102 protein-coding genes, 1 tRNA gene, 3 pseudogenes and 1 riboswitch (1 of these 107 running past the window's edge) are annotated in these 112,380 nt (G+C 69.0%); of the genes and pseudogenes, 49 read left to right on the top strand and 57 right to left on the bottom strand.

The genetic code is table 11. The features are described 5' to 3' along the window. The 6 genes from BpN12_RS18465 to ureG all read left to right on the top strand — a co-directional run. A protein-coding gene (locus BpN12_RS18465) for an urease subunit gamma (RefSeq protein WP_025098768.1) crosses the window boundary here: on the top strand, positions 1–96 show its final stretch. It extends 207 nt beyond the left edge of the window; 96 of the gene's 303 nt are visible here — the last part of the coding sequence; the start codon falls outside the window, past its left edge; its stop codon occupies positions 94–96. 7 nt (positions 97–103) lie between these two features. Continuing rightward, positions 104–409, top strand: a complete 306-nt coding sequence (locus BpN12_RS18460) for an urease subunit beta (protein WP_246796956.1) — start codon at positions 104–106, stop codon at positions 407–409. A gap of 64 nt (positions 410–473) precedes the next feature. After that, positions 474–2,180: an urease subunit alpha gene (gene ureC / locus BpN12_RS18455; RefSeq protein ID WP_246796955.1), complete on the top strand. Its 1,707-nt coding sequence runs from the start codon at positions 474–476 to the stop codon at positions 2,178–2,180. Positions 2,181–2,187: 7 nt separating this feature from the next. Then, positions 2,188–2,961 carry an urease accessory protein UreE gene (gene ureE / locus BpN12_RS18450; protein ID WP_246796954.1) on the top strand — a complete coding sequence of 258 codons (774 nt, stop codon included), beginning with the start codon at positions 2,188–2,190 and terminating at the stop codon, positions 2,959–2,961. Continuing rightward, positions 2,948–3,628, top strand: coding sequence for an urease accessory protein UreF (locus tag BpN12_RS18445; protein ID WP_246796953.1), 681 nt, complete (start codon positions 2,948–2,950; stop codon positions 3,626–3,628). The genes ureE and BpN12_RS18445 overlap by 14 nt, the downstream gene beginning before the upstream one ends. Then, positions 3,625–4,269, top strand: a complete 645-nt coding sequence (gene ureG / locus BpN12_RS18440) for an urease accessory protein UreG (protein ID WP_246796952.1) — start codon at positions 3,625–3,627, stop codon at positions 4,267–4,269. Before BpN12_RS18445 ends, ureG begins: the two co-directional genes overlap by 4 nt. A gap of 74 nt (positions 4,270–4,343) precedes the next feature. On the opposite strand, the gene waaA is transcribed toward ureG, so the two are convergent. From waaA to BpN12_RS18420, 4 genes are all read right to left on the bottom strand, one after another. Next, on the bottom strand, positions 4,344–5,750 hold the full coding sequence (gene waaA / locus BpN12_RS18435) for a lipid IV(A) 3-deoxy-D-manno-octulosonic acid transferase (RefSeq protein WP_246796951.1): 1,407 nt from the start codon (positions 5,748–5,750) through the stop codon (positions 4,344–4,346). Positions 5,751–5,787: 37 nt separating this feature from the next. Then, on the bottom strand, positions 5,788–6,672 hold the full coding sequence (kdoO, locus tag BpN12_RS18430) for a Kdo hydroxylase KdoO (RefSeq protein ID WP_246796950.1): 885 nt from the start codon (positions 6,670–6,672) through the stop codon (positions 5,788–5,790). Positions 6,673–6,682: 10 nt separating this feature from the next. Beyond that, the gene (gene waaC / locus BpN12_RS18425) at positions 6,683–7,729 is read right to left on the bottom strand and encodes a lipopolysaccharide heptosyltransferase I (RefSeq protein ID WP_342346225.1); all 1,047 of its coding nucleotides are present in this window, start codon (positions 7,727–7,729) and stop codon (positions 6,683–6,685) included. Positions 7,730–7,903: 174 nt separating this feature from the next. Continuing rightward, on the bottom strand, positions 7,904–9,298 hold the full coding sequence (locus BpN12_RS18420) for a phosphomannomutase/phosphoglucomutase (protein ID WP_246796948.1): 1,395 nt from the start codon (positions 9,296–9,298) through the stop codon (positions 7,904–7,906). Between the two features lie 175 nt (positions 9,299–9,473). Here BpN12_RS18420 and BpN12_RS18415 point away from each other — a divergent pair, with 175 nt between their 5' ends. The 5 genes from BpN12_RS18415 to BpN12_RS18395 all read left to right on the top strand — a co-directional run bounded on the left by BpN12_RS18415 (position 9,474) and on the right by BpN12_RS18395 (position 15,229). Beyond that, the gene (locus BpN12_RS18415) at positions 9,474–10,814 is read left to right on the top strand and encodes an oligosaccharide flippase family protein (RefSeq protein WP_425306350.1); all 1,341 of its coding nucleotides are present in this window, start codon (positions 9,474–9,476) and stop codon (positions 10,812–10,814) included. Beyond that, positions 10,811–11,638, top strand: coding sequence for a glycosyltransferase (locus BpN12_RS18410; protein ID WP_246796946.1), 828 nt, complete (start codon positions 10,811–10,813; stop codon positions 11,636–11,638). Before BpN12_RS18415 ends, BpN12_RS18410 begins: the two co-directional genes overlap by 4 nt. Positions 11,639–11,672: 34 nt before the next feature. Continuing rightward, positions 11,673–12,809, top strand: coding sequence for a glycosyltransferase family 4 protein (locus BpN12_RS18405; protein WP_246796945.1), 1,137 nt, complete (start codon positions 11,673–11,675; stop codon positions 12,807–12,809). A gap of 14 nt (positions 12,810–12,823) precedes the next feature. Continuing rightward, positions 12,824–13,846 carry a UDP-glucose 4-epimerase GalE gene (gene galE, locus BpN12_RS18400; protein WP_246796944.1) on the top strand — a complete coding sequence of 341 codons (1,023 nt, stop codon included), beginning with the start codon at positions 12,824–12,826 and terminating at the stop codon, positions 13,844–13,846. Positions 13,847–14,116: 270 nt separating this feature from the next. Continuing rightward, positions 14,117–15,229, top strand: a complete 1,113-nt coding sequence (locus tag BpN12_RS18395) for an MraY family glycosyltransferase (RefSeq protein ID WP_246796943.1) — start codon at positions 14,117–14,119, stop codon at positions 15,227–15,229. 141 nt (positions 15,230–15,370) lie between these two features. On the opposite strand, the gene BpN12_RS18390 is transcribed toward BpN12_RS18395, so the two are convergent. The 8 genes from BpN12_RS18390 to rfbB all read right to left on the bottom strand — a co-directional run bounded on the left by BpN12_RS18390 (position 15,371) and on the right by rfbB (position 23,802). Next, positions 15,371–17,251, bottom strand: a complete 1,881-nt coding sequence (locus BpN12_RS18390; protein ID WP_246796942.1) for a polysaccharide biosynthesis protein — start codon at positions 17,249–17,251, stop codon at positions 15,371–15,373. Positions 17,252–17,263: 12 nt separating this feature from the next. After that, positions 17,264–18,280 (bottom strand): MraY family glycosyltransferase, encoded by a 1,017-nt coding sequence (locus tag BpN12_RS18385; RefSeq protein ID WP_246797931.1) that lies wholly within the window; start codon positions 18,278–18,280, stop codon positions 17,264–17,266. 5 nt (positions 18,281–18,285) lie between these two features. After that, complete coding sequence (locus BpN12_RS18380) at positions 18,286–19,242, bottom strand: NAD-dependent epimerase/dehydratase family protein (protein WP_246796941.1); 957 nt, start codon at positions 19,240–19,242, stop codon at positions 18,286–18,288. After that, positions 19,239–20,027 carry a glycosyltransferase family 2 protein gene (locus tag BpN12_RS18375; RefSeq protein WP_342346214.1) on the bottom strand — a complete coding sequence of 263 codons (789 nt, stop codon included), beginning with the start codon at positions 20,025–20,027 and terminating at the stop codon, positions 19,239–19,241. The genes BpN12_RS18380 and BpN12_RS18375 overlap by 4 nt, the downstream gene beginning before the upstream one ends. 383 nt (positions 20,028–20,410) lie before the next feature. Beyond that, positions 20,411–21,304 (bottom strand): dTDP-4-dehydrorhamnose reductase, encoded by an 894-nt coding sequence (gene rfbD, locus BpN12_RS18370; RefSeq protein WP_246796939.1) that lies wholly within the window; start codon positions 21,302–21,304, stop codon positions 20,411–20,413. Further along, positions 21,301–21,852 (bottom strand): dTDP-4-dehydrorhamnose 3,5-epimerase, encoded by a 552-nt coding sequence (rfbC, locus tag BpN12_RS18365; RefSeq protein WP_246796938.1) that lies wholly within the window; start codon positions 21,850–21,852, stop codon positions 21,301–21,303. The genes rfbD and rfbC overlap by 4 nt, the downstream gene beginning before the upstream one ends. Then, a complete protein-coding gene (gene rfbA, locus BpN12_RS18360) occupies positions 21,837–22,730 on the bottom strand; it encodes a glucose-1-phosphate thymidylyltransferase RfbA (RefSeq protein WP_246796937.1) in 894 nt (297 codons plus the stop codon). The genes rfbC and rfbA overlap by 16 nt, the downstream gene beginning before the upstream one ends. A gap of 10 nt (positions 22,731–22,740) precedes the next feature. Further along, positions 22,741–23,802, bottom strand: coding sequence for a dTDP-glucose 4,6-dehydratase (rfbB, locus tag BpN12_RS18355; protein ID WP_246796936.1), 1,062 nt, complete (start codon positions 23,800–23,802; stop codon positions 22,741–22,743). Between the two features lie 376 nt (positions 23,803–24,178). Between rfbB and BpN12_RS18350 the strand changes: the two genes are divergently transcribed. Further along, complete coding sequence (locus BpN12_RS18350) at positions 24,179–25,030, top strand: symmetrical bis(5'-nucleosyl)-tetraphosphatase (protein ID WP_246796935.1); 852 nt, start codon at positions 24,179–24,181, stop codon at positions 25,028–25,030. Between the two features lie 138 nt (positions 25,031–25,168). On the opposite strand, the gene BpN12_RS18345 is transcribed toward BpN12_RS18350, so the two are convergent. The 6 genes from BpN12_RS18345 to BpN12_RS18320 all read right to left on the bottom strand — a co-directional run bounded on the left by BpN12_RS18345 (position 25,169) and on the right by BpN12_RS18320 (position 30,043). Continuing rightward, positions 25,169–25,984 carry a lysophospholipid acyltransferase family protein gene (locus BpN12_RS18345; protein WP_425306366.1) on the bottom strand — a complete coding sequence of 272 codons (816 nt, stop codon included), beginning with the start codon at positions 25,982–25,984 and terminating at the stop codon, positions 25,169–25,171. A 61-nt stretch (positions 25,985–26,045) separates the two neighbouring features. After that, positions 26,046–27,323 (bottom strand): dihydroorotase, encoded by a 1,278-nt coding sequence (locus BpN12_RS18340; RefSeq protein ID WP_246796934.1) that lies wholly within the window; start codon positions 27,321–27,323, stop codon positions 26,046–26,048. A 73-nt stretch (positions 27,324–27,396) separates the two neighbouring features. After that, positions 27,397–28,428 carry an aspartate carbamoyltransferase catalytic subunit gene (locus tag BpN12_RS18335; protein WP_012734803.1) on the bottom strand — a complete coding sequence of 344 codons (1,032 nt, stop codon included), beginning with the start codon at positions 28,426–28,428 and terminating at the stop codon, positions 27,397–27,399. A gap of 82 nt (positions 28,429–28,510) precedes the next feature. Continuing rightward, complete coding sequence (gene pyrR, locus BpN12_RS18330) at positions 28,511–29,029, bottom strand: bifunctional pyr operon transcriptional regulator/uracil phosphoribosyltransferase PyrR (RefSeq protein WP_246796933.1); 519 nt, start codon at positions 29,027–29,029, stop codon at positions 28,511–28,513. Further along, positions 29,016–29,468 carry a Holliday junction resolvase RuvX gene (gene ruvX, locus BpN12_RS18325; RefSeq protein ID WP_246796932.1) on the bottom strand — a complete coding sequence of 151 codons (453 nt, stop codon included), beginning with the start codon at positions 29,466–29,468 and terminating at the stop codon, positions 29,016–29,018. Before ruvX ends, pyrR begins: the two co-directional genes overlap by 14 nt. Beyond that, positions 29,465–30,043, bottom strand: coding sequence for a YqgE/AlgH family protein (locus BpN12_RS18320; protein ID WP_042624014.1), 579 nt, complete (start codon positions 30,041–30,043; stop codon positions 29,465–29,467). The genes ruvX and BpN12_RS18320 overlap by 4 nt, the downstream gene beginning before the upstream one ends. A 76-nt stretch (positions 30,044–30,119) precedes the next feature. Here BpN12_RS18320 and BpN12_RS18315 point away from each other — a divergent pair, with 76 nt between their 5' ends. Continuing rightward, positions 30,120–30,362, top strand: a complete 243-nt coding sequence (locus tag BpN12_RS18315) for a hypothetical protein (protein WP_246796931.1) — start codon at positions 30,120–30,122, stop codon at positions 30,360–30,362. 53 nt (positions 30,363–30,415) lie between these two features. Here BpN12_RS18315 and BpN12_RS18310 read toward each other — a convergent pair whose 3' ends face one another. After that, entirely contained in the window at positions 30,416–31,732 is a 1,317-nt protein-coding gene (locus BpN12_RS18310; RefSeq protein WP_246796930.1) for a hypothetical protein, read from the bottom strand. Between the two features lie 119 nt (positions 31,733–31,851). Beyond that, complete coding sequence (locus tag BpN12_RS18305; RefSeq protein WP_006400971.1) at positions 31,852–32,022, bottom strand: rubredoxin; 171 nt, start codon at positions 32,020–32,022, stop codon at positions 31,852–31,854. A 341-nt stretch (positions 32,023–32,363) separates the two neighbouring features. On the opposite strand from BpN12_RS18305, the gene thiD reads away from it, so the two are divergent. Continuing rightward, entirely contained in the window at positions 32,364–33,230 is an 867-nt protein-coding gene (gene thiD, locus BpN12_RS18300) for a bifunctional hydroxymethylpyrimidine kinase/phosphomethylpyrimidine kinase (RefSeq protein WP_246796929.1), read from the top strand. A gap of 153 nt (positions 33,231–33,383) precedes the next feature. Here thiD and groL read toward each other — a convergent pair whose 3' ends face one another. Together groL and BpN12_RS18290 are read right to left on the bottom strand one after the other, a co-directional pair. Further along, positions 33,384–35,024, bottom strand: a complete 1,641-nt coding sequence (gene groL / locus BpN12_RS18295; protein WP_042624011.1) for a chaperonin GroEL — start codon at positions 35,022–35,024, stop codon at positions 33,384–33,386. Positions 35,025–35,069: 45 nt separating this feature from the next. Next, positions 35,070–35,363, bottom strand: coding sequence for a co-chaperone GroES (locus tag BpN12_RS18290; RefSeq protein WP_012734796.1), 294 nt, complete (start codon positions 35,361–35,363; stop codon positions 35,070–35,072). Between the two features lie 698 nt (positions 35,364–36,061). On the opposite strand from BpN12_RS18290, the gene gad reads away from it, so the two are divergent. From gad to glsA, 3 genes are all read left to right on the top strand, one after another. Beyond that, the gene (gene gad / locus BpN12_RS18285; RefSeq protein WP_246796928.1) at positions 36,062–37,405 is read left to right on the top strand and encodes a glutamate decarboxylase; all 1,344 of its coding nucleotides are present in this window, start codon (positions 36,062–36,064) and stop codon (positions 37,403–37,405) included. 133 nt (positions 37,406–37,538) lie between these two features. Beyond that, positions 37,539–39,239, top strand: a complete 1,701-nt coding sequence (locus BpN12_RS18280; protein ID WP_246796927.1) for an aspartate:alanine exchanger family transporter — start codon at positions 37,539–37,541, stop codon at positions 39,237–39,239. 319 nt (positions 39,240–39,558) lie between these two features. Further along, entirely contained in the window at positions 39,559–40,668 is a 1,110-nt protein-coding gene (gene glsA / locus BpN12_RS18275) for a glutaminase A (protein WP_246796926.1), read from the top strand. Between the two features lie 291 nt (positions 40,669–40,959). Here the strand turns inward: glsA and BpN12_RS18270 are convergent, their stop codons facing one another. From BpN12_RS18270 to BpN12_RS18250, 5 genes are all read right to left on the bottom strand, one after another. Next, entirely contained in the window at positions 40,960–41,766 is an 807-nt protein-coding gene (locus BpN12_RS18270) for an AraC family transcriptional regulator (protein ID WP_246796925.1), read from the bottom strand. Between the two features lie 602 nt (positions 41,767–42,368). Next, a complete protein-coding gene (locus BpN12_RS18265; protein ID WP_246796924.1) occupies positions 42,369–43,190 on the bottom strand; it encodes an alpha/beta fold hydrolase in 822 nt (273 codons plus the stop codon). Positions 43,191–43,323: 133 nt separating this feature from the next. Continuing rightward, complete coding sequence (gene mnmH, locus BpN12_RS18260; RefSeq protein WP_246796923.1) at positions 43,324–44,379, bottom strand: tRNA 2-selenouridine(34) synthase MnmH; 1,056 nt, start codon at positions 44,377–44,379, stop codon at positions 43,324–43,326. 157 nt (positions 44,380–44,536) lie between these two features. After that, complete coding sequence (dhaL, locus tag BpN12_RS18255; RefSeq protein WP_246796922.1) at positions 44,537–46,264, bottom strand: dihydroxyacetone kinase subunit DhaL; 1,728 nt, start codon at positions 46,262–46,264, stop codon at positions 44,537–44,539. A gap of 368 nt (positions 46,265–46,632) precedes the next feature. Then, on the bottom strand, positions 46,633–49,725 hold the full coding sequence (locus tag BpN12_RS18250; RefSeq protein ID WP_246798072.1) for a beta strand repeat-containing protein: 3,093 nt from the start codon (positions 49,723–49,725) through the stop codon (positions 46,633–46,635). Here BpN12_RS18250 and BpN12_RS18245 point away from each other — a divergent pair. Together BpN12_RS18245 and BpN12_RS18240 are read left to right on the top strand one after the other, a co-directional pair. Then, the gene (locus BpN12_RS18245; protein ID WP_246796921.1) at positions 49,725–49,925 is read left to right on the top strand and encodes a hypothetical protein; all 201 of its coding nucleotides are present in this window, start codon (positions 49,725–49,727) and stop codon (positions 49,923–49,925) included. The genes BpN12_RS18250 and BpN12_RS18245 overlap by 1 nt on opposite strands. 436 nt (positions 49,926–50,361) lie before the next feature. Next, entirely contained in the window at positions 50,362–51,150 is a 789-nt protein-coding gene (locus tag BpN12_RS18240) for a sulfite exporter TauE/SafE family protein (RefSeq protein ID WP_246796920.1), read from the top strand. A gap of 346 nt (positions 51,151–51,496) precedes the next feature. On the opposite strand, the gene BpN12_RS18235 is transcribed toward BpN12_RS18240, so the two are convergent. Together BpN12_RS18235 and BpN12_RS18230 are read right to left on the bottom strand one after the other, a co-directional pair. Continuing rightward, the gene (locus tag BpN12_RS18235; RefSeq protein ID WP_246796919.1) at positions 51,497–51,865 is read right to left on the bottom strand and encodes a BON domain-containing protein; all 369 of its coding nucleotides are present in this window, start codon (positions 51,863–51,865) and stop codon (positions 51,497–51,499) included. A 49-nt stretch (positions 51,866–51,914) separates the two neighbouring features. Further along, positions 51,915–52,172, bottom strand: a complete 258-nt coding sequence (locus tag BpN12_RS18230) for a hypothetical protein (RefSeq protein WP_246796918.1) — start codon at positions 52,170–52,172, stop codon at positions 51,915–51,917. Positions 52,173–52,310: 138 nt separating this feature from the next. On the opposite strand from BpN12_RS18230, the gene BpN12_RS18225 reads away from it, so the two are divergent. The 3 genes from BpN12_RS18225 (at position 52,311) to BpN12_RS18215 (ending at position 55,868) form a co-directional block, all read left to right on the top strand. Further along, positions 52,311–53,789, top strand: a complete 1,479-nt coding sequence (locus tag BpN12_RS18225) for a TAXI family TRAP transporter solute-binding subunit (protein WP_246796917.1) — start codon at positions 52,311–52,313, stop codon at positions 53,787–53,789. 310 nt (positions 53,790–54,099) lie between these two features. Further along, positions 54,100–54,738, top strand: coding sequence for a DsbA family protein (locus tag BpN12_RS18220; protein ID WP_246796916.1), 639 nt, complete (start codon positions 54,100–54,102; stop codon positions 54,736–54,738). A gap of 155 nt (positions 54,739–54,893) precedes the next feature. Further along, a complete protein-coding gene (locus BpN12_RS18215; protein ID WP_246796915.1) occupies positions 54,894–55,868 on the top strand; it encodes a LysR family transcriptional regulator in 975 nt (324 codons plus the stop codon). 6 nt (positions 55,869–55,874) lie between these two features. Here the strand turns inward: BpN12_RS18215 and BpN12_RS18210 are convergent, their stop codons facing one another. The 5 genes from BpN12_RS18210 to xdhA all read right to left on the bottom strand — a co-directional run bounded on the left by BpN12_RS18210 (position 55,875) and on the right by xdhA (position 61,976). Continuing rightward, on the bottom strand, positions 55,875–56,279 hold the full coding sequence (locus tag BpN12_RS18210; protein ID WP_246796914.1) for a polyketide cyclase: 405 nt from the start codon (positions 56,277–56,279) through the stop codon (positions 55,875–55,877). Positions 56,280–56,400: 121 nt separating this feature from the next. Beyond that, the gene (locus tag BpN12_RS18205) at positions 56,401–57,219 is read right to left on the bottom strand and encodes a substrate-binding domain-containing protein (protein WP_246796912.1); all 819 of its coding nucleotides are present in this window, start codon (positions 57,217–57,219) and stop codon (positions 56,401–56,403) included. Positions 57,220–57,411: 192 nt separating this feature from the next. After that, the gene (gene xdhC / locus BpN12_RS18200) at positions 57,412–57,978 is read right to left on the bottom strand and encodes a xanthine dehydrogenase accessory protein XdhC (RefSeq protein ID WP_246796910.1); all 567 of its coding nucleotides are present in this window, start codon (positions 57,976–57,978) and stop codon (positions 57,412–57,414) included. A gap of 4 nt (positions 57,979–57,982) precedes the next feature. Continuing rightward, positions 57,983–60,364 (bottom strand): xanthine dehydrogenase molybdopterin binding subunit, encoded by a 2,382-nt coding sequence (xdhB, locus tag BpN12_RS18195; protein WP_246796909.1) that lies wholly within the window; start codon positions 60,362–60,364, stop codon positions 57,983–57,985. A 28-nt stretch (positions 60,365–60,392) separates the two neighbouring features. Next, complete coding sequence (gene xdhA / locus BpN12_RS18190; protein ID WP_246796908.1) at positions 60,393–61,976, bottom strand: xanthine dehydrogenase small subunit; 1,584 nt, start codon at positions 61,974–61,976, stop codon at positions 60,393–60,395. Positions 61,977–62,263: 287 nt separating this feature from the next. Here xdhA and BpN12_RS18185 point away from each other — a divergent pair, with 287 nt between their 5' ends. Further along, a complete protein-coding gene (locus BpN12_RS18185; protein WP_246796907.1) occupies positions 62,264–63,484 on the top strand; it encodes an MFS transporter in 1,221 nt (406 codons plus the stop codon). Positions 63,485–63,759: 275 nt separating this feature from the next. Here BpN12_RS18185 and BpN12_RS18180 read toward each other — a convergent pair whose 3' ends face one another. Then, a complete protein-coding gene (locus tag BpN12_RS18180; protein ID WP_246796906.1) occupies positions 63,760–64,971 on the bottom strand; it encodes a pyridoxal-phosphate-dependent aminotransferase family protein in 1,212 nt (403 codons plus the stop codon). Positions 64,972–65,746: 775 nt separating this feature from the next. Between BpN12_RS18180 and BpN12_RS18175 the strand changes: the two genes are divergently transcribed. From BpN12_RS18175 to BpN12_RS18160, 4 genes are all read left to right on the top strand, one after another. After that, positions 65,747–66,721, top strand: coding sequence for a LysR family transcriptional regulator (locus BpN12_RS18175; RefSeq protein WP_198250179.1), 975 nt, complete (start codon positions 65,747–65,749; stop codon positions 66,719–66,721). 353 nt (positions 66,722–67,074) lie between these two features. Next, positions 67,075–67,779 carry a 5,6-dimethylbenzimidazole synthase gene (gene bluB / locus BpN12_RS18170; protein ID WP_246796905.1) on the top strand — a complete coding sequence of 235 codons (705 nt, stop codon included), beginning with the start codon at positions 67,075–67,077 and terminating at the stop codon, positions 67,777–67,779. Positions 67,780–67,906: 127 nt separating this feature from the next. After that, complete coding sequence (locus tag BpN12_RS18165) at positions 67,907–69,076, top strand: MFS transporter (protein ID WP_246796904.1); 1,170 nt, start codon at positions 67,907–67,909, stop codon at positions 69,074–69,076. A gap of 233 nt (positions 69,077–69,309) precedes the next feature. Continuing rightward, complete coding sequence (locus tag BpN12_RS18160) at positions 69,310–70,488, top strand: MFS transporter (RefSeq protein WP_246796903.1); 1,179 nt, start codon at positions 69,310–69,312, stop codon at positions 70,486–70,488. A gap of 66 nt (positions 70,489–70,554) precedes the next feature. Here BpN12_RS18160 and BpN12_RS18155 read toward each other — a convergent pair whose 3' ends face one another. After that, positions 70,555–71,910 (bottom strand): MFS transporter, encoded by a 1,356-nt coding sequence (locus BpN12_RS18155; protein ID WP_246796902.1) that lies wholly within the window; start codon positions 71,908–71,910, stop codon positions 70,555–70,557. 379 nt (positions 71,911–72,289) lie between these two features. Between BpN12_RS18155 and BpN12_RS18150 the strand changes: the two genes are divergently transcribed. Further along, positions 72,290–73,096 (top strand): EAL domain-containing protein, encoded by an 807-nt coding sequence (locus BpN12_RS18150; RefSeq protein WP_246796901.1) that lies wholly within the window; start codon positions 72,290–72,292, stop codon positions 73,094–73,096. 87 nt (positions 73,097–73,183) lie between these two features. On the opposite strand, the gene BpN12_RS18145 is transcribed toward BpN12_RS18150, so the two are convergent. After that, entirely contained in the window at positions 73,184–73,984 is an 801-nt protein-coding gene (locus tag BpN12_RS18145) for an IclR family transcriptional regulator (protein WP_246796900.1), read from the bottom strand. Between the two features lie 66 nt (positions 73,985–74,050). Between BpN12_RS18145 and BpN12_RS18140 the strand changes: the two genes are divergently transcribed. Further along, on the top strand, positions 74,051–75,238 hold the full coding sequence (locus tag BpN12_RS18140; protein ID WP_246796899.1) for an acyl-CoA dehydrogenase: 1,188 nt from the start codon (positions 74,051–74,053) through the stop codon (positions 75,236–75,238). Between the two features lie 148 nt (positions 75,239–75,386). Here the strand turns inward: BpN12_RS18140 and BpN12_RS18135 are convergent, their stop codons facing one another. Beyond that, positions 75,387–76,028, bottom strand: a complete 642-nt coding sequence (locus tag BpN12_RS18135; protein ID WP_246796897.1) for a peroxiredoxin — start codon at positions 76,026–76,028, stop codon at positions 75,387–75,389. Between the two features lie 327 nt (positions 76,029–76,355). Here BpN12_RS18135 and BpN12_RS18130 point away from each other — a divergent pair, with 327 nt between their 5' ends. The 3 genes from BpN12_RS18130 (at position 76,356) to BpN12_RS18120 (ending at position 77,678) form a co-directional block, all read left to right on the top strand. Then, positions 76,356–76,658 (top strand): ElaB/YgaM/YqjD family protein, encoded by a 303-nt coding sequence (locus tag BpN12_RS18130; RefSeq protein WP_012734770.1) that lies wholly within the window; start codon positions 76,356–76,358, stop codon positions 76,656–76,658. Between the two features lie 111 nt (positions 76,659–76,769). Then, on the top strand, positions 76,770–77,159 hold the full coding sequence (locus BpN12_RS18125) for a phage holin family protein (protein ID WP_246796895.1): 390 nt from the start codon (positions 76,770–76,772) through the stop codon (positions 77,157–77,159). Positions 77,160–77,180: 21 nt separating this feature from the next. After that, positions 77,181–77,678 carry a DUF3318 domain-containing protein gene (locus tag BpN12_RS18120; protein ID WP_246796893.1) on the top strand — a complete coding sequence of 166 codons (498 nt, stop codon included), beginning with the start codon at positions 77,181–77,183 and terminating at the stop codon, positions 77,676–77,678. A gap of 161 nt (positions 77,679–77,839) precedes the next feature. Here BpN12_RS18120 and BpN12_RS18115 read toward each other — a convergent pair whose 3' ends face one another. The 7 genes from BpN12_RS18115 to glyA all read right to left on the bottom strand — a co-directional run bounded on the left by BpN12_RS18115 (position 77,840) and on the right by glyA (position 82,667). Further along, on the bottom strand, positions 77,840–78,271 hold the full coding sequence (locus BpN12_RS18115; RefSeq protein WP_246796891.1) for a type IV pilin protein: 432 nt from the start codon (positions 78,269–78,271) through the stop codon (positions 77,840–77,842). A gap of 42 nt (positions 78,272–78,313) precedes the next feature. Then, entirely contained in the window at positions 78,314–78,850 is a 537-nt protein-coding gene (locus tag BpN12_RS18110; RefSeq protein WP_246796889.1) for a pilus assembly PilX family protein, read from the bottom strand. A 155-nt stretch (positions 78,851–79,005) separates the two neighbouring features. Then, the gene (locus BpN12_RS18105) at positions 79,006–79,809 is read right to left on the bottom strand and encodes a PilW family protein (protein WP_246796888.1); all 804 of its coding nucleotides are present in this window, start codon (positions 79,807–79,809) and stop codon (positions 79,006–79,008) included. Beyond that, the gene (locus tag BpN12_RS18100; protein ID WP_246796887.1) at positions 79,806–80,210 is read right to left on the bottom strand and encodes a type IV pilus modification PilV family protein; all 405 of its coding nucleotides are present in this window, start codon (positions 80,208–80,210) and stop codon (positions 79,806–79,808) included. The genes BpN12_RS18105 and BpN12_RS18100 overlap by 4 nt, the downstream gene beginning before the upstream one ends. Then, positions 80,207–80,776: a GspH/FimT family pseudopilin gene (locus BpN12_RS18095; protein ID WP_246797930.1), complete on the bottom strand. Its 570-nt coding sequence runs from the start codon at positions 80,774–80,776 to the stop codon at positions 80,207–80,209. Before BpN12_RS18095 ends, BpN12_RS18100 begins: the two co-directional genes overlap by 4 nt. Before the next feature lie 157 nt (positions 80,777–80,933). Continuing rightward, a complete protein-coding gene (gene nrdR / locus BpN12_RS18090) occupies positions 80,934–81,413 on the bottom strand; it encodes a transcriptional regulator NrdR (protein WP_246796886.1) in 480 nt (159 codons plus the stop codon). A 6-nt stretch (positions 81,414–81,419) separates the two neighbouring features. Next, positions 81,420–82,667 (bottom strand): serine hydroxymethyltransferase, encoded by a 1,248-nt coding sequence (gene glyA / locus BpN12_RS18085; protein ID WP_246796884.1) that lies wholly within the window; start codon positions 82,665–82,667, stop codon positions 81,420–81,422. 140 nt (positions 82,668–82,807) lie between these two features. After that, a riboswitch (ZMP/ZTP riboswitch) is annotated at positions 82,808–82,908 on the bottom strand. 261 nt (positions 82,909–83,169) lie between these two features. Here glyA and BpN12_RS18080 point away from each other — a divergent pair. The 10 genes from BpN12_RS18080 to BpN12_RS18035 all read left to right on the top strand — a co-directional run bounded on the left by BpN12_RS18080 (position 83,170) and on the right by BpN12_RS18035 (position 90,479). Continuing rightward, positions 83,170–83,916 carry an SDR family NAD(P)-dependent oxidoreductase gene (locus BpN12_RS18080; protein WP_246796882.1) on the top strand — a complete coding sequence of 249 codons (747 nt, stop codon included), beginning with the start codon at positions 83,170–83,172 and terminating at the stop codon, positions 83,914–83,916. Between the two features lie 111 nt (positions 83,917–84,027). Next, entirely contained in the window at positions 84,028–84,507 is a 480-nt protein-coding gene (gene ybgC / locus BpN12_RS18075) for a tol-pal system-associated acyl-CoA thioesterase (protein WP_246796880.1), read from the top strand. Between the two features lie 188 nt (positions 84,508–84,695). Then, entirely contained in the window at positions 84,696–85,373 is a 678-nt protein-coding gene (tolQ, locus tag BpN12_RS18070; protein ID WP_042623971.1) for a protein TolQ, read from the top strand. A gap of 10 nt (positions 85,374–85,383) precedes the next feature. Beyond that, positions 85,384–85,833 carry a protein TolR gene (gene tolR, locus BpN12_RS18065; protein ID WP_246796878.1) on the top strand — a complete coding sequence of 150 codons (450 nt, stop codon included), beginning with the start codon at positions 85,384–85,386 and terminating at the stop codon, positions 85,831–85,833. Further along, on the top strand, positions 85,830–86,873 hold the full coding sequence (gene tolA, locus BpN12_RS18060) for a cell envelope integrity protein TolA (RefSeq protein WP_246796877.1): 1,044 nt from the start codon (positions 85,830–85,832) through the stop codon (positions 86,871–86,873). The genes tolR and tolA overlap by 4 nt, the downstream gene beginning before the upstream one ends. Before the next feature lie 97 nt (positions 86,874–86,970). Beyond that, on the top strand, positions 86,971–88,272 hold the full coding sequence (gene tolB, locus BpN12_RS18055; protein WP_246796875.1) for a Tol-Pal system beta propeller repeat protein TolB: 1,302 nt from the start codon (positions 86,971–86,973) through the stop codon (positions 88,270–88,272). A gap of 17 nt (positions 88,273–88,289) precedes the next feature. Beyond that, positions 88,290–88,805 (top strand): peptidoglycan-associated lipoprotein Pal, encoded by a 516-nt coding sequence (gene pal / locus BpN12_RS18050; RefSeq protein ID WP_246796874.1) that lies wholly within the window; start codon positions 88,290–88,292, stop codon positions 88,803–88,805. A 19-nt stretch (positions 88,806–88,824) separates the two neighbouring features. After that, positions 88,825–89,574: a tol-pal system protein YbgF gene (ybgF, locus tag BpN12_RS18045; RefSeq protein ID WP_198250197.1), complete on the top strand. Its 750-nt coding sequence runs from the start codon at positions 88,825–88,827 to the stop codon at positions 89,572–89,574. A gap of 90 nt (positions 89,575–89,664) precedes the next feature. Beyond that, a tRNA-Lys gene (locus tag BpN12_RS18040) sits at positions 89,665–89,740 on the top strand. Positions 89,741–89,996: 256 nt separating this feature from the next. After that, positions 89,997–90,479 (top strand): DUF488 domain-containing protein, encoded by a 483-nt coding sequence (locus BpN12_RS18035; RefSeq protein WP_246796873.1) that lies wholly within the window; start codon positions 89,997–89,999, stop codon positions 90,477–90,479. On the opposite strand, the gene BpN12_RS18030 is transcribed toward BpN12_RS18035, so the two are convergent. From BpN12_RS18030 to BpN12_RS18015, 4 genes and pseudogenes are all read right to left on the bottom strand, one after another. Then, positions 90,436–91,197 carry a hypothetical protein gene (locus BpN12_RS18030; protein WP_246796872.1) on the bottom strand — a complete coding sequence of 254 codons (762 nt, stop codon included), beginning with the start codon at positions 91,195–91,197 and terminating at the stop codon, positions 90,436–90,438. The two genes, BpN12_RS18035 and BpN12_RS18030, sit on opposite strands and share 44 nt — an antisense overlap. 242 nt (positions 91,198–91,439) lie before the next feature. Next, a pseudogene (locus BpN12_RS18025) lies at positions 91,440–91,568 on the bottom strand (integrase core domain-containing protein); the annotation flags it as partial. Positions 91,569–91,973: 405 nt separating this feature from the next. Continuing rightward, positions 91,974–92,930: an Imm72 family immunity protein gene (locus BpN12_RS18020; protein ID WP_246796871.1), complete on the bottom strand. Its 957-nt coding sequence runs from the start codon at positions 92,928–92,930 to the stop codon at positions 91,974–91,976. A gap of 110 nt (positions 92,931–93,040) precedes the next feature. Continuing rightward, on the bottom strand, positions 93,041–93,316 hold the full coding sequence (locus BpN12_RS18015; protein ID WP_246796870.1) for a hypothetical protein: 276 nt from the start codon (positions 93,314–93,316) through the stop codon (positions 93,041–93,043). Here BpN12_RS18015 and BpN12_RS18010 point away from each other — a divergent pair. Further along, positions 93,310–93,810: pseudogene (locus BpN12_RS18010) on the top strand (DUF932 domain-containing protein); the annotation flags it as partial. The gene BpN12_RS18015 and the pseudogene BpN12_RS18010 overlap by 7 nt on opposite strands. A gap of 73 nt (positions 93,811–93,883) precedes the next feature. Here BpN12_RS18010 and BpN12_RS18005 read toward each other — a convergent pair. The 5 genes and pseudogenes from BpN12_RS18005 to BpN12_RS17985 form a co-directional block, all read right to left on the bottom strand. Beyond that, a pseudogene (locus tag BpN12_RS18005) lies at positions 93,884–94,299 on the bottom strand (transposase); the annotation flags it as partial. A 483-nt stretch (positions 94,300–94,782) separates the two neighbouring features. Next, positions 94,783–96,483 carry a glycosyltransferase gene (locus BpN12_RS18000; protein WP_246796869.1) on the bottom strand — a complete coding sequence of 567 codons (1,701 nt, stop codon included), beginning with the start codon at positions 96,481–96,483 and terminating at the stop codon, positions 94,783–94,785. Between the two features lie 54 nt (positions 96,484–96,537). Further along, the gene (locus BpN12_RS17995; protein WP_246796868.1) at positions 96,538–100,059 is read right to left on the bottom strand and encodes a methyltransferase domain-containing protein; all 3,522 of its coding nucleotides are present in this window, start codon (positions 100,057–100,059) and stop codon (positions 96,538–96,540) included. Then, positions 100,052–101,584 (bottom strand): ABC transporter ATP-binding protein, encoded by a 1,533-nt coding sequence (locus BpN12_RS17990; RefSeq protein ID WP_246796866.1) that lies wholly within the window; start codon positions 101,582–101,584, stop codon positions 100,052–100,054. The genes BpN12_RS17995 and BpN12_RS17990 overlap by 8 nt, the downstream gene beginning before the upstream one ends. Then, positions 101,574–102,380, bottom strand: coding sequence for an ABC transporter permease (locus BpN12_RS17985; protein WP_246796865.1), 807 nt, complete (start codon positions 102,378–102,380; stop codon positions 101,574–101,576). The genes BpN12_RS17990 and BpN12_RS17985 overlap by 11 nt, the downstream gene beginning before the upstream one ends. A gap of 384 nt (positions 102,381–102,764) precedes the next feature. Here BpN12_RS17985 and BpN12_RS17980 point away from each other — a divergent pair, with 384 nt between their 5' ends. Continuing rightward, positions 102,765–103,691 carry a LysO family transporter gene (locus BpN12_RS17980; RefSeq protein ID WP_246796863.1) on the top strand — a complete coding sequence of 309 codons (927 nt, stop codon included), beginning with the start codon at positions 102,765–102,767 and terminating at the stop codon, positions 103,689–103,691. A gap of 127 nt (positions 103,692–103,818) precedes the next feature. Here the strand turns inward: BpN12_RS17980 and BpN12_RS17975 are convergent, their stop codons facing one another. Next, the gene (locus BpN12_RS17975) at positions 103,819–104,514 is read right to left on the bottom strand and encodes a glutathione S-transferase family protein (RefSeq protein WP_246796862.1); all 696 of its coding nucleotides are present in this window, start codon (positions 104,512–104,514) and stop codon (positions 103,819–103,821) included. 5 nt (positions 104,515–104,519) lie between these two features. Further along, positions 104,520–105,272: an SDR family oxidoreductase gene (locus BpN12_RS17970; protein ID WP_246796861.1), complete on the bottom strand. Its 753-nt coding sequence runs from the start codon at positions 105,270–105,272 to the stop codon at positions 104,520–104,522. A gap of 157 nt (positions 105,273–105,429) precedes the next feature. On the opposite strand from BpN12_RS17970, the gene BpN12_RS17965 reads away from it, so the two are divergent. Continuing rightward, positions 105,430–106,335: a LysR family transcriptional regulator gene (locus BpN12_RS17965; RefSeq protein ID WP_246796859.1), complete on the top strand. Its 906-nt coding sequence runs from the start codon at positions 105,430–105,432 to the stop codon at positions 106,333–106,335. A gap of 77 nt (positions 106,336–106,412) precedes the next feature. Here the strand turns inward: BpN12_RS17965 and BpN12_RS17960 are convergent, their stop codons facing one another. Beyond that, positions 106,413–107,573, bottom strand: a complete 1,161-nt coding sequence (locus tag BpN12_RS17960) for a branched-chain amino acid ABC transporter substrate-binding protein (protein WP_246796857.1) — start codon at positions 107,571–107,573, stop codon at positions 106,413–106,415. A 228-nt stretch (positions 107,574–107,801) separates the two neighbouring features. Here BpN12_RS17960 and BpN12_RS17955 point away from each other — a divergent pair, with 228 nt between their 5' ends. The 4 genes from BpN12_RS17955 (at position 107,802) to BpN12_RS17940 (ending at position 112,259) form a co-directional block, all read left to right on the top strand. Further along, positions 107,802–108,902: a GlxA family transcriptional regulator gene (locus tag BpN12_RS17955; RefSeq protein WP_246796855.1), complete on the top strand. Its 1,101-nt coding sequence runs from the start codon at positions 107,802–107,804 to the stop codon at positions 108,900–108,902. A 74-nt stretch (positions 108,903–108,976) separates the two neighbouring features. Continuing rightward, complete coding sequence (locus BpN12_RS17950; RefSeq protein WP_246796853.1) at positions 108,977–110,290, top strand: D-amino acid dehydrogenase; 1,314 nt, start codon at positions 108,977–108,979, stop codon at positions 110,288–110,290. 46 nt (positions 110,291–110,336) lie between these two features. After that, positions 110,337–111,329, top strand: coding sequence for an asparaginase (locus BpN12_RS17945; protein WP_246796851.1), 993 nt, complete (start codon positions 110,337–110,339; stop codon positions 111,327–111,329). A gap of 129 nt (positions 111,330–111,458) precedes the next feature. Continuing rightward, positions 111,459–112,259 (top strand): ABC transporter permease, encoded by an 801-nt coding sequence (locus BpN12_RS17940; RefSeq protein WP_246796849.1) that lies wholly within the window; start codon positions 111,459–111,461, stop codon positions 112,257–112,259. The last annotated feature ends 121 nt before the right edge of the window (positions 112,260–112,380 follow it).

Raw genomic sequence — 112,380 nt, 5'->3', positions numbered from 1 at the left:
ATGGACGGCGTGCCGGAGATGATCCCCGACATCCAGGTCGAGGCGACCTTCCCCGACGGCACCAAGCTCGTCACCGTCCACCACCCGATTCCGTGAGGCCGCGATGATTCCCGGTGAGATCCTCGTCGACGACGGCGAACACGAACTGAACGCGGGCCGCGCCACCATCACGCTGGCGGTGGCCAACACCGGCGACCGGCCGGTGCAGGTCGGCTCGCACTACCACTTCCACGAAGTCAACGACGCGCTGTCGTTCGATCGCGCGGCCGCGCGCGGCTACCGGCTCAACGTCGCCTCGGGCACCGCGGTGCGTTTCGAGCCGGGCCAGACGCGCACCGTCGAGCTGGTCGAGCTGGCCGGCGACCGCGTCGTCTACGGCTTCCAGGGCAAGGTGATGGGCGCGCTCTGAGCGCCCGCCGCCGCTTCCATTCGTTCCGCACACGGCGCCCGCAGGCGCCCCGGGAATCCACACCATGACACTACGCTTGAGCCGCCGCGCCTACGCGGAAATGTTCGGCCCGACCACCGGCGACCGCATCCGCCTCGCCGACACCGACCTGCTGATCGAGGTCGAGCGCGACTGCACGATCTACGGCGAGGAAGTGAAATTCGGCGGCGGCAAGGTGATCCGCGACGGCATGGGCCAGTCGCAGCGCGTGGCCGCCGAGGTGGCCGACACCGTCATCACCAACGCGGTGATCCTCGACCACTGGGGCATCGTGAAGGCCGACATCGCGATCAAGGACGGCCGCATCGCCGCGATCGGCAAGGCCGGCAACCCCGACATCCAGCCCGGCGTGACGATCGCGATCGGCGCGGCCACCGAGGTGATCGCCGGCGAAGGCAGGATCGTCACGGCGGGCGGCATCGACACGCACATCCATTTCATCAGCCCGCAGCAGATCGACGAGGCGCTCGCCTCGGGCGTGACCACCATGATCGGCGGCGGCACCGGGCCGGCCGCCGGCACCAACGCCACCACCTGCACGCCGGGGCCGTGGCACCTCGAACGAATGCTGCAGGCGGCCGACGGCTGGCCGGTCAACATCGGCTTTCTCGGCAAGGGCAACGTGAGCCTGCCCAAGCCGGCCGAGGAGCAGATCGCGGCCGGCGCGATCGGCCTCAAGCTGCACGAGGACTGGGGCTCGACGCCGGCCGCGATCGACAACTGCCTGAGCGTGGCGGACGCCACCGACACGCAGGTGGCGATCCACACCGACACGCTCAACGAGGGCGGCTTCGTCGAATCGACGGTGGCCGCGTTCAAGGGCCGCACGATCCACACCTATCACACCGAAGGCGCGGGCGGCGGCCATGCGCCCGACATCCTGAAGGTCTGCTCGGAGCTGAACGTGCTGCCCTCGTCGACCAACCCGACGCGGCCGTTCACGATCAACACGCTCGACGAACACCTCGACATGCTGATGGTCTGCCATCACCTCGACGCGTCGATCGCCGAGGATCTCGCGTTCGCCGAATCGCGGATCCGCCGCGAGACGATCGCGGCCGAGGACATCCTGCACGATCTCGGCGCGCTGTCGATGATGTCGTCCGACTCGCAGGCGATGGGCCGCGTGGGCGAGGTGATCATCCGCGCGTGGCAGACCGCGCACAAGATGAAGGTGCAGCGCGGTGCGCTGCCCGAGGACGGCGCGCGCAACGACAATTTCCGCGCCAGGCGCTACGTCGCGAAGTACACCATCAACCCGGCGCTCACGCACGGCATCGCGCATGAAGTGGGCTCGATCGAGCCCGGCAAGTGGGCCGACCTGGTGCTGTGGGAGCCGGCGTTCTTCGGCGTGAAGCCGGCCATGATCCTGAAGGGCGGGATGATCGCGGTAGCCCAGATGGGCGACCCGAACGCGTCGATCCCGACGCCGCAGCCGGTCCACTTCCGCGACATGTTCGCCACGCGCGGCGGCGCGCTCGGACGCACCTCGCTGACCTTCGTCTCGCAACTCGCGGCCGACGCCGGCGTGGCGGCGCGCTACGGGCTCGCCAAGCGCGTCGTGGCGGTCCGCAACTGCCGCAGCGTGACGAAGGCCGACATGATCCACAACGCGTGGCGGCCGAGCATCAGCGTCGATCCCGAGACCTACGACGTGGTGGCCAACGGCCAGCTGCTGACCTGCGAACCCGCCACCGTGCTGCCGATGGCGCAGCGTTATTTCCTGTTCTGACGATTCCATGCGCACGCTCGACAAACGCATCGCCCCCAACGTCAGGCTCGCCGCGTCGCTGGTGGCGCGCGCGCCGACCCTCACGCTCGCCTACGACGCACGCTGCAGGAGCCGCTTCGCGGCCACGCTCGACTCCGGCGAGGCACTCGGCGTGGTGCTGCCGCGCGGCACCGTGCTCGCCGACGGCGACGTGCTGGTGGCCGACGACGGCGGCCTGGTGCGGATCGTCGCCGCCGCCGAGGCGGTGCTGCTGGTGCGCGCGCCCGACGCGCTGACCTTCACGCGCGCCGCCTACCATCTCGGCAACCGGCACACGCCGGTCGAGATCGGCACGCAGACGCTCAAGCTCGAATACGATCCGGTGCTGGCCGACATGCTGACGCGGCTCGGCGCGCGCGTCGAGCGCGTCGAGGCGCCGTTCCAGCCCGAGGCCGGCGCCTACGGCGGCGGCCACCGGCACGGCCACGACGCGACCTTCGCCGAGGATTACGCGCTCGCGCAGCAGGTGTATGGCGAGCATCACGGGCACGCGCATTCGCACGAGGGGCACGGGCATGATCACGGGCACGGCCATGCGCACGACCACTCGCATGGCGGGCATTCGCACGACGATCACGCACATGGCCACTCGCATGCGCATTCGCACGCGCACGACCACGCCCACTCGCACGACGGCCACGCCGGCAGCCACGATCACGATCATCCACACGACGCGCCCGGCGCCGACGGCCATCGCCACGGCCCCGGCTGCGCGCACCGGCACGGACATGGACACGACTGAACTCGTCGCGTTGCTGCATCTGGCCTCGCCGGCGCTGCCGATCGGCGCGTTCAGCTATTCGCAGGGCTTCGAGGCCGCGCTCGACGCGAACCTGATCCACGACGCCGACAGCGCGCGCGACTGGATCGCGAGCGGCCTCGCCGACGTGCTCGCGGTGGGCGAGCTGCCGCTCCTCGCGCACCAGCTCGAACGCTGGCGCCGCCACGACGCGGCCGCGCTCGCCGACGCCAACGCCGAATTCATCGCGAGCCGCGAATCGGCCGAGCTGCGCCGCGAGACCGAACAGATGGGCTGGTCGCTCGCGCAGCTGTGCGGCGCGCTCGAATGGGGCGCCCCCGCACGCCGCGCCACGCTCGCCGCGCTGCGGCCGGTCGCGCTGCCCACCGCCTACGCGTTCGCGGCGGCCGCGCACGACGCGGCGCCCGAGGCCATGCTCACCGCCTACGCGTTCGGCTGGGTCGAGAATCAGGCCGCCGCGGCGCTGAAGGCGGTGCCGCTCGGCCAGCTCGCCGGCCAGAAGATCCTGGTCTCGCTGCGCGGCACGATCGCCGCCGCGGTGCGCCGCGCGCTGGCCACGCCGCCCGAGGCCATCAACACGTTCGCGCCGCTGCTCGGCATCCTGTCGGCGCGGCACGAAACCCAGTACTCCCGACTGTTCCGCTCATGACCACTTCCCCCACTTCCTCCCGCCGCACCAAGAAGCTGCCGCCGCTGCGCGTCGGCATCGGCGGCCCGGTCGGCTCCGGCAAGACCACGCTGCTCGAAATGCTCTGCAAGGCGATGCGCGAACGCTACGACCTGGTCGCGATCACCAACGACATCTACACCAAGGAAGACCAGCGCCTGCTGACGGTGGCCGGCGCGCTGCCCGAGGAACGCATCATGGGCGTGGAGACGGGCGGCTGCCCGCACACGGCGATCCGCGAGGACGCGTCGATCAACCTCGAGGCCGTCGATCGCATGCTGGGGCGCTTTCCCGACGCCGACATCGTCTTCATCGAGTCGGGCGGCGACAACCTCGCGGCCACCTTCAGCCCCGAGCTGTCGGACCTGACGCTCTACGTGATCGACGTGGCCGGCGGCGAGAAGATCCCGCGCAAGGGCGGCCCCGGCATCACCAAGTCGGACCTGCTCGTGATCAACAAGACCGACCTCGCGCCGCTGGTCGGCGCGAACCTCGACGTGATGGCCTCCGACACGCGCAAGATGCGCGGCGAGCGGCCCTACGTGATGACGAACCTGAAGGCGCTCGACGGCGTTGCCGAAGTGGTCGCGTTCATCGAGAAGAAGGGCTTGCTGGAGGCCTGACGGCCTGGAAGAAAAACGCGCCGCGAAAGCCGCGGCGCGTGATCGGATTCGGATTGAAAAGTCGAATCGCAGGCTCAGGCCGGCTCGGGCTCGCCGCTGCCGTCGCTCGCGTCGCCCTCGCCTTCACTGTCACCCTCGCCGTTCTCGCCCCGCATAGCCACGCCATGCGGCGGCAGCAGCGCGGTCAGCACGTCGACGGTGCGCGCGGTCGCGCCGCGATGGCGCGCCGCGAACGCGGCGCCGGCCGCGCCCATCGCGGTGCGCCGCGCCGGATCGGCGAACAGCGCGTCGAGCACCGTCGCCAGCTCGTCCGGATCCTGCACCTGCGCGGCGGCGCCGGCCGCCACCGCGTCGGCGGTGGCCTGCGTGAAGTTGAAGACGTGCGGCCCGATCAGCACCGGCACGCCCACCGCGCAGGCCTCGATCAGGTTCTGGCCGCCGAGCGGCAGCAGGCTGCCGCCGATGAACGCCACGTCGGCCGCCGCGTAGTAGGCGCCGAGTTCGCCCATCGAGTCGCCGAGCAGCACGGCCACGCCGGCCTCGAGCGGCGCGGCCGTGCCGGCCGCCGCCGCGGCCACGCCGGGCGCCCAGCGCGCCGAGCGCCGTTCGAGCGCGAGCCCCTCGCGCTCGGCCAGCGCGGCCACCTCGTCGAAGCGCTGCGGATGGCGCGGCACCAGGATCAGCAGCGCGCCGGGCGTCTTCAGCGCCGCGAACGCGCGCAGCACCAGCGCTTCCTCGCCCTCGCGCGTGCTGGCCGCCACCCACACCGGCCGCCGGCCGATCGCCTCGCGCCAGGCGCGACCGCGCGCGGCCAGCTCGGGCGGCGTACTCATGTCGAACTTCAGGTTGCCGAGCACCACCACGTTGCGCGCGCCGAGCGCCATCAGCCGCTCGGCGTCGGACGGGCTCTGCGCGAGCACGCGCGAGAAACCGCCGAACACCTCGCGCGCCGCCGGGCCGAACTTCGCGGCGCGCCGGAACGAGCGCGCCGACATCCGCGCGTTGGTCAGCACCAGCGGCACCGCGGCGCGCCGGCATTCGTCGATCAGCGTCGGCCAGACCTCGGTCTCCATCACGAGCCCGAGCGTGGGCCGCCAGGCGCGCAGGAAGCGGCGCACCAGATGCGGCATGTCATACGGGAGATAGGCGCGCAGCACGCGCGTGCCGAACAGCTGCTCGCCGGTGGCGCGCCCGCTCGGCGTCATGTGCGTGACGAGCAGCTTCGCGTCGGGCCGCGCGGCCAGCAGCGCCTCGATCAGCGGCTGCGCGGCGCGCGTCTCGCCGACCGACACCGCGTGGACCCAGATCAGCGGCGCGTCGTCGTCGGGGCCGCGCGCGGCGCGCATGGCCGGCGCGAGATGGCCGAAGCGCTCGCCGATATGCTCGCGATAGCCGTGCTCGCGGCGCGACCGCCAGAACAGCCGCAGCACTGCGGCGGGCGCGACGATCCACCAAAGCGCGCGATACACCGCTCTCAACATGAGGACATCACCGTGATTTCCGTTCGGTTCGCCGCGCTCAGACGAGCGCGCGCTGCTGCAGGCGTTCGAGGATGCCGAGCGGCGCGCATTCGGGCCGCGCCATCGCCTTGACCGGCAGGAAGAAGGTCTGTTCCATCATGAACTGGCCCGACATCACCGCGTGCGAGGCCTGGTCCGAGAAACAGATCCAGACGCAGCCGGACGGGAACGGCATGGTTTGCTGCGGGCTCGTGCGCTGGTAGTCGAGATCGGCCTTCATCGCGTCGTGCAGATGCAGCATCAGGTGATCGTAGGCGCTGCGCTTCGACTTGGTCACGTGCAGCAGGTCGAGCAGCCAGGCCGAGCCCGGCAGCTGCGGGCGGATACCGGGCAGGAAGCGTTTCGCGACGTCCTCGAACGGCTCGCCCACGCGCCACACGCGCGGCACGCCGGCCGGGTTGACGTTGGTGAACACGCGCAGGATCCGCTCGCCGTAGTTCGGCCGCGACGGGAACGCGTCCACGTGCAACCGGCTGTCGTCCTTGCGCCACGAGGTCTCGCGCGTCTCGACCTGGCGCAGGCGCAGGCTGGTCGGCGCCATCCGCAGCTTGCCGCGATATTCGGGGAAGAGGCCGTCCACCAGCGTGCCGGCCTGTTGCTTGAAGCGCGCCACCAGCGCGCGCACGGCCGACTGCGTGACCGCGTCGCCCTGCACGCCGGCCACCGCGCTGCCGTCCGGCGCGAGGCTGATGTTCTTGCGCTTCGGGTCGGCCAGCGCCGGATCGAGCAGCGCTTCCTCGCCGCCGTCGATCGCGAAGCGCAGGTTCGGGAAATACAGCACCTTGCCGGTCTCGAGCGCGGCGAGCAGCTGCTCGCGCGGCACGGCCAGCTGCTCGCCGCGCCAGTCGGCCGAGGCGATTTCGAGGATCTGGGATTCGGTCATGAACACACCGTTACAGGAGGCCGAACGACGCGAGCGCGCCCTTCACCTGGGACAGCGAGGGCGGCGCGCCGGCCGTGCCGAGGTTGACGACGTTCGGCGACCAGTAGCCGCCCGTGCGCCATGCGGTCGCGAAATTGTACAGCTCGACGGTGGGCCGCTTGAGCGCCGCCGCGATGTGGACGAGGCCCGTATCGACGCCGACGGTGGCCGCCGCGCCGTCGATCAGCCCGACCACGGCCGCCAGCGACAGCTTCGGCGGCACGATCGCGGCCGCGCCGAACTCCTTCGCGAGACGTTCGCTCGTCACGCGCTCCGCGTCGCTGCCCCACGGCAGCACCAGCGACGCGCCGCGCCGCACGAGCGCCTGGCCGAGTTCGATCCAGGCGGCGTCGGGCCACTGCTTGTCGGCGCGCGAAGTCGCATGGACGAACACGACGTAGGGTACCGGAAGATTGAGCTGGAACGAGGCGAGCGCGCGCGCCGCCTGATGCGTGTCAAGACCGAAATCGAGTTCGTCGGCAGGCGTCGGCTCGGGATCGCCGAGCGCCGCCGCCACGAGTTGGCGCGTGCGCTCGACCACGTGCGTGCGCGCCGCGATCGGCACGCGGCGGCGGTAGAAGAAGCGCACGGGCCATTCGTAGCCGGCGCCGTCGGTGCGGTTGCCGAGCCCGACCAGCGGGCCGCGCGCCCAGCTCGCCACCCACGCGCTCTTGATGAGGCCCTGGCAGTCGATCACGAGGTCGTAGCGCTCGCCCGCGATGCGCCGGCGGAACGCGGCGATCTCGCGCCAGGTGCGCGCGCTGCCGAGCGACTTGCGCCAGCGCCGCAGCGAGAACGGCAGCACGTCGTGTACGCCGCGCACGAGCTTGACCAGATCGACGAAGCTTTCCTCGATCAGCCAGTCGATCTGCGCGTCCGGATGGTGCCGGTGAATGTCGGCGATGGCCGGCATGTTGTGGACGACGTCGCCGAGCGACGACACGCGCACGATCAGAATTTTTTGCACGCTGAAAAAATACGGCGGGAGGCCGGTACGGACCGAAAGACGCGATTTTATCGCGTCGGCCGGCTTTGTCCCGGATTTTGTCCCGTGGAGGCAGGACACGGCGCAGGCAGCGCGCGCCGTGCGGGGAGAATGGCGGGGGCGAACCGCGGACCTGGCTGGGCCACGGCGCCCCGTCCCGGGCCCGCGCCGGCACCGCGTGCGGTGCGCCGGTGCGAGCCCGCCGCGTCAGAACGGCAGCTTGGCGTCGGGCTTGGCGGCCGTCAGCGCGCGGCGGAAGTCGTCCTGGATCCGCGCGAGCGCCTCGGCCGTGTTCGCCTCGAAGCGCAGCACCACCACCGGCGTGGTGTTCGACGAGCGCGCGAGGCCGAAACCGTCCGGGTACTCGACGCGCAGCCCGTCGATCGTGACGACCTCGTCGGCGCCGTCGAACTTCGCGTTCGCGCGCAGCTTCTCGATCAGCGCGACGTTCTCGCCTTCCTCGAGCTTCAGCTGCAGCTCCGGCGTCGATTCCGCGTTCGGCAGGCCGTTCAGCAGCGCGCTCGGATCGGCCACGCGCGCGAGGATCTCGAGCAGGCGCGCCCCCGTGTAGAGGCCGTCGTCGAAGCCGTACCAGCGGTCCTTGAAGAACACGTGGCCGCTCATCTCGCCGGCCAGCGGCGCGCCGGTCTCGCGCAGCTTGGCCTTCACGAGCGAGTGGCCGGTCTTCCACATCAGCGGCTCGCCGCCCTTGTCGCGAATCCACTGCGCGAGGTTGCGCGTGCATTTGACGTCGTAGATGATCTGCGCGCCCGGGTTGCGCGACAGCACTTCCTCGGCGAACAGCATCATCTGGCGGTCCGGATAGATGATCTGGCCGTCCTTGGTGACCACGCCGAGGCGGTCGCCGTCGCCGTCGAACGCGAAGCCGATCTCGGCGTCGGTTTCCTTCAGCGCGCGGATCACGTCCTGCAGGTTCTCGGGGTGCGCCGGGTCCGGATGGTGGTTCGGGAAGTGGCCGTCGATCTCGGTGAACAGCTCGACCAGTTCGCAGCCGAGCGCCTTGAACAGGCGCGGCGCGAGTTCGCCGGCCACGCCGTTGCCGGTGTCGACCACGATCTTGAGCGGGCGCGCCAGCTTGATGTCGCCGACGATGCGCTGCAGGTAGGCCTCGGCCACGTCGTGCTGCTCGTAGCTGCCGGCGCCCTCGGTGAAGTCGGCGGCCACGATGCGGCGGTACAGCGCCTGGATCTGCTCGCCGTAGATCGCCGCGCCGCGCAGCACCATCTTGAAACCGTTGTAGTCGGGCGGGTTGTGGCTGCCGGTCACGACGATGCACGAATCGACGCGGCGCTCGCCGGCCGCGAGCGGCAGCGGCACGCTGGCGGCGAAATAGCCGACCGGGGTCGGCACCATGCCGACGTCGACCACGTCGACGCCCGCCGCGCGCAGCCCGTCGGCGAGCGCACCGATCAGCTCCGGCCCGGACAGCCGGCCGTCGCGCGCCACCACCACCGCGTCGCCGCCCTGGGCGCGCACCTCGCTGCCGAATGCCCGACCGATCGAGCGGGCAGTCTCGGCATCGAGCGTCTTGCCGATCACACCGCGAATGTCGTATGCCTTGAAGATGGATTGGGAAATCATCGATTCACTCTCTGTCGTGCATGGAAAAAGGTGGCACTCCCGCGCGCCGGAGGCACGTCGCCGCCCGCCTGCGCCCCGCCGATGTCGGGTTCGAACCCGAACAACTTATAATCGATCGTTTCGCCCGGACCGGTCACCCGACCGTGATCCGTGAGCCGCTCATTCTAATGCGTGGATGTTTCGGCGCAGCAAATTAGAAATTCGGCGGCGCCGGCCAACGCGGCCTCGTACCCATTTTCATCCGATTTTTTTCATGCTGAAGCTTTCGCGCATCGCCAACCCCGATGTCGCTCGCGCCGCCGCCAACCTGGTCTGGCTCGGCCTCGAGCGCCTCACGCAGATCGGCGTGGCGATCGTGATCAGCGGCCTGCTCGCGCGCTCGCTCGGCCCCGACGCGTTCGGCAAGTGGCAGTACGCGAACACGCTGCTGCTGGTGCTGGCGCCGCTGACCTGGGTGTGCGGCGCCGAGATCCTGGTGCCGACCATCGTCCAGCGTCCGCCCGAGCAGCTCGGCGCCGTGCTCGGCAGCGCGTTCGCGCTGCGCATCTCGGTGTCGGCCGCCGCGCTCGCGCTGACCTGGGCCGGCATCGCCATGCACTGGGTCGATCCATTGGTGGGCGCGATGCTGGCCGGGCTCGCGGTGACGATGGTGCTGCGCGAGCCGTTCGTCGGCGTCATCAACGCCTGGCTGCAGAGCATGACCTACAGCAAGCCGCAATTGATCGCCAGCATGGTCGCCGCGCTCGGCAAGGCGGTGCTGGTCTGGCTGCTGGTGCGCGCCGCCGCGGCGCCCGCCAGCTACGGCTGGCTGTGGGCGCTCGAGGCCGGCGCGATCGCGCTCGCGCTGATGCTCTATTACCGGCGCCGCCACGGCGGCCGGCTCGGCTGGCGCGTCGAGGCGCCGTTGTTCCGCCATTTCGCCTCGGCGGGCACCGTGTTCTGGATCGGGCTCGTCTGCATGTACCTGTTCCTGAAACTCGACCGGCTGATGCTCGAGCGCCACGTGTCGTTCGCCGAACTGGGCCGCTACGCGGCGGCGCAGCAACTGAACGAGAACTGGATCACGCTCGCGCTGCTGCTCGCGCAGACCATCGCGCCCGCGTTCGTCTACCGCGTGAGCGAGGCGGCCCGGCTGCGCCGCAACGTCTGGCGGCTGATGGCGATGACCAGCGCGCTGATGATCGCCGGCGCGGCGGTGCTCGACCTGCTCGCGCCGTTCATCATCGGCCGCGTGTTCGGGCCGGACTTCGCGCAGTCGGTGTCGATCTTCCGCTGGGCCGTCTGGCTCTCGGTGCCGGCCGGGATCGAGGCGATCGGCAACCTGGTGGTGCTCAAATACCAGGCGAAATTCGTGCTGCTCGCCAAATGGCTGCTCGCGCTGGCCGTGGCGGCGCTCGCCAACACCTTCGCGATCCCGGCGCTCGGCCTGTACGGCGCGCTGGTCGGCCTCGCCGCCGGCTATCTCGCGGCCGCCTCGGTCAACTTCTATTACCTCCGCCGGAGCCTGCGCCCATGACGCCTTCCTCCGCTTCCGCCGGCGCGCTCGACGACGTCGCGGTGCTGATCCCCGCCTACAACGGCCACGACGACCTCGAACGCACGCTCGACTCGCTCGACGAGCCGGCCCCCGTGCGGGTGCTGGTGGTGGACGACGGCAGCACGCCGCCGATCGCGCCGCGCGCGCGCGCGGGCCTGGCCATCGAGGTGCTGCGCATGCCGCGCAACGGCGGCATCGAACGCGCGCTCGCGGCCGGCATCGACGCGCTCGCGGCGCGGGGTTTCCGCTATGCCGCGCGCCTCGACGCCGGCGATCTGGCCGTGCCGCACCGGCTCGCGAAGCAACGCGCGTTCCTGATCGCGCACCCGCGCGTGGCCTGCGTCGGCACTTGGGCGCAGGTGGTCGCGCGCGATGGCCGGCCGCTCTTCATGCTGACGCCGCCGGCCGATCCGGCGCGGCTGCGCCGCACGCGCTTCCTGCGCTCGCCGCTCGTGCATCCGTCGGTGATGCTCGATATTGCGCGGGTCGTGGAGGTCGGCAACTATCGGATCAAATATCCGGCCGCCGAGGATCTGGACATTTTTTTGCGCTTAATGGAACGCTACGATTGCGCGAACCTGCCCGAACTCGGCCTATATTACGAACTGAACGAAGGCGGCATCAGCGCCACCAAGCGACGCCGCCAGATCCGCTCGACGCTCGCGCTGGTGCTGCGTTATTTCGACGTGGGCAACCCGTGCGACTGGGGCGGCCTCGCGAAATACCTTCTGCATCTGGTCACGCCGTATGCGCTGCTGCACCGGCTCAAGCGCCGCTCGTTCGCGCCGCGCCCGCCCGCCTGACGCGCCGGTCCCGTTTCCCTCTCACCACCGCCCCATGAGTCCTGTTCCCGCGCTGCGCATCGTCCTCGTCTGCAACACCGCCTGGGCGATCCACACCTACCGCCACGGCCTGATCCGCATGCTGGTGGCGAGCGGCGCCGAGGTGGTGGTGCTCGCGCCGCGCGATCGCACCGTGGAGCCGCTCGTCGCGATGGGCTGCCGCTACGTCGAGCTGCCGGTGGCCTCGAAGGGCACCGATCCGCTCGAGGATCTGCGGATGCTGGCCGCGATGCGTCGCCACTATCGCGAGCTGCGCCCGCAGCTGGTGTTCCACTACACGATCAAGCCGAACATCTACGGCTCGATCGCGGCCTGGCTCGCGCGCGTGCCGTCGGTGGCGGTCACCACCGGGCTCGGCTACGTGTTCATCCGCGAGAGCCGCGCGGCCTCGATCGCGAAGCAGCTCTACCGGCTCGCGTTCCGCTTCCCGCGCGAGGTCTGGTTCCTCAACCGCGACGACCTGGCGACCTTCGAGGCCTCGCGCCTGCTCGCGCATCCCGAGCGCGCGCGGCTGCTGCACGGCGAAGGCGTCGACATCGAACAGTTCGCGGCCACGCCGCTGCCCGGGCGCGGGACCTTCACGTTCGTGTTGATCGGCCGATTGCTGTGGGACAAGGGCGTGCGCGAGTTCGTCGATGCGGCGCGCGCGCTGCGGCCGCGCTATCCGCAGGCGCGCTTCGCACTGCTCGGGCCGGTGGGCGTCGACAATCCGAGCGCGGTGTCGAAGCGCTACGTCGACGAATGGGTGCGCGACGGCCTGATCGCGTATCTTGGCGAGGCGCACGACGTGCGCCCGCACATCGAGGCGGCCGACTGCGTGGTGCTGCCGTCGTATCGCGAAGGCGTACCGCGCACGCTGATGGAAGCTTCCGCGATGTGCCGCCCGATCGTCGCCGCCGACGTGCCCGGCTGCCGCGACGTGGTGGCCGACGGCGAGACCGGCCTGCTCTGCCTCGCGCGCGACAGCGCGAGCCTGGCGGAAAAGATGGCGGCGATGCTGGAGATGCCGGTCGAGGCGCGCCGCGCGATGGGACAGCGCGGCCGCGAGAAAGTGTTGCGCGAGTTCGACGAGGCGAACGTCGTCGAACGCTATCGAGAAACCATCCGTGCGCTGACGGGCACGGCACTCTGACGGAGAGGGCAACCATGAGTGACAAAGGCACCATCCTCGTGACGGGCGGTGCGGGCTTCATCGGCTCGCATACGGCTGTCGAACTGCTCGGTCACGGCTACGACGTCGTGATCGTCGACAACCTGGTCAACAGCAAGCGCGTGGCCGTCGACCGGATCACCGAGATCGCGGGCCGCGCGCCCGTGTTCCACCAGATCGACGCGCGCGACGAGGCCGCGCTCGACAAGGTGTTCGAGGCGCACCCGATCACGGCGGCGATCCACTTCGCGGCGCTCAAGGCGGTGGGCGAATCGGTGGCCAAGCCGATCGACTACTACCGCAACAACCTCGACAGCCTGTTCTCGCTGCTCGCGGTGATGCGCGCGCGCGACGTCAAGCAGGTGGTGTTCAGCTCGTCGGCGACCGTCTACGGCGTGCCGGAACGCTCGCCGATCGACGAATCGTTCCCGCTCTCGGCCACCAACCCCTACGGCCAGACCAAGCTGATGGCCGAGCAGATCCTGCGCGACCTCGAGATCTCCGATCCGTCGTGGCGGATCGCGACGCTGCGCTACTTCAACCCGGTCGGCGCGCACGAGAGCGGCCTGATCGGCGAGGACCCGGCCGGCCTGCCGAACAACCTGATGCCCTACGTCGCGCAGGTCGCGGTGGGCAAGCTCGAACGGCTGCGCGTGTTCGGCAACGACTACCCGACGCCCGACGGCACCGGCGTGCGCGACTACATCCACGTGGTCGACCTGGCGCGCGGCCACCTGGCCGCGCTCGACGCGCTGCGGCAGCGCGATGCGAGCTTCACGGTCAACCTCGGCACCGGGCGCGGCTACAGCGTGCTCGACATCGTGCGCGCGTTCGAGGCCGCGAGCGGGCGCAAGGTACCCTACGAGATCGTCGCGCGCCGGCCCGGCGACGTCGCCGAGTGCTATGCCGATCCGGCCCGCGCGGCCGAACTGATCGGCTGGCGCGCCGAGTACGGCATCGAGCGCATGTGTGCCGACCACTGGCGCTGGCAGGAGAAGAATCCGCGCGGCTTCGCCTGACCCGCGCGGGCGGCGCGGCCGGTCAGGACGGGATCGGTCGCGCCGCCCGCGCGCCGGGGCGTCTCATCTCACCGCGCCTCACCGCGGCCGTTGGCCCGCTCGCCGACCGCCCCCGACGCTCCTCGCCAATCCCCACCAATCCCCCGCAAGTCCTTGTCCCACAAGGGAAACGCGAGCCGGCCCCGCTTTCGGGGCCGGCCGGGCGTCCTGTATAATCCGCTGTCCCGTTTCCGGCTCGTCGGCCGGCCCCGCTCGCCCTCCGGCCCGTCCATGCTCAGCTTCGCCGTCGCGTTCCTCGCCTCCCTGTTCGTCACGCTGCTCATCATCCGCTATGCGCATCTGCACGAGAAATTCTCGATCGACAGCGACCTCGCCGGGGTGCAGAAATTCCATGTCCGCCCGGTACCGCGCGTCGGCGGACTCGGCATCGTCGCGGGCCTGCTGGCCGGCTGCGTGCCGCTCGCGCTGCGCTATCCGACGGTGGCCGGCAGCATCGCCGGACTCGCCGCCTGCGGCATACCCGCGTTCGCCTCGGGGCTCGTCGAGGACCTGACGAAGCGGGTCTCGCCGCGCGCGCGCCTGATCTGCACCATGGCCGCCGCCGCGATCGCGTTCGCGCTGGTCGGCGTGGCGATCACGCGCATCAGCGTGCCGCCGCTCGATTTCCTGCTCGGCTACACGGCAATCTCGGCGGTGGTCACGGTGCTGGCCGTGGCCGCGCTCGCCAACGCCGTCAACATCATCGACGGCTTCAACGGCCTGGCCTCGATGGTCGCGTTCATGATGTTCGCCTCGCTCGCCTACGTCGCGTTCCAGGTGTCCGATCCGACCGTGCTGTCGGCCTCGCTCGTGATGATGGGCGCGATCATGGGCTTCTTCATCTGGAACTTCCCGGCCGGGCTGATCTTCCTCGGCGACGGCGGCGCCTACTTCATCGGCTTCATGCTCGGCGAGCTCTCGATCCTGCTCGTGATGCAGCACCGCGAGGTGTCGGCCTGGTATCCGGTGCTGCTGTTCATGTACCCGATCTTCGAGACCTGCTTCTCGATCTACCGGAAGAAGTTCGTGCGCGGCATCTCGCCCGGCATCCCCGACGGCGTCCACCTGCACATGCTCGTCTACAAGCGGCTGATGCGCTGGGCCGTCGGCACGCGCGCCGCGCACGACCTGACGCGCCGCAACTCACTGACCTCGCCCTACCTGTGGCTGCTCTGCCTCGTGGCCGTGATCCCGGCCACGCTGTTCTGGCGGCACACGGTCCACCTGTTCGCGTTCGTGCTGGTGTTCGCGTTCACCTACGTGTGGCTCTACGTCAGCATCGTGCGCTTTCGCGTGCCGCGCTGGCTGGTGGTCCGCAAGCAGCGGGCGCGGCGGCGTCATTGAGGCGCGAGCGCCGCGCGCGCGTCGTGGCATGCGTCTGCCGTGCCGTGTGGTGTGGTGTGGTGTCGTGATCGACCATGAAAAAAGGCGCTCGTTCGAGCGCCTTTCGTTGCCATGCCGCCGCCGGCCTCGCCTCGAGCGACCTCAGCCGGCCTGCTGCGCGCCGCCGCCGGCGATGCTCTGCAGGGTCGGGCCGCAGGCCGGCTGGTATTCCGGCACCCAGCGGCGCAGGTCGCGGCGCACCTCGTCGTCGCCGAGCACGCGATGCTGCATCAGCCACGGCAGCAGTTCGTCGAGAAAATGGTCCGGCACCTCGCGCGCCTTCGCGGTGCGCAGCTTCGGATGCGGCGTGCGGGTGGTGGTCTCGTCGTCGGCGAGCAGTTCCTCGTAGAGCTTCTCGCCGGGGCGCAGGCCCGTGAACTCGATGCGGATCTGTTGCTCGTCGAAGCCGTACAGGCGGATCAGGTCGCGCGCCAGATCGACGATGCGCACCGGCTCGCCCATGTCGAGGATGAAGATCTCGCCGCCCTGCCCCATGCTCGACGCCTGCAGCACCAGCTGCGAGGCCTCGGGAATCGTCATGAAGAAGCGCGTGATCTCGGGGTGGGTAACCGTCACCGGGCCGCCCTTGGCGATCTGCTGCTGGAACTTCGGGATCACGCTGCCGGCGCTGCCGAGCACGTTGCCGAAGCGCACCGTCTCGAACTGCGTGTTCGGGCTGGTCTGCTGCAGCGCCTGGCAGGCCATCTCGGCGAGCCGCTTGCTCGCGCCCATCACGTTGGTCGGGTTGACGGCCTTGTCGGTCGAGATCAGCACGAAGTGGCGCACGCCATGCCGGATCGCCGCGCGCGCCACGCGGTAGGTGCCGAGCACGTTGTTGCGCAGCGCCTGCCACGCGTTGAGCTCCTCCATCAGCGGCACGTGCTTGTAGGCGGCCGCATGGAACACGATGTGCGGCGCGTGGCTCGCCATCACGTGGTCGAGCAGCAGCGAATCCTTGGCGTCGCCGATGATCGGTACCACGCGGCTGTCGCCGAAGCGCTCGCGCAGGTCCTCGGTGAGCCGGTAGATCGCGAACTCGGACAGGTCGAACGCGATCAGCTGGGCGGGCGAGAAACGCAGGATCTGGCGGCACAGCTCGGAGCCGATCGAGCCGCCCGCGCCCGTCACCATCACCACGCGGTCGTGCAGCAGCGCGTCGACGTGCGCCGTGTCGATCGTCACCTCCTCGCGGCCGAGCAGGTCCTCGAGGTCGATCTGGCGGACCTGCGAGAGGATGCCCTGGCCCGGCATGGTGGTCAGCGACGGCAGCACCATCGCGTTCACGCCGGCGCGCACGCACAGCGTGGCGACGCGGCGCTGCACTTCCACCGAGGCCGCCGGCATCGCGATGATCACGTGCTCGGCCTTCATCGCCTCGGCCCAGCGCGGCAGTTCGGAAATCGGGCCGAGCACCTTGTAGCCGTAGACCTCGCGGCCCCGCTTGGCCGGCTCGTCGTCGAGCAGCCCCACCAGCCGCCATTCACCCGAGCGCGACAGCTCGCGCGCGAGGCTCGCGCCGGCGCCGCCGGCGCCGAGCACCAGCACCGGCTTGCCCTGGCCGACGAGGCCGCCGTAGCGATAGAACTCCTTGGTCGCGCGGTACAGCGCGCGCGCGCCGCCCATCACGAGGAACAGCAGCACCGGCGAGAGCAGCAGCACCGAGCGCGGAATGATCGGCGTGGGCTGGAACATTACCGCGCAGGCCATCACGATGCCGCCGCCGCCCACCACCGCCTTCGAGATCCGCAGCAGGTCGGGCAGGCTCGCGAACACCCAGAGCCCGCGGTAGAGGCCGAGGGCGCGGAACAGCACGGCGTAGACGGGCAGGACCCAGGCGAGCGCGAGCAGGCCGCCGTGCAGGAAATCGGACGGCACGCTCCCGTTGAAGCGGATCAGATAGGAAAAGAGCCACGTGGTGGCGACCGCCAGCAGGTCGAACAGGAACGCGCTCAGCGAAAGCCACGATGCTTTGCGTCGCAACATCGACACGGCACCTCAGAAATTGTTGTTGGCGTTATCCAGCACCCGGCGCCAGCGTAGATCGATGATCAAGCCAGTGCATGCAATCACGCAATACCATCCGACAAACAGGAACCCCTGGATCAGGGGGCTGCAGGTCAGTGCTCTCAAGGCAATGATTATGCCGACAAGCATCGCGGCATACCAGTAAAGCGCGGTCCGCCGATGGTTCGTGCCGGAGCGGATCAAGCGCTGATAATAATGCTCTCGATGCGCCTGCCAGAACTTATCGCCGCGTAACAAACGTCTCAATAATGTTACAGAGGCATCCGCGATGAAGGGCGCGAACACCATGGCCGGAAACCAGATCGGCCAGACCGCCTCGCGCCAGCCCCAGTAACCGAGCGCCCCGGCGAGAAAACCGAGCGGGATCGAGCCGGCATCGCCGAGAAACAATCGCGCCGGATGGAAATTGAGCAGCAGGAAGCCCGCGGCCGCGCCGGCGACGCTCGCCGATGCCAGGGCGAGATCCACGGCCCCGCCCGGCCCGGCGGCGAACGAGGCGGCGGCATAGGCCCCGAAGCCGAACAGCGCCATGCCGCCGGCCAGGCCATCCGCGCCGTCCATGAAGTTGTACAGGTTGATCAGCCATACCATCAGGAATCCGATGGCGACCAGCCACCAGGGCGCCGCGGCCGGGTAGACGACGAGCAACACCGCCACCGCGCCCAGATGCGCGGCAAAGCGCACTCGCGCCGGCAGGCCGCGCCGATCGTCGATCTGCGAGAGGGCCGCCAGCGCCGCCGCCGCCAGCGCAATCAGGGCGAGATGCGGCGCAAGCGCCAGGATCCCCACGACCACCACCGGCACGATGCCCCAGCCGCCGACTCGCGGTGTCGGGCGAGTATGCAGCGAGCGAGCGTTCGGAATGTCGGTGGCGAGCCGCCATGCCCATCCGGTGCTCAGCAGCAGGCGCAGGATCGCCGTGGACGTCACGGCAGCGAGGGCGGCAACCAGCACCACCTGCCACGCGAAGGGCAATGCAAGAAGCATGTCTGTCATGTCCGATGATGTCGTGAGCGGTACCAGCCAACCGTCGCGGCGAGCCCCTGGCGGGTCGTGCAGGGCGGCTGCCAGCCGAGTTCCTGCCGGATCCGGCGCGTATCGAGCTGCAGGCCGCCGGCCAGGCGATCGACCTGGGCGGAGCGCCCGGTCAGCCGGCCGATCGCACGCAGCAGGCCGACCGGAAACGGCAGGAGCCGCGCCGGGCGCCCCAGTTCCCTGGCCACCATGCGCAGCAACCCGGCCACCGTCGGCGCGTCGTCGTCCGCGACGTGAAAGCATCCCGTCGCCCGGGGGTCGGTCGCGCAGCAGCGCAGCGCATCCGCCAGGTTGTCGACGTAGACGATGCTGCGGCGCGCGCGAACCGAGCCGAGCGGCAAGGGCACGCCACGCGCCACCACATCGAGCATGCGCAGGAAATTGGCGCGAACGCCGGGACCATAGACGAGCGGCGGACGCACGATCACCACTTCGATCCCGCTGTCCTTGCCCCATTGCTGCAACGCGAGTTCGGCATCGCGCTTCGAACGCCCGTAGGGATCGAGCGGACGGGCCGGCGTGTCCTCGGACAGCGGCGTCCCGCCGTCGTTTTCGGCAAGCGCCTTCACGCTGCTCACGAACACGAAACGCCGCGCCCCACGGCGGCGCGCGGCCTCGGCGACACGTAGCGTTCCCGTCAGATTGGTGGCCCGGAACGCCAGGTCGGGGTCGGCGGCGCGATCGTTCATCACATGCACGCGGGCCGCGAGATGGATCACGCAGTCGACCTCGGGCAGGTCTGCCTCGGCAAGCCCGTCGAAGTCGATCCCGTCGAAGCATCGCTCGCTGACCCCGCCGACGCAGCCGCCCGGGCGCCTGACCAGCCCCGTCACGGCATGCCCTCCGGCCAGCAGGGCGCGGCAGGTGGCGCGGCCGACGAAGCCGTTCGCGCCGGTCACGAGAATCCGGCTCATAGCCACTTCCAGCCGAAACGGCGGTAGAACCGGAAGGCCGAGGCCAGGAACATCCGGATATGGGCGAAGCCCTTACGTGACGCACCGCCGCCGTGATGCACGATCCGCACCGAGGGGACATAGGCGACCGACGCAACCCGGCCGGCGCGGACACTGAGGTCGTAGTCCTCGAAATAGAGGAAATAGCGCGGATCGAAGCCCCCGAGCCGGCGCAGCAGATCGGTGCGGAACAGCATGAAGCAGCCGCTGACGATGGGCGGCTCCCAGACGATGTCCGTGTCGTTGATCTGGTCACGCATCTCGTAGCGTGCGAGACGGCGCGCGAACAGCCTGCGCAGCGAACCCGGCAGGAAGCCGCGCACGAACAGGTCGAGCAAGGTGGGGTAACGACGGCACAGGTACTGGAGCCGCAGTTCGCCGTCATGGGTTCGCGGCGCGAGCAGGCCGACTTGCGGATGCGCGTCGAGGAATTCGGCCGCCCGCACCAGGGTATCGGGATCCAGATCGACGTCGGGATTGAGCACCAGGTGACAGCGGCTGCGCGCGCGCTCGATCGCGAGATTGTGGCCGCGCCCGTAACCGACGTTGCCGTGGCCCGAGATCAGCGTGCAGGCGACGCCGGCGCGCTCCAGCGCCGCGACCGGCTCGGCCAGGTCGGGCAGCCCGCCATTGTCGACGAGATAGAGTTCGATCTCGCCGCCGCGCTCCATTTGCCAGGCGCGGCAGGCGTCGAGCAGATGCGCGAGCGTGCGTGCGATGGTCGCGCGCTCGGGATGGTAGGTCACGATCGAGACCGACCAGCGCTCATCGCCGGATGGCGGAACCGGATGCAATGCGGGAGTGAAGGATTCGGATGCCACGTGTGGGTGATGTATTCAAATGATGGCCGGCGCCATCGCGCTCGACCCGGGCCGGGCAACGCTCGGCTGGACACGTGCGAACCTGCGGCCACGCGATGACGCAGCGCCATGATAGCCGACGTCCATCCGCCGGCCCCAGGCCCCGCCCATATTCGCGCGGGCAGGCACCTCGAAACACAGCGGCACCTTGTTGCGCGGACCGATCGGCATCACCCGGATAGCTGACGCCCGATCCTGCGCGCATGGCGACGCGGCGAATTCAACAGACGGCTGTCCCACCACCGAACGCCCCCGCTCGCCAAAGCGCGTCAATGCTCCGCGAGATCGCCCATCACGAGCGCCAGCGCGCGGCGCCAGTCGAGCCGGGTCAGCCCGAAACGCTGGTCGAAACGACCGTTGTCGAGCACGGACCACGCCGGACGACGCGCCGGCGTCGGATAGGCATCCGAATCAATCGCCTCGATGGTTCGCACCTTGATCGCGTCACCGCGGGTTGCGCGAGCCGAATCGACGATCGCGGAAGCAAACCCGTGCCAGGAAGTCTGACCGGCAGCCGTCATGTGGAACAGGCCCGACTCGAAATGCCCTGCCGAACGCTCGCGCACCGCTTGTGCAACGGCATGCGCGGTCAGTTCGGCGATCATGCGCGCCGACGTCGGGGTACCGGTCTGGTCGGCCACCACGCGCATGGTTTCGCGCTCTCCCGCCAGTCGCAGCATCGTGCGCAGGAAGTTTCGACCGCGCACGCCATAGACCCAGGTGGTACGAAACGTCAGCCAGTCGCCGCCGACCGCCGCGATCGCCTGTTCACCGGCCAGCTTGGTGCGGCCGTAGGCATTGACGGGCGAGGTCGGATCGCTCTCCGCGTAGGGACGATCGGCCGTGCCATCGAATACGTAGTCGGTCGAATAGTGAACCAGCAGCGCGCCGGCCTTGCGGGCCGCCTCGGCCAGCACGCCGACCGATTCGCCGTTCACGCGCAGCGCGAGCGCCTCCTCCTCCTCGGCCCGATCGACCGCCGTGTAGGCCGCGGCATTGACGATCAGGCCGGGCCGGACCTCGGCCACCAGCGGCGCGAGCGTCTCGGGCCGCGACAGGTCGGCGGTCTCGCGATCGCAGGCGATCACCTCGCCGAGCGGCGCGAGCGCGCGGGCCAGTTCCCAGCCGACCTGGCCGTTGCGGCCGGTGACGAGCACCTTCATGCGTACACCTCGGCGTCGGCGAGCAGGACGCCGGCCGCGTCCTTCGCGGCCAGCACCGGTTCGCCGTCGAGCGGCCATTCGATGCCGATCGCCGGATCGTTCCAGAGGAGGCTGCGCTCGAACTCGGGATACCAGTAATCGGTGGTCTTGTAGAGGAACTCGGCCGATTCGCTGACGGCGACGAAGCCGTGCGCGAAACCGGGCGGCACCCACAGCTGGCGCTTGTTCTCGGCCGACAGGATCACGCCGACCCACTTGCCGAAGTTCGGCGACGCGCGGCGGATGTCGACCGCGACGTCGAACACCTGGCCGGCGATCACGCGCACCAGCTTGCCCTGCGCATGCTCGATCTGGTAGTGCAGGCCGCGCAGCACGCCGCGCGCCGAACGCGAATGGTTGTCCTGCACGAACACCGCCTGCGGGTCGACCTTCTCGGCGAATTCGCGGCCATTGAAGCTTTCGTAGAAGAAACCGCGGTCGTCGCCGAACACCTTCGGCTCGACGATCTTCACCTCGGGAAGCGCGGTTGGAGTTACCTGGATTGCCATGCCACCTGGTCCGTCAAGAGATTCTTCAGATACTGCCCGTAGGCGTTCTTCGCGAGCGGCTGCGCCAGCTTCAGCACCTGCTCGGCGTCGATCCAGCCGTGCCGGTACGCGATTTCCTCGGGGCACGCCACCACCAGCCCCTGACGCTTCTGCAGCGTGGCGATGAAGGTCGCGGCTTCGATCAGCGAATCGTGCGTGCCGGTGTCGAGCCACGCGTAGCCGCGGCCCATGATCTCCACGTCGAGCTGGCCCGCCTGCAGGTAGCGCGAATTCACGTCGGTGATCTCGAGCTCGCCGCGCGCGGACGGCTTGATGTCGGCGGCGATGTCGCACACCTGCCGGTCGTAGAAATAAAGCCCGGTGACCGCGTAGTTCGAGCGCGGCCTGGCCGGCTTCTCCTCGATCGACAGCGCACGGAACGCGCGATCGAACTCGACCACGCCGTAGCGCTCCGGATCCTGCACGTGATAGGCGAACACGGTCGCGCCGTCCTCGCGCGCGTTCGCGCTCGCGAGCTGCCGGACCAGATCGTGGCCGTAGAAGATGTTGTCGCCGAGGATCAGCGTCGACGGATCGTTGCCGATGAATTCGCGGCCGATGATGAACGCCTGCGCGAGCCCGTCCGGCGACGGCTGCACCGCGTAGGCGATGTTCATGCCCCACTGCGCGCCGTCGCCGAGCATCGCCTCGAAGCGCGGCGTGTCCTGCGGCGTCGAGATGATCAGCACGTCGCGAATCCCCGCGATCATCAGCGTCGCCAGCGGGTAGTAGATCATCGGCTTGTCGTACACCGGCAGCAGCTGCTTCGACACCGCGTGCGTGATCGGGTACAGACGCGTGCCGGAACCGCCGGCCAGGATGATGCCCTTGCGTGTCATCTCGCCTCCGTCACGCGCGCTGCGCGTAGTTCATCTCGACCCAGTTGCGATACTCGCCCGAGGCGACCTCGGCGGCCCACGGCTGGTTGTCGAGGTACCAGCGCACGGTTTTCTCCATGCCGGTCTCGAAGGTCTCGGCCGGCTTCCAGCCGAGCTCGCGCTCGAGCTTGCGCGCGTCGATCGCGTAGCGGCGGTCGTGGCCGGGGCGATCGGTGACGAACGTCACCTGCTCGCGATACGAGCCGGCCGCCTTCGGCTGGAGCGTGTCGAGCAGGTCGCACAGCACATGCACCACGTCGAGGTTCTTCTTTTCGTTCCAGCCGCCCACGTTGTAGGTCTCGCCGGGCACGCCGCGTGCGAGCACCTCGCGGATCGCCGAGCAGTGGTCGCCCACGTAGAGCCAGTCGCGCACGTTCTGGCCGTCGCCGTAGACGGGCAGCGGCTTGCCGGCGAGCGCGTTGGCGATCATCAGCGGAATCAGCTTCTCGGGGAACTGGTAGGGGCCGTAGTTGTTCGAGCAGTTGGTGGTCAGCACCGGCAACCCGTAGGTGTGGAAGTAGGCGCGCACCAGATGGTCGGACCCGGCCTTGGTCGCCGAATAGGGGCTGTTCGGCGCGTAGGGCGTGGTTTCGGAGAACTGCGGATGGCTCGCAGACAGCGAGCCGAACACTTCGTCGGTCGACACATGCAGGAAGCGGAACGCGGCCTTCGCGTCGGCCTCGAGCGTGTTCCAGTACTGGCGCGCCGCCTCGAGCAGCGTGAAGGTGCCGACCACGTTGGTCTGCACGAAATCGGCCGGGCCATGGATCGAGCGGTCCACATGGCTTTCCGCCGCGAAATGCAGGATCGCGCGCGGGCGGTGCTCGGCCAGCAGCGCGTCGATCGCCGCACGATCGCAGATATCGACGCGGGCGAATACGTGCGCCGGATTATCCTGAAGCGATTTCAGCGTGCCGAGATTGCCCGCATACGTCAGCTTGTCGACATTCAGCACTGCCTCGTCCGATTGCGCGAGCCAGTCCAGCACGAAATTGGCGCCGATAAAACCGGCACCGCCCGTCACCAATATCATGGGATCCCTTTTGTCGAATACGATCCATACGCGTCGCGGCGTTGACTGGCGCCACGGCTTCCCGGAACGTGCGCCCGCGAATCGCGAATGTTCTGTTGTTCTGCAGCCCGGCAGGCCGATCGGACTGCCTTGCAGCCTTGTCGCACCTTGCCCCGCAGGCACGCAATTATAAGGCCAGTCCCCCCTGAAAGGCGGGCTTCTAACAACTTGCAACAGCTTGACAAATGACGAAAGGCACGAAGTTTCACGCCAATTCTTCTCGAAAAAGAGACAATTCGCGTGATATTTGCTCCCGCCAATCGCGCAAGGAAGTCCGGATTAACCTGTGTTACCGTGTGCCGCAGTTCGTCAAGCAACGTCAAATCACGTCACGCCCATGACCCAAGCATCCGGCACGGCCGTTCCCATCGCGTTCGGCGACCTCCAGGGTTGTCACGCGCCGTTGCGTCAATTGCTGTCCCGCCTGTCCCCGTCGGCCGACCGGCCGCTCTGGTTCGCGGGGGATCTGGTCAACCGCGGCCCCGCCTCGCTTGCCACGCTGCGCGAGGTGATCGCGATCGGCGAGCGCCGCGTGGCCGTGCTCGGCAATCACGACCTGCATCTGCTGGCGGTCTCGGCCGGCATCCGGCAGCTCAAGCCCGGCGACACGATCGGCGAAATCCTCGATGCGCCCGACGCGCCGGACCTGCTCGACTGGGTCCGCCACCGGCCGTTCGTCCATTTCGAGGACGGCAAGCTGATGCTGCATGCGGGCCTGCTGCCGCAATGGGACGTCACGCTCGTGCTCGAACTCGCCGACGAACTGCAGCGCGCGCTGCGCGCGCCGGACTGGCGCGACACGCTGCGGGCGCTGTACGGCAACGAGCCGAACCAGTGGCGGGACGGCCTGACGAAGGCCGAGCGCCTGCGCGTGGCGTTCAACGCGCTCACGCGGCTGCGCTTCTGCACGCCGGACGGCGCGATGGAGTTCCGCGCCAACGGCGGCCCCGGCGCGGCGCCGGACGGCCATCTGCCGTGGTTCGAGGTGCCCGGCCGGCGCAGCGCCGAGGTGACCGTCGTGTTCGGTCACTGGGCCGCGCTCGGGCTGATGCTGCGTGACAACCTGATCGCGCTCGATTCGGGATGCGTGTGGGGAAACCAGCTGTCGGCCGTCGAACTCGCCGACGACCCGGCCGCGCGCCGCGTCACGCAGGTGTCCTGCAAGGGCTGCGGCGCCGGCGGGGATTGAACGGACGGCGCGGTGTCTGTTGCGTGATCGCGACGCGTTCAACTGCATCGCAATATCGGCCGCCGGGGTCGGACCACGACGCTTGGCGAGCGGCCGGGGCTCACCCGGCCAAGGCGAGGCAACCCGCTCTCGCGGCCATCAGGCGTCGCGATGCGCGGCCGGCTCCGCCTCGACGCCGGCCGGCGCGGCTTCATGCGCCGCCGCCCCGGCCGGCTGCCCCGCGAGTTCGTCGACGGCAAGCCGGGCGAGCGCTTCGGCCGTCGGCTGGCCCGCGTTCGCCTGCATCTCGGCCAGCGCCGCGCAGACCGCCTCGCTCGCGCGCGCCGACAGCTCGCGCCGGTCACCGGCCTCGATCGGCGCGCCGACGTAGAGGTGCGCGACCAGCGGCGCGTCACGCAGCACGCGGCCGAGCGAGGTGCCGAGCGACATCTTGCCGGTGTACGCGGGCGCCACCGACTGCCGCCCCTGCGCGTCCTCGTACATGATGCAGAGCGGCTGCACCGGGCGCCCCGCCTCGACCGCGGCCTGAAACATGTTCGAATGGAACGGCAGCACGTCGAGCCCGTTCGAGGTGGTGCCCTCGGGAAACACGCACATCAGCTCGCCGCCGTTCAGCCGCTCGGCCAGTTCGTGCATGATCCGCTTCGCCTCGCTGCGCTTCTCGCGCTGCAGGAAGATGGTGCCGAGCTTCTCGGCAAGCCAGCCCACCACCGGCCACTGGCGCACCTCGGCCTTCGAGACGAACGGCGTGGGCCGCCATGCGTTGATCACGTAGATGTCGAGCCACGAGACGTGGTTGCCGATCACGAGCGCGCCGGCATCGAGCCGCGCCTCGTCGTGATGGACGACGAGCCGCATCCCGCAGAGCCGCAGCATCTTCACGGTCCAGCGGCGCGTCAGTTCCTGCCGCCGCGCCGGCGTGGCGTGGCCGAAATGCAGGGCGATGGTCGCCATCCCGCGCAACAGATGCAGGATCAGGCGCAGCTTGCGCAACAGGTTCACGATGCGCTCCCGCTCAGCGACGCTCGAACGCGAGCTGGCCGGCGACGATCGTCGCGCGCACCTGCGCGGGCAGTTCGTAGCCGAGGAACGGCGAGTTGTGGCCCTGGCTCTTCAGTGCGCGCGGCTCGACCAGCCAGTGCGCGGCCGGATCGAACACCATCAGGTCGGCCACCGCGCCCGGCACGAGGCGCCCGGCCGGCAGCTTCAGCACCTCGGCCGGGGCCGAGGTGATGCGGCTCAGCGCCTGCGCGAGCGGCAGGTTCGCCTCGTTGGCCCACTTCACCGTCAGCGACAGCAGCAGCTCGAGGCCGGTGGCGCCCGGCGTCGCCTCGGCGAACGGCAGCAGCTTCTCGTCGTCGTCCACCGGCGTGTGGTCCGAGCAGATCGCGTCGATCGTGCCGTCGGCCACGCCCGCGCGGATCGCCTCGCGATCGCGCTCGGCGCGCAGCGGCGGATCGAGCCGGAACTGCGCGTCGAAGTAGCCGATATCGACGTCGGTCAGGTGCAGGTGGTTCGCGCTGACGTCGCAGCTCACCGCCAGCCCCTCGGCCTTCGCCTCGCGCACCAGCGCGATGCCGGCCGCCGACGACAGCCGCATCACGTGCACGCGCGCGCCCGTCACGCGCATCAGCTCGAACAGCGTGTGCAGCGCGATGGTTTCGGCCGACACCGGCACGCCCGACAGCCCGAGCCGCGACGCGACCGGGCCGCTCGCGGCCACCCCGCCCCTGGCGAGGAACGCGTCGAGCGGGCGCAGCCAGACCGTGAAGCCGTAGGTGCTCGCGTACTGCAGCGCACGCAGCAGCACCTGCGTATCGCGGATCGGCACGTTGGCCTGCGTGAAGCCGATGCAGCCCGACTCGGTCAGCTCGACCATCTCGGTGATCACCTCGCCGCCGAGCCCCACCGTCAGCGCGCCGAGCGGATAGACGTGCGCCTGGTGCAGCTTGCTCGCGCGGAACTTGAGCATCTCGACCAAGCCCGGCTCGTCGAGCACGGGATCGGTGTCGGGCGGGCAGACGAGGCTCGTCACGCCGCCGGCCACGGCCGCGGCCATCTCGGACTCGAGCGTGGCGCGGTGCTCGTTGCCGGGCTCGCGCAGCCGCGCCGAGAGGTCGACGAGACCGGGCGCGACCACCAGCCCGGTGGCGTCGATCGTCTTCGCCGCGTGGAAATCGGCCGGCGCCGCGCCGATCGCGGCGACCCTGCCGGCCGCGAGGTAGACGTCGGCCTGTTGCTGCGTGCCGGCGGCCGGATCGACCAGCGTGCCGCCCTTGATATGAATCTTCATGCGCTGCCTGTGAATGCGTTGGATGCGTGGAATTCGATGGCCGGACGGCGCCGCGCGCCGCCCGCGGCCGCAATCAGTCGCTGGTGCCGGCGACGATCCCCATCACGGCCATGCGCACCGCGATGCCGAACGTGACCTGGTTCAGGATCACCGACTGCGGGCCGTCGGCCACCTGCGAGTCGATCTCGACGCCGCGGTTCATCGGCCCCGGGTGCATCACGATCGCGTCGGGCGCGGCCAGCGCGAGCCGCTCGGGCGTGAGACCCCAGCTCTTGAAATACTCCTGCGCCGACGGCAGCAGCGCGCCGCTCATGCGCTCGTTCTGCAGGCGCAGCATGATGATGACATCGACGCCCTTCAGGCCTTCGTCGAGATTGTGGAAGACCTTGACGCCCATCTGCTCGAGCCCGCCCGGCAGCAGCGTGCGCGGGCCGATCGCGCGCACCTCGGGCACCCCGAGCGTGGTCAGCGCGTGAATGTCCGAGCGCGCCACGCGCGAGTGCAGGATGTCGCCGACGATCGCCACGCGCAGCTTCGTGAAGTCGCGCTTGTAGTGGCGGATCGTGTACATGTCGAGCAGCCCCTGGGTGGGGTGCGCGTGGCGGCCGTCACCGGCGTTGATCACGTGGACGTGCGGCGCGCAGTGCTCGGCGATCAGGTACGGCGCGCCGCTCGATGCATGGCGCACCACGAACAGGTCGGCATGCATCGCCGAGAGGTTGTTGATGGTGTCGAGCAGCGATTCGCCCTTGCTCGTCGACGACGCGTTGATGTTCAGGTTCAGCACGTCGGCCGACAGGCGCGTGGCGGCGATCTCGAAGGTAGTGCGGGTGCGCGTCGAGTTCTCGAAGAACAGGTTGAACACCGACTTGCCGCGCAGCAGTGGCACCTTCTTCACCTCGCGATCGGTCACGCTGACGAAGCGGTCCGCGGTGTCGAGGATGTGCGTGACGATCGAGCGCGGCAGGCCCTCGATCGACAGCAGGTGCTTGAGCTCGCCGTTCTTGGTGAGCTGCGGGTTGCCCTTCAGGAAGCCGTAGCGAAAGCGCTCGGTGGACGCGGCCGCGGCGGGAGTGCCGGCGCGGCCGGAGGTGTCGGTCGTCATGGTGTGCGTGATTCCAGCGTGTTGCCAGGTAGCTGGCGCCCCGGCACGGCTTCGCGTGCCGCGGGCGCCGGATGAGGCGCGCTCAGTGCGGGCTCGCCTCGAGATCGAACGTGAAGCGCAGCGCCGCGTCGCGCGTGAGCACGAGCGTCGCGCCGGCCGGCACGTCGAGCGTGCCGCCGACGAAGCGCGCCGCCACCGGCAGCTCGCGCCCGCCGCGGTCGGCCAGCGTCGCGAGCTCGACGGCGGCCGGACGGCCGTAGTCGTAGAGCTCGTTGAGCGCGGCGCGCACGGTGCGGCCCGTGTAGAGCACGTCGTCGACGAGGAGGATGCGGCGGCCCTCGACCTCGAACGGCAGCGAGGTCGGGCTGGCCTGGCTGTGCAGGCCCTTCTTGGCGTAGTCGTCGCGATGCAGCGCGACGTTGACGACGCCGAAGCCCGACGCGTTCAGGTCGCGCGCGAGCCGCTCGGCGAGCCAGGCGCCGCCGCTGTAGATGCCGGCGATCGCCGGGCCGTCGGGCGCCGCGAACGCGGCTTCGCCCCAGGCGTCGCGAATCTGGTCGAGCAGCGCGCGGTAGAGCGCTTCGGCGTCAATGGAACTCATGATGATCGGGCAACTGGTCGAGATGGGTTTGAAGGATCACGCGGGCGGCTTCGGCATCGATGGCCGCGGCGGCGCCTTTCGTGCCAGCGCCGCGCTCGCGCAGCTGGGCGCGCGCCTCGACCGACGAATAGCGCTCGTCGATCCAGCTGATGGGCAGGTTGAAGCGACCGTTCAGCTGGTTGCCGAAGCGTTTGGCCTGCTGCGTCATCTCGTGCGGCGTGCCGTCCGGATGCAGCGGCAGGCCGACCACGAGCGCGTCCGGGCGCCATTCGGCGATCAGCTCGCCGATCGCCTTGAAGCGATGGTCGCGATTCAGGTTGGGAACGATGACGAGCGCGCGGGCCGAGCGCGTGAGCGTATTGCCGACCGCCACGCCGATCCGCTTCTCGCCGTAGTCGAACGCGAGCAGCGTCGCTTCGCGCGCGTTCGAACCGCTCATGCGTGGCCCGCCTCGCCGGAGAGCATCGTCGAGGACACGCCGAGCAGGCCGAGCGCGGCTTCGAAGCGCTCCTCGGCCGGCGTGTCGAACACGATGCGCGGATCGGCCGCCACGGTCAGCCAGCCGTTCTTCGAGATTTCGTCCTCGAGCTGGCCGGCGCCCCAGCCCGCGTGGCCGAGCGTCAGCAGGAAGCGTTTCGGGCCACTGCCCGACGCGACCGCCTCGAGCACGTCCTTCGAGGTCGTCATCTCGAGCCCGCCCTCGACCGTCATCGACGAACTGTAGGCACTGCCCTCCACCGGCTCGTGCAGCACGAAGCCGCGCTCGGTCTGCACCGGGCCGCCGAAATAGACGGGGATGTGCAGCAGCGGCTCGATCTCGAGCTTGAGGTCGATGCGGTTGAACAGCGATTCGAGGTCGATGTCGGTGGGACGGTTGATGACGAGGCCGAGCGCGCCGCGCTCGCTGTGATCGCAAAGATAGACCACCGTCCCGGAGAACGTCGGATCGGACATGCTGGGCATGGCGATCAGGAACTGGTTGGTGAGATTGATGCGATCGGAACTCTTTGACATGGTTTGAATTTTAGCAAAGACCGCGCGGTAGCGACCGGCGCCATGTCATCCGGCGCCGCCCGCCGCGAGGGTCGATATGACGGATCACGTCGCACTCTATCACGCGTTCGGGGCCGACCGGCAGGCTCGCCGCGCGGCAACGGCGTCGCGGCTCGCGGCGGCGCCATGTCACAAAAAGCACATCATCGGCGATGCGGTCGAATCGGTCGCGAATCGTTCGTCAATCGGCGGAAACGTCCCCAAAATCAATCGATCCGGCCGTGCCGCGCGCGGCACATCGGGGACCGATGATCGGTGGCGCGCCCGCCACAGGACATAAGAGGGACACGACAGCACCCGGGCCGGCGCTCAGGCCAGCACTCGAACCGGCGCTCAGGCGGCCTCGAGCGCCGCGCCGAGCGCCTCGCGCGCGGCCGCCAGATCGGGCGGCGCCACGCCGGCCGCGATCTTGTAGAGCGCCGCGCGCAGCGCGTCGGAGCCGGCCGCGAGCGCCGCCCCGCCGTCGCCGGGCGGATGGCCGTGGGTGATGCGGCGCCAGCCGAGCGCGACCGCGTCGGCCAGCAGCGCCGTCTGGCCGAGCCCGAGCGCGGCCGCCGCGGCGCCGACCCGATAGGCGGCGGCCGACGCGCGCCAGGCCTGGGTCGCGTCGGCCCCGGCCGGATCGCCCGCCAGCTCCGTCATCGACGCGTCGGCGGTCTGCAGGAAATCCTCATAGGCATGGCCATTGACGGTCACCACGCCGAGTTGGCGGATCGCCGCGGCGTCGCGCAGCGCGTCGGCCTCGGCGCGCGCGGCATCGGCCTCCCAGAGCATCTCCGATGCCTGCGAGCCGGCCACGTGCCAGTCCACCGTCAGGCCGTAGTCGTTCAGCAACTCGACCTCGGCCGCGTCCTCGGCCGCCGCGCCGTACAGCGCGAGCTCGCGCCAGACCAGCGCGAGCGTCTCGCGCACGAGTGCCACATCGGCCACGCGCGCGCCGTTGGCCTGCTCGCGCAGTTGCAGGTTGCCGCGCGCGAGCCAGCGCCGCAGTTCGGCGCCGGCCGTGCCGCGCAGCGTGCGCAGGCAGGCGCGGGCCAGCCGCCAGTAATCGTAGGGATCGCTGCCGGCGAGCGCGGCGAGGCAGGCGTCGAGCGCATCGAGCGCGGCCGCGGGCGGCGCGTCGGGCTCGCGCAGCACGATCAGCAGCGCGGCCTCGTAGACGGCGCGCAGATGCGCGAGACGATCGGCCGGCAGCGCGTCGAGCCGCGCCGGCGGCACCGGGCGGCCGACCAGCGCGAGCGCGTGGAACGGCACCTCGCGCGCGGCCCGCACGCGACCGGGCTCGGCCGACGCGCATGCCGCGCGGTAATGCGCGTGCAGCACCGGCGAACAGGCAAGCTCGCGCAGGTTGCGGCGCGCGACGGCCCAGCGGAAGTCACGCAGCGCGTCGCGCCACGGAGAAACGGCCGGGCCCGGTGCGCCATCGGTGGAGGTGGCCAGCGACGCGGCGGCCAGCGCCAGCGCATAACGCTGCGCGGCCAGCCAGCCCGCGTCGTGCAAGGCTGCCGCGCCGGTGCGCAGCGCCCGCGCGAGCGCCTCGCCCGACGCCGTGCTGGCCTCGGCCAGCGTCGCCTCGACGAGCAGCACCGCGCCGCCGCGGGGATTCGGCAGCGCATCGGGAATCGGCACGGCGGCCGGGAACGTCGTCATGGGCTCGCAACCATCGACGCGAAGACGAAAATGCCGCGCGGCCGGGGCCGTGCGGAGTACCGTCAGGCCGGCGTCGCGTCAGGCACGCCGGCCCGCGGCCGAAAGACGGCGCGGATCGGTCAGATCTGGACCATCTCGAAATCTTCCTTGCGCGCACCGCATTCCGGACAGGTCCAGTTGATCGGCACGTCTTCCCAGCGTGTACCCGGGGCGATGCCCTCGTCCGGCAACCCCGCCTCTTCGTCGTAAATCCAGCCGCAGATCAGGCACATCCAGCTTTTATATTCCATCGTTCGCCGCGCAGGGATAGCGTTGTTTGGGGAGCCGTGATGGTAACGTGCGGAGGGCCGCGCTGCCTAGCTCCGAGATACGGCAGGGGGACGGTCGGGCCAGGACGGCGCGACCGCTGCGCGCGCATCGATCTCGCACGACGCCGTGCCCGGCCGCAGCCAATCGCCGCGAGAGGCCGCGAAGGGCTGCAAACGGCCGCGCGTCTCCGGTCCGGCGGGGCCGCCGCGCGCTATATCTCATTAAAAAAACCGTTTCACGCGCAGCTTTCCCCCGCATAATGACCGGCGAGGCGCACCCGCGTGGTGCGCCGCCCGATCGTTATCTCTTTCCCCGATTTTTCATGTCCAGCAACGCCCCCCCGATCGTCCTCACATTCGGCCTGTCCGATCCCACCGGCGGCTCCGGCCTGCAGGCGGATCTGCTGACGCTGGCGAGCATGGGTTGCCACGGCGTGTCGGTGCTGACGGGCTACACGGTCCGCGATTCGGCGTCCTGCGACGAGGTCACCGGCCTCGATCCCGACACCGTGGTCGCGCAGGCCCGCATGCTGCTCGAAGACATGCCGGTGGCCGCCTTCAAGATCGGCGCGACCGCGCGTGCCGAAGTGGTCAGCGCGATCGCCGAGGTGGTGGCCGACTACGACGGCGTGCCGCTCGTGCTGGCCCCGGACTTCACGCTCGACGACGAACACGTGCTGGCCGCCGACGACCTGCGCGAATCGATCGCGGACCTGCTCGCGCCGCAGACCACGCTGCTGGTGGCCGACCACGCCACGCTGATCGCGCTCGCGCAGCCTGACGGCGACGCGGAAGCCCCGAACCTCGACGCGGCGATCGCGCATTTGCTGTCGCAGGGCTGCGAATACATCCTCGCGACCGAGACCGGCACGCACCGGCTCGTCAACACGCTGTACGGCGAAGAGGGGCAGATCCGCCAGGACCTGTGGGAACGCACGCCGCACCGGCTGATGGGCGTGACCGACACGCTCGGCACCGCGATCGCGGCACTGCTCGCGAACGGCCAGGAGCCGCCCGAGGCCGTGCGCGAGGCGCAGGAATATCTCTACCAGGCCGCGCGCGACGCGTTCCGGCCCGGCATGGGCGCCTGGGTGCCCGACCGTTTCTTCTGGGCGCGCAGCAACGAAGACGCGCCGGCCGCCGCCCCCACCGCCCCGGCCACGCCGCCGTTCGGCGCATCGCGCCACTGAGCACCGTGGCGCCGGGCGACAAGCCCGACCACGCCGACGGCGCCATGATCCGAGCCGTAAACGACAAAAAACCCGCAATCGCTTGCGGGTTTTTTGTTTGGCAGACGGGACGCGCATCGCTGCGCGCCCGTCGATGCAATCGACCGAAGTCGATTACATGTCCATGCCCATGCCGCCCATGCCGCCCGGCATGCCGCCCGGCATCGGTGCGTCTTCCTTCGGCAGTTCGGCAACGGCAGCGTCCGTCGTCAGCAGCAGGCCGGCGACCGAAGCCGCGTTTTGCAGCGCGGTGCGCGTGACCTTGGTCGGGTCGACCACGCCGGCTTCGACCATGTCGACGTACTCGCCCGTCGCCGCGTTGTAGCCGTAGTTGCCTTGGCCGGCGGCAACTGCCGCGACCACGACGCTCGCCTCTTCGCCACCGTTCGTGACGATCTGGCGCAGCGGCTCTTCCATCGCGCGCAGCACGATCTTGATGCCGGCGTTCTGGTCGGCGTTGACGCCGGTCAGGCCCGCGATCGCGGTGCGTGCGCGGATCAGCGCGACGCCGCCGCCGGCCACGATGCCTTCTTCCACAGCTGCGCGCGTGGCGTGCAGTGCGTCTTCGACACGTGCCTTCTTTTCCTTCATTTCGACTTCGGTCGCGGCGCCGACCTTGATCACCGCCACGCCGCCTGCCAGCTTGGCAACGCGCTCTTGCAGCTTCTCACGGTCGTAGTCCGAGGTCGCTTCCTCGATCTGCGCACGCACTTGCTTGACGCGCGCTTCGATGTTCACGGCTTCGCCAGCGCCGTCGATGATCGTCGTGTTTTCCTTGCCCACTTCGATGCGCTTGGCCTGGCCCAGCTCGGCCAGCGTTGCCTTCTCGAGCGTGAGGCCGGTTTCTTCCGCCACCACTTGACCGCCGGTCAGGATCGCGATGTCTTCCAGCATGGCCTTGCGACGGTCGCCGAAGCCCGGTGCCTTGACGGCGACGGTCTTCAGGATGCCGCGGATGTTGTTGACGACCAGCGTCGCCAGCGCTTCGCCTTCGACGTCTTCGGCGATGATCAGCAGCGGACGGCCAGCCTTCGCGACTTGTTCCAGCACCGGCAGCAGGTCACGGATGTTCGACACCTTCTTGTCGTGCAGCAGCACGAACGGGTTGTCGAGGACGGCGACTTGCTTGTCCGGGTTGTTGATGAAGTACGGCGACAGGTAGCCGCGGTCGAATTGCATGCCTTCGACGACGTCGAGCTCGTCGGCCAGCGACTTGCCGTCTTCGACGGTGATCACGCCTTCCTTGCCGACCTTGTCCATCGCTTCGGCGATGCGGTCACCGATCGACGAATCGCTGTTCGCCGAGATCGAGCCGACCTGGGCGATTTCCTTGTTCGTCGTGCAGGGCTTGCTGATCTTCTTCAGCTCTTCCACTGCCGCGGCGACGGCCTTGTCGATGCCGCGCTTCAGGTCCATCGGGTTCATGCCCGATGCGACGTACTTCATGCCTTCGCGGACGATCGATTGCGCGAGGACGGTTGCCGTCGTCGTGCCGTCGCCGGCGTTGTCGCTGGTCTTGGAAGCGACTTCCTTGACCATTTGCGCGCCCATGTTCTGGAGCTTGTCCTTCAGCTCGATTTCCTTGGCGACCGACACGCCGTCCTTGGTGACCGTCGGGCCGCCGAACGAGCGCTCGAGCACCACGTTGCGGCCCTTCGGACCCAGCGTGACCTTCACTGCATTGGCGAGAATGTTCACGCCTTCAACCATCTTGGAACGGGCGGAATCGCCGAACACGACGTCTTTAGCTGCCATCTTCTAACTCCTTGAATTCTTGGGAATGGATACCGGCGGGAACGCTTAGTTCGCGTTGACCACGGCCATGATGTCTTCTTCGCGCATCACGAGCAGTTCCTGGCCGTCGACCTTGACGGATTGGCCAGCGTACTTGCCGAACAGGACACGGTCGCCAACCTTGACGTCGAGCGCAATCGGAGCGCCCTTGTCGTCACGCTTGCCCGGGCCGATCGCCAGCACTTCGCCTTGATCCGGCTTTTCCGCTGCCGCTTCGGGGATCACGATGCCCGAGGCCGTCTTGGTTTCCTGATCCAGGCGCTTGACGATCACGCGATCGTGCAAAGGACGAAGGTTCATTTTCACTCCTCTCTTGAATGAGACTGAAGAACACTAAGGGATGCCGCCTGGCGATCGCCGGCGGCGAATTGTTAGCACTCTCGTGCAGCGAGTGCTAATTATATGGACGCGGTTTGACAAATTCAAGGACGGACCAGCACGGTTTTTTCGCGGGCCCCGTCCGCCCCCGCCGCGGGCCTGCAGCGGCCGGAACGCGGCCGCCCGTCAGGGTTTACCTGCCCCCGACCGGCCCCGGGGCATGCCTGCCGGCCGGCCCGGGAGCGCCGTTCGAGTCGCCCGGGGCGTGACAAGTTCCATCGGCGCACCGGCAAGCCGCCGGCCCGTTTTTCCGTGCGCCGCCTCGCTTTCGCTGCGCCGTGCCGGCCCTCGCGTGCCCTCGACACCTGCGCCACCGCGCCGCGCGCGCCGCCGCCTGCCTGGCCGCACCGCCGCGGCATTGCCCACACCGCTGATCGCTCAGATCGGTCCCCTTTTCGATTGAGCGGCGTCAAGACCGGCACGGGGATGGCCAATTCCAGGGATATCCATTCCGGTTCCAGCCATTTCGTCTGCGGAAAAAATCATCCAATGACGGTTCCGGATCTGCAATTCCCGATCACGAACGCGAACCATGAGCGCTTGCCGGCTCCACGCGTTCGCGGATGTCAATTCACCGTCGCCCGGACGACATGCGCATCGCATCTTCAAAGGACCCTGACATGAAAATCGAATTACCCGAGCGAGAGATCAATGGCGAAATAGGCGGCATCTATTCGGCGCACGTGTCGCAGCATCCGCTGCCGACGCTTCGGATTCCTGACGCTTCGACGGCCCCGGCGGTGGCCTACAACCTGATCCACGACGAGTTGCTGCTCGACGGCAACTCGCAGCAGAACCTGGCGACGTTCTGCACCACCTGGGTCGAGCCGGAAGTGCAGCAGCTGATGACGGATGCCATCGACAAGAACATGATCGACAAGGACGAGTATCCGCAAACGGCCGAGATCGAGAACCGCTGCGTCACGATGATCGCCGACCTCTGGCACGCGCCCGATCCGCTCGGCACGATCGGCTGCTCCACCACCGGCTCGAGCGAAGCCTGCATGCTGGGCGGCCTCGCGCTGAAATGGAAGTGGAAGCAGCGCCGCGAGGCAGCCGGGCTCTCGACGGCCAAGCCGAACTTCGTGTGCGGCCCGGTACAGATCTGCTGGAAGAAGTTCGCGCGCTACTTCGACGTCGAGATCCGCGAGGCGCCGCTGCACGGCGACGGCCTCGGCATCACGCCGGCCGACCTGCGCGAGCTGTGCGACGAGCACACCATCGGCGTGGTCGCGACGCTCGGCGTCACCTTCACCGGCATCTACGAACCGGTCGCGGCGCTCGCCGCCGAACTCGACGCGATGCAGCGCGAACTCGGACTCGACATCCCGATCCACGTCGACGCGGCCAGCGGCGGCTTCGTCGCCCCGTTCATCCAGCCCGACCTCGAATGGGACTTCTCGATCGAGCGCGTCAAGTCGATCAACGCATCGGGACACAAGTACGGCCTGGCGCCGCTCGGGGTGGGCTGGGCCGTCTGGCGCTCGAAGCAGGAACTGCCGGAAGACCTGATCTTCTACGTCGACTACCTCGGCGGCAACATGGCGACCTTCGCGCTGAACTTCAGCCGCCCGGGCGGCGAAATCATCGCGCAGTACTACAACTTCCTGCGGCTCGGCCGGGAAGGCTACACGGGCATCCAGCAGGCCTGCAGCGACACGGCCCAGTGGCTGGCCGCCGAAGTGGCCGGGCTCGGCCCGCTCGAACTCGTCTACGACGGCCGCGGCGGCCTGCCGGCCGTCTGCTATCGCCTGAAGGACGGCATCGACCATCGCTTCACGCTCTACGACCTTTCCGACCGCATGCGCATGCGCGGCTGGCAGATCGCCTCCTATCCGCTGCCGGCCAACCGGCAGGACGTGATCGTGCAACGCGTCCTGATTCGCCACGGCATCAGCCGCGACCTGATCAAGATCCTGCTCGATGACCTGCATAAAGCCATTGAATATCTTCAAGGCAACTGAAACGACGTCATCGCGTTGACGTGATATCGCATTGCGACGCCCGTGACTGGCGCCGATCGGCGCATTCCCTTTCGCCTGTCGATCCGGCCGTCAGCCGGGCGTCGCGCTATCCGGATCGCAGTGGAGAGCGAAAATGGTTCACTTCTTTACCTTCCTGAACGGCAATCCGTATATCTTGCTGTTCTTCGTGGTCGCCATCGCGGTATGGGTCGGCCACTGGTCGATCAAAGGCTACGCGCTCGGCGCCGTGGCGGCCTCGATCATCGTCGGCTGCGGCGTCGCCACCCTGGCCTCGCATTACGGCGTGATGCTGCATCTCGACGATTTCACCAAGAGCCTGTTCTATTACCTGTTCATGTACGGGGTGGGGCTGCGCGTCGGGCCGTCGTTCATCAACAGCCTCAAGGACGACGGGCCGAAATTCATCGTGCTGGCGATCGTGTCGTCGGTGCTCGGGCTCGGCATCATCGTGGCGGGCTCTCGCTGGCTGCACCTGCCGGTGGGCGCCGCCGGCGGCATCCTGGCCGGTTCGCAGACCATGTCGGCCGCGATCGGCTCGGCGGAAACCGCGATCACCTCGGGCGTGGTGCCGCTGCCGCCCGGCACCACCCGGGCCGGCGCGACGGCGATGATCGCGCTGTCCTACGGGATCTCGTATATCTGGGGCACGGTCGGCATCATCCTGATCTGCAAGTACCTGCCGCGCTGGTGGGGCGTGGACGCGCGCAAGGCCGCGAAGGAGTACGAAATCGTCCACGGCGTGCCGAACGTCGACGACGCCGAGCTGTACGGCTTCCGGCCGTTCGGCATCCGCGCCTACCGGCTCGTCAACGACAAGTTGCACGGCCTGACGATCGCCGATTTCCGCCGCCGCTTCGGCGAATACCAGATCGTCAACGTCGAGCGCGGCAACGCGCTGCTCGGCGCCGGCGCTGACCTGACGCTGAATGCGGGCGACGTGATCGCGCTCGGCGGCCGGCTCGCCGACCTGACCAGCCACATGGGCCTGATCGGCCCCGAGGTGCCGGACGCGCAGGTGCTCAGCGTGCCGCTCGACGAGGCCGAGGTCGTGGTGACGAGCAAGGGCGCCGGCGAACACGCGCTGCGCAATTTCGCCGATACGGCGGTGGCGGGCCAGGTGCAGCTGACGAACATCATTCGCGGCGGCAAATCGATGCCGGTCGGGTCCGATACGCAGCTGAAGCGCTTCGACGTGCTGCAGCTGGTGGGCCTGCGCGACGCGGTGGCGAAAAGCGGCGAGATGCTCGGCATCCTCGCGCACCACAACACCGCCACCGACCTGCTCACGCTGTCGCTCGGCATGATCCTCGGCTTCCTGATCGGCCTGATCCAGATCCCCGCGTTCGGCGCCTCGGTCGGGCTCGGCAACGCGGGCGGGCTGCTCGTGTCGGGAATCATCGTGTCGTCGCTGGTCTCGCGCGTGCGCTTCTTCGGCAACACGCCGAACGCCGCGCGCAACATCCTCGAGGACATGGGGCTGATCTTCTTCGTCGCGATCGTCGGCGTGAACGCCGGCGCGAGCCTGCTCTCGCAGCTCACCGGCGGCACAGCGCTGAAGATCTTCCTGCTCGGCTTCGTCGCCTGCACGATCCCGCCGTTCATCGTCTGGGCCATCGGCCTGCACCTGTTCCGGATCAATCCGGCGGTGCTGATGGGCGGCGTGGCCGGCGCGCGCAGCCACTCCGGCCCGGCGCGCGAGGCCGCCAAGGAAATCAGCAGCACCGTGCCGTGGATCGGCTTCCCGGTCGGCTACGCGGTGTCCGGCGTGCTGCTCACGGTGTTCGGCTACTTCGCGATGGTGCTCACGCGCTAGCGGCGCGAAGCGGGCGGCCGGGCCGGCGTTGCGCGTGAATGCGGAAGTGATGCGTGATCGCGGCTTGAGCGAAACCACAACGCCGACCAGCAACGCGCGATCGCGGCCGGCCGCCCCGGGCCGACCGGAACCGGCCGTCCGGCCTCGGCCGGATGGACCGGATGGACTGCAGCGGCGTGACGCGACACCTCGCGCGCCACGCGCTGCGGACGATGGACCTTCCACAGGATGAACGCCGAAAGAACGCGCCGTCCTCGCGCGCCGCCCGTCAGCGGGTGCGTGACGGCGGCGAAGTTCGGGACGCGTTCCTGCAGCAGACATGACGAATCAATCGCAGCCTCAATCGCAACCCCAATCTCAACCCCGCACCGCCGCGCAGGCCACCCTGCCGCGACGCCAGTTCATCCAGTCGGGCGCCGGCCTCGCCGCGGCCGCGGCGCTGCCGCTCGCCGCGCTGTCGGCCGGCGCGCATGCCGACACGCCGCCGGCCGCCCCAGCCGGCCCGGCCGACCTGAAGCGGCTCGCGACCGAGGCGCACCGCCGCTTCGCGGGCGAGCATGCCGGCAAGAACGCCGACTACATCCCGTATCTGGCCAGCGTGCCGTCGCAGCTGTTCGGCATCGCGATCGTGGACCGCCACGGCGGCGTCGCGACGGCCGGCGACGCGAACACGCCGTTCGCGATCGAATCGATCGCCAAGGTGTTCAACCTCGCGCTCGTGATGGCGGAGCGCGGCGCCGACCGCGTGCGCGACAAGCTCGGCGCAAGCGCCACCGGCCTGCCGTTCAACTCGGTGATGGCGCTCGAACTGCACGGCGGCAAGCCGCTGAGCCCGCTCGTCAACGCAGGCGCGATGGCGACGGTCAGCTTCGTCGCGGCCGGCAGCGCGACCGAGCGCTGGAGCAAGGTGTTCGCCAACATGAAGCGCTTCGCGGGCGCGGATCTATCACTGAACGCCGCCGTCTACCAGTCCGAAGCGGCGACGAACCAGCACAACCGCGCGATCGCCTACCTGCTGCAGAGCGCCGGCTACATGTATTCCGATCCGATCGAGGCCTGCGACGTCTACACCAAGGCCTGCTCGGTCAACCTCACCGCGCGCGACCTGGCGATGATGGGCGGCGTGCTGGCGAACAACGGCGTCCACCCGGTGTCGGGCACGCGCCTGCTGGAAGGCCGCGACGTGCCGAAGCTGCTAGCCGAAATGGCGATGGAAGGCATGTACGACACCAGCGGCGACTGGCTCTACGACGTCGGCCTGCCGGCCAAGAGCGGCGTGGGCGGCGGCATCGTGGCGGTGGCGCCGGGCCGGCTCGCGATCGCGGCGTTCTCGCCGCCGCTCGATACCTATGGCAACAGCGTGCGGGCCCAGAAGGCGATCGCGTGGATCGCCGACCAGCTCGGGCTCAACGTGCTGCGTGTCGCCTGAGCCTCGCCGTCCCTCCCCAACGCGCGCGGCTCGCGGGCCGCGCGCCGGCACGGCGGGGTGGCGCCACCGGTCGATCGAACCGGACCGTCACCCCTCTTATCTGGCGATACGTTAGTCGCGCACCGGCCCGGTGTGGTCGCGCCGGGCAGCCTGCCGATCATCGTTCGATCGGCGGGCTGTTCGGCGTTTCCGCGTCGTGTACCACATCGCGCATGAAGGCCCCGGTGCGCGTCTCACGCACGAGGCGCCGCGCCATCGCCACCGCCCTGTCGGCCGCCCGTCGAGCGGCCGTCAGTCATCGGTCGAACGCCCGTCGATCCGGCCGTCGCATCGTTCGCGCCGGAAGAAGTGGCCGGGCGTGCGGCCGAACACGCTCTTGAACATCGCGATGAACGCGTTGACCGATTCGTAGCCGAGGTCCTCCGAGACGCGCTGGACCGGGGTGCCCACGGACAGCTTCTGCAGCGCCACGATCAGCCGCAACTGGCGGCGCCAGCGGCCGAACGTCATGCCTGTCTCGGCGATCACCAGCCGGGACAGGCTGCGCTCGCTCAGCGCGACGCGCGCCGCCCACTGCGCGGCGGTGCGCCGGTTCGCCGGGTCCGCCGCGAGTTCGGTGGCGATCCTGCGCAGGCGAGGATTCGACGAGATCGGCACATGCAGATACTCGACCGGCATCGTCGCCAGTTGCTCGACCAGCACCACCGCGAGCCTGCCGGTCGGGCTGTCGCTGGCGTAGTGCTGCGGTTGCTTCACGAGATGGCAGGTCAGCTCCAGCACCAGCGCGCTGAGCGTCAGCGTACAGCAGGCGTCGGGCATCGCGGCGGCATCGGGCTCGAGGAACAGCATCAGCACTTCGCCGCCCGGCGAGACGCGGCTGCTGTGCAGCATGCCGCGCGGAATCCACACGCCGAAATTCGGCGGCACCAGCCAGATGCCGCTCTCGACCTGGCACGTCACCGAGCCGCGGCGCGTGATGACGAGCTGGCCCCTGCGATGGAAATGCGGCTGCGGCGCAGCCTGGATCTGCTTCAGGTCCGGCCGCACCGCGACGACGGGACCGTCGTGCGTATCCGGATCGAACCGGCTTCGACGCACCGGGGCGCCGACGGCACGCTCAAGGTCCGACTCAAGGTCCGGCATGCACGATCCCGCGAAGCTGGCTCGATTCAGATACTGGTTGCGGACACATCCTGTTTGCCCTCCGACTCGATTGACGAGTTGCCGGCCATCGGCGGCCCCGTGAGCCGGCAATCCAGTCATGCTACGGCGGCCTCGGTGCGCCTCGCCGAAGCAGATCAGCGTCTCGTCATTCCGTGCGGGAATTCTGGACGTGCATTGTCGTTGTCGAGGAAGGGAGTGCGATGGGCCGAGACAAGATGGCGCCGGTGGCCGAGCGGATGATTCGGAGTACGACGGGGATGCGTGCGCCGACGCTCCAGCCGGATTGGCGCGACTCGGTGCTCAAGTCGCAGCCGGAATCACGAGGATCGGCGAGGGCGAACGGCGGACACGACACGAGGCCGTTCGCCCACAGCGCCCGGGGTTGCATCACGAAACAGGACCGGGCACGCTCATCCATGCGGTCCGCTGCGCATCGAAGCGAAACGGGCCGATGACGACGAAAAAGCGCGACACGGCCCCATCCACCGGGGCCGCGCATTCAGGCAAGCAGGCGGCGCGCCCGCCGCCCCGCCAACTCAGCCCTGAAAAAACGCCAGCAGATCCTGATTGACCTGCGCGGCATCGACGATCGCGATTCCGTGCGAGCCGCCCGGATAAACCTTCAGCGTTGCGTGCGGCACGATATCGACGGTGCGGCGCGCCGAGGCGTCGATCGGCACGATCTGGTCGTCGTCGCCGTGCAGCACGAGCGTCGGCACGTCGATCTTCTTCAGATCCTCGGTGTAGTCGACCTCCGAGAACTCGCGGATGCAGTCGAACTGCCCCTTGATCGAGCCCATCATGCCCTGCGCCCAGAACGCGTCGATGGTGCCTTGCGAAACCTTCGCGTCGGCGCGATTGAAGTTGTGGAACGGCACGGCGAGATCCTGGTAGAACTGCGAACGGTTGCGGACCACGCCGTCGCGGATGCCGTCGAACACGTCGATCGGCAGGCCGCCCGGGTTCGCCTCGGTCTTCAGCATCAGCGGCGGCACCGCGCCGATCAGCGCCACCTTCGCGACGCGCGCGGTGCCGTGGCGGCCGATGTAGCGCGCGACTTCGCCGCCGCCCGTGGAATGGCCCACCAGCATCGCGCCCTTCACGTCGAGATGGTCGAGCAGCGCGGCCAGATCGTCGGCATAGGTGTCCATGTCGTTGCCGTCCCACGGCTGCGCCGAGCGCCCGTGGCCGCGCCGGTCGTGCGCGATCACGCGGTAGCCGCGATAGCCGAAGAACAGCATCTGGGCGTCCCAGGCGTCCGCGCAGAGCGGCCAGCCATGCGAGAACACGACCGGCACACCCTTGCCCCAGTCCTTGTAGAAGATTTCCGTACCGTCTTTCGTCTGGAAAACACTCATCACGAGACTCCTGAAGTGGAATTGTCTGAACGCGGAGCTACCCAGCCAGTGTAAGCGCTCGTGATGACAGCAAGGCAATCGGCCGGCGGCCGTGGCGCCCCCGTTGCGGGCATGCGAACCACGACGCTGCCGCTCAGCCGCGCTCGCCCACCAATTCGATCAACGCGCGTGCCTGCGCGTCGGCGTCGCCCGTCATCGGCGCGAACGGGAACGGCAGCGCGCCCGCGAGCTGACGGAACGCGGCGCGGCTGCTGCGCGTGTAGGCGGGGTCGTAATGCAGATCGATCAGCGATTCGAACAGCTCGCTGCGTTCGCCGGCCTCGGCCAGCGTCTGCCAGTCGCGAATCCGCGCGTGGCCATGCAGTTCGGTCAGGCGCGCGAGCTGCTGCACGAACGCGACCGGATCGTCGAACAGGTGCTCGTAGTCGCGCAGCAGCAGCGCGACGCGTTCGTCGCGCGCGGTCTCGACGGCGACGCAGCGCGCCTCGTGCATGCCGGCGAGGATCGTGTCCGGCAGCGCGATGCGGCCGATCTTGCGGCTCTCGGCCTCGACGAACACCGGCCGCGCCGGATCGAGCCCGCGCAGCGCCAGCACGAGCGCCGTGTCGAAGCCCTTCTGCGTCGGCTGCTCGGCGCCCGGCAGCGCGCCGAGCAGCGAGCCGCGATGCACCGCCAGCCGCTCGAGATCGAGCGTCTGCGCGCCGGCCCGCGCGAGCGCGCCGAGCAGCTGCGTCTTGCCGCTGCCGGTGCGCCCGGTCAGCACGATGTAGCGGAACCGCCCCGGCAGCGCGCCGAGCTCGTCCACCACCCAGCGCCGGTAGGTCTTGTAGCCGCCGTCGAGCTGCCGCGCGCGCCAGCCGATCAGGTTCAGCCACGAAGTCATCGAGCCCGAGCGCTTGCCGCCGCGCCAGCAGTAGATGAGCGGGCGCCAGTTCAGCGGCCGGTCCGCGAAGGTGGTCTCGAGATGCGTGGCGATGTTGCGCGCGACCCAGGCCGCGCCGATCCGCGTGGCCTCGTGCGGCGACTCCTGCTTGTACATGGTGCCGACGATCACGCGCTGGTCGTTGCTGAGCACCGGCGCGTTGAGCGCGCCGGGGATGTGGTCTTCCGCGTATTCGAGCGGCGTGCGCACGTCGATGATCTCGTCGAATTCGTCGACGCGAGACAGCGGAACAAGAAAGGGATTCACGAAAGGGTCGGAGGAACGAGGGGCAGAACAGCGGACAGGACAACCGGCGGATTATCGCACGGTGCCCCGCCCGCCCCGGCCCGTCTCCCTCACCCCAGCGACACCAGCGGCCGTTTCATTCAGTCACACGGCGTCGGTCGCGCCGCGCCAGTCGCGGTCAGTCGCGCAGCGCGTCGCGGATCGCCGCGAGCCAGAGCGCCACCGCGTGCGCGCCCGGGTCCGGATGGCCGAGCGCGCGCTCGCCGAGATAGCTCGAACGACCGCGCTTCGGCATCAGCGTGGCGGTGCCGGCGGCGCCCTCGGCGGCCGCGGCCGCGCTCGCGTCGAGCGCCTGGCGCAGGTTGCCGGTGGCGTCGAGCGCGGTGCGCAACGCGCGCGCGGCCGGATCGAGCGCATCGACCATGGTGCGATCGCCCGGATGCGCGCCGCCGATCTCGGTCACGCCGGCCACCGCGGCGAGGAACGCATCGGCCCAGGCCGACGCGTCGGGCCGATCAGCCGCATCGAGCGCGGCCGCCGCGCGCATCAGCATGGCCGCGTAGAGCGGGCCGGAAGTGCCGCCCACCGCGCGCCGCAGCGTCGCCGACATCGCGCGCAGCACCGCGCCCGGGCGCGACGCGTCGGGCCAGCCGTCGGCCTCGGCCGCGATCGCGTGGGCCGCGCGCGACAGGCTGATGCCGAGGTCGCCGTCGCCCACGCGCTGGTCCATTTCGGTCAGCGTCGGCTCGGCGGCCAGCAGCCGCGCGCAGATCGCGTCGAGCACGCGGCGCAGCGCGCTGTCGGGCGCGAGCCGCGCGCCGCCCGCCAGCCGGCGATGCGCGGCATCGGGCGCGGCCGGCACCGGCCGGCTCTCGGGCGGCGCGACCTGCCCGGCGCGCGCGGGCCAGGCCGGCGCGGCGGTCGGCGCATCGAGCCAGGCGAGCCGGGCGTCGTCCACGCGCAGCAGCGTCAGCGACACGCCCGCCATGTCGAGCGCGCTCAGGAAGGTGCCGGCCCAGGCACGCTCCACCTTGACGCCGCGCGCCTCCAGCACGCGCAGCGCCGCGCCCGACACGATGTCGAGTTCGCCCGGCGGCGTGCCGCCGAGGTTGTTGACGAGCAGCGCCACGCGCGCGCCGCGTTCGAGCGCGAGATCGTCGGCGACGCGCGCGAGCAGGCGTTCGGCCACCGTATCGGCGGCGCCGGCCGGGTCGAGTTCGGCACGCTCGACGCCGGCCTCGCCGTGGATGCCGAGCCCCCATTCGATCTCGCGCTCGCCGAGCGTGAAGCCGGGCGTGCCGGCCGCCGGCACCGTGCAGGGCGACAGCGCGACGCCCATCGTGCCGAGCGCGGCTGCGGCTTCGCGGGCCTGCCGCGCGACCTCGGCGAGCCGCAGGCCGGCCGCCGCCGCCGCGCCGGCGATGCGATGCACGAGCACCGTGCCGGCCAGGCCGCGCCGGCCGGCATGTTCGCCGCGCGCGGCGAGCGCGACGTCGTCGGCGACGATCACCGTCTCGACGTCGATCCCTTCCGCGCGCGCGATCTCGGCGGCGAGCCCAAAATTGAGCCGGTCGCCGGTGTAGTTCTTGACGATCAGCAGCACACCGGCCGGGCCGCCCACGGCGCGGATCGCGTCGAGCACGGCGTCGACCGACGGCGACGTGAACACCTCGCCCGCCACCGCCGCGCTCAGCATGCCGCTGCCGACGTAGCCCGCATGCGCGGGCTCGTGGCCGGCGCCGCCGCCCGACACGAGCGCGACCTCGCCGCGCGAGGCGGCCTCGGCCGCGTCGGCACGCACCACGATCGTGCGGTCCGCGAGCAGCGCCAGATGGGGATGCAGTGCGACGAGTCCGTTCAGCAGGTCGGGCACCACGCGTTCGACATCGTTGATCAGCTTCTTCATTCGGCAGGTTCTCCGGGAGCGTGGCTCCCCGTCGTCTCCAGCATCGTCTCGCCGGACGCGCCGCGTCCGGCCCTCGTGATCCGCGCCCGGCCGCGATCGCGACGCGCGGCGGGCGTCCGTCACTATAAGACGATCGCCCCGAACCGGCCGTGAAGCAGGCGGGATGCCGGTTCGACCGCGTCAGGGCGGTGAGTTCCCCGGGGTGGGCGTGAGGTGATGGGCGGATCGCCGATCGGTCGTCACGCGAATCGGGGAGACCATCGCCAGCGCGCGCGCATGAAAAAAGCGGTACGACCGCTCCGTCGTACCGCTTTCGAACCGCGATTCGCAGGGATCGGCGCGCCGATCCCCGGATACCTTGCCAGTGCTTATTTCTTCGGCAGTCCGCCTGCCAGCGTCGCGACCAGCGAGGTGACCGGCGAGAGCAGCGTGCTGCCCGACGACCCCGAGGACGACGAGGCACCGCCCGACGACGGCGTGACCGCGATGCCCGGCAGCGCGGCGCCGACCGCGCCGATCGTCTGCGTCGCGGCGGTGGTGACGGCGCCGAGCGTCGCCACGCCGGTCGAGGCGACCGCGCCGACCGAGGCCGGCACCGTGCCGAGCGCCGCCGTCCCGGTGCTCGCGACGTTGCCGAGCGTGGTGCCCGCGGTGTTCACGAGCGTCGTGCCGACCGTCCCGAGCTGGGTGGCCGCCGCGACGCCGGTGTTGGCCGCCGTCGCCAGCGTGCCCGTCACCGTGTTCGCGACGCCCGAGAGCGCGCCCGTCGCCGTGCCGATCGGCAGCGCGCCAGACAGGCTGCCCACCACCGTCGTGATCGGCGCGATCGGATTGCTGGCGACCACGTTCGTCACCGCGTTGACCACGCCGCCCACGACGGCCGGCGCCGTGCTCGCGACCGTGCCGGTGACCGCGCCGAGCCCGCTCACCGCCGACGAGACCCCCGAGGACGCCGCGTTCACCACGCCCGTCACGGCGGCAGCCGGCACCGAACTCACCGCGCCCGTCAGGGCCGTGGTCGCCGTGCCGAGGCCGGTGGTGGCCGCGTTGACCACGCCCGTCACGGCGTTGGCCGGATTGACGCTGCCGACCAGGCCGGTGATCGCCGTGGTCGTCGTGCCGAGCCCGCCCGCGACGGCCTGCACGCCGCCCGAGAGCGCGCTGGCGCCCGTGCCCACCGCTCCGGCCAGGGCGCCGGCTCCCGTGCCGAGGCCATTGGCGGCCGCGCCGACCGTTCCGCTCAGCGCCGAGGCACCGGTGCTGAGCGCGCCCGCCACCGTGCCCGTCACCGCGCCGAGGCCGCCCGTCGCCGAGCCGAGCCCCCCCGCGAGCGCACCCGCGCCGTTCGACAACGCGCCGGCCGCCGCGCCGAGGCCGTTCGACAGGCCGCCTACCACGGCGCCCGCGCCATTCGACAGCGCGCCCGACAGCGCGCCAGCGGTGTTGGACAGACCGCCCGCCACCGTGCCGGCCACCGTGTTCAGGCCACCGGTGGCGGCACCCAGCCCGCCGGCCGCCGCGCCGAGACCACCGGCCAGCGCGCCGGCGCCGTTCGACAGCGCGCCCGTTGCCGCACCGAGGCCGTTCGATACGCCGCTCGCGACCGTGCCGGCCACCGTGTCCAGACCACCGGTGGCATCACCCAGGCCACTCGCCACCGCGCCGAGACCACCGGCCAGCGCACCCGCGCCGTTCGACAGCGCGCCCGTTGCCGCGCCGAGGCCGTTCGATACGCCGCTCGCGACCGTACCGGCCACCGTGTTCAGCCCGCTCGTCGCCGAGCCCAGGCCGCCGGCCAACGCGCCGGCGCCCGACGACAAGGCGCCCGTTGCCGCACCGATCCCACTAGCCAGCGCACCGGAGGCAGCACCAAGTCCGTTCGACAGACCGCCCGCCACCGTGCCGGCCACCGTGTTGAGGCCGCCCGTCGCCTCCCCAAGCCCACCAGCCAACGCGCCCGCACCAGAGGCCAGCGCGCCGGAGGCAGCGCCAAGTCCGTTCGACAGACCGCCCGCCACCGTGCCGGCCACCGTGTTCAGGCCGCCCGTCGCCGCCCCAAGCCCACCAGCCAACGCGCCCGCACCCGAGGCCAGCGCGCCCGAAGCCGCGCCCAATCCGTTCGACAGCCCGCCCGCCACCGTGCCGGCCACCGTGTTGAGGCCGCCCGTCGCCGCGCCAAGCCCACCCGCCAACGCACCCGAGGCAGTGCCCACACCGGTCGACAGGCCGCTCACGACCGTGCCCGCCACCGCGTTCAAACTGCCCGCGGCCCCGCCGAGGCCGCTCGCCAGCGCACCCGCGCCCGACGACACCGCGCCGGCTGCGGCACCCAGCCCGCCCGACAACGCACCAGCCCCCGACGACAGCGCACCCGACACCGCGCCAAGCCCGTTCGACAGGCCGCCTGCCAGCGTCCCCGCCAGCGAATTCAAACCGCCGGCCGCGGCGCCAAGGCCTGCCGCCAGCGCCCCCGCCCCGTTCGACAACGCGCCCGTCGCCGCACCAAGGCCATTCGACAGCGCGCCCGTGGCGTCACCGGCCACCGTCGTGAGGCCGCTCGTCGCGGCACCGAGACCCGTCGTCAGCGCACCGGTCGCCGTGCCGGCCGCCGCACCGAGGCCGCCCGCCAGCGCACCGGCGCCGGTCGACAGCGCGCCAGCCGCGCCCGACGCGACAGCCCCCAGCCCGGACGTCGCCGCGCCGAGGCCGTTCGATAGCGCCGCGGTGCCGGTCGAGAGCGCGCCGGTCGCGGTGCCGACGATGCCCGTCAGCGCACCGGCCGGATTCGTCAACGCGCCCTGCAGGCCGGCAATCACGCCGCCCAGCGGGGTGTTGCCGGCGATCGCCTGAATCGTGCTGGCGAGGCCGCCCAGCGAGGTCCGCAGCGGGTCGACGACGTTGCCGAGCGAGACGCCGAACCGCGTGCCGTTCGCGGTCAGGACGACGGACAGGCCGTCGATCCGGTTCAGCGTCGCATCGAGGCCGAGCGTCGTGCCGGCCAGGCTCGCGGTCGCGTCCAGCGCGGCACCGCTCGCGTTCAGCGAACTGCTCAGACTCAGATTGGCTCCCAGCGGAGTGACGATGCCACCGACATCGGCCATCGCCGGCGCCGCCGCAAGACCGAATACCGCCGCAACCGAAAGCGCGATGCTCGACAGAGTGAAGTGTTGTTTCATGTGTGGCCCCATGTCAGTTGGTGCTGCTGTCTGGTGTAGCAGGGGCATTTCTGCAGGGACCATGCCAGCGGCCGGCCGATACGGGAAACCACGCATTTCGTCGAACAAATCACTGCGAACCCGCGATCCAGCTTCGTCGATCGCGGTGCCGGCCGGACGCTCGACATGCGTCCCGATTCGCGAAAACGGCCGACGTAACGTAACAACCGAATGGAACGTTACGCGCGCGCTCCGTAACGAGACTCGCTTGCCGATCACCCGGCTTTCAGCCAATACGAGCCACAATGAATTCGCGCCATATGGATTCACCAACACTCGCGCGGCGGCTCACTCAATCGATAAAATCCTTTCCAGGCAAGGCTTTCAGCGGCATATCAAATGGAAATCACCGGATGCCGGTCCAGCCTGATTTTTTAAAAATCGATAAGCAAAAAGAAATGGACGATTCGACGATGAAAAATGTCACGAATCACGATGAGCGATAAAAAAGAATCGCGATCGACGATTTTTTTAACGTTCTGACAGCGCGAAACATGCGGGAATCCGTGTGGCGTTCACGCCGGATTGCGCTGCGCGGCCGCGACGCCGAGCATCGCCTCGACGAACGCCACGAACGCCACGAACGCGCGAGGTGGCAAGCCGGCCCGCGGGAAACATCGCCCACGGTGCGGCGGGCGGCAGCATCCAGCCGTCGAGCGCGGTCGCGACGCGCCCGGCGCCCAGCGCGGCGGCGAACAGCCAAACCGCGCGGCGGCTCAATGCGTGCGAGCGCCACGACGAACCGGCTCGACCCTCGATGCCGCCACCGCCCGGCCGCCACCCGCTTCGCCCGACGACGCCCCGACGGACATTCCCACGCCCGAGCGGCAATTTTGCGACAATGGCGGGTTTCGACCGCGCGCAACCACCGGGCCCTCGCCGATGTCGCTTCCCCATATCAATCTGCTCTACACCGTCTCCGGCCTGTTCGTCGGCTTCCTCGTCGGCCTGACGGGCGTGGGCGGCGGCTCGCTGATGACGCCGATCCTCGTGCTGCTGTTCAACGTCCACCCGGCCACGGCGGTCGGCACCGACCTGCTCTATGCGGCGGCCACCAAGGCCACCGGCACCTTCGTTCACGGCGCCAAGGGCTCGGTGGACTGGCGCATCACGGGCAGGCTCGCGGCGGGCAGCGTGCCGGCCGCGGCGATCACGCTGTGGCTGCTGCACGCGCACGGCTTCGGCTCGACCTCGACCAACCGGCTGATCCAGGTCGTGCTCGGCGGCGCGCTGCTGCTGACCTCGGTGGCGCTGATGTTCCGGCCGCAGCTCGCCGCGTTCGCCTCGCGCCACGCGCTCGCGCCGAATCCGGCCCGCACCGTCGCGCTGACGGTGCTGACCGGGGTCGTGCTCGGCGTACTGGTGTCGCTGACCTCGGTCGGCGCGGGCGCGATCGGCGTGACGGTGCTGCTGCTGCTCTACCCGACGCTGTCCACCACGCGCATCGTCGGTTCGGACATCGCGCACGCGGTGCCGCTCACGCTGGTGGCCGGGATGGGCCACTGGCTGCTCGGCTCGGTCGACTGGTCGATGCTGGTGTCGCTGCTGCTGGGCTCGCTGCCCGGCATCGTCGTGGGCAGCCATCTGTCGACGCGCGCGCCCGAACGCCTGCTGCGCAACGTGCTGGCCGCGACGCTGGTGGTGGTCGGCCTGAAGCTCGTCACGTCCTGACGGGAGCGGCGCCGCGGCCGTGAGCGCCACCCGGAGCCGGCCGGACGCGACGCAGCGGCCGGCAACGGCCTGCCGGCGCCGGGCAACGAGAAAAAAATCCACGAATCCGCCGGACGGCGGTATCCCAACAAGCGTGCGGGAGACGCGGCCCGGAAGCCGGCGCCCGCGCGCCCCGCCGGCCAGATAGCGCGACACGCGCCCGACCAGCAGCGCGGCCATCGCCCGCGAAGCCGCCCGAAACCTGCCCCGGCCACCGGCACGAACCCGCCCCACAAAAAAATGCGCCGCTCGAGGCGGCGCACGTTGCCACGCGAGACGGCCGACGCCGTCCCGCGCGTTTCCGGTCTTACTGCTGCTGGACGGTCAGCTTGTTGTCGACCGAGGTGACGCCCGCCACACCCTTGGCGACGTCGCCGGCCTTGTCGATCTGCGACTGGTCCGGCACCGTGCCCTGCAGCGAGATCGCGCCGCCCTTCGAGCGCACGGTGAGGTTCGACACGTCGACGCCGCCGGCCTTCGTGATGGCCTTGCGCACCGCGTAACCGAGCTTGCGATTGGTCTTGCGGGCCGCCTTCGCGGCCGACTTCTGCGTGCTCTTGCTGGCGGCCGGCGCCTCGGTGCCCGCGGCGGCGTCGCTCGCCTGCGCGTACACGTTGCCGCAAACGAGCGCCGCAACCAGCGCGCTGCCCAGAGCCTTCCACACGATCGACTTCATATTTTCTCCTTGTGATTCCGGAAACGGCCGCACGAGACGGGCGGCCGAATTACCCCCAGATGAACGGCCGGCGACGGATGCCGTCGGCCGACGTTTTCACGAAGATACGAGAGGCGCAGCGTTCGCCCGGCACGCGCAGGGCGGCCGGACTGCCGGGACGTGGTCCGTCTCGCGCCCGGTCTGGTTTCAACGGCTTGCCGGGTCGCGCCGCGACGGACACGGCGCGGCTGCGACGCACAATGTAATCCAGCGGCACGCGAAGCGCAAAGGATTTGCGCGCCGGATCACCGGCGTTGCGCGGCGGCATCCGGACCTTCCCGAATCCCGCGCCCGGCTTGCCGCAGCGCCGTCGAACTCGGGTACCATCCTCGCCATCGCCCCGGTCCCCCGCCGCCGGCCCCGCCCGCCGCCGTCGCCCCCTCGCCGCCCTTCGTTTCGCACTCCGATGATTGTCAGCCCGCCCCGTCCCGACCGTCCGCACCGGTTCCTGGCCCGCTTCGTCGCGGTGTCGTGGCGCGACCTGGCGATGTCGTTCGGCCCGGCGTTGCTGCTCGGCGCCGCGGCGATCTGGCTCGCGATCAAGCTGATCCAGCCCGCGCCGCCCACCCGTCTGGTGCTCTCGGCCGGCCCGCCCGGCAGCACCAACTGGATGGCCGCGCGCCGCTACCAGCGGATCCTCGCGAAGAACGGCGTGACGCTCGAGGTGCTGCCCTCGGAGGGCTCGGCGCAGAACCTGCAGCGCCTGCTGGATCCGCGCGGGCGCGTCGACGTCGCGTTCGTGCAGAGCGGCGTCGACCAGAGGGACCGGCCCGACAGCCTGGTCTCGCTCGGCAGCGTCGGCTACGTGCCGCTCGCGATCCTCTACCGCGGCCCGCCCGTCGCGCGGCTGTCGCAGTTCGACGGCAAGCGGCTCGCGCTCGGCCCGGACGGCAGCGGCGCCCACGAACTCAGCCTCGCGCTGCTGAAGCTGAACGGCATCGTGCCGGGCGGCGCGACGCGCCTGCTGCCGCTCGCGGGCGAGGACGCCGCGCGCGCGCTGATCGACGGCCGCATCGACGCGGCGTTCCTGTCGGGCGATTCGACCCAGATCCCGGTGATGGCCAAGCTGTTCCGCGCGCCGGGCGTGCGTTTCTACTCGTTCCCGCAGGCCGAGGCCTACACGCGGCGCTTCCCGTACCTGACCGACATCACGCTGCCGATGGGCGTCTACGATCCCGGCACGAACCTGCCGTCGGAGGACATCCACACGCTGTCGCCCACCGTCGAGCTGATCGCGCGCGACTCGCTGCATCCGGCGCTGTCGGACCTGCTGATCGAGGCCGCGCGCGAGGTGCAGGGGCGCGCGACGATCCTGCAGCGCGCCGGCGAATTCCCGTCGCCCGTCACGCACGGCAGCTTCCCGCTGTCCGACGACGCGGCGCGCTACTACAAGTCCGGCAAGACCTTCCTCTATCGGCAGCTGCCGTTCTGGGTGGCGAGCCTGGTCGACCGGCTGCTGGTGATCGTGGTGCCGCTCGTGGTGGTGCTGATCCCGGGGCTGCGCTTCGTACCGATGCTGTACGGCTGGCGCGTGCGCTCGCGGATCTACCGCTGGTACGGCGCGCTGATCACGCTGGAGCGCAGCGCGCTGGGCGAGCCGACCGGGCGCGAACGGCTCGCGCTGCTGGAACGGCTCGACGACGTGGAGGATTCGGTCAACCGGATGAAGATGCCGCTCGCCTATGCGGGGCAGTTTTACGTGTTGCGCGAGCACATCGGCTTCGTGCGCGAACGCCTGCTCGCACAGGACGCGGCGCCGCGCGGTGACGATTCGTCGGCGCCCGGCGAAGCAGGGGCAGCGGGCGGCGCCGCGACGGCCGATGCCGCGCCCGGCGCCAGCTCCGGCACGCCGGCACCGGGTGGTCCGGGCGTCGCGCCGGGTTGAGCGGGTTGAGCGGGTTGAGCGGATTTTGTCGGGTTGAGCCGCGTTCCGGCTCCCCGCGCGACGCAGCGCCAGGCGGCTCGCTTCGGGCCCCGGGCCGGTCGGTTCGGCCGCACCATCGTGCCAATCCGCCATGATTGGCGACGCCGGCCAACGCCGCTGCACGCACCGCTCGCTCTCCCCGGGCACGCATCCGCCCCCGCCGCGACGCGCGAACGGCCGGGTCGCCGCGATTGCTGCAATCGCCGACGCCATTGCGTACCATGACGACACGCGGGCCGCGCGGCCCCTCGCCTTTTCAGGAGACTTGCCGATGACCGTGGGCCACGACGCCAGCCAACCGCGCTGGTATTACGATTTCCTGTCGCCGTTCACGTATCTGCTGCTCGAACAGCAGGACAAGTGGCCGAGCATGCCGTTCGCGCCGATCCCGATCTCGCTGCCGGTCCTGCAGGAACGCTGGGGGCAGCGCCCGATGTACGACGTGCCGGCCAAGCGCGTGTTCACCTATCGCCACGCGCTGTTCCGCGCCGAGCAGCTCGGCATCGCGTTCCGCATGCCGCCCGCCCATCCGTTCGATTCCACGCGCCTGCTGCGGCTCGCGATCGTGGCGGCCGCCGATCTCGCCGCGGTCCGCGAGATGTTCCGTTTCATCTGGCGCGAGGGGCGCGACGCGATCGCCGAGGACGGCTTCGCCGCGCTCTGCGAACGCGTGGGCGTGGCCGCCGACGACCCGCGCATCGACGCACCCGAGACGCAGGCGCAACTGCATCACAACACGCAGGACGCGATCGAACTCGGCGTGTTCGGCGTGCCGACCTTCTGGATGAACCGGCAGCTGTTCTGGGGCGAGGACGCGCTGTCGATGGTGCTCTATTGCGCGCGCACGCCGAACTGGCTCGAATCGAAGGAAGTGAAGCGGATCAGCACGCTGCCGCCGGGCCACCGCTGATCGCGCGTGCCGCGCCGGACCGGCCGGCCGGACCGCGCCGGCCACGCTAGTCGCACCACTCACACAAATCGCGCCGATACCGCGGATAACACGCCGGCCCGCGCGCGCGCCGCGCGCTCCGGTATCTTACGAGCGACGCCCTCGCCGCCCCGCCGATGCCAACCGACGACGACACCGCCGATTCCCGCACCGCCTCGCTCGACATCTGGCTCGTGCGGGTATTGCGCACGCTGCTGCTGGAGCGCAGCGTGACGCAGGCCGCGCTGCGCCTGAACCAGACGCAGCCGGCCATCAGCACGGCGCTGCGGCGCCTGCGCGAAGTGCTGAACGACCCGATCCTGGTGCGCGGCAAGTCGGGCATGGTGCCGACCGAGTACGGCGCGTCGCTGCTGGAGGCGGCGCAGCGCGCGCTGCGCGACGTCGACTTCATCGCCACGCCGCACGGCGACTTCGATCCGGCCAGCTCGCGCCGCACCTTCCGGCTCGCCGCGCCCGACTACCTGAACGACTTCTTCATGCCGACGCTGATCGCGCGGTTTCGCGAGGCCGCGCCGCTCGCGCACCTCGAGCTCGATTCGCTGAACCCGGCGCTCGATCACGCCGGCGCGCTCGACTCGAGCGTGCTCGATCTGGTGATCGCGAACTGGCCGCGGCCCGATCCGCGTTTCGCGCGCAGCGACCTGTTCCCCGACACCGTGGTGTGCCTGATGCGCGACACGCACCCGCTCGCGCGGGCGCCGCTCACGCGCGAGGCCTACGCGGCGGCGGCCCATCTCGCGCCGACGCCGTACACGGGCGGCGCGCGCAACGCGATCGAGATCGGCCTCGCGCGCGCGAAGCTCGAACGCCGCGTGGTGACGACGCTGCCCTACTTCGGCGTGGTCCCGCAGGTGCTGCTGCAATCGGACCTGATCTTCACCACCACGCGCCGCTTCGCCGAGCATTACGCGCAGATGCTGCCGCTCGTGATCCTGGCGCCGCCGGTGTCGTTCCCGCGCATCCACTGCTACCAGCTCGCCCATCCGCAGCCGGACCGGCCGTCCGATCTCGCGTGGCTGCGCGCGCTGGTGAAGTCGGTGTCGGATTCGCTGACGGCGCGGCCGCGCGCGCGGCGCAAGACGGCACGCTGAGGCCGCTCACGCGTCGAGCCAGGTTTCCTGCAGATGGAGCCAGCGAATCCGGCCGTCGGCCGCGTCGCGTTCGAGCACGGCGGTCGAGCGGCGCGCGCGCAGGGGCCCGCTCGCGTCGCGCTGATGCTCGTCGTAGCCGATCACGGCGCCATCCGGATAGGCGGCGATCGTACGCAGCGCGGCCAGCCTGATCTCGAGCCCGGGCTTGTAGCCGGCGAGCCGTGCGAACAGCGCGCGCAGGCCGGCGTGGTCCAGGCAGGCGCCGTCGGTGCCGGTCATCGTGAAGGCCGGCGCGAAGCGCGCGAGCAGCGCGTCGAGCGCCGCGGCCGAGGTGGCGGCGCCGGCCAGCCATGCCTCGATCTCGGTGCAGATCGAGACGACGGCGTCGAGGAAGGGTTGCGAATCGTTCATCGGGAATCGGATCTCGGCAAGACTTTCAGCGGCGGATCGAACGGGAGGTCGAGAAAGCGGGACAGCGCCGCCGGACGGGCGCCGCGCCCCGTCGCGCCGAACCCGCGCCCGGCGCGGTGCCTCAACGCGCGGGGACCGGATCGAGCCCGGTCGCGGCCACCTCGGCGCGCGCGGCCGGCGAGGCCAGGTAGTCGAGCAGCTTGCGCGCCTGCCCGGGATGCCGGGCGCCGACCGGAATCCCGCCCGCGTAGCGCGTGACCGACTGCAGCGACTCGGGAATTCGCCCCGCGAACGTGACGCCCGGCACCGGCAGCAGCTCGGCCACCTGCTGGAAGCCGAGCGCGTAGCTGCCGTCGGCCACCTTCGAGGCGACCGGCACGCGCGGCACCTTGACCGCCTTCGGCCGCAGCTGCGCGGCAATGCCGAGCTTCTCGAACAGCTCGCGCTCGATGTAGACGCCGCTCGCGCTGTCCGAATACGCGACCGACGGCGCGGCCAGCAGCGCGGCCTTCAGCGCCGCCGGCGTATCGACCTCGGGCACCGGCGCGCCGGCCCGCACCACGGCGCCGATCCGCGAATCGGCCAGCTCGACGCGCGAATCGGCGCGCACCTTGCCCTCGGCGATCAGGCGGTCGAGCGCGTAGCCGACCATGATCACGACGTCGGCCGGTTCGCCGCGCGCGAGCCGGTTCGGAATCGCCTGCGGGGTCTCGCCCATCGACGGGCCGTAGGTGATCTCGAGCGCGTCGCCCGTGGCGGCCGTGAATTTCGGCGCGAGGCGCTGGTAGGCGGCGGTGAAGCCGCCAGAATTCATGACGTGGAGCTCGACGGCATCGGCCGCGGAGGCGGCGAACGTGGCGGCGCCGGCGAGGCAGGCGAGGACGGCGTTGAAGGTCGTGCGACGGCGCGTGGCAACGGGCGAGGCGGAATGTTTCGGCATGGTGATCGGAGCGGCCGGCGACGGCCGTGGCGGTAGAAAGACAGGGCGGTCCATCTTCGCGAATCGCGACGCATTTGAAAAGGGTTGTGTCCTTGCCGATGGTCGCGGCCGGCAAGCGGCATGCGCCGGCCGGAGCCGCCGCGCGCCGGATCGCCGATTCCGAATCGCCCGCTGCGGATGACGGCGTGCGGTTCACGGCGCCACGACCACCTCGCCCGCCGCCTGCTTGCGCCAGCTCCGCGCCGCACCGGTCCGCGCCTGCAGCAGCTCGGCGCAGACCGCCACCGCGATCGCGGGCGGCGCCTTGTCGACGATGCCGGCCACGCCGATCGGACAGACCATGTCGGCCAGATGCGCGGGCGCCACGCCGCGCTCGATCAGGCGCCGCTCGAACTTCACGCGCTTGGTGCGCGAGCCGATCATGCCGAAATAGGCGAAATCGTCGCGACGCAGGATCTGCTCGGCGAGCGCGAAATCGAGCGCGTGGTCGTGCGTCATGACGAGGAAGTAGCTGCCGGGCGGCGCCGCGTCGACGATCGCCTCGGGCGTGTCGGTCGGCTCCGGCTGCACGTTCGGCGGCACCTCGCCGGGGAAGCATTCGTCGCGCGCGTCCACCCACTGCACGACACAGGGCAGATGCGCGAGCAGCGCGACGAGCGCATGGCCGACATGCCCGGCGCCGAACAGCACGACGTGCATCGACGCGATCGCGCGCACGGGGCCGCGCAGCCGGCCGACCTGGAGCGGTGACGGCAGCATGGCCTCAGCTCCGCGCGGCGCCGGGCGCAGCAGCAACGGAAGCCGCCGCCGCGCGCACGGCCTCCACCGCGCCGAGGATCGCCTCGCCGGTGGCGGGGGCGTTCAAGGGCGGCTGCACGCGATAGTCGCCGACGGCCGCCACCGCGTCGCGGATCGCGAAGAACACCGAGAACGGCAGCAGCAGCGGCGGCTCGCCGACCGCCTTCGAGCGATGGATGCTGTCCTCGACGTTGCGGTTGCGGAACAGGTTGACGCGGAAGTCGGGCGGCGTGTCGTTGACGGTCGGGATCTTGTAGGTGGACGGCGCATGCGTCATCAGCCGGCCGCCGTCGTTCCACCACAGCTCCTCGGTGGTGAGCCAGCCCATGCCCTGGATGAAGCCGCCCTCCACCTGGCCGAGGTCGATCGCCGGGTTCAGCGAGGCGCCCACGTCGTGCAGCACGTCGGCGCGCAGCACGCGCATCTCGCCCGTCAGCGTGTCGATCACCACCTCGCTGCAGGCCGCGCCGTAGGCGTAGTAGAAGAACGGCCGGCCCTGCAGCGTCGCCTGATTCCAGTGCAGCTTCGGGGTGGCGTAGAAGCCGTCCGACCACAGCTGCACGCGCGCCAGATAGGCCTGGGAGACCACCTCGCCGAACCGCACGGCCTTCGCGCCGATCCACACGCGGTCGTCGGCGAAGCGCACCTCGGCGGCGGACACGGCCGGCGCGTCGGGCTCGCCGAGCCGTTCGGCCGCGAACGCGGCGAGCCGCTCGCGCAGTTGCCGCGCCGCGTCCTGCGCGGCCTTGCCGTTCAGGTCCGAGCCGGTCGAGGCGGCGGTGGCCGAGGTGTTCGCGACCTTGCTGGTGTCGGTGGCCGTCACGCGCACGCGGCCGAACGCGACGCCGAGTTCGTGTGCGACCACCTGCGCGACCTTGGTGTTGAGCCCCTGCCCCATCTCGGTGCCGCCGTGGTTCACGAGGATCGAGCCGTCGGTATAGATATGCACGAGCGCGCCAGCCTGGTTCAGGTGCGCGACGTTGAACGCGATGCCGAACTTGACCGGCGTGAGCGCGATGCCCTTCTTCAGCACCGGGCTGCGCGCGTTGAACTCGCGCACGGCCGCGCGCCGCGCGCGATAGCCGCTGGTCGCCTCCAGCTCGCCGAGCAGCGCGTGCAGCACGTTGTCCTCGATGGTCTGGCCGTAGGGCGTGACGTTGCGCTCGTCCTTGCCGTACAGGTTGCGGTAGCGCACGTCGAGCGGATCGTGGCCAAGATCGCGCGCGATGTTGTCGATGAGATATTCGATCGCGAACGCGCCCTGCGGGCCGCCGAAGCCGCGAAACGCCGTGTTCGACTGGGTGTTGGTCTTGCCGCAGTAGCCGGCGATCGAGACGTCGGGCAGCCAGTAGGCATTGTCGAAATGGCAGACCGCGCGCGTCATCACCGGCCCCGACAGGTCGGCCGAGAAGCCGCAGCGCGAGGTCATCTCCACCGATACGCCGTCGATCACGCCGGCCTCGTCGTAGCCCACGTCGTAGCGGTAGTGGAAATCGTGGCGCTTGCCGGTGATCATCATGTCGTCGTCGCGGTCGGCGCGCAGCTTCACCGGGCACAGCAGCTTCCAGGCCGCCAGCGCCGCGCAGCACGCGAACAGGCCCGACTGCGATTCCTTGCCGCCGAAGCCGCCACCCATCCGCCGGCATTCCACCAGCACGTTGTGCGAGGCCACCCCGAGCAGGTGCGCCACCAGGTGCTGCATCTCGCTCGGGTGCTGGGTCGAGCAGTACACGTGCATGCCGTCGTCGTCCTTCGGCACCGCGTAGGCCACCTGCCCTTCCAGATAGAACTGCTCCTGGCCGCCGAGCGTCAGCTCGCCCGTGTCGCGCCGCGGCGCGGCGGCGGCACGGCCGGCCGCGTCGCCGCGCGCGAGCTTCATCGGCGCCAGCACGTAGGATTCGGCGGCGCGTGCGGCCTGCGCGGTCAGGATCGCCGGCAGGTCCGCGTAGTCGATCTTCGCGCGGCGCGCGGCGAGCCGCGCCGCGTCGTGCGAGGTCGCCACCACGATGAACACCGGCTGGCCGACGAACTGCACCACGCCGTCGGCCAGCACCGGATCGTCGTGGATCACCGGGCCGCAGTCGTTGACGCCGGGGATGTCCTCGGCGGTGAACACGGCCACCACGCCGGGCGTGGCGCGCACCGCGTCGAGATCGGCCGAGACGATCCGCGCATGGGCCTTCGTGCTCAGGCCGAGCGCCGCATGCAGCGTGCCGGCGATCACCGGCAGGTCGTCGGTGTAACTGGCGCGCCCGCTCACGTGCAGATGCGCGGATTCGTGCGGACGCGAGACGTGGACCTGACGGAACTCGAGGTCCTTCAGGAACGGTTCGGCTTGCTGGTTCATGGCGCGGGTTTCCGTATTTCCGGTTCGGTCAAAGGTCGGCGACGGCGAGGCCGGCGGCCCCTGCTGCATCGGCCTCGGCGGCCACGCAGCGCACGTTCAGCGCCTCGGGCGCGAGCGGCGCGTGCGGGCGCGTCTCCAGCCAGAAGCGGTATAGCAGGTTGCGCGCGGCGCCGAGCCGGTAGCCGCTGGTCGCGCGCATGTCGCTGAGCGGCGCGAAATCGCGGTCGAACGCCTGCATCGCGGCCTGCGCCGTAGCCTCGTGCCAGAGCGCGTCGGCCAGCGCCGCCTCCACCTGCGCGGCGCGCTTCGGGGTGGCCGCCATGCCGCCGAACGCCACGCGCGGCGCGCGGATCGTCTCGCCGTCGGCGATGAACGCGAACGCGGCGCAGACCGCCGAGATGTCCGAATCGAAACGCTTCGACAGCTTGTAGGTGCGAAACCGCAGGTTCGCGCGCGCGCCGGTGCGCAGCGGCACGCGCAGCGCGGCGACGAACTCGTCGGCGGCCATGTCCTTCTTCTGGTACCCGAGGTAGAGATCCTCGAGCGGCAGCTCGCGGGCCGCCTCGGGGCCGCGCAGCACCACGCGCGCGCCGAGCGCGATCAGGCCCGGCATCGAATCGCCGATCGGCGAGCCGTTCGCGACGTTGCCGCCGAGCGTGCCGGCGTTGCGGATCGGCAGCGAGGCGAAGCGCTTCCACATCTCGGTCAGTTCCGGATAGTGCGCGGCGAGCGCCGCGTAGGCGTGCTCGACCGACACGCCCGCGCCGATCTCGAGCCAGCCGTCGCGCTCGTCGATGCGACGCAGCTCGGCGACCTGGCCCAGGTAGATCAGGTCGCCGAGCTCGCGCAGCTGCTTGGTGACCCACAGCCCCACGTCGGTACTGCCGGCCAGCAGCCGCGCCTCGGGCTTCGCGGCGCGCAGCGCGGCCAGCGCCTCGAGGCTGCGCGGCGCGTCGAAGCCGCGGCCGGCATGCGCGTAATGGAACGTGTCGTCGCGGCGCAGCGCGGCGAGCGTGCGGGCCAGCGCGGCCCTATCGACGGGCACCGCGGCGACGGGCACCGCGGCGACGGGCGCAACGGGCGGCGCCATCGCGAACATCCGCTCGGCCGCGTCGACGATCGGCCGGTAGCCGGTGCAGCGGCACAGGTTGCCGGTCAGCGCGTCGGCGATCTCGGTGCGCGACGGCGCGGCCGCGTCGCACGGGCCGGCCGCGCGCCCGCCGCCGTGTTTCTCGTAGAGCGCCCACATCGACATCACGAAGCCCGGCGTGCAGAACCCGCACTGCGAGCCGTGGCAATCGACCATCGCCTGCTGCACCGGGTGCAGCGCGCCGTCGGGCTGGCGCAGGTCCTCCACGGTGTAGAGCGCGCGGCCGTCGAGCGTCGGCAGGAACTGGATGCAGGCGTTGACGGCCTTGAACTCGACGCCGCCGGCGTCGTTCAGCTCGCCGACCACCACCGTGCAGGCACCGCAGTCGCCCTCGGCGCAGCCTTCCTTGGTGCCGGTGCAGGACGCGTCCTCGCGCAGGTACTGCAGGACGGTGCGGGTGGTGGCGGCGCCGCTGACTTCGCGGATCGCCTGGCGAAAATGGAAACGGATCGGCTGGCTCATGGGATCGTGGAGATCGTGGGTCTGGGAGCGCTGCGGGGTGCGGGCTGGGCGGCCGTTACCCGGCGTTTGCGCCGTTATTTGAGTCAATAGGTCGCACGCTATCATCATCGAAAATGGCAACCCATAGGCCGAATGACATGCGGCGCATATTGTCGATGCCATATCGAAATGCAGCGTGTACGCCACAGTCATTCGTCTGATGAACTAAGCGGTCCATGCGACGGAAACGGTTCCATGCAACAATTCGGGTTTCTACCGACGCCCGTTTTCCGCTGGATCCGCCCCCCATGTCATCCGATTCCGATTTGCCCCCGCGCAGCGCGTTCTCGACGACGCTGCAGATCGTCTCCGTCGTCTCGTTTACCTTTGTCTGTTACCTGACGATCGGCCTGCCGATCGCGGTGCTGCCGGGGTTCGTGCATGAGGAGCTGGGGCTGTCGGCGGTGGTCGCCGGAGCCGTGATCAGCGTGCAGTATCTGGCGACGCTGGCCTCGCGCCCGCTCGCGGGGCGCTGCGCGGACACGCTCGGGCCGAAGCGCACGGTGCTGCGCGGGCTGCTCGGGTGCGGCGCGAGCGGCGCGCTGCTGCTGGTGGCGCTGCTGTTCGTGCGCTGGCCGGCGGTGAGCCTGGTGCTGCTGACGGCGAGCCGGCTGGTGCTCGGCATCGGCGAGAGCCTGGTCGGCACTGGCGCGATCCTGTGGGGCATCGGCCGCGTCGGCGTCACCCACAACGCGCGCGTGATCTCGTGGAACGGCATCGCCACCTACGGGGCGCTCGCGATCGGCGCGCCGCTCGGCGTGGCGATCGCCCATTCGCTGAACGCGGCGTTGCTCGGCGTGCTGATGGTGGCGCTCGCGGCGGGCGGCTACTGGCTCGCGCTGCGGATCGCGCCGGTGCCGCTGGTCCACGGCGAACGGATGTCCTACGCGAGCGTGTTCACGCGCGTGCTGCCGCACGGCCTCGGGCTCGCGCTCGGCTCGGCCGGCTTCGGTTCGATCTCCACCTTCATCGCGCTCTACTACGCGGCGCGCCACTGGCCGAACGCGGCGCTCTCGCTGACGGTGTTCGGGCTGCTGTTCATCGGCTCGCGCCTGCTGTTCGCGAACAGCATCAAGACCTACGGCGGGTTCCGCGTGGCGATCGTGTCGTTCGCGGTGGAATGCGCGGGCCTGCTGCTGCTCTGGCTTGCGCCGGTGCCGCACGTCGCGCTGGCGGGCGCCGCGCTGACCGGCTTCGGCTTCGCGCTGATCTTCCCGGCGCTCGGCGTCGAGGCCGTCGCGCTGGTGCCGCCGGCGAGCCGCGGCGCCGCGCTGTCGGCCTATTCGGTATTCCTCGACCTGTCGCTCGGCATCACCGGGCCGCTCGCCGGCTACGTGGCGGGCGAGTTCGGCTATCCGCAGGTGTTCCTGTTCGCGGCGGTGGCCGCGGCGGGCGGCATCGCGACCTCGGTGCTGCTGTACCAACGGCAGACGCGCGTCGGCGGCACGCGCACGGGCGCGGCGGCTTGAGGGCCGCTTGAGCTATTGATGACCGCCTGAGGGCAGCCCGAAGGCGGGCAGACGGCCCGCAAGACGCCGGGCGGCAACGGGGCCGGCGCCGTTCGCGGCGGCCGGGTACCGCGAACCGCCAACATTTCCGGGCCGCGGCCCGACACCGGACAACCGGCCGGAATCGTTGCCGCCGCACCGATGTGCCGGACGGCCAGCCTCACGACGCTTCACCCCAACCCCGCCCGCCTTGCGCGAGCGGCGTTACCGCCGGCCTGCACGGGCCGGCGCGTCTCTCAGAGCCGGTTCGACAGCGCCTGTTCGAGCGCGGAAACCCCGCCCGACAGATCGACCGGCACTTTCAGATCGACCATGGTGCGGCCGAACGCATGCAGCGTGCGGAACAGGTTGTGTTCGCGACACTGCTCGCCCATCTGGCCGATCCGCACGATCGGCAGGCCGAACGACCCCGAGATCTCGACCTGATACTGCTTCGAGATGTGCCCGCAGATCATGCCCGGCGTGAGGCCCTCCGGCACGCGGATTCCCACCACCGAATTGAGCCGGCACGCCTCGGGCGCATAGAGCTCGAGGCCGAGCGCCGCGACCCCGGCCTGCAGCGCGAGCGCGCAGCGCTGGTGGCGCGCGTAGCGGCTTTCGAGCGTTTCCTGGCAAACCAGGCGCAGCGCCTCGTGCAGCGCGAGCACGCCCGAGACGGGCGCCGTGTAGTGGTAGCCGGCGTTGTGCCAGAAGTTCTCGGCCAGCGCCATGTCGAGACACCAGTGCGCGTTCGGCTCGGGGCGCTGCTTCATGCGCTCCCAGGCGGCGTCGGAGAACGCGATCAGCGATACGCCCGGGATCGACGACAGCCCCTTCTGGCCGCCCGTGATCACCGCGTCGATGCCCCAGGCGTCCATGTCGAGCGGCATGGTGGACAGCGTGCAGACCGCGTCGACCACCACCAGCGCGCCGGCCGCCTTGGCCAGCGCCGCGATCTCCTTCAGCTGCCGGTTCCAGACCGTGTTCGAGGTCTCGCCGTGGACGATCGTCACGATCTCGGGCCGCTCGCGCTCGATCGCGGCGGCCACCGCCTCGAGGTTCGCCGCCTCGCGGTCGGGCACGTCGAGCAGCGCGACCTCGGCGCCGATGCGCGTGGCCATCTCGGCCATCCGCGCGCTGAAGAAGCCGTTGCGGATCGACAGCACGCGCGTGCCGCGCCAGGCCAGGTTCGAGATCGCCATCTCCATCGCGGCCGAGCCGGGGCCGGCCACGCCGAGCACCCATTTCGTGCGCGTCTGGAACACGTAGCGCGCCATCTCCTTCACCTGCTCGATGATCTTGGCCATGGTCGCGCCGAGGTGGTTGATCACGATCGCGTTGGCCTTGGCGACCGCGGCCGGGATCGGCACCGGGCCGGCGCCCATCATCAGGAGCGGCTCCTCGGGCAGGATCGCGTCGAGCGGAACCACGACGGGGCAGGGAATCGGCGAGTAATCGTTATGGGACATGAGCGGAGGATCGGCGAAAGCGGTTGAAACGGGTGCGGCGCACCGGAACCGTCGATCATTCCGCGAACCGGCCTCGCATGCAAGCCCCCGCGCCTCGACGGCGCCCTCGACAGGCCGGCCGGAACCGGGTCCGGGCCGTCCCCTGCACAGGCTTTGTGCGCCTTGCGCGGCGTCACCGCCTGGCTGCGGCGCGGCCTCGCGCGGCCGCCGGACCGCCCTGGCCGGCCTCGCGGCCGCGCGCATCTTCACGACGCGTTCACGTCACGTTCGCGGTGCCTTCGCCGCAGCTTGGCGACACGATCGCGACACGGCGCACGGACGACCGGAACCGATCCCGACGGGAATTTCCGGATTATCGGAATTGCACGGCGAAGGTTAATCTCGCGGCACGCGCGTTCACGGCGAACCTCGCGCTTCAAGCATTTCCGCTCGCCTCATTCTGAATTCCGAATCTCCGGAAATCGTGAAATCACAAAAATACAGAATTTCTTCCACCAGAAGCCAGGATTTCCATCGCCCGCTCGAAACCCTTGCAAAACAAGGGATATCATGACTTCATGAAAAAATGAAACTGCGTTCCGGCAAGCCAAACCTGTTAAAAATACTGGCGACCACAACCAATTAACGGGTTGACTGCGTTACCGACTTTATTGAACAATTTAAGATGTCGCGGGTATTACGATAATCGACCCCGAGCTGATCCGACAGCGATTGACGGGACGATTCTCGACGCGGCAATTACACAACCAAAATCATCCGAACGGGCCGACAAGCTATGAACCAGATCCAAACCATGAGGGTGTTCGTCTGCGTCGCCGAACTGCAGAGCTTCCGACAGGCCGCGCGCAAGCTCGGCGTATCGAACGCTCTCGTCACGCGGTCGATCGCGATGCTGGAAACGCATCTGAACACCCGCCTGATCCATCGCACGACGCGCAACCTGTCGCTGACCGAGGCCGGCACCCGTTATCTCGACGGTTGCCGCGCCCTGCTCGAGGAGTTCGATCACCTCGAGGCCTCGGTCGCGCATACGATCCGCGAGCCGGTGGGCACGCTGCGCATCGCGGTGTCGGGGGCGCTCTCGCCGCAGCGGCTCACGCCGCTCGTCGACGGCTTCCGCCGCCAGTATCCGAAGGTGCGCGTGCAACTGACCATCGCCGACGGGCCGATCGACGGGCTCGACACCTCCTACGACGCGGCGATCCTCGCGGGCCGCCGGATCGACGACGGCCCCGCGCTCGTGAGCCACGCGCTCGCGCCCGACCCGTTCGTGGCGATCGCCTCGCCGGCCTACATCGAGCAGCGCGGCGAGCCGCACCGCCCCGACGAACTCGCGCGGCACGCGGCCATCACGCTGCCGCTCGACGCGCACGGCTTCGCGTGGCGCTTCGTCGACGCCGGCCGCTTCGCGCACCTCGTCACGCTGCAGCCGTCCTACACGATCAACGACGCCTGGCTGGTGCGCGCCGCCGTGCTGGCCGGCTCCGGCATCGCGATCCTGCCGGAGAGCTTCGTGGCCGACGCGATCTCGCGCGGCGAACTGGTGCGGCTGCTGGCCGACTACCGGATCGACGATCCCGACGCGCAGCTCGCGGTGGTCTATCCGAACCGCCAGTTCGTGCCGGCCCGCACGCGCAGCTTCGTCGAGCACGCGCTCTACCACTTCGGCGCGCGCTCGAACGGCCGCTACGGCTACGTCCACGACACGCTCGGCGAGCACGCCGACGTCGTCACCACCGGCCTGCAGTGACGCGCGCGGCGGCGGGCGGCGCCGGCCGCGCGTCGCCGTCACCGAATGCGGCCAATAGCCGCGTTTGCGGCCGTCGGCACGCGCGTCGCCATCCGCGCCGCGCGGCCCGGCGGCCACGATACGGCGGGCCCTGCCCGCCAACGGCGGCGGCCGGGTAAGCCCCGGCCGCCGCGCCTTTCCCGACCGCGGCCGGCCGGACGCGTGCGATGCGCGCCCTCTTCCGCCGTGGCCCCGGCACGCCCGCCCGGCTCCTCTCGCCCGCCGCCATGGCCGACGCGGTCGCGTCGAAGGATCTGCTATCGTTGCGCTCGTTCGCCGGCTCTCCCGGCCCCGCAGCCCTCCCCGCCTTCCCCATGCGTTTCGACGATTCCGCGATCGCCGCCGTCTACCGGGCGATCTTCGAGCGGCGCGACATGCGCCATTTCACTTCCGATCCCGTCGATCCGGCCGTGCTCGCGCGGCTGATTCGCGCCGCCCATCACGCGCCGAGCGTCGGCTTCATGCAGCCGTGGCGCTTCATCCGGATCACCGACGGCGCGCTGCGCGAGCGGATCCACGCGATCGTCGAGGCCGAGCGCTGCGCGACCGCCGACGCGCTCGGCCAGCGCCGCGAGGAGTTCATGCGCCTCAAGGTGGAAGGGATTCGCGAATGCGGCGAGATCCTCGTGGTGGCGCTGGCCGACGACCGCGAGCGGCACGTGTTCGGACGCCGCACGCTGCCCGAGATGGACCTCGCCTCGGCCGCCTGCGCGATCCAGAACATGTGGCTCGCCGCGCGCGCCGAAGGGCTCGGCATGGGCTGGGTGTCGCTGTTCGACGTCGACGCGCTGCGCACGCTGCTCGGCATGCCCGACGGCGCGAAGCCGATCGCGGTGCTGTGCATCGGCCACGTCGACGCGTTCTACGAACAGCCGATGCTCGAGGCCGAGCACTGGGCCGCGCGCCTGCCGCTCGAAGCCTGCCTGTTCGAGAACGGCTGGGAGGCCGCGCCGGCCCCGGCCGCCGCCCCCGTCACCGCGCCCGCGCCGGACGCCACGTCGCCGGCGAGCAACAGCTGATCCGGCCCCTCGCATTCCTTTCTTGTCCGGGTTTTTACTGAGATAGAATCGCGGCTATTCCCGCCCCGCCGTGGGCGTGCCGCATCCCGCGGCGCGCGAGCCCGGCCCGTTTTCCCGGAACCACCCGATGCCGCTGCCCCTGTTCGCCCTCGCCATTGCCGCGTTTGGTATCGGTACCACCGAATTCGTCATCATGGGGCTGCTGCCCAACGTCGCGCTCGATCTCGACGTCTCGATCCCCGCCGCCGGCATGCTGGTCTCGGGCTACGCGCTCGGCGTGACGATCGGCGCGCCGATCCTCGCGATCGTCACGGCGAAGATGCCGCGCCGCCAGGCGCTGCTCGGCCTGATCGGCGTGTTCATCGCCGGCAACCTGCTCTGCGCGATCGCGCCGAACTACGGCCTGCTGATGGCCGCGCGCGTGGTGACGGCGTTCTGCCATGGCGCGTTCTTCGGGATCGGCTCGGTGGTCGCGAGCAGCCTGGTCGCGCCGAACCGCCGCGCGCAGGCGATCGCGCTGATGTTCACCGGCCTCACGCTCGCCAACGTGCTCGGCGTGCCGCTCGGCACCGCGCTCGGCCAGGCGTTCGGCTGGCGCTCGACGTTCTGGGCCGTCACCGCGATCGGCGTGCTGGCGGCCGGCGCGCTCGCGGTCTGCCTGCCCCGCCGGCTCGAGATGCCGTCCACCAGCATCGCGCGCGAATTCCGCGTGATGCGCAACCCGCAGGTGCTGATGGTGCTCGGCATCAGCGTGCTCGCTTCGGCCAGCCTGTTCTCGGTGTTCACCTACATCACGCCGATCCTCGAGGACGTCACGCGCTTCTCGCCGCACGAAGTCACGCTGGTGCTGCTGCTGTTCGGCCTCGGGCTGACGGTGGGCGGCACGATCGGCGGCAAGCTCGCCGACTGGCGCCGGATGCCCTCGCTGATCGTGGTGCTGGCGCTGATCGGCCTGGTGCAGGCCGTGTTCGGCGGCACCATGCGCCTGCCGATCCCCGCGCTCGTGACGATCTTCGTGTGGGGCGTGCTCGCGTTCGCGATCGTGCCGATCGCGCAGATCCTGATCGTCGATCGCGCGAGCGAGGCGCCGAACCTCGCCTCGACGCTGAACCAGGGCGCCTTCAACCTCGGCAACGCCACCGGCGCGTGGCTCGGCGGCCTCGCGATCGGCGCCGGCGTGCCGCTCGTGCAGCTGCCGTGGGTGGGCGCCGCGATGGCGGCCGGCGCGCTCGCGCTGACGCTGTGGTCGGCGTCGCTCGAACGGCGCCCGCTGGCCGGGCCGTCGTCGCTGGCCTGAACCGGCGTTACCGGGAACTGGCCGGGCCGGGTCCGTCCGTGACGGTTTCGCGAGCGGACCGGCTCGTCGGGCCGGCCTGATCCAGCACGTCCAACCGGGCTTCCAACCAAGCTTCCAACCCGGCGCCCGCGTTCGCGGCGCGACCGTCACCCTGCCGCAGATGCGCCGCGATCCGCTCGCGCGCAGCGCTGCGTCATGGTCCGAATCGCACGGCCGGTGTAGCATCTCGGCCGATGAAAGCGATCCTCAACCGTGATTTCCTCGCCCTGATCCTGAGCGTCGCGGTGGTCGGCCTCGGTACCGGCGCGACCCTGCCGCTCACGGCCCTCGCGCTGACCGAGGCCGGCCACGGCACCGGCGTGGTCGGCATGCTGACCGCCGCGCAGGCGGGCGGCGGCCTCGCGGTCGTGCCGTTCGTCACGCGCCTCACCCAGCGCTACGGCGCGCGCGAATCGATCGTCGCGTCGGTGCTGGTGGTGGCCGCGGCCACCGCCGCGATGCAGGTCACCTCGAACCTGGTCGTGTGGGGCCTGCTGCGCGCGCTCTGCGGCGCCGCGCTGATGCTGCTGTTCACGATCGGCGAAGCCTGGGTCAACGAGCTCGCCGACGACGCCACGCGCGGCCGCGTCGTGGCGATCTACGCCACCAATTTCACGCTGTTCCAGATGGCCGGGCCGGTACTCGTCAGCGAGATCGCCGGGCTGCACGGCATCCGCTTCGCGCTGTGCGGCGCGCTGTTCCTGCTCGGGTTGCCGACGCTCGCGGCGATCCGCAAGCCGCCCGGCGCGAGTGGCGGCCAGCACGGTGAGCAACACGAGCCGCGTGACCAGTGGCGCCGCGTGCTGCCGCTGATGCCGGCGCTGATCATCGGCACCGCGTTCTTCGCGCTGTTCGACACGCTCGCGCTGTCGCTGCTGCCGATCTACGCGATCGAGCGCGGCGTGGCGAGCGGCATCGCGGTGCTGCTCGCGTCGGTCACGCTGTTCGGCGACACCGCCATGCAGTTCCCGATCGGCTGGCTCGCCGACAAGCTCGGCCGCGCGCGCGTCCACCTGGGCGCCGGCATCGTCGTCACGCTGCTGCTGCCGCTGCTGCCGCTCGTGATCACCAACCCGTGGCTCTGCTGGCCGCTGCTGTTCGTGATCGGCGCGGCGGCCGGCAGCACCTACACGCTGTCGATCGTCGCCTGCGGCGAGCGCTTTCGCGGCGCCGCGCTCGTCACCGCGAGTTCGCTCGTGTCGGCCTCGTGGAGCGTCGCGAGCTTCGCCGGCCCGGCCGTCGCCGGCTCGCTGATGAACGCCTGGGGCGGCGACGCGCTGGTCGGCGTGATGGTCGCCGCCTCGCTCACGTTCGTGGTCGCCGCGTGGTGGGAGCGTCGGCGCCTGCCGGCCGCCACCGCGCGCGACGCCTGAGGCATGACGCCTGACGCGCGCGCCGATCGCCCGCCGCGTCAAACGTCAATTCCCGAATCCCGGCTCTCATACCGCGCGGCGCGCCTCGCCGCCGGCCGGCCGCGTGGCCACGCCGAGGCCCAGCACGAACAGCGCCGAGACCAGCACCGGCAGCGCGGCGGCCCGGAACAGCGCGCCGTTCGACCAGTCCAGCGCGATCAGCTGGCCGCCCACCAGCGGCCCGAGCACCGAGCCGATGCGGCCCACGCCGAGGCTCCAGCCAATCCCGGTCGAGCGCAACGCGGTCGGATAGTACTGGCCGGCCAGCGCGTTGACGGCCGGCTGCCCGCCCACCACGCAGAAGCCGCCCGCGAACACCACCACCAGCAGCCACGGCAACGAGCCCGCCACCGCGCCGATCGCCGCCACCGACACGGCGGCGCAGACGAAGCAGGCGAACAGCACGCGCACGAAACCATGGCGCTCGATGAACCCGCCCAGCAGCAGCGTGCCGACCACGCCGCCCGTCTGCAGCGCAGTGCCGACGATCACGGCCGTCCGCGGCGAATGGCCGGCGTCGCGCATCACGGTGGGCAGCCAGTTCGACAGGAAATACAGATCGATCAGGTTCAGGAAGCTGATCGCCCACAGCAGCAGCGTGACGGGCAGCCGGCCCGCGCGAAACAGCTCGGCGACGGGCGCGGCGCCGGTGGCCGGCTCGCGCACCACGAGCCGCGTCCGCGCGTCGATCGCGAGCGCCGGCGCGAACGCCGCGAGCCAGGCGCGGGCGCGCGCCACGCGCCCCTTCAGCACCAGGAACTGCAGCGATTCCGGCAGCCAGGCGAGCATCGCCAGCGCCAGCACGAGCGGCACCGCGCCGCCCGCCAGGAACACCGCGCGCCAGCCCAGCGCCGGGATCAGCGCGGCGCTGACGAACCCGCCGAGCGCGGCGCCCAGCGTGAAGCCGCACGACACGAACATCATGCGCTTGACGCGGTGGGCGGTCGGGCTGAACTCGCCGACCAGCGCCATCGCGTTCGGCATGATGCAGCCGAGGCCGAGCCCGGTCACGAAGCGCAGCGCGATCAGTGACGTGATCGACGACGCCAGCGGCGTGGCCAGCATCGCCAGCGCGAAGAACAGCGTCGCGGCGATCAGCACCGGGCGGCGGCCGATCCGGTCGGCCAGCACCGACAGCGCGAGCGCGCCGATCAGCATGCCGAACAGGCTCGCGCTGAACACCGGCCCGAGCGCGGCCTTGGCAATGCCCCATTCGGCGATCACGCTCGGCGCAACGTAACCCATCGCCTGCGCGTCGAAGCCGTCGATCACGAGGCAGGCGCCGCACAGCGCGAACAGCGCGGCCTGGAAACCCGGCCGCCGCGTCTCGTCGATCACGCGCTCGACCTCGAGCGTGCGCGGCCCCGTCTGCGGCGCGCTCATCGCGCGCTCCCGGCTCGCGCGAGACAGGCGCGCCGGCGGCGACGACAACGGGATTGGCCGTCACGGCGACCGGACCAGGCGTCATGAAACGCCCACAGGCGGGAAGGAATCGGAGGAATCGGGGGCATCGCGGGTCTCCGGGATGGCGCGGCGCCATGGGCCGCGCGGGCGTTCGGGGCCGGCTTGAAACTGGTCGGCGGGCCTCGGCTTTGGAATTTCGAATCGTAAAATGAATTACGAATTGAGAAATCGATGTATACCCTGAGCGCGCGCGGCCGATATCCATATGAACAAAACGCCGAGCCGCACGAAGCCGGCACTGCTACTATTCTTGAGGTAATCGCGCCGCGTCGCGGCCGTTTGCCCACCCGACGAATCCATGATCCCGCCCACCATTCCCGAACTGGTCGACCGAGCCAGCCAGCTGCCCTACCTGCGCGAACATCTGACGCTGGCCCCGGGCGGCGACACCGCGATCGCCAGCCTGCCGGGGCTGACGCTCGAAAGCGCCTACGAGCCGATCTACGACGTGACGATGCCCGGTGCGCCGCAGTCGTCGTCGTTCGCGGACGCGATCGAACGCTACGGCGACGAACTCGGCTTCCAGGCCGTGCTGCGCGCGAGCGGGGCGCCGTTCGATCCGTTCGACGCGATCAGTGACGACCCGACACTGGTGGCCGTCGACCGTCTCTCGCGCGCGCTGCACGCGATCAACTTCTTCGGGCCGCAGCGCCACGGGCTGCTGTTCCTGCGCGTTCACGAGCGGCTGCTCAAGAGCGTCAAGTACGACCACGGCAAGCATTTCTCGACGGTGCTGCGCAATTTCGGGCTGAGCCCCGAGCGCATCGTGATCGAGCTGCCGGCCGCCGCCGTCGCCCACAAGACGTTCCTCGGCTACCTGACCAAAAGCTACCAGCACCACGGCTTCAAGGTGGCCGACAAGCTGCCCGATCCGGGCCGGATCCTCGCCGTCGAATCGGACATGGCGCGCCCGGACTACATCAAGATGGACGCGGCGATCGCCTTGCGCGACGGAATGGTCAAGGCGCTGGTCGGCTATGCGCAGCGCGTGCGGATTCCGATCATCTTCGATCACGTGATCGACGAAGCGCAGTTCACGCTGCTGCGCCAGTACGACGTTCGGCTCATGCAGGGGCCGGCGTTCGCCCAGCCCGCGCACGTCTGACATCGTGCGCCGCGCGACCGGGTTCGCTCGCGCGGCAACCCTCCCGCATCGGCATGCAGGCCACACGCGCTGTGCCTGCCACGTCTGCTACGCGAGTTCGCCGAGCCGCCGCGCGAGCGCGCGCAATTGTGGACCGATGCGCTTGCGAAACAGCGGCTCGCCCATCGACGACGCCGGCCCGCTGCAGCTGAGGATCAGCCAGCGCTGCTCGCGCGGCTCGCGAAACGGCACCGCCACCGCGTTGACGTCCTCATGCCAGTCGCGAAACGAATAGCAGCAGCCGTCGGCCGCGAAATCGGCGAGCGCGCGCTCGGCCGCGGCGACGCGCGCGTTCGCCGCGCGCGCCGGCCCGGCCGCCTGCTTCAGCCGGGCGAAGAGCGCCGCGCGCGCCTCGGGCGGCTGCACCGCCAGGTAGGCGCGCCCCATCGAACTGGTCAGCATCGACAGCCGCGAGCCGGGCGCGAGCCCGAGCGTCAGCGCGGTCTCGCTGCGGATCGTTTCCAGGTAGATCATGTCGAGGCCCTCGCGGCAGCCGAGCGAAACGGCCGCGCCGATCTCGCGCGCGAGCGCCTGCATGTGCGGACGCGCCAGTTCGAGCGTGCCCGAACCCGACAGCAGCGCGTAGCCGAGCGAGAGCACGCCCGCGTCGAGCGCGTACTTGCCGAGCGCCGCGTCGAAGCGCAGATAGCCGAGCGTGGTCAGCGTGTAGGCGAGGCGATTCACGGTGGCCTTCGGCAGCCCGGTGCGCTCGGCGAGGTCGCGGTTGCCGAGCAGCGTCTCGCCGGGCCGGAACGCGCGCAGCAGTTCGAGCCCGCGCGCGAGCGCCGTCACGAACTTGCGCTCGTCGAGAGGTTCATCAATACGGGCGGAATTCGACACGGTGTACACTGAATCTCAAAATTGCAGAACATTGTTCCGCACTGCGGAACTCCAGTCAAGCAAGGAGCCGACACGATGAGTACCACCGCTTTCCAATGGGACGACCCGCTGCTGCTCGACCGGCAGCTCTCCGACGACGAACGGATGATCCGCGACGCGGCCCACGCCTACGCGCAGGGCAAGCTTGCGCCGCGTGTGATCGAGGCGTTCCGCCACGAGAAGACCGACGTGACGATCTTCCGCGAGATGGGCGAGATCGGGCTGCTCGGCCCGACGATTCCCGAGCAGTACGGCGGCCCGGGCCTCAACTACGTCAGCTACGGGCTGATCGCGCGCGAGGTCGAGCGCATCGATTCGGGCTATCGCTCGATGATGTCGGTGCAGTCGTCGCTGGTGATGGTGCCGATCAACGCGTTCGGCTCCGAGGCGCAGAAGCAGAAATACCTGCCGAAGCTCGCCACCGGCGAATGGATCGGCTGCTTCGGGCTGACCGAGCCGAACCACGGCTCCGATCCGGGCGGCATGACCACGCGCGCGAAGCCGGTGCCGGGCGGCTACTCGCTGTCTGGCGCGAAGATGTGGATCACCAATTCGCCGATCGCCGACGTGTTCATCGTCTGGGCCAAGCTCGAGGAAAACGGCGAGGACGCGATCCGCGGCTTCATTCTCGAGAAGGGCTGGAAGGGGCTGTCGGCGCCCGCGATCCACGGCAAGGTCGGGCTGCGTGCCTCGATCACCGGCGAGATCGTGCTCGACGAGGTGTTCGTGCCCGAGGAAAACCGCCTGCCCGAGGTGAAGGGCCTGCGCGGCCCGTTCACGTGTCTCGATTCCGCGCGCTACGGCATTTCGTGGGGCGCGCTCGGCGCGGCCGAATCGTGCTGGCACACGGCGCGCCAGTACGTGCTCGACCGCAAGCAGTTCGGCCGCCCGCTCGCGGCGAACCAGCTGATCCAGAAGAAGCTCGCCGACATGCAGACCGAGATCACGCTCGGCCTGCAGGGCGTGCTGCGGCTCGGCCGCATGAAGGACGAAGGCACGGCCGCCGTCGAGATCACCTCGATCATGAAGCGCAACTCGTGCGGCAAGGCGCTCGACGTGGCACGGCTCGCGCGCGACATGCTAGGCGGCAACGGCATTTCGGACGAGTTCGGAGTGGCGCGCCATCTGATCAACCTCGAGGTCGTCAACACCTACGAGGGCACCCACGACATCCACGCGCTGATCCTCGGCCGCGCGCAGACGGGCATCCAGGCGTTTTCCTGATTCCAGGGCGCGAGGCCCGGCCTCGCCGCCGGCCCGCACCACGAAAGCGGGCATCGCGACGGCGGCCACCATGAAAAACGGGCATCGCGTCCGGCGATGCCCGTTCCCATTCGTGCTGCCGGCAGCGCGGCTCAAGCCGCGCGCCGCATCACTTCTTGTTCGGTTGCGGCGTGAGACGCAGGTACGGACGCAGCGCCTTGTAGCCCTTCGGGAAGCGTTGCTTCAGTTCGTCCTCGTCCTTCAGCGACGGCACGATCACCACGTCGTCGCCATCCTTCCAGTTGCCCGGCGTCGCGACCTTGTAGTTGTCGGTCAACTGCAGCGAATCGATCACGCGCAGCACTTCGTCGAAGTTGCGGCCGGTGCTGGCCGGATAGGTGATGGTCAGGCGCACCTTCTTCTTCGGGTCGATCACGAACAGCGAACGCACCGTCAGCGTTTCGTTCGCGTTCGGATGGATCATGTCGTAGAGTTCCGACACCTTGCGGTCACCGTCGGCTAGGATCGGGAAATTCACGCTCGTCGCCTGGGTTTCGTTGATGTCGTTGATCCAGCCTTTGTGCGATTCGACGTTGTCGACGGACAGCGCGATCGCCTTGACGTTGCGCTTCTCGAACTCACCCTTGAGCTTGGCGGTCAGGCCCAGCTCGGTCGTGCAGACGGGCGTATAGTCGGCGGGATGCGAAAACAGCACCCCCCAGCTATCGCCGAGCCACTCGTGGAACTTGATGCGGCCGAGACTCGAATCCTGCTCGAAATCGGGCGCGGTGTCGCCGAGACGTAGACTCATGTTGCTCCTCCTGCGGTGATGGATCGATGACGGACGCCGCGCGCGGCACGCACGCAGCCGAGCCTTCTAGCTTACGTCAACCGGCTGTCGCGACAACGATTATTCCGTCAGATATTCATGAGTATTTGTTATTTTTGCCGACGCGTTTGAAAGATTGGGGAAACTTTTTGGTTCGCGATTCACTCCCTCATGCCATGGCCGGTCGTTTACCATGGCCCGAAACACCGTATGACGAGCCTGCGCAAGGTTTCGGCCCACGGCTCGCCAGCAGGCACGGGTTTCGCTAGGATGTCGTCTATGCGGAACCTCTGCACAAAGGGAGTTGCAATGTCAGAAGTCAACAAGGAGAAACTGATGTCGGATATCAAAACCGTTCTCGCGGATGCGGAAGACCTGCTGAAACAAGCGGCGGCCACCACCGGCGACCGCGCCTCGGAGCTGCGCGAAAAGGCACTGTCGCGTCTCAAGCAGGCCAAGGACAAGGCCGCCGACGTCCAGGTCGTGGTCGTGGAAAAGGGCAAGAAGGCGGTGCGTGCGACGGACGACTACGTCCATGAGCACCCGTGGACCTCGATCGGCGTCGCGGCTGGCGTCGGCGTGCTGATCGGCCTGCTGATCAACCGCAAGTAAGGTTGCCGCGGCGGCGCCCGCGGGCGGCGCCGCGTCCCGCTGCCGGGCCGGCCGGCGCTTCTCGCGTCGGCCGGCCCGGCCAGTTCCTGCACGCGCCCAGCTCTCCCATCCATGACGACAGATACGCCACCGCCCCATCCCGCACACGGCCCGTTGCGCCGCCTGCTCGGTTCCGTATTCGCGCTCCTGCAAACCCGGCTGGAGCTCGTCGGGATCGAACTCGCCGAGGAAAAGGAACGCTTGATCGGCGTGCTGTTCCTCGGTCTCGCCGCGATGATGCTCGCGACGATGGCGCTGATCAGCCTGACCGTGCTGGTCGCGATCGCCTTCTGGGACACCTATCGCTGGCAGTCGCTCGCCGCCATCACGGCGGTCTACGCGATCGGCGCGATCGGCTGCGGGCTCAAGGCCCGCATCGGCCTGCGCGAAGCGCCGAGCGTGTTCGAGGCGACGCTGCACGAGCTCGAAAAGGACCGCGAGCTGTTTCGCGGCAAGCCCTGACCCACTTCACGCCCACGCGCCATGAACCAATCCGCACCGGATGATCCGTTCCGCCCGCCGCGTTCGCGGCGGCGGCTCAATCCCACCCAGTATCGTGCGCTGCGCAAGGAGCTGCTGATCCTGCGCTCGGACGTCGAGCGCCTCGAACTCGCCCAGGCCGGCGGCGAACTGCGCCAGGCCGTCACGCACTTCCGCTGGCTGAAGCTGCTGATGCCGGGCTTCTCGGGCGGCGGCGCGCTCGGCAAATCGGCGAAGGGGCTCAACGCCAGCCTCGGCTCGCTGGTCGGCCAGTATCCGCTGCTCAGCTCGCTCGCCTCGGCCGCGCTCGCGAAGCCGGTCCGCGCGCTGGTGGCGAAAAGCGCGGGGCCGGCGATCAAGTGGGGTTCGGTCGGCTTCGCCGTCTGGGAGGCTTATCAGATCTGGCGTGGCGCGCAGCGCGACAAGGCCTCGGCCGAGGCGCTCAAGGCTGGTTCGGCACCAGCGGCCGCCGGTACGCGCAGGGACGGCGGCGGCTTGTAACATCGGCTGAAGGCCCTCTCGCGCAGGCGGGCGGGCGCGAGGCGGGGCACGCGCGCGGGTATGGTGCGTGGCCGTTGCGCTGCCTTGCCTGCCGCTGGTCCCCTCCACATCACGGCGGTTCACACCTCCTGCAGGCAATCGTCGGCGTGATACGTCCTGTTTCAACGCATCGTCCAGCAGCCGTCCCGCACCTCGCCGGCGCCCGTCGCGCCACGCGAGCGATTGCGGCGCGCGCCGTCCGCGCTCAGCAGATAGCTGCCACATCGGTCGTCTCGCATTGGCCCTTCCCCCACCGGTGTCGCGCTCAGTACGTAACCACCGCCATCGGACGCCGCGCGCACCGACAGACGGTAGACGGGCGCGCCCTGCTCGGGCACGTCGCCGAGCGCCAGTTCTTGGTCCGGCGGCTCGAAGTGGCTGCGTGCCGCCAGTTCGTGAGCGGCACGGTACAGCGCCGTCACCGCCCCGAGCCGATGGCCGCGCGCGATCTGCCGCCGGTACGACGGCACCGCGAACGCGGCGATCAGCGCCGCCACGGCCAGCGCGATCGCCAGCTCGACGAGCGTGAAGCCCGGGCGGCGTCGCGCTTTCATGGCCGCCCCGGCGCATCGGATAGACATATCGCTGCGCCTCCCTCATGACGGCGGCGCCGCCACACGGCGCCAGCGACGCGCGACGCGGCGCGTATCGTCGAACGCAAGCTGCAGTTGCAGCCAGGCTGTCGTCGCGGACGTCGCGCCGGTGCCGCGCGCCGTGATCACGTAGGCACGCCAGCGCGGACGCGACGCGATCGGCCAGCGCTCGATCAGGCAGGCCGGCGGCACGGCCGCGCCGGGCCAGGTCGCGAACGGCCGCCACGCCGACGGACCGTCGAGCGCGCCCGGCTGCCGCCACATGAACGGTTCGGCCAACGGCACATCGACACCGTCCGGTGGCAGCGCCACCGATGCGTGGTGGACGACGGGCGTCGGCGCGGGCGCGGGCGTTGGAGTCGTCTCGGCGACGAACGAAACGCGCTCGGCGAGATGACGCTCGCACGCGTCGAGCGCGGCCTCGGCCGCATGCAGGGCGATGCTGCGCGATGCGTGGGCGCCCACCGAGCGGGCATCGGTGATCGACACCTCGAACCAGCCCGCGCTCGCGACGAGCAGCGCCGCGATGATCGTCAGCACGCCCGGCAAGGCCGAGGCCGTCGATCGCGCGCAGCGACGCGGCCGGCCCACGGTTGCGCCATGCCCGGCTGCATGTCGATGCCCGGCGCCGTGCGGATGGGCCCGTGACGCCGCGCGACTCGGACCTGCCGACGACTTCGCGCAATCCACCTGATTCATTTCTCCACTCCCGTTGCGCCGGCCGACAGGCCGGCGTTTCGCAACGACAGCCAACGCCGCACGCTCCAGCGGCGCCGCCCGTCGCGGCTCCTCTGCGTGGCGCCGTCGCAATCGAGGTAGCATGCGGCCTGTGCCGGCGCCGTGCCCCGCACCTGCACGCAGACGTCGATCGCGACTACCTCGCGCCACGCGCCGGCTGTCACCGCCGAGGCGTCTCGCCAGGCCGCCTGCCCTCGCAGCCGATACCGCAGGCGCAGCCGTTCGACGCCTTCCACGAGCGGCTGCGCGACGCCGGGCCGGCCGCTGCCCTCGCAATACAGCTCCGGGCCGCCCGCCGACTTGCCTGACCGCACGAAATAGCGGTTGACGACCAGCGGCCGGTCGCCCACGGCGCCGACGCCCTGCCCCAGGCAGTCGGTCACGCGCCCGTCCGCGGTCGGCCAGGTGGAGACGACATCGCCGACATAACGCACGAGCAAGCCATCGGAACCGTCGGTCTCGGCAATACAGGCCGGCCGCATGGCGTCACCGGCCACGCGCCCCGACGCGCATCCGAACAGCGGCGCGAAACCGGCCACGCGCGCATCGAGCGGCACGAAGCCCGCCATCCGCACCGACTGCGCGACGAGCGTCAGTGCGACCGCCGCCGCGTCGCGCGCTCGCGCGGCATCGACCGACGCGCCGTAGGCGGCACGCTGGGTCCGGTACAGCGCCACGGCAGCGGCCAGCACGAACGCCGCCAGCGCCAACGCGACGAGCGCCTCGACCAGCGTGTGCGCGCGCTGACGGCGCTTTCTCACGGCAACAGGCCCGTGGAATAAGCCAGTGCGACACAGGCGGACAGCTCGCGCGTGCCGCTCGCCCATTGATCGCAAGCGCGCGGTGCGGCGCCACGACCACGACGCCGCCAGAACACGGTGACGAGCGCGTGGCCGTCGCGCGTCGCTTCATCGAACCGCGCGCCGGGCAGGTCGGGCGCGGCGCGTGTCCAGTCGACCGTCGGTACGCTTTCGCTGCGCGCCAGCTCGGCACGCGAATCCGCGAGCCGCCACGCCTGCGCGCGCATCGCCAGATCGACCTCGAGATGGTGCATCGCGAGTTGCGTGCCGAGCACGCCGACCGTCGCCCCGGCCAGCAGCAGCACCGCGATCGCGACTTCGAGCAGCGAACTGCCGGCCATTGCCGCCCGTGCATGCCTCATCGGGCGGCTCCGCAGCGTCCCGGCGACAGCCGGGCCCGGCCGCCGGCCGCAATCCGCAGGCAGCGCGAGGCATCGGCCGCCCCCGTTGCGGTGGCCGGCGCACCCGGTGAAAAGTCGAAACGCCGAAAACCGCCGATCACCTGCCCGGCGGGCGGCGTGAACACGACGTCGGCCGCGGCGCCGTCGACGCGCACGCCGGGATCGGCCGGAATCCTGCGCAGGACCGTGCCGCGCGCCGGGCCGCCCGGCGCCGCCACATCGAGCGCCACTACCGCCCATGCGCACGACCACGCGCCGTCACCGTCGCAGCGCTGCCGGGCCTCGATGCAAGGCGGCCCGGCGCCGCCATCGTCGCGGCACAGCGCGACGCGCACGCCGCGCGCGACCGATTCGACACGCGCCGCCGCGAGCGCGGCGAGCATGGTCGTTGCGCGCGCATCCACCTGGTCGCGCTGCCGCCACGCGACGAACGACGGCATCGCATGGGCCGCGACGAGCGCTACCAGCGCGATCGCCACCATCGATTCGACGAGCGTGACGCCCGCCGCCCTGCCTCTGTCCCGCATGATCCCGCTCCGCCGACACGACGCAACGACTGTAGCGGGACGAACGCGGGCGCGCCATTGGCCGAACGGCCGAATGGCGTGAGCCGACCGCGCCGATGACAATCGTCACGGCGAGATCGGCTTCAGGAGACCGGAAATGAAATCGGGAAGGGTGGAATCAGCGCTTGCGGGGCGTCTTCGACGGCCCCGAGCGGCGGAATTCCTCGATGACGTCGGCGAATTCGGAGACGTCCTCGAAGCGCCGGTAAACCGACGCGAACCGCACGTAGGCGATCGTGTCGAGGCCGCGCAACTCGTTCATCACGAGTTCGCCGAGCTTTTCGCTGCGCACCTCGCGCTCGCCGGTGGCGAGCAGCTGGTATTCGATGCGCGACACCGCCGCGTCGATCGCGTCCGCTGCCACCGGGCGCTTGCGCAGCGCCAGTTGCATGCTCGCGACGATCTTGCGGCGGTCGAACTCGGTGCGGCTGCCGTCCTTCTTGACGACGGCCGGCAGCGCCAGCTCGACCCGTTCATACGTGGTGAAACGCTTGTCGCAGGCGGAGCAGCGGCGGCGCCGGCGAATCGCGGCGCCGTCCTCGGACACGCGCGAATCCACCACTTGCGTGTCGTCGTGCCGGCAGAACGGACAGCGCATGGCCGATCAGCGGTAGACCGGGAACTGCTTCGTCAGCTCGGCCACCTGCGCGCGCACCCGCTCGATGGTCGCCGTGTCTTCCGGATGGTCGAGCACGTCGGCGATCAGGTTGCCGACGATCTCGGCTTCCTTCGTGCCGAAGCCGCGCGTCGTCATCGCCGGCGAGCCCAGGCGGATCCCGCTCGTCACGAACGGCTTCTCCGGATCGTTCGGGATCGCGTTCTTGTTCACCGTGATGTGCGCCGCGCCCAGCGCCGCTTCCGCCGCCTTGCCCGTGATCTTCTTCGCCTGCAGGTCCACCAGCATCACATGGCTTTCCGTGCGCCCCGACACGATCCGCAGCCCGCGCTTGACCAGCGTCTCCGCCAGCACCCGCGCGTTCTCCACCACCTGTTGCTGATACGCCTTGAACTCCGGCGACGCCGCTTCCTTGAACGCCACCGCCTTCGCCGCGATCACGTGCATCAGCGGGCCGCCCTGGATACCCGGGAAGATCGCCGAGTTGATCGGCTTCTCGTATTCGGCCCTCATCAGGATCACGCCGCCGCGCGGGCCGCGCAGGCTCTTGTGCGTGGTCGTCGTCACGAAGTCCGCATGCGGCACCGGGTTCGGATACACGCCCGCCGCGATCAGCCCCGCGTAGTGCGCCATGTCCACCATCAGGTACGCGCCCACCGACTTCGCGATCTTCGTCAGCCGCTCGAAGTCGATCTTCAGCGCGAACGCCGACGCGCCCGCCACGATCATCTTCGGCTTGTGTTCCTGCGCCAGCTTCTCGGCCGCTTCGTAGTCGATGTCCTCGCCTTCGTTCAGGCCGTAGCTCACCACGTTGAACCACTTGCCCGACATGTTCACCGGCGAGCCGTGCGTGAGGTGGCCGCCGTGCGCGAGGCTCATCCCCATGATCGTGTCGCCCGGCTTCAGCATCGCGAAGAACACGCCCTGGTTGGCCTGCGAGCCCGAGTTCGGCTGCACGTTGGCCGCGTCCGCGCCGAACAGCGCCTTGACGCGGTCGATCGCCAGCTGCTCGACCACGTCCACGTATTCGCAGCCGCCGTAGTAGCGCTTGCCGGGATAGCCCTCGGCATACTTGTTGGTCAACTGCGAGCCTTGCGCGGCCATCACGGCCGGGCTCGTGTAGTTCTCGGAGGCGATCAGCTCGATGTGATCTTCCTGGCGCTGGTTTTCCTGCTGGATCGCCTGCCAGAGGTCGGGATCGACGTTCGCGATGGTGCTTTGGGCTCTGTCAAACATACGGTTTCCGTTAAGTGTGTACAGGTTGACCGAGGCGGCCGAGTACATTGCGTTGCTGGCGGCATGGCCAGCCCGACGTGGCGGAAGAATCCGGTTGACGCGAGACGGGACAGCCACCGGCGATGCACGCAACGGCGCACAACGGCTGCCCAGGCGAACGGCAAGAACGGCACCCTGCGCTTCACGGTGGGACGCTCCACCTTGACCCCGGAGGGTGTTATCGCCAGTCACGCAGGGGGTGATGAGCGCCGTAGTTTATTGGATGCATGGTGAATAGGCAACCGGCCGGCCCGCCCGCCAGCGCAATCGGGGAGCAAGCAAAATCAGCCTGGCGGCCCCGTCCAGCGGGGATCTGCACGTTTGCCGCAATGCACCAAGGCGGCCCGAAAACCGCCTGCGCGTCGATGCCGGCATCACGCGGCGTCGCCTTGCCGCAACGCGGCAATGTCAGTAGGCTAACGCGTTCCCCATCGCCTCACCTCACCGACCAGGAGTAGCAGCAATGATCGTGTTCGTCACCGGCGCATCCGCAGGATTCGGCGCCGCCATCGCCAGGGCCTTCGTCAAGGGCGGCCATCGCGTCGTCGCCAGCGCGCGCCGCAAGGATCGTCTCGACGCGCTCGCCGCCGAACTGGGCGAGGCCCTGCTGCCCGTCGAGCTCGACGTGCGCGACCGCGCCGCCGTCGACGCCGTGCTGAAAGGCCTGCCCGCCGGGTTCGCCGACATCGACGTGCTCGTCAACAACGCCGGCCTCGCGCTCGGCGTGGAGCCGGCCCAGAAGGCCAGCCTCGACGAGTGGCAGACCATGATCGACACCAACTGCTCGGGCCTCGTCACCGTCACGCACACGCTGCTGCCCGGCATGATCGCGCGCGGCCGCGGCCACATCTTCAACCTCGGCTCGGTCGCCGGCACCTATCCCTACGCGGGCGGCAACGTCTACGGCGCGACCAAGGCATTCGTCCGACAATTCAGCCTGAACCTGCGCACCGACCTGCTCGGCACGCCGCTGCGCGTGACCGACATCGAGCCGGGCCTGTGCGGCGGCACCGAGTTCTCGAACGTGCGCTTCCGCGGCGACGACGCCAAGGCCTCGAACGTCTACGCCGACGTCCAGCCGCTCACGGCCGAGGACATCGCCGACACCATCTACTGGATCGCGACGCGCCCCGCCCACGTCAACATCAACACGGTCGAGATGATGCCTGTCGCCCAGGCACCGGCCGGCCTCGCCGTCCACCGCGGCTGAGCCCTTCCGGAAATCGCCCGGAGCCCGCTCCGGGCGGCCTTCGGGCGCCCTCGGGCCAGTCGTCGCACGCGCAACATTCGGTTACCAAACGGCGCGAAAGCTTCCGGTAGAATGCGCGCCATGAATCCGCCCAATCGACCGCCCGAAACGCCCGACGCCGCCTTTTCGTTCGACTGGCCGGTTCGCGTGTATTACGAGGACACCGATGCCGGCGGCATCGTCTTCTACGCGAACTATCTGAAGTATTTCGAGCGGGCCCGCACCGAATGGCTGCGGGCATGCGGCCTCGACCAGCGCCGGGTGGGCGCCGAGACGGGAGCGATGTTCGTGGTGCGCGACACCGCCGTCGACTACCGCGCCCCGGCCCGGCTCGACGACCTGCTGACGGTCAGGAGCCGGATCGAGCGCTTCGGCCGCGCCTCGCTGGTGTTCGTCCAGGAGGCCTGGCTCGACGGCGTGCTGCTCGCGTCCGGCCGCATCGGCATCGGCTGGGTCGATCGCGAAACCCTGCGCCCGACGGGCATTCCGCCGGTGGTGCGCACGGCGCTCGAACGGGGTCCGATGCGATGTCTGTCAACGGCCGACGCATGAGCGCCGTTTAGACAGAGCCGATGAACTTGCGACCCTGATTCGGGACCAACGAGAACACCGGGCCGGAGCCAGGCTCGGGCCGCCGGCGGGAACGCCGGCCGGCCACCAAGAACCGGATGCCGGACCCGTAGCGCGTCATGGCGACAAGGCGCGACGCGACGGCCAAGAAGCACGTTAACCACACACCTATGAACTCTGCACAAGACCTGTCGATCGTTTCTCTCGTCCTCAATGCGAGCGTGCTTGCCCAGGCCGTGATGGGGCTGCTTCTGCTGCTGTCGCTGATGTCCTGGACGTTCATCTTCCGCAAATGGTTCGCGCTGCGCCGCGCGCGCAAGCAGACCGAGCGCTTCGAGCGCGACTTCTGGTCCGGCGGCGACCTTCAGGCGCTGTACCAGAGCGCGGCGAACAACCGTCACACCATCGGCTCGCTCGAGCGGATCTTCGAATCGGGCATGCGCGAGTTTCTGAAAGCCAAGGAAAAGCGCATCTCGGACCCGTCGCTGATCCTCGACGGCGCCCGCCGCGCGATGCGCGCCGCGTTCCAGCGCGAGATGGACATGCTCGAGGCGAACCTCGCGTTCCTCGCCTCGGTCGGCTCGGTCAGCCCGTACATCGGCCTGTTCGGCACCGTGTGGGGGATCATGAATTCGTTCCGCGGCCTCGCCAACGTGCAGCAGGCCACGCTCGCCAACGTCGCGCCCGGCATCGCCGAAGCGCTGGTGGCCACCGCGATCGGCCTGTTCGCCGCGATCCCGGCCGTGGTCGCCTACAACCGCTACGCGCACGACATCGATCGCCTCGCGAGCCGCTTCGAGACCTTCGTCGAAGAGTTCTCGAACATCCTGCAACGTCAGGCGCAATAAGGAGCACGCGATGGCCGGCACTCCCCTTCGTTCCAGCATGCGCGGCGGCCGCTCGCGCCGCTCGATGGCCGACATCAACGTCGTGCCCTACATCGACGTGATGCTGGTGCTGCTCGTGATCTTCATGGTAACGGCGCCGCTCGTCGCGCCGTCGATCGTGAACCTGCCCACCGTCGGCAACGCATCGCCGCAGGAGCAGACCCCGCCCGTGGTCGTCAACATCCAGGCCAGCGGCAAGATGAGCGTGCGCTACAAGAGCGACGCCGGCGCGTCGCAGGAAGACACGATGACGAAGGCCGAGCTCGACGACTTCATCGCGTCGCGGCAGGCCGACCACTCCGACCAGCCGGTCGTGATCGCGGCCGACAAGACCGTCCAGTACGACGCGGTGATGACCGTGATGTCGGATCTGAAAGCGCGCGGCGTGAAGCGCGTGGGCCTCCTCGTCAAATCGCAATGAACCAACGCACCCGACGCTCCGCTTCCCCGCTGCAGCCGCCTCGCGAGCGCGGCACGGGGCGGGCGTTCGCGCTCGCGGCGCTGATCCACGTGCTGCTCGCGCTGTTCCTCTATCACGGCATGCAGTGGCAGAACAGCACGCCGGCCGGCGCGGAAGCCGAACTGTGGAGCGAGGTGCCGGATTCGCCGACGCCGCGCCCCGCTCCGCCGCCCCCGCCGGCGCAGGTCGCCCCCGCGCCGCCGCCCGCCCGGGACGACGAAGCCGAGATCGCGCTGCAGCAGAAGCGCCGCCAGCAGCAGGAAGCGGCCGCGCGCGAGGCGCAGCTCGCCGAGCAGCGCCGCGAGCAGGAAAAGGCGCAGCAGGAGGCCGAGGCCAGGCGCGCGGCGCTGGCCGCGCAGCAGCTCGCCCAGCAACAGGCGGCCGAGAAGCAGCGGCAGGCCGACAAGCTGCGCCAGCAGCAGCTTGCCGACCAGCAGAAGAAACTCGAACAACAGAAGCTCGAGCAGCAGCGCAAGCAGGCGCAAGCCCAGGCGCAGGCGGATGCCGAGAAGAAGGAACAGGCCGAGAAAGCCGCAGCGGCCAAGGCCGAAGCCGCGGCGAAGGCCAAGGCGGAAGCGGCCGCAAAGGCGAAGGCCGACGCGACGTCCAAGGCGAAGCTCGACAAGGAGCGCCAGGCGCGCCTCGCGCAGCTGCAGGGCCAGGTGGGTGGCGGCCAGGGCGGCGGTGAAGGGCTCGCCAGGAGCGGCACCGGCACCGGCTCGGGCGGCAACGCCGCGTCGCCGGGCTACGCCGACAAGGTGAAGCGCCGCGTCAAGCCGAACATCATCTGGAACGGCGATCGCAGCGGGCTCGAAACGCGCGTGCAGGTGCGCTGTTCGCCGACCGGCGACGTGCTGGGCGTCACGGTGACGCGACCGAGCGGCAATGCCGCCTGGGACGACGCCGTCGTCAACGCCGTGCGGGCCAGCACGCCGTTGCCGCCCGATGTTAACGGAAGCACCCCTTCGAACATTACGATTACGTTCCGGGCCGCCGAATGACGCGCAATGCGCTTACACTCGCCGGTCGCCGCAAGGAACGAATCGGGTATTGTTGAGTCTCTGTGCGGATGCGCAGCTACATAAGGGAATCGGAAGCATGAGTTTGATGACGAAGCTGGGTTTCAGGTCACTCGTGGCCTCGTGTCTGATTGCGGCGGGCAGTGCCGCGAACGCGCAGGTCAACGTCCTCATCACGGGCGTCGGATCCACGCAGTTCCCGATCGCGACCGCGAATTTCGTCAACGAAGCGGGCCTGCCGCAATCGGTGACGTCCGTGGTGCGCTCGGATCTCGCACGCACTGGCAAGTTCTCGAACGTCGATGCGGGCAGCACGCCGGTTCCCGAATCGGCGCCCGTCGACTACGGCGCCTGGAAGGCCAAGGGCGCCAACGCGCTGGTGGCCGGCACCGTGAACCGCGACGCGAACGGCCAGGTGAAGGTCGACTTCATGCTGTTCGACACGGTCAAGCAGCAGAGCCTGGGCGGCCTGTCGCTGACGGCCACGGGCGACGCCGAGGGCATGCGCAAGACCGGCCACAAGATCGCGGACTACATCTACCAGAAGCTGCTCGGCGTGCGCGGCGTGTTCAGCACGCGGCTGTCCTACGTGACGCGCTCGGGCGGCAAGTATCGTCTGCTGATTTCCGATTCGGACGGCGAAAACGCGGTGCCGGCACTGACCAGTTCCGAGCCGATCATCTCGCCCGCGTGGTCGCCGAGCGGCACGAAGGTTGCTTACGTGTCGTTCGAACTGCGCAAGCCGGTGGTCTACATTCACGACCTGCCGACCGGCCGCCGCTATGTGATTTCGAACCAGAAGGGCAACAACAGCGCACCGGCGTGGTCGCCGGACGGCCAGAATCTGGCCGTCGCGCTGTCGCTGACCGGCAACACGCAAATCTATTCGGTCAGCTCGACGGGTACCGGCCTGCGCCGGCTCACCCAGAGCAGCTCGATCGATACCGAACCGTTTTATTCTCCTGATGGCCGGTGGATCTATTTCACCAGCGATCGTGGTGGTCAACCGCAGATCTACCGGATGCCCGCGCAGGGCGAGAGTGCCGGCGCCGCGCAGCGCGTGACGTTCAACGGCAGCTACAACACGAGCCCGCGCGTGAGCCCCGACGGCAAGCTGCTCGCGTACATCTCGCGCACCGGTGGCGGCTTCAAGCTGTATGTCCAGGATCTGCAGACCGGCGCCGCCAACGCGGTGACCAACACCACGCATGACGAGTCGCCGAGTTTCGCGGCAAACGGTCAGTACATCCTGTACGCGACCCAAGCCGGTGGCCGCAGCGTTCTTGCTGCCGTTCCCTCGGACGGCAGTTCGCCGCCGCAGATTCTGCCCGTCCAGGGCGGTTCGTTCCGCGAGCCGTCGTGGGGGCCATTCATGCAATGACCAACAGGAGATTCACCATGATGACCAATAAAGCTCGCCTGGCACTCGCCGTAATGATGATCAGCGCGCTGGCCGCGTGTAAGTCGGGCGTCAAGCTCGACGACAAGGCCAACCAGCAAGGCAACGCGATCAGCACGCAGCCGAACCCGAACGACGTCGCGCAAGTGAACGTCGATCCGCTGAACGACCCGAACAGCCCGCTCGCGAAGCGCAGCGTGTACTTCGACTTCGACAGCTACTCGGTGTCGGACCAGTACCAGCCGCTGCTGCAACAGCACTCGCAATACCTGAAGAGCCACCCGGCGCGTCACATCCTGATCCAGGGCAACACCGACGAGCGCGGCACGAGCGAGTACAACCTCGCGCTGGGCCAGAAGCGTGCGGAAGCGGTTCGCCGCGGCCTGTCGCTGCTGGGCGTGCCGGATTCGCAGATGGAGTCGGTCAGCCTGGGCAAGGAAAAGCCGCAAGCGACCGGCCACGACGAAGCCTCGTGGGCGCAGAACCGCCGCGCGGACATCGTCTACCAACAGTAAGTAACGGAAGAAACTCCGCATGACGCACCGCTTCCCTTGGCTGCGTGCAGCCGCCGCGGCCTGCGTCGCCGGTGTCGCGCTCGGCGCGGCGCCGGCGCACGCCGGCATGTTCGATGACGACGAGGCTCGCCGCGCCGTGCTCGACCTGCGCACGCGCACCGACAGCCTGACGAACCAGCTCTCCGCCGCGCAACGGACGATCCTCGATCAGTCCGGGCGTCTCGACCAGCTCAACCAGCAGGTCGCGACGCTGCGCGGCCAGAACGAGGACCTGACGAACCGCCTGACGACGCTCGAGCGCCAGCAGCGCGACGCCTACACCGATCTCGATACGCGGCTCAAGAAGTTCGAGCCGCAGCAGACCACGGTGGACGGCGTCGAGGGCACCGTCCAGCCCGGGGAAACGGACGCGTTCAACGCGGCGTCGCAGCAGTTCCGTGGCGGCGATTTCAAGGGCGCGGCCGCTTCGTTCCGCGCCTTCATCGCGAAGTATCCGCAGAGCCCGTATCAGCCGGTCGCGCAATACTGGCTCGGCAACGCGCAGTACGCGCTGCGTGACTACAAGGGTTCGACGGCCACCTGGCAGGCGCTCGTGAAGGCCTACCCGCAGCATCCGCGCGCCGGCGATGCGCTGGTGGCGATCGGCACCAACCAACTCGAGCAGGGGCAGAAGGCGGCAGCCAAGCACACCTTCGAACAGGTCCTCTCGCAGTTCCAGGGTTCGAGTGCCGCGCAGGCGGCCCAGGCGAAGATCGATTCGATCAAGTGAGCGGGTGAACGGTGAGCGGGGCTGTCGGGTGATTGATGCCTGGCTATGCTTGACGGGTCCGCAAAACGTTCGCTATAATCTTGCCTCTTTGGGTCGTTAGCTCAGCTGGTAGAGCAGCGGACTTTTAATCCGTTGGTCACAGGTTCGAATCCCGTACGGCCTACCAAGAAAATCAAAGGGTTACAGTGCCGAGGCACTGTAACCCTTTTCATTTTATACGCCGTGTAGGCATCATGTAGGTATTTTCGGGCTGTATCAATCAACATAGATCCATATCGCAAGGCAAAGCGCGACGCGCGAAAGAGTCGCGTTGCCTTCGGTTGCCGGAAGCAAGGGCGACTTACGGCGGGCCGGCAACCACGAATACCGGATCTCGCCCAAGACGGTATTCTTACTATACCGCCTGTCGACGGAGCGCATTGATGACTGTTTTCACCATTGGCTACGAAGGGCTGGACATCGACGCTTTTCTATCACTACTCTCCGAGCATGACATCGAGACTGTCGTGGACATCCGTGAACTTCCCCTCTCACGCAAGCCCGGCTTCTCAAAGAAGGCGCTGGCCAACGCGCTGAATCTTTCCGGCCTCGAGTATGTTCACTTGGTGGACCTCGGCTGTCCGCGGCCGGTACGTGACCGCTACCGGGAAGATGGCGACTGGAAGAGATACACTGCCGGCTTCCTCAAGTACCTTAAGACACAGAAGGCAGCTATCGCAGACCTGTCCGATATGGTGAATTCGTCGAACTGCGCCTTGCTCTGCTACGAGGCCGACTTCAACTTTTGCCACCGCTCGATGGTCGCTAATGCCGTGCGGGAGCATTGCGGTGCAGACGTCGAACACATCTCGGCCGCCAAGGCTAGAACAGCGAGCCTTGCCAGTCGTCAACTGGCTTGCGCTTAGGCGGGTAGATCAAACTGATGATCAGCCATTGATCTTGGAACCGATGCTGGTTGCCCATCAAGAACATCAACTCCTTACTGCCCAGATCTTCTTCCAGCTTGGCGCGGAACGGCTTCTCCCAGTTGGGACCGTAATTTTCTTGGCACTTCCAGAATAGCGCACCGGCCTCCCAGTCGACGATCTTGTGCTTATGCTCCTGCTCACCGTCTGGTGTATCGCAGACGTATCGGTAGTGGAAGTCAAATGGCACTTTGCGAAGCTGCTTCACCTGCTTGCGTTCTTCCACCTCGGAAAACAGATTGCCTTGCATCTGCTCCTGTAGGAGCTTCTCCCGCTCCTCGTCAGTCCAGTCCGGGGTGCGGGCCTTGGCGATGTCCAGCCCGACTAACCGCTTCGGGCGCAGAAGTGCGAGCGACAGCCCGTCAGCGAGCCTCGCCACATCGATGGCATCGAAGCTGTCGAATGCAGGCATCCTGTCCAGCCAATCGCGACGTAACGACCACTCATTTCTGGTGTCTATCACGTCGCCACAGCTGACCGTGTCGACATAAACCTTGTGGCTCTCGGGCCGATGATCTTTGGAGGCCTTCTCAACGCGCACGTCGACCCACTGCCACTTTCTGAACTGCTGCCCGTCCTCGATCATCCGGAATGGTACCGGGAAGAGACGCCGCATCGCGCCGCTCTGCGCGATGCCCGCGACGCAGGAGGTCTCCACGTGTTTCGCGCTAGGCGAAGGGTAAGTTTTCGCTAGAATCAAGATGCGTTCGACTCTACTCAGTGCCATTGCTTCCCCTCTCTCTTCTCGTTGTGCAATACGCCTGCGTAGCAGCAAAAACCATCATCCGCCATGTAGCATCTGCTGATCCCAGTACTACAGCACGCCTTACCGAACACCCATTCCGCGTCGCACGGCAAGTACCTTGGAGTTGCCCCCGTAACACCGGACACGGAACCCACTTAGGTTGCTGAATCCGTTGCGCGTCGAAACTCGCGAGGCGAGCGGTACTTCAACGCACTATGGGGATGCTGCTCGTTGTAATGCTCGAATGCGATGGCCAGATTCCTTGCCGCAGTGCGAACGTCCGGCTAAGCAGCAAACCCAATTTTGGGGTTCTTGGTATCCTGCGTTTGTTAATCGACTTCGCGCCGATGAAGTCACCCTCACATTCGTCACATCGCCCCTCCAACTCGCCACGCTTCTCGAATTCTTCGCACCACGTCTTGAGAGAATTCTTCGCCGGGTAACCCAACTGACGGATTGTCGCTTGATGCGCTTCCCGAGTTTCAGGTACAGCTCGATCGCACGAACGCAGTCTTCGGATGAATACATGGACTACCTCCAAAGTAGCCCGAGATTTTGTCCGCATCCGCGGTGGGTTAAGACTGCGTGAAAATCAACAGATGGGCGCTTTCCTTGAGTCGCGCTCACTATATGGACCGCTTTCGATCTGAGGTGCGCGCTCAATCGCGCGCCGAGCGCGAGAGATAGGCCTACGGTTGCGGATCCGCATAGTGCCAAATGACCATGCCCCATGAGGTGCGCTGAGGACCTGGCATCGGCTCTCCCGCTTCGACATAAACCGACTCCGTCACAGCCGGACTTTGCCAACGACCAGTACGCGGACACGTTTCCCCGGGCAAGGCTCGCAGACTCGTCTGCGCGACGGATTGGGGGAAGTAGGTCGACTCTTCCTCAGGGATGCTACCGTCCCGATAGCGGGTATCTTCCCATAGCAAGCGCCAGCGTACGTCGTACTCGTCGTTCGTGCCTTCCAATAAATACGTGTGGGCGACGCTACCCTTGAGGAAGTAATTCGGGCAGCCAACCTTGCCAGCCGGAAACCATGGCTCCCAGATTCCCTCGATGGGGATTTCCTCGCCGCTCGCGACTTCTCCAACCCGGGATTCGTTCTTGGGAGGGCATGCGGGAAGATCCGCCGGATACTTACGCCCCGGCGGCCAATACTTCCAAGCTGGAAGCGGTACGTCCTGAAACAGGGATTCATAGGTCCAATACTCGAACACGCGAGTTCCGGTATCCGTGTCTGTTTCATAGGCCATCAGCCCTTCAAAACCAAATGCGATCGAGCAATCCAGTGCGTAGCACATCAATTGCTGGATCCAGACACCGTGTACCAACCCCGTGGCAAATTCTGGGTCGCTGTAGGTGTTGTTCTTCAAGCCCAAGGCTAGAAAAAACGGATCGTATTTTCTGCCAACTTCATCTGCAGTTCGCCCAAACAAGACATCGCTGACTTCCGCGCTCCCGGCAATCAACGCGCCGTAGGCCGATTGTTTGTCCAAGCCTCGGCGCAAAGTATCAATACCTTGATCCATCTGCACCAACGCGCCGAGAAAATCATATGTGTAAGCTTTCTCGAGTTCATCCTGATTTGGGCTCGGCGAGTCCATCCGTTTGGCGTAGGCGTCGAGAAAATTCCGATACAACTGGACGGCGTGCTCCAGGTAGGTGAGGCTCGTCTACTTCTTGATCAGATAGAACGCCTTGGCGCGCGCGTCCTGCTCTTGTGTCTCGGTCATCGTTAACGTGTTCAGCATCATTGCGCTCGTCCATCCATTGATTGTTTGCCCGTGACGGCGGAAGCGCGACGGGCGTAGCCCTCTTGCCTGATCTTGGCCGATCGCTCGCGCTCTTCCAGCATCAGCGCGTGGGCCTCGGCCTCACCGGGCAGCGTGACGTCATTCCAGTTCGTTTTACGAGCCTTGAGCAAGCCGGCCGCCAATTGCTTCTCTATCCATTCTTTTACGGGCGCGTTGTGCGAGTGACTGAAATCCACGAAATACTGGAGATCACCGCCAACCAGCAACCGCACAATTCACTTCCGTTCGTGTGGTATGCAACAACACGCTCTCGATTGCGCTCAGCGACAGCTTGGGGGCGATCAAAGTGCCACACCGCTCGCAGTTCGACGCGCAGGCCGTGAAGCGTCGGTTCGGCATCGCGATTTCTAGCTGGGATGGCTTTATGGCTCGCATGAAAGCCTTGTCCGACTGCAAGGTCAACGAGACCGCTGCCGAAACCTTCTTCCGTCGTGTGCTGACTTATCAGGTCGGCTCGGGCCAGCTTATGCCGGCCGCCAATGAGTCCGCGATCAAGGCCGTGCAAGCGCTCTATACCGGCAAGGGCCTGGGCGCGACGCTCGTCTCTGCATCCGGCACAGCATGGCTGGTGGACGCAATTACTGAATTTGCCGATCACCACCGTCGTGCGCGCAGCGATGATCACCGGCGCGACGCCGCGTGGTTCGGTACGGGGGCCACGATCAAGCAGAAAGCTTGGGACGAGGCCCTGCGATTGGTGGCATGACGCGGCGAATATCCGAAATTGCCATGCTTCCCCACGAGGTAGACGCTATCGCCCATCTGCGTTCGCGCGGTTAACCGCGCGCATGTGCCGCCTCAACCGTCTCGTTGAACAGTCCCACGATGACGTCGTGCTCGATCAGTCGGTCCCGGTTCTTGCTGAAGGTCGAGTGGTCCCACACCGCATCATCCATCGCAAGACCGACAAACCAGCGAAACAGCATGTTGTAGGAGATTTGCTCCACCAACATGCGTTCGCTTCGAATCGAATACAACACCTGCAACAGCAACGCGCGAATCAGCTTCTCCGGGGCGATGCTCGGACGGCGCCCTTCGCGTCGCTCTCGTACATGCGTGCGAACAACGGGTCCATACGCTTGAGCGCGTCGTTCAGCCAGAGGCGAATTGGGCGCAAGGGATGGCTGGCTGGCACGAATTCATCCAGCTTCGTCATTGTGAACATCGCCTCGGTGTAGCCGTCCGCTCCGCGCATCGTTTCGGTCTCAGTGTTGTCCGGTCCCTTGTTTCAACGCTTACCGCTCCCGCTCCGATGACGGCGGCGGGAGCTATTTCAACAGCCTGCTAGGGAAATCAGTCTGCATGAGTCAACAACAGAATCCGCAGAATATCGCCAAACCCCTTACCCACAAAGGATCACGAGCGCCCACACGGATATTAATCCACGTGAAGGAATGCGATGTCGCTCGGACTTTTAATCCGTTGGTCACAGGTTCGAATCCCGGACGGCCTACCAAAGCGTTAAGCAGAAAGCCCGGTCGAAAGACCGGGCTTTCTGCTTTTCGGCCAAGCGGTGAACTCTGGCGGCAAACACCCGTAGTCGGAATCGGCCCGGGGTCTTTTGTCTTGCCATCGCCCGCTCCTCCCACCGAACCTGTCGCCCCCACTCGGCCGGCATCGGATCTCGTCCCGCGGCACCTTCTCCTGTTTCAATCACCCGCCGATCCGGGATCGTCCGCTACAAGGAAACCGCCGGACACCCGGCGGGCGGCACCTGCCCGCCTCCCGCCGTGCTCGACAACGCCTTCCGCAACGCCTCGGCAGCGTCGAGCAGCGCTGCGCCATCGCCGAGCGGCACCACACGGCCGAACGCGTACTGTTTCAAGCGCTCGGCGGGCGCGCCGAGATCAAAGCAGACGATGGGCAGATTGAGGCTCATCACTTCCGCCACCACATATGAAAATGTCTCAGGCCAAATCGACGTGAATGCGATGACGTTGATTCGGTGCCTGGCGATCAGCTCCGGCAGTTCGTCACGCTGGTACGAGCCTGTAATGGTCACGAGACGCGATCGATTCAGGCCGTCGATCGCGCCGAGCACGGTAATGTGCGCATCGGCACCGCGCGCTTCGATGGCCTGTGCCATCTGCCGGACGACGTGCGCGCCCTTGTGCCCGTTGATGCGTCCGACGATGCCGATGTTCAGTGGCGCCTGCAGATCGACGCCTATCGACCGCGCGGGAAAATCGGCGATGCTGTGGGGACGCAGCTTCAGGCCAGCATGTCGCGCCAGTTGCGGATACGTGCGAATCACCAGGGCCAGGCTGGCCTGCGAAAAATAGATGATCTCGTCCGTGGCTGACAGGAACGCATCCCAGCGGCGGCGCCACAGATGAATGTCGCGCTCGGAAAACAGCGAGGTCAGGCCGTCATGAATGTTAGGCAGGCAGGCCGCGCATTGCCCGATGTCGCCCAGTCCGCAATATCGTCCATCGCATCCGAGCAGGAAATGCGACGGGCAGATGCAATGATAGTCGTGCAGATAATAGGTCACCGGCACGGCCTGGTGACGCGCAAGCAGCGTGATCGCATCCAGCAGCACCAGCGGGCGTGTAAATGACACGGCGTTGTTCCAGTGTACGCGCTCGAGCCCGAGTGTCGGCAGGGCCCGCAGCAACGCGTCGATATCCACGACGAGCCGCTCCGACGCGTCGCGCCGGCGGCACTCCAGCACGTATTGCAGCGTCGGCACATGGAACGTCAGGACAAAGACCACGCCCCTCGCCGCCAGTTGCTCCTTCACGAGCGTATGCCGCACGTGGTTGGCCCCGCCGCCGAGGTCGTGGTCGATGAACAGCTGCACGGACTTCGCAGCGGCGGCCAGGCGGCGCACATGGCCGATGCTGTCCGTAACCTGCTTCGGCTTGCCGCGCAGATAGCGGCGTGCCGTCGATATCAGGTCGACGAAACGTCCCGACAGGATGAACCGCCATGCGCGTGCGGCCAGATAGCCATACACCGCGGCGCGCTTCGGCCCGCCCTCCTCTGCCGCGTCGTACCGGGACGGCACAATCGTGCTGTTGGTCGGCAGCACGGCACACTCGCCGTCATCGAGCTGCGCTTCCAGCGACAGTGCGACGACGTCGGTGCGCTGCGCCTGGCCGAAATAGTAGTAACCGCAGCTCGCGGCACGCGGATTGTCCCGGATCGCACGCTCGACGTCGGGACGTTCTATGCCATAGACGAGTTCGAACGCCTGCTGCGATCCGTCGTTGAACCTGAGCGCGGCCCGCAGTGCAACCACGGCCCGCGTGTCATGCACCACCCAGCCGAAAATGAGCAGCGCGCCGTCCTCGTTGATGGCCGAACAGTCGACGGACCAACGAAACCGGATCAGGTTCATCTCAGTGGAAACTGTGCTGCCGAGTGATGGAAGCATGCTCCTTCTCGCTATCAGACACGTCGCGTCGCTTGCCGCCGCACGTTCGGCGCCTCACGTGAGTCGACGCTTGATGCCGCTGATTCCCTGTTGCCTCAGGATTTCCCAGGCTCGCCTCACGTAGTGCCCCGCCCGCTCGGGCGAGCCGGCCGCATCCTCGATCAGCCGGACGATGCCGCGCCAATGGAGATTGTCGGGACTGCGCGGCGCGAAACCCGCCGTCAGTTGCTGCTTCAGGCGCAGCAGCGCCTCGCTGGGCGCGCCGCCGTCGATGCCCGGATATTCGTGCGGCCCCTGTTCCCGCACCCAGTCGTGAAAACTTGTGCCGGACACGTCGAACGGATCGGGAAACGCGCGCTGCAGGTCGACGCGCTCGCGATAAATCAGACGATGGATCGGCTGGATTTTTTCGCCGTTGGTATAGGCGCCGTAAGCCCAGTTCTTCGTCGTCAACGGGTCCGACGCGAGGTGCGCCGTCTGCGTTTCGTACCAGTCGATCAGCACGCCCGCCTGCGACCCGACCTGGCTATTGATGGCGGCCATGGTCCGGTGCGCGCCGCTATCGAAGCCGGTGAAGTGGTAGAAGCCGAGCGGTTCGCCATTGACCTTGAAACCATCCGCGAAACCGCCGGTGATGCTGCGCGTCGTCAGATTCCACGGCGCCACGTTGTGGCGAGGGGAACGGACGATCGCCACGTCGGAGAAGAACGCGGGCACCAGATCGATCCAGCGCTGATCGGTAAACAAGCCGTTCGGGATATCGGCCCGGCAAAAATGGTAGATGCGCTGCTTCCACCATTCCGCAAAGCGCAGGCCTTCCGCAGATGCCGACACGCCGACGAAACCCAGGTTGTAGACACCGTGCTTGAGGCTGCATATCTCGTTGTCGATGATCGACTGCAAGCGCGTTTCCGGCTCGATCTGATGCGGCGTCAGAATCACATTCGCCTCGTCGAGGGCCTCGAGCAGATCGTCGACACGCGAGAACAGCACCATATCCGGATCGAAGTACAGCACGCGCTCCACATCCTCGCGTTCGAGCAGCTTCTTCAACAGAAACGGCTTGATGGCGGTCGACAGTTCGACGATGTTGTGACAGAAGGCCCAGCCCTGCACATCGGGAATATCGAGCGTCGACAGCGGATGCACTGCATCGAACGGTTCGCTGCTCAGGTCGACGTCTTCGGCCAGCACGTCGGACAGCGCCAGATGCAGCTCGATTTCGGGATGCAGCTCGCGCAGCGACCGGAACAGCAGCCGGACTTTTGGAATGTAGTTCAGCGCGGCACTGGTAAACACACAGGTTTTCTTGGTCATGGGCGTCGATGTCCGGTACGGGTTGTAGCTGGATGGCAAACGGCTGCGAGATTCGGCAAAGATTTCTGGAACGACGGGATGGCGCTGGTCGGGGCCGCGGAGCGGATCCGCGTACCGCGCCCGGACCTCCCGGTCCGCCTCGCTCTCGAGCGCGAGGCGCTGCGCATCAAGCAGCGAGTCGCGAGTCTCGCGCAGGCAGGTCTCAAGCTCGCCGAGGCGCGCGAGACGCTCGGCCGACAGGCGCTCGAACTCTGCCGACACCGTGTCCTTCGCGGCCAGCTCGCGACAGACGCGCTCGAATTCACCACGCAGGGCCGCCGTCTCGGCCCGCGCCGAGGCGAGGTCGGCCTCGCGCTGGCACAGGGCCGAACGCAGCGTCTGCTGGTTGATGTCGTAGAGTGCGGCGGCGCTCGCGTCGCCGCGTCGATGCGAGATCGCCAGGGCTTGCGCGCAGGCCGTCGCGCGATCCACGATCTCCACGGCATCGTTCATCGCAAATATGAACGGCGCGTCGAGATTGCCGAAGAATTCGGACCATGCCGAGCCCAGCAGATGTCCGGCCTGCGTCAGGCCGAGCCGCCACCAGCCGCGCGCGTCGTCCTTCGCCTCGTCCGACCACGACAGCACGCCGGCCAGGAACGCCGCGCTGACCACCTTGGTGCCAAGCGTCGGCGTGATCGGACCGACGTCGAATGACGCGACCGTGGAAAAGTCGGCGAGCGCGCCCGCGCGATCGCCGCGGCGCAGGCACAGGCGCGCGCGCACATAGGTCAGGGAAACGTGCCAGCGCCGCACATGCGGATTGCCGGCCGGCACGGCCAGATAGGCGGCGATCCGGGCATCGAGCGCCGCGAGCCGGGCATCGTCGGCGCGCGCCTCCAGCGCTCGATAGCAGAGCACGGCGAGCGCCGCGCCGTAATCCGCCGTGTCGAGCGGATGTCCGGCGCAGACGCTTTCGGCAAACCGCTCGAGCGCATCGGCGCGCTGCAGGCGAAACGGAATCTCGACCATCGCATGCATGAGCCAGGGGTTCTCGTAGTGCGCTTCGAAATCCACCAGATGCGTGCCGCCCTCGAAACGGCCATGGACCGTCTCCCGATATGGGATCTCGCGCCCCGTCGCCGGCAGCTTCATCGCGACAACGAGCCACCATTCCGCTTCGGTGTGCGGCGCGTCGGCCGGCTCGACGGCGTCGAGGGCACGCGCATGCTCGACCCACTGGCCGGGCGCGTCGATACGCTTGCAGCCGCTCGCGATCTGCCGCACCGACTGCTCGATCGTGAAATGCGCGGCCATTTCGCGTGCGAGCCGCGCGTAGGTGTAAACGTGCAGGTGATACGGATTGGGATCCTCGCCGGTTTCGTCGCTCCAGTCGTTCGGCACGCTGACGATGATGCGGCCGCCCGGGCGCAGCACCCGGTGGAACGCCGCCAGCAGCACCTCGGGGTGCGCCACATGCTCGAGCGTCTCGAATGAGACGACGACGTCGATCGAGGCGTCGTCCAAGCGATCCAGCGCCGCCGGGAGCAGGCCCGCCGTGTAATCGATGTCGGTGTGCGGAAAACACGCGCTCGCGTAGTCGACAGCCCAGTCGCTGCCGTCGATGCCGTGGCAGCGGCCCGCTGGCGACAGGTAGCGCATCACATACGTGCCGTAGCCGAGGCCGCAGGCGGCATCAAGCACGACGTCGTTCGGACGGATGAATCGCGCGGCCCAGTCGTAGCGAACGACATGCGCATCGGAACGCCGGCCCGCCTCGCGCAGCATGTCCATGTGCAGGTCGCGCTCCTCGATCAGTCGCGCCATCGGGAACCGCTCGGCCGCGGCGGCCGGCACCGGCTCCAGCAAGGTCGCGCACTCGCCCGAGATCTGCTCGAGCGCCGCATAGCCGAACAGCCGATGGTAGGCCGGGTGTTTGCGGTAGCCGAGTGCGAAGGCCAGCCGCTCGACGTGCTCGACCGCGGCCCCGCCATCATCCGCGGCCCGCTGGATGTAGGCGCCGCGCGCGGCGCGCAGGCCCGACAGCGTGGCGGTCAGCGCCTCGTCGGAAAGGTCGAGGCAGACGACGCAGGCGCTCGCGACAAAATCCGGCGCCCATGGCGGGCCCGGCGTGCCATCGGCCATGGCGTCGTGCTCGATCACCTCACTGCCGGCATCGCGCAGCACGACGCGATCCAGATCCGGCAGCACGCCGAGCACGAGATAGCGTTGTGCGCCGAACGCCAGCAGCAGGCGGCGAGCCAGATGGGCGTCATCCATGGGATTCTCCTGCCACCGGTTCCGCCTGCGGCGCTCGTGTCTCGACCGCCAGGCTCGGGCAGATATCGCAGACTCCGCCGTACCAGCGCTCGAAGCGATTCATCGATACCCGGAAAAAAGCGCTCTCGTCGACCCAATGCAGCATGCGCTGGTGCCCGGGCACCGGCATGCGCTCCTCGGCGACGTAAGCCTGCACCTCGTAATAGCCTTCTCCGAGCCGGCACTCGAAACGCTGGCGCAGCTCGATGACCTGGCCTGCCGCAAAGGCGCGGTCCCAGGTTCGCGTCCTGCCGGGCGGCGCATGCGGCAGCAGATCCTCGTTGAAGGTTCCGCCCGAATAGATCTTCACGCCCTCCTTGTTGCGCAGGCGCACGCCGAGGTTGAGGTGCGTGACCGGCTTCCTGACCCGGTAACGCACTACGATGTCGATCCAGTCGCCGGGATAGAACAGGTTGCAGGAACCACCGTTCGCGTCGAAGATCCCGGTGTCGACGATTTCGACGTCGAGGTCGCCGAACGACATGTCCGCGCTGCGGTTGCGTGCCGGCATGGACACCGGGTCGGCCGCCACGGGGACGGCGGACGCGGGCGCCCCGAGATCGGGCTCGCCGGCGACCGCGGCAAGGCCGTCGGCTTCGGCGCCGCCGACCGCCGCGGCAGGCACGACCGTGCGCGCGCGCTTCGCGCCCGTGCTGGACAGGTACTGGAGAACGTCTCGTGCCTGCTGATTCTCCGCCTCGTGGAGCAGGCGGCGGTATTCGAGCACGACCTCAGACGAGGTGCCGGTGCAGACGGCCTGGCCATCCCTGAGCAGCAGCGCGCGATCGGTCAGGGTGCGCACCGACTCCTGATCGTGCGAGACGAACAGCAGGCTGCCGCCGTCGGACAGGAAGCGTTCGATCCGCTCGTAGCAGCGCTTCTGGAACAACGCATCCCCAACCGCGAGCGCCTCGTCGACGATGAGAATGTCGGGCTTGAGCTGCACCTGCACCGCGAACGCGAGGCGCACCATCATCCCGCTCGAATACGTCTTGACCGGACAGTCGATGAAGGCGTTGATGCCGGCGAACTGCTCGATCTCGGCAAAACGCTCGAGCACCTCCGCGCGGCTGAAGCCGAGCATCGCCGCATTGAGGAATACATTCTCGCGGCCCGTGAATTCGGGATTGAAGCCGGAGCCGAGTTCGAACAGGCCAGCCAGCCGCCCGTGCGTCTCGACCCGCCCCGAAGTCGGCTTCAGAATGCCGGCCACCACCTGCAGCAGCGTGGATTTGCCGGCGCCGTTCATGCCGAGGATCCCGACGCTCTCCCCGCGCCCGAGTTCGAACGACACGTCACGCAGTGCCCAGAAGAGCTTGTGGCGATCGGCGTCGACCAGATGCCGCGGCAGCAGCCGCCGTGCCGCAGCAGGCAGCGCGCGGCGCATCCAGCGTGCCCCATACTGCCGCAGGCGGTCGGACGGTATCGAGTAGATCGGGAAGCACTTGCTGACGCTGTCGACGCGGATCACGGGATCAGAGCACATCGGCAAACCCGTCCGACGTGCTGGAGAACCAGATCAGGCCGAGCCATGCCGTGACCCAACCCGCCAGCAGCGCGAGGAGGAAGGTCGCCGGGTCCGGCATTCGCCCCCACAACAGCACGTCGCGCATCGCCTGCACCTCCACCGCCATCGGATTGAGGGTGGCCAGGCTGCGCAGGGCCACCGGGATGTTGGTCGGCGGATAGAAGATCGGCGTGAAGAACAGCAGCGCCGTCGTGACGAGCCCCACCAATTGCGCGATGTCGCGCACGTACACACCGAGCGAGGCGAGGAACCAGCCGGCGCCGAGCGCGACGAACGCAACCGGAACCAGCACGAGTGGAAACAGCACGGCCGTGAGCGGGATGTGGCCGACCCAGAGCCACTCGCTCGCCAGCAGGATCGCGATACTGATCGCGGAATTGATCGCGGCGGTGAAGACCGCCATCCACGGCAGGATCTCGAGCGGGAAAATGGCTTTTTTTACGAAATTGGGAGAACTGGATACGAGCGTCGGCGCGCGATTCAGGCATTCCGCAAAGAAATTGAATACGATCAATCCGGCGAACAGGACCAACGGAAAGGGCACGTCGGCATTATCGGAATTTTCCCAGCGCGATTTGAAAACGGCGCCGAAAACATAGGAATAAATGACCAGCATCGCGAGCGGCAACAGTACCGCCCAGAACATGCCGAGATGAGAGCCGCGATAACGGGACGCAAGATCGCGCTTGGTCATTTCCCATAACAGATGCCGACGCGTACGCAACAGTGCGGAAAAAACCTTGATCGGATGCATGGGCCGAGTGACGAGGAAATTTTATACATGATTGCGGGTCATTCGGATTCTTCACTGAATGATAATGGCAAGCACGTTCGAAGACAGAAAAATATAATATTCAAACCCATCATCTGCCTTTTGATAATTCTCAAATTCATAAAAAAATCGATTCAATTCTCCAAATATTCGGATTTCAACTGTTTCGATGAACCCATGGAACACGCTCACTTCGAGCAGCTCGCGAGCATTCGGGCAGTCGTGAGAACGACACTTTCCCTCGCGGGAATCTGCTGCGAAAATCCGACAAACGGCGGTCCCGACGTTCGCGCAATCTCGTTCCGTCCCACACCGGGAATCAATCACCGGAAGCACGCCCCTCCCACACCGGATCGAATCATCTCCATGCAAGCCCTGCTCACCGCCATCGTCCCGATCCTCATCGCGCTGCTCGCCGGCATGCTGATCGGCCGCCTGCTGCCCGGCGCGCTGCGCGCGTCGCTCACGCGGCTCATCACGCCGCTCGTCTGGCTGCTGCTGGTGTCGATCGGCCACCGCTTCGGCGACGTGCTGAGCCGCGGCGCCGGCGTGCGCGGTGCGGTCGGCCTCGCGCTGCTGTTCGCCGTGCTGACGACGCTGGTGCCGTGGCTGCTGATCGCCGTCGCGAGCCGTCTGCGCCGTCCGCGCGCACGACACGCCCGAGGCACTGGCGCGCTGAACCTCGCCACGCTGCTCAAGCCGCTGCGCGAATGCGCGATCGCGCTCGGTGCCGTGGCAATCGGCGCGGCCACCAGCCTCGTCGCGCTGCCCGCGTGGCTCGCGCAGCTGCCGATGCCGTCCACCGGCCAGCTGCTCTACACGCTGATCGGCTTCGTCGGCATGGACATGCTGGCCGTGCGCCTGAGCCGCGCGAACCTGTCGCCGAAGGTGCTCGCGATCCCGGCGATCGTGGTCGCCGGCTCGCTCGCGGGCGGCGCGCTGGCCGCGCGGCTCGGCGACCAGCCGCTGCCGGTCGCGCTCGCGCTGTCGAGCGGCTTCGGCTGGTTCTCGCTGTCGGGCGCGCTGGTCGCGAGCCGGCTCGGCGACCTGTACGGCACCGTCGCCCTGCTCACCGACCTGTTCCGCGAACTACTGGCGGTGGTCCTGCTCTATAGCCTCGGCGCGCGCTTCTCGAGCCCCTGCATCGGTGCGAGCGGCGCCACCGCGCTCGATTCGACGCTGCCGATCATCAAGCAGACCTGCGAGCCGCACGACATTCCGACCGCGATGATCAGCGGCCTGATCCTCTCGCTGGCCGCGCCGTTCCTGATTTCGCTGTTCCTGATGCATTGAGCGGGCGGTGCCCGACGACGACAGCCCGCCTCGACCACGCACCAGGCAAGGTCTGGCGTCGGGAGCCAGGTCGAGATCGAACCTGCGCAGACCACCGCCGCCCGCCCTCGATCTCGCCCGGCAGCCCTCACGCCCTCACCAGCCAGGCGCCCTGCCCATGTAGATGCGCGCGCAACCGTTCGCGGTAATCGCCACCCACCGCCGCGATCACGCTCGGCCGCGCCGCCAGCGCCACGCGCCAACGCGCAACCTTGCCGAGACCATCGAACAGGTCATCGCTCCACGCGGCGTCGAAACAATCGAAATAGCGGAACACCGGCGCGACCACCGCATCGACCATGCCGAACGCCGCCCCGGCGAAGTACGGCCCGTCACCCAGTTCGCCCTCGACGCGCCGGAGTCTGGCTCGCAACCCATCACCCTCGCTCCGCGCGGCGCGCTCGTCGCCGGCGTTCAGCAAGCGCCACGCGTCGCCAAGCATGGCCGACGCGAATTCGATCCAGGCGCGCTGCGCGGCGCGCGCAAACGCGTCGTCGGGATAAAGCCGCGCGCCGACGCCGAGATCCTCGGCGTATTCGCAGATCGCCATGCTCTCGAACAGCACGCCGCCGCGCGCGGCGCGATCCCGCACCTCGAGCAGCGGCACCTTGCCGGTCGGCGAGAGCGCGACGAACCAGTCCGGCCGGTCGTGCAGATCGACATCGACACGCTCGAACACCAGGCCCTTCTCGTGCAGCACGATCGCGACGCGCTGCACGAACGGACAGAGCGGATGGCTGATCAACGTCAGTCGCGGCGCGAGCGCCGCCTGCGTTTCGTTCATCGCGATCAGCCGTTCAGCAGGCGGCCGCCGTCGACCACCAGCTCCGCGCCCACGGTCCACCGCGACTCGTCCGATGCCAGATACAGCACGGCCTTCGCCACCTCCGCGGGCGTGCCGAAGCGGCCGGACGGAATGGTCGCGACGATCTCGCGCCCGACCTGCTCGCGATAGGCGTCGGGGATGCCGAGCTTGTCGTAGAGCGGCGTATCGACCGGCCCGGGACTCACGGCGTTGACGCGGATGCCGCGCGCGAGCAGCTCGCCCGACAGCGTCTTCGACAGGCTCAGCAGCGCGGCCTTGGTCGCGGCATACACCGACGAGCGCGCGGCACCCACATGGGCGTTGATCGAGGTGTTGTGGATCACCGAGGCAGGATTCGCGAACACGGGCAGCAGCGCCTGGATCAGGAAGTACGGCCCCTTCACGTTGATCGCGAACGAGCGGTCGAAGCCGGCCTCGTCCCATTGCTCGACGGGCGCCCAGACCGCCACGCCCGCGTTCAGGAACGCGACGTCGAGCTGGCCGTAATGCTCGGCAACGGTGCGCGCGAGTTGCTGCTGGTCGGCCATGCTGGCCGAATCGGCACGCAGCACGCGCACCTCCGGGCCGAGTTCGGCGCGCGCGCGCTCGATACTGTCGGGCTGGTTGCCGGTGACGATCACGCGCGCGCCCTCGGCGAGAAACTGCCGGGCCGTCTCGAGGCCGATGCCGCTGGTGCCGCCGGTGATCAGCGTGCGTTTGCCTTGCAAGCGGGACATGGAAATGCTCCTGGTCGTGTGGGTAACGGAATGAGGCGACGCGCGGCGGGTTGCCCGCCTCGTCACCTCACCGGAAGCATGAATTCCTGGCATGGATCGCATAAGATGCTCGTTTCACATACCATCCATGCTCCATGAGCATGAATCGAGCGCCACCATGGACCGCCTGCTGTTGATGACCTGCTTCGCGCGCGCGGTGGAGACGGGCAGCTTCTCGGCCGCCGCGCGCGATCTCGGGCTGGGGCAGCCGAACGTCAGCCGCCACGTCGCGGCGCTGGAAACGCATCTGAACGCGCGGCTGCTGCACCGCTCCACGCGCCGGCTGTCGCTGACGCCCGAGGGCGAGCGCTATTACGAGGAGGTGCGGCGCATCCTCGACGCGGTGGACGAATCGGAGTCGTCGTTCCGCGCCGGCGTCGAGCCGCGCGGGCTGCTGCGTGTGGCCTGCCCGACCGCGCTGGCCCATGCGTTCGTGCTGCCGAACGTGGCGGCCTTTCTCGCGCGCCATCGCGGCATCGCACTCGACCTGCAGATCGGCGACCGCTACGTGAACCTGATCGACGAAGGCGTCGAGCTGGCGATCCGGATCGGCCATCTGGACGACAGCGCGCTGCGCGCGCGCCGCGTCGGCCGGTTCGAGCGCGGCTGCGTGGCGAGCCGCGCCTATCTCGCGCAGCGCGGCGTGCCGCCAACGCCGGCGGCGCTCGGCGAGCACGACTGCATCGTCTACACACTGCTCGCATCGGGCCACCTCTGGCGTTTTCGCGACGCCGAGGTGGCCGTGTCGGGCCGGCTGCGCGTGAACTCGCCCCAGGCGGTGCAGGAGGCGGTGGAAGCGGGCCTCGGCATCGCCTACGGCCCGCGCTGGCTGTTCGAGGCGGGCCTCGCGGCCGGACGGCTGCAATGGCTGCTCGACGAGCATGCGCCGCCGCCCGTGCCGATCCACCTGCTCTATGCCGAGAACCGCCTGCTGCCGCGGCGGGCCATCGCGTTCATGGACTTCTTCACCGACGTGTTCGCGGCGGTGCCGGCGCTGAACGTCGCCGAACCCGCCCGGCCCTGAGGTTTGCCATCGACGTTCGCCCCGGAAGCACGGCTCGGGCATGCCGCACGTCATTGCAGACCCGCGGCCCCCTCACCTCACTTCTCGACCACCCCGAGCAGCGTCTGCTTGCCGCCCACGTAGCGATAGAGCGAGATCACGCCGTGCCTCAGGTCACCGTTCGCATCGAACTGCGTATCGCCGAGCACGCCCTGGTAATGCGTGGCCGGCATCGCCGCGAGGATCTTCGCGGGCTCGGTGGACTGCGCGCGCTTCATCGCGTCGACGATGATGCCGACGGCGTCGTAGGCGAACGGCGAATTGAGCACCGGCGCGTAGCCGAAGCGCGCCTGGTAGCGCTCGACGAACGCGGGGCCGCCGGCCATCTTCAGGAGCGGCGCGCCCGCGATCGAACAGATCACGTCGTCGGCCGCCTCGCCGGCGAGCCTGGCCAGGTCGTCGGCGCACAGCCCGTCGCCCGCCAGCACCCTGGCCGTCATGCCGAGCTGCCGCGCCTGCCGCGCGAACGGGCCGCCGGTGCCGTCGAGGCCGCCGTACATGATGACGTCGGGCTGCTCGCCCTTGATTCTGGTGAGGATCGCGCGGAAATCGACGGCCTTGTCGTTGCTCGCGTCGTGCGACAACACGCGAATGCCGTCGGCGCGCGCGCGTTTCTCGAACTCGACGGCGAGCCCCTGCCCGTAGGCGGTCGAGTCGTCGACGATCGCCACCGATTTCACGTGCAGCGTCTTCGCGGCGTAGTCGGCCAGCGTCGGCCCCTGCTGCGCGTCGGTGGCGACCATGCGGTAGGTCGTGGCGAAGCCCTGCCGCGTATAGGCGGGGTTGGTGGCCGACGGCGAGACCTGCACGAGGCCGGCGTCGTGATAGATCCGCGAGGCCGGAATCGTGGTGCCAGACTGCATGTGGCCGACCACGGCGACCACCTTGTCGTCCACCAGCTTCTGCGCGATCTGGGTGGCCTGCCGCGGGTCGCCGGCGTCGTCCTGCGCGTCGAACACGAGCGTGATCTTCCTGCCGCCGATCACGAGCCCGGCGCGGTTGATCTCCTCGATCGCGAGCCGTGCGCCGTTTTCGGTGTCCTTGCCGAGATACGAGGCCGGCCCGGTGACCGGCGCGGCCTCGCCGATCCTGACCCTCTCGCCGGCCTCGTCCGCGCGGGCCGCGCTGCCGGCGAGGGCCGCCGCCAGCAGGACGGCGGCCGCGCAAACGCGGCGCCCCGAATCGTTGTGGTTGCTCATGCTTCATCCGCCTCCGTGATTTCGATGAACCGGGCCGCATGCACGCATGCGCCCGGTGTTGCCGCGCGCCGCCGGCGGCGCGTGGTGATGGGTCGACGGGAACGAATGTAGGCAGTCACAAAATGACGGCATTGAACCGTTCTGCCCGGAAATAGAACAAATGCGCCACGCGCGGGCCGGCGCCGGCGGCCCGGCTACAATCGGAACCACCGTCCACCGCGCCTGCTCATGCCTGCCACCGACGACGCGCCGCGCGCGCCCGCCTCCGCCCCCGACGCTTCCGGCACTGCCGCCGCCATGCCGATCGTCACGGCGCTCGACGCGCGCCCGCGCTCGCCGCAGGCGCGCCCGAGCCGGTCGGCGGGCGCCGAGCTGAGCGTGGCGATCGTGCTGTGGCCGCGCTTCCCGATGCTGTCGCTGGCGGGCCTCTGCGATGCGCTGCGCCATGCGGCCGATCGCAGCGACCAGAGCCGCCAGCTGCGCTGCCTCTGGACCATCGCCGGAGTGGCGGGCGAGACGGTCGAGGCCAGCTGCGGGATCCCGGTGACGGTACAGAGCGCGTTTCCCGATCCGGCGCAATTCGACTACGTGATCGTGATCGGCGGGCTGCTGCCGCATCTGGAGCAGGTGGACGCGCGCTACTGGGACTACCTGCACCGCGCGGCCGGGGCCGGCACGCCGCTCGTCGGCCTCTGCACCGGCAGCTTCGTGCTCGCGCGCGCGGGCCTGATGGAAGCGCGCGTGGCCTGCATCCACAGCTTCCACGTGGAGGACTACCGGCGGCTGTTCCCGGCGCTGCGGCTCGTCACGCACACCGATTACCTGATCGACGGCGACCGCATCACCTGCGCGGGCGGCATCTCGGTGATCGAGCTGGCGACGCGGCTGATCAGCCTGCACTGCGGCCCCGACCGCGCCTCGAAGGTGATCCACCAGATGACGGTGAGCCGGCAGAGCGGCGCCTCGTTCGTCGAGCGGCGCGCGGCGCTCGGCTACCTGTCGGTGGATGACGCAACGGTGCGGCACGCGGTGCTGCTGATGGAGGAAAACCTGGAGGCGCCGCTGACGGTGGCGGTGATCGCGCGCATGACCGGCACCAGCGTGCGCCATCTCGAACGCGCGTTCGCCGCCGAGATGCACACCTCGCCGAACGCGTTCTACCGGCGCATGCGGCTGCGCTACGCGCGCTGGATGCTCGTCAACACCACGCGCCGCATCACCGACGTCGCCTACGAATGCGGCTTCGCCGACGCCGCGCATTTCATCCGCGCGTTCCGCGAGGCCTACGGCGTGACGCCGGGCAGGCTGCGCGGCGCGGCCGGCGGCTGAGGAGCGGGGCCTGACGCAATTCTTCTATGTTTCGGCCGCGCGATGCAATGCGCGGCGCGCGGCACGGCCGTACAGTGGACCGATCTCGAAGCGTCCGGGCGGGCGCCTCGCAACCCTCAACACGGAGGCGTGGAAACGGCATGCGTATCCTGATCGTCGGGGCCGGCGTGATCGGCCTGTCGAGCGCGTACTACCTGCATCGCGCCGGCCACGAGGTGACCGTGCTCGAGCGGCACCCGGAGGTGGCGCGCGAAACCAGCTTCGCCAACGGCGGCCAGCTGTCGTACAGCTACGTCGCGCCGCTCGCCGATCCGGGCGTGATCTCGAAGCTGCCGGGCTGGCTCTTGCGCCGCGACTCGCCGGTGCGGTTCCGGCCGACGCTGAACCCGGCCCAGTGGCGCTGGTGCTTCGCGTTCCTCGCGGCCTGCACGCGCTCGCGCAGCGCGCTGACCACGCGCCAGTTGCTGTCGCTGTCGTTCCTGAGCCGCACGCTGCTGCACGAGATGATCGCCGCCGAGCCGTCGCTCGATTTCGACTTCGTGCGCTCGGGCAAGCTGGTGCTGCACCGCGATCCCGGTGCGATGCAGCACGCGGTCGCGCAGCTCGAACTGCAGCGCGCGCTCGGCTGCGAGCAGCACGCGCTCGACGCGGCCGCCTGCGTCGCGCTGGAGCCGTCGCTCGCGCGGCATCGCGACCGGTTCGCCGGCGGCATCCATACGCCGAGCGAGGACACCGCCGACTGCCACCGCTTCTGCACCGGCCTCGCGGCGCTGCTGCGCGCGCGCGGCGTGACGATCACGACCGGCGTCGCGATCGACGGCCTGCGCGTGGCCGGTGACGCGAGCGACGCGCGCGTGGTCGCGCTGCGCGGCGGCACGCCGATCGACGCCGACCAGATCGTGATCGCCACGGGTGCGAGCGCCGCGCCGCTGCTCGCGCCGCTCGGCATCCGCCCGCCGATCCGGCCGCTGAAAGGCTACAGCCTGACCTACGCGCTGCCCGCGGGCGCGCCGGCGCCGCGGGCGAGCCTGACCGATTTCGCGCGCAAGGTCGTCTACGCGCGGCTCGGCGAGCGGCTGCGCGTGGCCGGGATCGCGGACCTCGACGCCTCGCCCGCACCGGACCCGGCGCGCATCGCCACGCTGCACGCGCAAGCCCGCGCGCTGTTCCCCGAACTCACCGCGGGCGAGCCGCTCGCCTGGACCGGCCAGCGCCCCGCCACGCCCACCGGCGTGCCGATCATCGGCCCCACGCGCTACCGCAACCTCTGGCTCAACCTCGGCCACGGCGCGCTCGGCTTCACGCTCGCGGCCGGCTCGGCCGCGCTGCTGGCCGACTGGCTCGCCGGCGGCACCGGCCACCCGCTGCGCGCGACGTTCTCGCACTGATTCCGCCGCCCGCCGCGCGCGGGCCTTCCCCCCGATTCGGACCACGATGCCAACCAGACCGACCCTCGCCGTGATCGGCACCGGCGGCACCATCGCCGGGCATGGCGCCAGCGCCACGCATACCGCGTCCTATGCCTGCTCCGTGCATGGCATCGACACGCTGCTCGAACAGCTGCCGCAGGCGGCCGGCATCGCGCGACTGCGCGCCGAACAGCTGCTGCAGACCGGCTCGGAGAACTTCGGCAACGCCGAACTCGTCGCGATCGCGGCGCGCGTCGCCGCGCGGCTCGCCGACGACGCGATCGACGGCGTGGTGCTCACGCACGGCACCGACACGATCGAGGAGACCGCCTATTTCCTGCACCTGACGCTCAAGAGCGCGAAGCCGGTGGTGGTGGTCGGCGCGCTGCGGCCGCCCTCGGCGCTCAGCTCCGACGCGGCGCTGAACCTGCACGCGGCGATCGCGGTGGCGGCGCACCCGGCCTCGCACGGGCTCGGCACGCTGGTGGTCGCGAACGACGAGATCCACACCGCGCGCGACGTCGCCAAGCAGCACAGCTACAAGCTCGAGGCGTTTCGCTCGCCTTACGGGCCGCTCGGGCTGATGGTGGACGGCGCGCCGCGCTACTACCGGCGCCCGCTGCGGCCGCACACGCTCGACACGCCGTGGTCGGCCGCGGCGCTGCCTGCGCTGCCGCGCGTGGACCTCGTCCACGCCTACGGCGAGCTCGATCCCGCCTGGCTCGAAACGGCCGCCGCGGGCGCGCGCGGGCTGGTGTTCGCCGGCACCGGCAACGGCAACGTCGCCGCGCGGCTGGTGGACGGCCTGCGCACGGCGGCGCGGCGCGGCACGCAGGTCGTGCGGGCCTCGCGCACCGGCAACGGCGTGGTCACGCGCAACGGCGCGCAGCCCGACGACGCCTACGGCTGGCTCACGGTGGACGACCAGATCCCGCAGAAGGCCCGCATCCTGCTGATGCTGGGGCTCACGCTGAGCGAGGATCGCGACGAGTTGCAACAGCTGTTCGATCGCTATTGAGGGCGCGGCGCCCGTCACGGCGGCCGCGATCGATCAACGGAACCGGCGCCCGACCGTTGCCCGCATCCGCAGGCGTACTGTCAAAACGGGCTGATACAATGCCCGCAGTCACGCCATCCCCAGGTCCAGATGCTCAGCGCCAAACACAACACGTCGTTGCCGCGGTCGTTCCAGATTCAATGCCGGGTCGTCGCCGCCCTGCTGATGCGCGAAATCATCACGCGCTACGGACGCCACAACGTCGGCTTCCTGTGGATTTTCTTCGAGCCGATGTCGTTCACGCTCGGCGTCACGGCGCTGTGGAACGTCGCGAAGTTCAATCACGGCTCGAACCTGCCGATCACCACGTTCGCCGTGACCGGCTATTCCACCATCCTGCTCTGGCGCAACACGGCCAACCGCTGCGCGCTGGCGATCCTGCCGAATCACAGCCTGCTCTACCATCGCAACGTGCGCGTGATCGACCTGTTCATCTCGCGTGCGCTGCTGGAGGTGTCGGGCGCGACCATGTCGTTCCTGTTCCTGTCGATCCTGTTCATCGCGGTCGGTCTGATGGAGCCGCCCAAGGACATCGCGCTGATCCTCGCCGGCTGGCTCTACCTGGCGATCATCGCGATCGGCCTCGGCTTCATCATCGGGTCGCTCAGCGAATTGAGCGAGACCTACGACCGGATGTGGCACACCATCGCCTACCTGCTGTTCCCGCTGTCGGGGGCCGCGTTCATGGTCGAATGGCTGCCCACCACGGCGCAGAAGGTGGTGCTGTGGCTGCCGATGGTCCATGCCTGCGAGATGATCCGCTACGGCTACTTCGGCGCGCTCGTCAAGCCGCACTACAACGTCGAGTACATGGTGGTGGCCGACCTGCTGATGCTGTTCACCGGGCTCGTGATGGTGCGCTACGTCAGCGCTCGCGTCGAACCCGAATGAAGCACGGGCGCAGTCCGTCGCCCCAATGAAAAACCGCCCCGAGGGGCTAATGCCGTTCAGTTAAGGTTCTTTCTGAGGAACCGAACGGCATAACGAGCAGGACGGGACTTGACGGCCCGAT

The sequence above is a fragment of the Burkholderia perseverans genome (genome assembly GCF_022870505.1).
Classification (GTDB): Bacteria; Pseudomonadota; Gammaproteobacteria; order Burkholderiales; family Burkholderiaceae; genus Burkholderia; species Burkholderia plantarii.
This window is presented reverse-complemented; position numbering and strand designations above follow the sequence as displayed.

What these genes read in the sequence shown, in the direction of transcription:
- pyrR (WP_246796933.1), bottom strand. Translation starts at nt 29,029, where the DNA reads ATGAGTTCCATTGACGCCGAAGCGCTCTACCGCGCGCTGCTCGACCAG.
- BpN12_RS18160 (WP_246796903.1), top strand. Translation starts at nt 69,310, where the DNA reads ATGAAAGCGATCCTCAACCGTGATTTCCTCGCCCTGATCCTGAGCGTC.
- BpN12_RS18320 (WP_042624014.1), bottom strand. Translation starts at nt 30,043, where the DNA reads ATGTCAAAGAGTTCCGATCGCATCAATCTCACCAACCAGTTCCTGATC.
- BpN12_RS18100 (WP_246796887.1), bottom strand. Translation starts at nt 80,210, where the DNA reads ATGAGGCATGCACGGGCGGCAATGGCCGGCAGTTCGCTGCTCGAAGTC.
- BpN12_RS17960 (WP_246796857.1), bottom strand. Translation starts at nt 107,573, where the DNA reads ATGAGCAACCACAACGATTCGGGGCGCCGCGTTTGCGCGGCCGCCGTC.
- BpN12_RS17955 (WP_246796855.1), top strand. Translation starts at nt 107,802, where the DNA reads ATGCCTGCCACCGACGACGCGCCGCGCGCGCCCGCCTCCGCCCCCGAC.
- BpN12_RS18315 (WP_246796931.1), top strand. Translation starts at nt 30,120, where the DNA reads ATGACGGATCACGTCGCACTCTATCACGCGTTCGGGGCCGACCGGCAG.
- BpN12_RS18140 (WP_246796899.1), top strand. Translation starts at nt 74,051, where the DNA reads ATGAGTACCACCGCTTTCCAATGGGACGACCCGCTGCTGCTCGACCGG.
- xdhA (WP_246796908.1), bottom strand. Translation starts at nt 61,976, where the DNA reads ATGAGCCAGCCGATCCGTTTCCATTTTCGCCAGGCGATCCGCGAAGTC.
- BpN12_RS18220 (WP_246796916.1), top strand. Translation starts at nt 54,100, where the DNA reads ATGACCGTGGGCCACGACGCCAGCCAACCGCGCTGGTATTACGATTTC.
- BpN12_RS18390 (WP_246796942.1), bottom strand. Translation starts at nt 17,251, where the DNA reads ATGTTGCGACGCAAAGCATCGTGGCTTTCGCTGAGCGCGTTCCTGTTC.
- xdhC (WP_246796910.1), bottom strand. Translation starts at nt 57,978, where the DNA reads ATGCTGCCGTCACCGCTCCAGGTCGGCCGGCTGCGCGGCCCCGTGCGC.
- BpN12_RS18180 (WP_246796906.1), bottom strand. Translation starts at nt 64,971, where the DNA reads ATGTCCCATAACGATTACTCGCCGATTCCCTGCCCCGTCGTGGTTCCG.
- rfbB (WP_246796936.1), bottom strand. Translation starts at nt 23,802, where the DNA reads ATGATATTGGTGACGGGCGGTGCCGGTTTTATCGGCGCCAATTTCGTG.
- BpN12_RS18165 (WP_246796904.1), top strand. Translation starts at nt 67,907, where the DNA reads ATGCCGCTGCCCCTGTTCGCCCTCGCCATTGCCGCGTTTGGTATCGGT.
- glsA (WP_246796926.1), top strand. Translation starts at nt 39,559, where the DNA reads ATGACGAATCAATCGCAGCCTCAATCGCAACCCCAATCTCAACCCCGC.
- pal (WP_246796874.1), top strand. Translation starts at nt 88,290, where the DNA reads ATGATGACCAATAAAGCTCGCCTGGCACTCGCCGTAATGATGATCAGC.
- BpN12_RS18310 (WP_246796930.1), bottom strand. Translation starts at nt 31,732, where the DNA reads ATGACGACGTTCCCGGCCGCCGTGCCGATTCCCGATGCGCTGCCGAAT.
- BpN12_RS18290 (WP_012734796.1), bottom strand. Translation starts at nt 35,363, where the DNA reads ATGAACCTTCGTCCTTTGCACGATCGCGTGATCGTCAAGCGCCTGGAT.
- BpN12_RS18445 (WP_246796953.1), top strand. Translation starts at nt 2,948, where the DNA reads ATGGACACGACTGAACTCGTCGCGTTGCTGCATCTGGCCTCGCCGGCG.
- BpN12_RS17995 (WP_246796868.1), bottom strand. Translation starts at nt 100,059, where the DNA reads ATGGATGACGCCCATCTGGCTCGCCGCCTGCTGCTGGCGTTCGGCGCA.
- tolQ (WP_042623971.1), top strand. Translation starts at nt 84,696, where the DNA reads ATGAACTCTGCACAAGACCTGTCGATCGTTTCTCTCGTCCTCAATGCG.
- BpN12_RS17985 (WP_246796865.1), bottom strand. Translation starts at nt 102,380, where the DNA reads ATGCATCCGATCAAGGTTTTTTCCGCACTGTTGCGTACGCGTCGGCAT.
- BpN12_RS18115 (WP_246796891.1), bottom strand. Translation starts at nt 78,271, where the DNA reads ATGAAAGCGCGACGCCGCCCGGGCTTCACGCTCGTCGAGCTGGCGATC.
- BpN12_RS17980 (WP_246796863.1), top strand. Translation starts at nt 102,765, where the DNA reads ATGCAAGCCCTGCTCACCGCCATCGTCCCGATCCTCATCGCGCTGCTC.
- ureE (WP_246796954.1), top strand. Translation starts at nt 2,188, where the DNA reads ATGCGCACGCTCGACAAACGCATCGCCCCCAACGTCAGGCTCGCCGCG.
- tolR (WP_246796878.1), top strand. Translation starts at nt 85,384, where the DNA reads ATGGCCGGCACTCCCCTTCGTTCCAGCATGCGCGGCGGCCGCTCGCGC.
- BpN12_RS18155 (WP_246796902.1), bottom strand. Translation starts at nt 71,910, where the DNA reads ATGAGCGCGCCGCAGACGGGGCCGCGCACGCTCGAGGTCGAGCGCGTG.
- kdoO (WP_246796950.1), bottom strand. Translation starts at nt 6,672, where the DNA reads ATGACCGAATCCCAGATCCTCGAAATCGCCTCGGCCGACTGGCGCGGC.
- BpN12_RS18000 (WP_246796869.1), bottom strand. Translation starts at nt 96,483, where the DNA reads ATGCTTCCATCACTCGGCAGCACAGTTTCCACTGAGATGAACCTGATC.
- BpN12_RS18225 (WP_246796917.1), top strand. Translation starts at nt 52,311, where the DNA reads ATGATTGTCAGCCCGCCCCGTCCCGACCGTCCGCACCGGTTCCTGGCC.
- BpN12_RS18125 (WP_246796895.1), top strand. Translation starts at nt 76,770, where the DNA reads ATGACGACAGATACGCCACCGCCCCATCCCGCACACGGCCCGTTGCGC.
- ruvX (WP_246796932.1), bottom strand. Translation starts at nt 29,468, where the DNA reads ATGAGCGGTTCGAACGCGCGCGAAGCGACGCTGCTCGCGTTCGACTAC.
- tolB (WP_246796875.1), top strand. Translation starts at nt 86,971, where the DNA reads ATGAGTTTGATGACGAAGCTGGGTTTCAGGTCACTCGTGGCCTCGTGT.
- dhaL (WP_246796922.1), bottom strand. Translation starts at nt 46,264, where the DNA reads ATGAAGAAGCTGATCAACGATGTCGAACGCGTGGTGCCCGACCTGCTG.
- BpN12_RS18215 (WP_246796915.1), top strand. Translation starts at nt 54,894, where the DNA reads ATGCCAACCGACGACGACACCGCCGATTCCCGCACCGCCTCGCTCGAC.
- BpN12_RS17965 (WP_246796859.1), top strand. Translation starts at nt 105,430, where the DNA reads ATGGACCGCCTGCTGTTGATGACCTGCTTCGCGCGCGCGGTGGAGACG.
- rfbD (WP_246796939.1), bottom strand. Translation starts at nt 21,304, where the DNA reads ATGAAGGTGCTCGTCACCGGCCGCAACGGCCAGGTCGGCTGGGAACTG.
- BpN12_RS18335 (WP_012734803.1), bottom strand. Translation starts at nt 28,428, where the DNA reads ATGACGACCGACACCTCCGGCCGCGCCGGCACTCCCGCCGCGGCCGCG.
- BpN12_RS18095 (WP_246797930.1), bottom strand. Translation starts at nt 80,776, where the DNA reads ATGCGGGACAGAGGCAGGGCGGCGGGCGTCACGCTCGTCGAATCGATG.
- bluB (WP_246796905.1), top strand. Translation starts at nt 67,075, where the DNA reads ATGCGTTTCGACGATTCCGCGATCGCCGCCGTCTACCGGGCGATCTTC.
- BpN12_RS17940 (WP_246796849.1), top strand. Translation starts at nt 111,459, where the DNA reads ATGCTCAGCGCCAAACACAACACGTCGTTGCCGCGGTCGTTCCAGATT.
- BpN12_RS18205 (WP_246796912.1), bottom strand. Translation starts at nt 57,219, where the DNA reads ATGCCGAAACATTCCGCCTCGCCCGTTGCCACGCGCCGTCGCACGACC.
- BpN12_RS17945 (WP_246796851.1), top strand. Translation starts at nt 110,337, where the DNA reads ATGCCAACCAGACCGACCCTCGCCGTGATCGGCACCGGCGGCACCATC.
- BpN12_RS18460 (WP_246796956.1), top strand. Translation starts at nt 104, where the DNA reads ATGATTCCCGGTGAGATCCTCGTCGACGACGGCGAACACGAACTGAAC.
- xdhB (WP_246796909.1), bottom strand. Translation starts at nt 60,364, where the DNA reads ATGAACCAGCAAGCCGAACCGTTCCTGAAGGACCTCGAGTTCCGTCAG.
- BpN12_RS18420 (WP_246796948.1), bottom strand. Translation starts at nt 9,298, where the DNA reads ATGATTTCCCAATCCATCTTCAAGGCATACGACATTCGCGGTGTGATC.
- BpN12_RS18130 (WP_012734770.1), top strand. Translation starts at nt 76,356, where the DNA reads ATGTCAGAAGTCAACAAGGAGAAACTGATGTCGGATATCAAAACCGTT.
- BpN12_RS18410 (WP_246796946.1), top strand. Translation starts at nt 10,811, where the DNA reads ATGACGCCTTCCTCCGCTTCCGCCGGCGCGCTCGACGACGTCGCGGTG.
- gad (WP_246796928.1), top strand. Translation starts at nt 36,062, where the DNA reads ATGAAAATCGAATTACCCGAGCGAGAGATCAATGGCGAAATAGGCGGC.
- thiD (WP_246796929.1), top strand. Translation starts at nt 32,364, where the DNA reads ATGTCCAGCAACGCCCCCCCGATCGTCCTCACATTCGGCCTGTCCGAT.
- tolA (WP_246796877.1), top strand. Translation starts at nt 85,830, where the DNA reads ATGAACCAACGCACCCGACGCTCCGCTTCCCCGCTGCAGCCGCCTCGC.
- ybgF (WP_198250197.1), top strand. Translation starts at nt 88,825, where the DNA reads ATGACGCACCGCTTCCCTTGGCTGCGTGCAGCCGCCGCGGCCTGCGTC.
- BpN12_RS18405 (WP_246796945.1), top strand. Translation starts at nt 11,673, where the DNA reads ATGAGTCCTGTTCCCGCGCTGCGCATCGTCCTCGTCTGCAACACCGCC.
- BpN12_RS18185 (WP_246796907.1), top strand. Translation starts at nt 62,264, where the DNA reads ATGTCATCCGATTCCGATTTGCCCCCGCGCAGCGCGTTCTCGACGACG.
- BpN12_RS18210 (WP_246796914.1), bottom strand. Translation starts at nt 56,279, where the DNA reads ATGAACGATTCGCAACCCTTCCTCGACGCCGTCGTCTCGATCTGCACC.
- BpN12_RS18235 (WP_246796919.1), bottom strand. Translation starts at nt 51,865, where the DNA reads ATGAAGTCGATCGTGTGGAAGGCTCTGGGCAGCGCGCTGGTTGCGGCG.
- BpN12_RS18380 (WP_246796941.1), bottom strand. Translation starts at nt 19,242, where the DNA reads ATGAGCCGGATTCTCGTGACCGGCGCGAACGGCTTCGTCGGCCGCGCC.
- glyA (WP_246796884.1), bottom strand. Translation starts at nt 82,667, where the DNA reads ATGTTTGACAGAGCCCAAAGCACCATCGCGAACGTCGATCCCGACCTC.
- rfbC (WP_246796938.1), bottom strand. Translation starts at nt 21,852, where the DNA reads ATGGCAATCCAGGTAACTCCAACCGCGCTTCCCGAGGTGAAGATCGTC.
- groL (WP_042624011.1), bottom strand. Translation starts at nt 35,024, where the DNA reads ATGGCAGCTAAAGACGTCGTGTTCGGCGATTCCGCCCGTTCCAAGATG.
- BpN12_RS18150 (WP_246796901.1), top strand. Translation starts at nt 72,290, where the DNA reads ATGATCCCGCCCACCATTCCCGAACTGGTCGACCGAGCCAGCCAGCTG.
- BpN12_RS18175 (WP_198250179.1), top strand. Translation starts at nt 65,747, where the DNA reads ATGAACCAGATCCAAACCATGAGGGTGTTCGTCTGCGTCGCCGAACTG.
- ureC (WP_246796955.1), top strand. Translation starts at nt 474, where the DNA reads ATGACACTACGCTTGAGCCGCCGCGCCTACGCGGAAATGTTCGGCCCG.
- BpN12_RS17970 (WP_246796861.1), bottom strand. Translation starts at nt 105,272, where the DNA reads ATGTCCCGCTTGCAAGGCAAACGCACGCTGATCACCGGCGGCACCAGC.
- BpN12_RS18415 (WP_425306350.1), top strand. Translation starts at nt 9,474, where the DNA reads ATGTTTCGGCGCAGCAAATTAGAAATTCGGCGGCGCCGGCCAACGCGG.
- ybgC (WP_246796880.1), top strand. Translation starts at nt 84,028, where the DNA reads ATGCGCGCCATGAATCCGCCCAATCGACCGCCCGAAACGCCCGACGCC.
- BpN12_RS18280 (WP_246796927.1), top strand. Translation starts at nt 37,539, where the DNA reads ATGGTTCACTTCTTTACCTTCCTGAACGGCAATCCGTATATCTTGCTG.
- ureG (WP_246796952.1), top strand. Translation starts at nt 3,625, where the DNA reads ATGACCACTTCCCCCACTTCCTCCCGCCGCACCAAGAAGCTGCCGCCG.
- nrdR (WP_246796886.1), bottom strand. Translation starts at nt 81,413, where the DNA reads ATGCGCTGTCCGTTCTGCCGGCACGACGACACGCAAGTGGTGGATTCG.
- BpN12_RS18245 (WP_246796921.1), top strand. Translation starts at nt 49,725, where the DNA reads ATGAATTCGCGCCATATGGATTCACCAACACTCGCGCGGCGGCTCACT.
- BpN12_RS18265 (WP_246796924.1), bottom strand. Translation starts at nt 43,190, where the DNA reads ATGAGTGTTTTCCAGACGAAAGACGGTACGGAAATCTTCTACAAGGAC.
- BpN12_RS18305 (WP_006400971.1), bottom strand. Translation starts at nt 32,022, where the DNA reads ATGGAATATAAAAGCTGGATGTGCCTGATCTGCGGCTGGATTTACGAC.
- BpN12_RS17975 (WP_246796862.1), bottom strand. Translation starts at nt 104,514, where the DNA reads ATGAACGAAACGCAGGCGGCGCTCGCGCCGCGACTGACGTTGATCAGC.
- BpN12_RS18350 (WP_246796935.1), top strand. Translation starts at nt 24,179, where the DNA reads ATGACCCAAGCATCCGGCACGGCCGTTCCCATCGCGTTCGGCGACCTC.
- BpN12_RS18240 (WP_246796920.1), top strand. Translation starts at nt 50,362, where the DNA reads ATGTCGCTTCCCCATATCAATCTGCTCTACACCGTCTCCGGCCTGTTC.
- BpN12_RS18135 (WP_246796897.1), bottom strand. Translation starts at nt 76,028, where the DNA reads ATGAGTCTACGTCTCGGCGACACCGCGCCCGATTTCGAGCAGGATTCG.
- BpN12_RS18395 (WP_246796943.1), top strand. Translation starts at nt 14,117, where the DNA reads ATGCTCAGCTTCGCCGTCGCGTTCCTCGCCTCCCTGTTCGTCACGCTG.
- galE (WP_246796944.1), top strand. Translation starts at nt 12,824, where the DNA reads ATGAGTGACAAAGGCACCATCCTCGTGACGGGCGGTGCGGGCTTCATC.
- BpN12_RS18080 (WP_246796882.1), top strand. Translation starts at nt 83,170, where the DNA reads ATGATCGTGTTCGTCACCGGCGCATCCGCAGGATTCGGCGCCGCCATC.
- BpN12_RS18385 (WP_246797931.1), bottom strand. Translation starts at nt 18,280, where the DNA reads ATGCTTCTTGCATTGCCCTTCGCGTGGCAGGTGGTGCTGGTTGCCGCC.
- BpN12_RS18120 (WP_246796893.1), top strand. Translation starts at nt 77,181, where the DNA reads ATGAACCAATCCGCACCGGATGATCCGTTCCGCCCGCCGCGTTCGCGG.
- BpN12_RS18340 (WP_246796934.1), bottom strand. Translation starts at nt 27,323, where the DNA reads ATGAAGATTCATATCAAGGGCGGCACGCTGGTCGATCCGGCCGCCGGC.
- BpN12_RS17990 (WP_246796866.1), bottom strand. Translation starts at nt 101,584, where the DNA reads ATGTGCTCTGATCCCGTGATCCGCGTCGACAGCGTCAGCAAGTGCTTC.
- BpN12_RS18345 (WP_425306366.1), bottom strand. Translation starts at nt 25,984, where the DNA reads ATGGCGACCATCGCCCTGCATTTCGGCCACGCCACGCCGGCGCGGCGG.
- BpN12_RS18035 (WP_246796873.1), top strand. Translation starts at nt 89,997, where the DNA reads ATGACTGTTTTCACCATTGGCTACGAAGGGCTGGACATCGACGCTTTT.
- rfbA (WP_246796937.1), bottom strand. Translation starts at nt 22,730, where the DNA reads ATGACACGCAAGGGCATCATCCTGGCCGGCGGTTCCGGCACGCGTCTG.
- waaA (WP_246796951.1), bottom strand. Translation starts at nt 5,750, where the DNA reads ATGTTGAGAGCGGTGTATCGCGCGCTTTGGTGGATCGTCGCGCCCGCC.
- BpN12_RS18230 (WP_246796918.1), bottom strand. Translation starts at nt 52,172, where the DNA reads ATGCCGCCGCGCAACGCCGGTGATCCGGCGCGCAAATCCTTTGCGCTT.